Origin of the sequence: Prevotella sp. P5-108 (genome assembly GCF_002251385.1) — a bacterium.
Lineage (GTDB): Bacteria > Bacteroidota > Bacteroidia > Bacteroidales > Bacteroidaceae > Prevotella.
On the sequence record NZ_NPJJ01000018.1, the window covers coordinates 57,672 to 173,014 of the forward strand.

The 115,343-nt window shown below is 55.8% G+C and carries 101 protein-coding genes, 3 tRNA genes and 3 pseudogenes (2 of these 107 cut by a window edge); 60 read left to right on the plus strand and 47 right to left on the minus strand.

Annotated features, from left to right (window positions below; genetic code table 11):
- Positions 1 to 966 carry the 3' portion of a lysophospholipid acyltransferase family protein gene (locus tag CIK95_RS02440; protein ID WP_371591356.1) on the plus strand. The gene continues 24 nt to the left of window position 1, outside the view, so only the last 966 of its 990 coding nucleotides appear in the window; the start codon falls outside the window, past its left edge; it ends in the stop codon at positions 964 to 966.
- A 252-nt stretch (positions 967 to 1,218) separates the two neighbouring features.
- Here the strand turns inward: CIK95_RS02440 and CIK95_RS02445 are convergent, their stop codons facing one another.
- The 4 genes from CIK95_RS02445 to CIK95_RS02460 all read right to left on the minus strand — a co-directional run bounded on the left by CIK95_RS02445 (position 1,219) and on the right by CIK95_RS02460 (position 9,707).
- Positions 1,219 to 2,055, minus strand: a complete 837-nt coding sequence (locus CIK95_RS02445) for a Bro-N domain-containing protein (RefSeq protein ID WP_094386769.1) — start codon at positions 2,053 to 2,055, stop codon at positions 1,219 to 1,221.
- A 119-nt stretch (positions 2,056 to 2,174) separates the two neighbouring features.
- Entirely contained in the window at positions 2,175 to 4,874 is a 2,700-nt protein-coding gene (locus CIK95_RS02450) for an alpha-L-rhamnosidase (RefSeq protein WP_094466165.1), read from the minus strand.
- Positions 4,871 to 7,378 (minus strand): glutaminase domain-containing protein, encoded by a 2,508-nt coding sequence (locus CIK95_RS02455; protein WP_094466166.1) that lies wholly within the window; start codon positions 7,376 to 7,378, stop codon positions 4,871 to 4,873. The genes CIK95_RS02450 and CIK95_RS02455 overlap by 4 nt, the downstream gene beginning before the upstream one ends.
- Before the next feature lie 94 nt (positions 7,379 to 7,472).
- Positions 7,473 to 9,707, minus strand: a complete 2,235-nt coding sequence (locus CIK95_RS02460) for a GH92 family glycosyl hydrolase (RefSeq protein ID WP_254046407.1) — start codon at positions 9,705 to 9,707, stop codon at positions 7,473 to 7,475.
- Positions 9,708 to 9,957: 250 nt separating this feature from the next.
- On the opposite strand from CIK95_RS02460, the gene CIK95_RS02465 reads away from it, so the two are divergent.
- The 22 genes from CIK95_RS02465 to CIK95_RS02570 all read left to right on the plus strand — a co-directional run bounded on the left by CIK95_RS02465 (position 9,958) and on the right by CIK95_RS02570 (position 31,686).
- Positions 9,958 to 10,605 carry a hypothetical protein gene (locus CIK95_RS02465; RefSeq protein WP_094386773.1) on the plus strand — a complete coding sequence of 216 codons (648 nt, stop codon included), beginning with the start codon at positions 9,958 to 9,960 and terminating at the stop codon, positions 10,603 to 10,605.
- A 15-nt stretch (positions 10,606 to 10,620) separates the two neighbouring features.
- Entirely contained in the window at positions 10,621 to 12,120 is a 1,500-nt protein-coding gene (gene rpoN / locus CIK95_RS02470) for an RNA polymerase factor sigma-54 (protein WP_094466168.1), read from the plus strand.
- The gene (locus CIK95_RS02475) at positions 12,117 to 12,728 is read left to right on the plus strand and encodes a phosphatase PAP2 family protein (RefSeq protein WP_022310468.1); all 612 of its coding nucleotides are present in this window, start codon (positions 12,117 to 12,119) and stop codon (positions 12,726 to 12,728) included. The genes rpoN and CIK95_RS02475 overlap by 4 nt, the downstream gene beginning before the upstream one ends.
- A gap of 25 nt (positions 12,729 to 12,753) precedes the next feature.
- Positions 12,754 to 13,263 (plus strand): 5-(carboxyamino)imidazole ribonucleotide mutase, encoded by a 510-nt coding sequence (gene purE, locus CIK95_RS02480; RefSeq protein WP_094386775.1) that lies wholly within the window; start codon positions 12,754 to 12,756, stop codon positions 13,261 to 13,263.
- Positions 13,244 to 15,115, plus strand: a complete 1,872-nt coding sequence (locus CIK95_RS02485) for a 4-hydroxy-3-methylbut-2-en-1-yl diphosphate synthase (protein WP_094466169.1) — start codon at positions 13,244 to 13,246, stop codon at positions 15,113 to 15,115. The genes purE and CIK95_RS02485 overlap by 20 nt, the downstream gene beginning before the upstream one ends.
- 1 nt (position 15,116) lies before the next feature.
- Positions 15,117 to 15,926: a DUF4886 domain-containing protein gene (locus tag CIK95_RS02490; RefSeq protein WP_094466170.1), complete on the plus strand. Its 810-nt coding sequence runs from the start codon at positions 15,117 to 15,119 to the stop codon at positions 15,924 to 15,926.
- Between the two features lie 200 nt (positions 15,927 to 16,126).
- Positions 16,127 to 17,416, plus strand: a complete 1,290-nt coding sequence (locus CIK95_RS02495) for a phosphatase PAP2 family protein (RefSeq protein WP_254046397.1) — start codon at positions 16,127 to 16,129, stop codon at positions 17,414 to 17,416.
- 286 nt (positions 17,417 to 17,702) lie between these two features.
- Positions 17,703 to 18,059, plus strand: a complete 357-nt coding sequence (locus CIK95_RS02500) for a DUF1893 domain-containing protein (RefSeq protein WP_094466171.1) — start codon at positions 17,703 to 17,705, stop codon at positions 18,057 to 18,059.
- A gap of 488 nt (positions 18,060 to 18,547) precedes the next feature.
- A tRNA-Gln gene (locus tag CIK95_RS02505) sits at positions 18,548 to 18,618 on the plus strand.
- A 170-nt stretch (positions 18,619 to 18,788) separates the two neighbouring features.
- Complete coding sequence (locus CIK95_RS02510) at positions 18,789 to 20,549, plus strand: 1-deoxy-D-xylulose-5-phosphate synthase (RefSeq protein ID WP_094389004.1); 1,761 nt, start codon at positions 18,789 to 18,791, stop codon at positions 20,547 to 20,549.
- Positions 20,549 to 21,439: an AraC family transcriptional regulator gene (locus CIK95_RS02515; protein WP_094389003.1), complete on the plus strand. Its 891-nt coding sequence runs from the start codon at positions 20,549 to 20,551 to the stop codon at positions 21,437 to 21,439. Before CIK95_RS02510 ends, CIK95_RS02515 begins: the two co-directional genes overlap by 1 nt.
- Before the next feature lie 194 nt (positions 21,440 to 21,633).
- Positions 21,634 to 22,008, plus strand: coding sequence for a cupin domain-containing protein (locus CIK95_RS02520; RefSeq protein WP_094466172.1), 375 nt, complete (start codon positions 21,634 to 21,636; stop codon positions 22,006 to 22,008).
- A 4-nt stretch (positions 22,009 to 22,012) separates the two neighbouring features.
- Positions 22,013 to 22,414, plus strand: coding sequence for a helix-turn-helix domain-containing protein (locus tag CIK95_RS02525; protein ID WP_094466173.1), 402 nt, complete (start codon positions 22,013 to 22,015; stop codon positions 22,412 to 22,414).
- 148 nt (positions 22,415 to 22,562) lie between these two features.
- Positions 22,563 to 23,186, plus strand: coding sequence for a flavodoxin family protein (locus CIK95_RS02530; protein WP_094466174.1), 624 nt, complete (start codon positions 22,563 to 22,565; stop codon positions 23,184 to 23,186).
- A 61-nt stretch (positions 23,187 to 23,247) separates the two neighbouring features.
- On the plus strand, positions 23,248 to 24,579 hold the full coding sequence (locus tag CIK95_RS02535; protein ID WP_254046398.1) for a serine hydrolase: 1,332 nt from the start codon (positions 23,248 to 23,250) through the stop codon (positions 24,577 to 24,579).
- Positions 24,580 to 24,666: 87 nt separating this feature from the next.
- Complete coding sequence (locus tag CIK95_RS02540; RefSeq protein ID WP_094466175.1) at positions 24,667 to 25,635, plus strand: stage II sporulation protein M; 969 nt, start codon at positions 24,667 to 24,669, stop codon at positions 25,633 to 25,635.
- Positions 25,632 to 26,657 carry a hypothetical protein gene (locus tag CIK95_RS02545; RefSeq protein WP_094389000.1) on the plus strand — a complete coding sequence of 342 codons (1,026 nt, stop codon included), beginning with the start codon at positions 25,632 to 25,634 and terminating at the stop codon, positions 26,655 to 26,657. The genes CIK95_RS02540 and CIK95_RS02545 overlap by 4 nt, the downstream gene beginning before the upstream one ends.
- A gap of 25 nt (positions 26,658 to 26,682) precedes the next feature.
- A complete protein-coding gene (locus tag CIK95_RS02550; protein ID WP_094388999.1) occupies positions 26,683 to 27,315 on the plus strand; it encodes a DUF4129 domain-containing protein in 633 nt (210 codons plus the stop codon).
- The gene (locus CIK95_RS02555) at positions 27,312 to 28,640 is read left to right on the plus strand and encodes a DUF4350 domain-containing protein (protein ID WP_094388998.1); all 1,329 of its coding nucleotides are present in this window, start codon (positions 27,312 to 27,314) and stop codon (positions 28,638 to 28,640) included. The genes CIK95_RS02550 and CIK95_RS02555 overlap by 4 nt, the downstream gene beginning before the upstream one ends.
- Positions 28,641 to 28,653: 13 nt before the next feature.
- The gene (locus CIK95_RS02560; protein ID WP_094466176.1) at positions 28,654 to 29,619 is read left to right on the plus strand and encodes a MoxR family ATPase; all 966 of its coding nucleotides are present in this window, start codon (positions 28,654 to 28,656) and stop codon (positions 29,617 to 29,619) included.
- An 11-nt stretch (positions 29,620 to 29,630) separates the two neighbouring features.
- Positions 29,631 to 30,938 carry a DUF58 domain-containing protein gene (locus CIK95_RS02565; protein WP_094388996.1) on the plus strand — a complete coding sequence of 436 codons (1,308 nt, stop codon included), beginning with the start codon at positions 29,631 to 29,633 and terminating at the stop codon, positions 30,936 to 30,938.
- Between the two features lies 1 nt (position 30,939).
- Entirely contained in the window at positions 30,940 to 31,686 is a 747-nt protein-coding gene (locus CIK95_RS02570) for an RDD family protein (protein WP_158215064.1), read from the plus strand.
- A gap of 162 nt (positions 31,687 to 31,848) precedes the next feature.
- On the opposite strand, the gene CIK95_RS02575 is transcribed toward CIK95_RS02570, so the two are convergent.
- From CIK95_RS02575 to CIK95_RS02590, 4 genes are read right to left on the minus strand one after another with little or no spacing between them, the layout of a single operon-like run.
- Entirely contained in the window at positions 31,849 to 32,538 is a 690-nt protein-coding gene (locus tag CIK95_RS02575) for an NAD-dependent deacylase (RefSeq protein WP_094386790.1), read from the minus strand.
- Positions 32,539 to 32,575: 37 nt separating this feature from the next.
- Positions 32,576 to 33,493, minus strand: a complete 918-nt coding sequence (locus tag CIK95_RS02580) for an FKBP-type peptidyl-prolyl cis-trans isomerase (RefSeq protein WP_094466177.1) — start codon at positions 33,491 to 33,493, stop codon at positions 32,576 to 32,578.
- Positions 33,494 to 33,504: 11 nt separating this feature from the next.
- Complete coding sequence (locus CIK95_RS02585; protein ID WP_022310489.1) at positions 33,505 to 34,377, minus strand: FKBP-type peptidyl-prolyl cis-trans isomerase; 873 nt, start codon at positions 34,375 to 34,377, stop codon at positions 33,505 to 33,507.
- A gap of 37 nt (positions 34,378 to 34,414) precedes the next feature.
- Entirely contained in the window at positions 34,415 to 35,020 is a 606-nt protein-coding gene (locus tag CIK95_RS02590) for an FKBP-type peptidyl-prolyl cis-trans isomerase (RefSeq protein ID WP_022310490.1), read from the minus strand.
- A gap of 405 nt (positions 35,021 to 35,425) precedes the next feature.
- On the opposite strand from CIK95_RS02590, the gene CIK95_RS02595 reads away from it, so the two are divergent.
- Positions 35,426 to 36,400 (plus strand): alpha/beta hydrolase, encoded by a 975-nt coding sequence (locus tag CIK95_RS02595; RefSeq protein WP_173849858.1) that lies wholly within the window; start codon positions 35,426 to 35,428, stop codon positions 36,398 to 36,400.
- Between the two features lie 142 nt (positions 36,401 to 36,542).
- Here the strand turns inward: CIK95_RS02595 and CIK95_RS02600 are convergent, their stop codons facing one another.
- From CIK95_RS02600 to CIK95_RS02630, 7 genes are all read right to left on the minus strand, one after another.
- Positions 36,543 to 37,847 (minus strand): sialidase family protein, encoded by a 1,305-nt coding sequence (locus CIK95_RS02600; protein WP_094466178.1) that lies wholly within the window; start codon positions 37,845 to 37,847, stop codon positions 36,543 to 36,545.
- Positions 37,848 to 37,928: 81 nt separating this feature from the next.
- A complete protein-coding gene (locus CIK95_RS02605; protein WP_094421813.1) occupies positions 37,929 to 39,212 on the minus strand; it encodes a serine dehydratase subunit alpha family protein in 1,284 nt (427 codons plus the stop codon).
- Between the two features lie 30 nt (positions 39,213 to 39,242).
- Positions 39,243 to 41,810 carry a transglutaminase family protein gene (locus CIK95_RS02610; RefSeq protein WP_094466179.1) on the minus strand — a complete coding sequence of 856 codons (2,568 nt, stop codon included), beginning with the start codon at positions 41,808 to 41,810 and terminating at the stop codon, positions 39,243 to 39,245.
- A gap of 10 nt (positions 41,811 to 41,820) precedes the next feature.
- Positions 41,821 to 42,573, minus strand: a complete 753-nt coding sequence (locus CIK95_RS02615) for a copper homeostasis protein CutC (RefSeq protein WP_094466180.1) — start codon at positions 42,571 to 42,573, stop codon at positions 41,821 to 41,823.
- A 145-nt stretch (positions 42,574 to 42,718) separates the two neighbouring features.
- Positions 42,719 to 44,077: an MATE family efflux transporter gene (locus CIK95_RS02620; protein WP_094421807.1), complete on the minus strand. Its 1,359-nt coding sequence runs from the start codon at positions 44,075 to 44,077 to the stop codon at positions 42,719 to 42,721.
- 7 nt (positions 44,078 to 44,084) lie between these two features.
- On the minus strand, positions 44,085 to 44,486 hold the full coding sequence (locus CIK95_RS02625) for a hypothetical protein (RefSeq protein ID WP_094386797.1): 402 nt from the start codon (positions 44,484 to 44,486) through the stop codon (positions 44,085 to 44,087).
- Positions 44,483 to 46,408 (minus strand): AAA domain-containing protein, encoded by a 1,926-nt coding sequence (locus tag CIK95_RS02630; RefSeq protein WP_094386798.1) that lies wholly within the window; start codon positions 46,406 to 46,408, stop codon positions 44,483 to 44,485. The genes CIK95_RS02625 and CIK95_RS02630 overlap by 4 nt, the downstream gene beginning before the upstream one ends.
- Positions 46,409 to 46,632: 224 nt before the next feature.
- On the opposite strand from CIK95_RS02630, the gene CIK95_RS02635 reads away from it, so the two are divergent.
- From CIK95_RS02635 to CIK95_RS13545, 5 genes are all read left to right on the plus strand, one after another.
- A complete protein-coding gene (locus CIK95_RS02635; protein WP_158214777.1) occupies positions 46,633 to 47,670 on the plus strand; it encodes an AraC family transcriptional regulator in 1,038 nt (345 codons plus the stop codon).
- 191 nt (positions 47,671 to 47,861) lie between these two features.
- A complete protein-coding gene (locus CIK95_RS02640) occupies positions 47,862 to 48,500 on the plus strand; it encodes a hypothetical protein (protein WP_022310501.1) in 639 nt (212 codons plus the stop codon).
- 67 nt (positions 48,501 to 48,567) lie between these two features.
- The gene (locus CIK95_RS02645) at positions 48,568 to 48,987 is read left to right on the plus strand and encodes a hypothetical protein (protein WP_094386800.1); all 420 of its coding nucleotides are present in this window, start codon (positions 48,568 to 48,570) and stop codon (positions 48,985 to 48,987) included.
- 9 nt (positions 48,988 to 48,996) lie between these two features.
- A complete protein-coding gene (locus CIK95_RS02650; RefSeq protein WP_094388993.1) occupies positions 48,997 to 49,602 on the plus strand; it encodes a YiiX/YebB-like N1pC/P60 family cysteine hydrolase in 606 nt (201 codons plus the stop codon).
- A 970-nt stretch (positions 49,603 to 50,572) separates the two neighbouring features.
- Positions 50,573 to 50,695 (plus strand): hypothetical protein, encoded by a 123-nt coding sequence (locus CIK95_RS13545; RefSeq protein ID WP_256387367.1) that lies wholly within the window; start codon positions 50,573 to 50,575, stop codon positions 50,693 to 50,695.
- Positions 50,696 to 50,737: 42 nt separating this feature from the next.
- Here CIK95_RS13545 and CIK95_RS02660 read toward each other — a convergent pair whose 3' ends face one another.
- The 7 genes from CIK95_RS02660 to CIK95_RS02690 form a co-directional block, all read right to left on the minus strand.
- A complete protein-coding gene (locus tag CIK95_RS02660) occupies positions 50,738 to 51,277 on the minus strand; it encodes an RNA methyltransferase (RefSeq protein ID WP_094388991.1) in 540 nt (179 codons plus the stop codon).
- 10 nt (positions 51,278 to 51,287) lie between these two features.
- The gene (locus tag CIK95_RS02665; RefSeq protein WP_094388990.1) at positions 51,288 to 52,580 is read right to left on the minus strand and encodes a retropepsin-like aspartic protease; all 1,293 of its coding nucleotides are present in this window, start codon (positions 52,578 to 52,580) and stop codon (positions 51,288 to 51,290) included.
- Complete coding sequence (locus CIK95_RS02670) at positions 52,577 to 52,999, minus strand: SufE family protein (RefSeq protein WP_022309881.1); 423 nt, start codon at positions 52,997 to 52,999, stop codon at positions 52,577 to 52,579. Before CIK95_RS02670 ends, CIK95_RS02665 begins: the two co-directional genes overlap by 4 nt.
- Positions 53,000 to 53,002: 3 nt before the next feature.
- Complete coding sequence (locus CIK95_RS02675) at positions 53,003 to 54,268, minus strand: peptidase U32 family protein (RefSeq protein WP_094386804.1); 1,266 nt, start codon at positions 54,266 to 54,268, stop codon at positions 53,003 to 53,005.
- A gap of 181 nt (positions 54,269 to 54,449) precedes the next feature.
- Positions 54,450 to 55,496: a carbohydrate porin gene (locus CIK95_RS02680; protein ID WP_254046399.1), complete on the minus strand. Its 1,047-nt coding sequence runs from the start codon at positions 55,494 to 55,496 to the stop codon at positions 54,450 to 54,452.
- Between the two features lie 138 nt (positions 55,497 to 55,634).
- Positions 55,635 to 56,081 (minus strand): GNAT family N-acetyltransferase, encoded by a 447-nt coding sequence (locus tag CIK95_RS02685; protein WP_094386805.1) that lies wholly within the window; start codon positions 56,079 to 56,081, stop codon positions 55,635 to 55,637.
- Entirely contained in the window at positions 56,068 to 56,763 is a 696-nt protein-coding gene (locus tag CIK95_RS02690; RefSeq protein WP_094388988.1) for a DNA alkylation repair protein, read from the minus strand. The genes CIK95_RS02685 and CIK95_RS02690 overlap by 14 nt, the downstream gene beginning before the upstream one ends.
- A gap of 583 nt (positions 56,764 to 57,346) precedes the next feature.
- Here CIK95_RS02690 and argS point away from each other — a divergent pair.
- The 16 genes and pseudogenes from argS to CIK95_RS02780 form a co-directional block, all read left to right on the plus strand.
- On the plus strand, positions 57,347 to 59,164 hold the full coding sequence (argS, locus tag CIK95_RS02705; protein ID WP_094466184.1) for an arginine--tRNA ligase: 1,818 nt from the start codon (positions 57,347 to 57,349) through the stop codon (positions 59,162 to 59,164).
- A gap of 19 nt (positions 59,165 to 59,183) precedes the next feature.
- Positions 59,184 to 59,651: an RNase H family protein gene (locus CIK95_RS02710; RefSeq protein ID WP_094466185.1), complete on the plus strand. Its 468-nt coding sequence runs from the start codon at positions 59,184 to 59,186 to the stop codon at positions 59,649 to 59,651.
- Positions 59,652 to 59,679: 28 nt separating this feature from the next.
- Positions 59,680 to 60,312: an orotate phosphoribosyltransferase gene (gene pyrE, locus CIK95_RS02715; protein ID WP_094466186.1), complete on the plus strand. Its 633-nt coding sequence runs from the start codon at positions 59,680 to 59,682 to the stop codon at positions 60,310 to 60,312.
- A 24-nt stretch (positions 60,313 to 60,336) separates the two neighbouring features.
- Positions 60,337 to 60,753 (plus strand): SRPBCC family protein, encoded by a 417-nt coding sequence (locus CIK95_RS02720; protein ID WP_094386810.1) that lies wholly within the window; start codon positions 60,337 to 60,339, stop codon positions 60,751 to 60,753.
- 9 nt (positions 60,754 to 60,762) lie between these two features.
- A complete protein-coding gene (argH, locus tag CIK95_RS02725) occupies positions 60,763 to 62,100 on the plus strand; it encodes an argininosuccinate lyase (RefSeq protein ID WP_094466187.1) in 1,338 nt (445 codons plus the stop codon).
- The gene (locus CIK95_RS02730) at positions 62,097 to 62,672 is read left to right on the plus strand and encodes a hypothetical protein (RefSeq protein ID WP_094466188.1); all 576 of its coding nucleotides are present in this window, start codon (positions 62,097 to 62,099) and stop codon (positions 62,670 to 62,672) included. The genes argH and CIK95_RS02730 overlap by 4 nt, the downstream gene beginning before the upstream one ends.
- A gap of 115 nt (positions 62,673 to 62,787) precedes the next feature.
- On the plus strand, positions 62,788 to 64,296 hold the full coding sequence (locus CIK95_RS02735; RefSeq protein ID WP_094466273.1) for an acetyl-CoA hydrolase/transferase C-terminal domain-containing protein: 1,509 nt from the start codon (positions 62,788 to 62,790) through the stop codon (positions 64,294 to 64,296).
- 6 nt (positions 64,297 to 64,302) lie between these two features.
- Entirely contained in the window at positions 64,303 to 64,593 is a 291-nt protein-coding gene (locus CIK95_RS02740; RefSeq protein ID WP_094421771.1) for a nitrous oxide-stimulated promoter family protein, read from the plus strand.
- A 479-nt stretch (positions 64,594 to 65,072) separates the two neighbouring features.
- Positions 65,073 to 65,145: transfer RNA gene (locus CIK95_RS02745), tRNA-Gly, on the plus strand.
- A gap of 20 nt (positions 65,146 to 65,165) precedes the next feature.
- A tRNA-Leu gene (locus CIK95_RS02750) sits at positions 65,166 to 65,251 on the plus strand.
- Between the two features lie 29 nt (positions 65,252 to 65,280).
- Complete coding sequence (locus CIK95_RS02755; protein WP_094466189.1) at positions 65,281 to 66,954, plus strand: lipopolysaccharide assembly protein LapB; 1,674 nt, start codon at positions 65,281 to 65,283, stop codon at positions 66,952 to 66,954.
- Positions 66,951 to 67,949, plus strand: a complete 999-nt coding sequence (locus tag CIK95_RS02760; protein ID WP_254046400.1) for a DUF4369 domain-containing protein — start codon at positions 66,951 to 66,953, stop codon at positions 67,947 to 67,949. Before CIK95_RS02755 ends, CIK95_RS02760 begins: the two co-directional genes overlap by 4 nt.
- A 59-nt stretch (positions 67,950 to 68,008) precedes the next feature.
- Positions 68,009 to 69,556 (plus strand): YifB family Mg chelatase-like AAA ATPase, encoded by a 1,548-nt coding sequence (locus CIK95_RS02765; protein ID WP_094466190.1) that lies wholly within the window; start codon positions 68,009 to 68,011, stop codon positions 69,554 to 69,556.
- A gap of 124 nt (positions 69,557 to 69,680) precedes the next feature.
- Positions 69,681 to 70,733, plus strand: coding sequence for a hypothetical protein (locus CIK95_RS02770; protein ID WP_094466274.1), 1,053 nt, complete (start codon positions 69,681 to 69,683; stop codon positions 70,731 to 70,733).
- A gap of 144 nt (positions 70,734 to 70,877) precedes the next feature.
- Positions 70,878 to 71,435: a hypothetical protein gene (locus tag CIK95_RS02775; RefSeq protein WP_144007696.1), complete on the plus strand. Its 558-nt coding sequence runs from the start codon at positions 70,878 to 70,880 to the stop codon at positions 71,433 to 71,435.
- Positions 71,436 to 71,460: 25 nt separating this feature from the next.
- Positions 71,461 to 71,856, plus strand: a pseudogene (locus CIK95_RS02780) (magnesium chelatase); the annotation flags it as partial.
- 231 nt (positions 71,857 to 72,087) lie between these two features.
- On the opposite strand, the gene CIK95_RS02785 reads toward CIK95_RS02780, so the two are convergent.
- Together CIK95_RS02785 and CIK95_RS13415 are read right to left on the minus strand one after the other, a co-directional pair.
- Positions 72,088 to 73,776: a transposase gene (locus tag CIK95_RS02785; RefSeq protein ID WP_094389330.1), complete on the minus strand. Its 1,689-nt coding sequence runs from the start codon at positions 73,774 to 73,776 to the stop codon at positions 72,088 to 72,090.
- A gap of 523 nt (positions 73,777 to 74,299) precedes the next feature.
- A pseudogene (locus CIK95_RS13415) lies at positions 74,300 to 74,458 on the minus strand (transposase); the annotation flags it as partial.
- 75 nt (positions 74,459 to 74,533) lie between these two features.
- On the opposite strand from CIK95_RS13415, the gene CIK95_RS13420 reads away from it, so the two are divergent.
- Complete coding sequence (locus tag CIK95_RS13420) at positions 74,534 to 74,797, plus strand: tyrosine-type recombinase/integrase (RefSeq protein ID WP_256387340.1); 264 nt, start codon at positions 74,534 to 74,536, stop codon at positions 74,795 to 74,797.
- Positions 74,798 to 74,882: 85 nt separating this feature from the next.
- On the opposite strand, the gene CIK95_RS02800 is transcribed toward CIK95_RS13420, so the two are convergent.
- Entirely contained in the window at positions 74,883 to 75,449 is a 567-nt protein-coding gene (locus CIK95_RS02800) for a 6-carboxytetrahydropterin synthase (RefSeq protein WP_094387528.1), read from the minus strand.
- A gap of 5 nt (positions 75,450 to 75,454) precedes the next feature.
- Complete coding sequence (locus CIK95_RS02805; protein ID WP_094389333.1) at positions 75,455 to 75,871, minus strand: Fur family transcriptional regulator; 417 nt, start codon at positions 75,869 to 75,871, stop codon at positions 75,455 to 75,457.
- 182 nt (positions 75,872 to 76,053) lie between these two features.
- On the opposite strand from CIK95_RS02805, the gene CIK95_RS02810 reads away from it, so the two are divergent.
- The 9 genes and pseudogenes from CIK95_RS02810 (at position 76,054) to CIK95_RS12710 (ending at position 87,171) form a co-directional block, all read left to right on the plus strand.
- The gene (locus tag CIK95_RS02810) at positions 76,054 to 76,374 is read left to right on the plus strand and encodes a hypothetical protein (RefSeq protein ID WP_094387529.1); all 321 of its coding nucleotides are present in this window, start codon (positions 76,054 to 76,056) and stop codon (positions 76,372 to 76,374) included.
- A 19-nt stretch (positions 76,375 to 76,393) separates the two neighbouring features.
- Positions 76,394 to 76,620: pseudogene (locus tag CIK95_RS13270) on the plus strand (hypothetical protein); the annotation flags it as partial.
- A gap of 433 nt (positions 76,621 to 77,053) precedes the next feature.
- Positions 77,054 to 79,057, plus strand: coding sequence for a hypothetical protein (locus CIK95_RS02825; RefSeq protein ID WP_094466192.1), 2,004 nt, complete (start codon positions 77,054 to 77,056; stop codon positions 79,055 to 79,057).
- Positions 79,058 to 79,655: 598 nt separating this feature from the next.
- Positions 79,656 to 81,656 carry a histidine kinase gene (locus CIK95_RS02835; RefSeq protein WP_158215065.1) on the plus strand — a complete coding sequence of 667 codons (2,001 nt, stop codon included), beginning with the start codon at positions 79,656 to 79,658 and terminating at the stop codon, positions 81,654 to 81,656.
- 12 nt (positions 81,657 to 81,668) lie between these two features.
- Entirely contained in the window at positions 81,669 to 82,430 is a 762-nt protein-coding gene (locus tag CIK95_RS02840; protein WP_022309537.1) for a LytTR family DNA-binding domain-containing protein, read from the plus strand.
- Between the two features lie 214 nt (positions 82,431 to 82,644).
- Positions 82,645 to 83,805: a BamA/TamA family outer membrane protein gene (locus CIK95_RS02845; protein WP_022310908.1), complete on the plus strand. Its 1,161-nt coding sequence runs from the start codon at positions 82,645 to 82,647 to the stop codon at positions 83,803 to 83,805.
- Positions 83,806 to 83,851: 46 nt separating this feature from the next.
- Positions 83,852 to 85,498, plus strand: coding sequence for a phosphoethanolamine transferase (locus CIK95_RS02850; RefSeq protein WP_158215066.1), 1,647 nt, complete (start codon positions 83,852 to 83,854; stop codon positions 85,496 to 85,498).
- Positions 85,499 to 85,561: 63 nt separating this feature from the next.
- On the plus strand, positions 85,562 to 86,575 hold the full coding sequence (locus tag CIK95_RS02855; RefSeq protein WP_254046227.1) for a PCMD domain-containing protein: 1,014 nt from the start codon (positions 85,562 to 85,564) through the stop codon (positions 86,573 to 86,575).
- A 332-nt stretch (positions 86,576 to 86,907) separates the two neighbouring features.
- The gene (locus CIK95_RS12710) at positions 86,908 to 87,171 is read left to right on the plus strand and encodes a hypothetical protein (RefSeq protein WP_144007697.1); all 264 of its coding nucleotides are present in this window, start codon (positions 86,908 to 86,910) and stop codon (positions 87,169 to 87,171) included.
- A gap of 127 nt (positions 87,172 to 87,298) precedes the next feature.
- Here CIK95_RS12710 and CIK95_RS02860 read toward each other — a convergent pair whose 3' ends face one another.
- The 7 genes from CIK95_RS02860 to aroQ all read right to left on the minus strand — a co-directional run bounded on the left by CIK95_RS02860 (position 87,299) and on the right by aroQ (position 93,349).
- The gene (locus tag CIK95_RS02860; RefSeq protein WP_144007698.1) at positions 87,299 to 87,664 is read right to left on the minus strand and encodes a metallophosphoesterase family protein; all 366 of its coding nucleotides are present in this window, start codon (positions 87,662 to 87,664) and stop codon (positions 87,299 to 87,301) included.
- A 370-nt stretch (positions 87,665 to 88,034) separates the two neighbouring features.
- Positions 88,035 to 88,874, minus strand: coding sequence for an ORF6N domain-containing protein (locus tag CIK95_RS02865; protein WP_254046401.1), 840 nt, complete (start codon positions 88,872 to 88,874; stop codon positions 88,035 to 88,037).
- A gap of 110 nt (positions 88,875 to 88,984) precedes the next feature.
- A complete protein-coding gene (locus tag CIK95_RS02870; RefSeq protein ID WP_022310913.1) occupies positions 88,985 to 89,626 on the minus strand; it encodes a YwqG family protein in 642 nt (213 codons plus the stop codon).
- A 32-nt stretch (positions 89,627 to 89,658) separates the two neighbouring features.
- Positions 89,659 to 91,389: an MAG1210 family protein gene (locus CIK95_RS02875; protein ID WP_094466196.1), complete on the minus strand. Its 1,731-nt coding sequence runs from the start codon at positions 91,387 to 91,389 to the stop codon at positions 89,659 to 89,661.
- Positions 91,390 to 91,399: 10 nt separating this feature from the next.
- On the minus strand, positions 91,400 to 92,149 hold the full coding sequence (locus tag CIK95_RS02880; protein ID WP_022310915.1) for a LemA family protein: 750 nt from the start codon (positions 92,147 to 92,149) through the stop codon (positions 91,400 to 91,402).
- Positions 92,150 to 92,306: 157 nt separating this feature from the next.
- Entirely contained in the window at positions 92,307 to 92,933 is a 627-nt protein-coding gene (locus CIK95_RS02885; RefSeq protein WP_094466197.1) for an O-methyltransferase, read from the minus strand.
- Positions 92,930 to 93,349 (minus strand): type II 3-dehydroquinate dehydratase, encoded by a 420-nt coding sequence (gene aroQ, locus CIK95_RS02890; RefSeq protein WP_022310917.1) that lies wholly within the window; start codon positions 93,347 to 93,349, stop codon positions 92,930 to 92,932. The genes CIK95_RS02885 and aroQ overlap by 4 nt, the downstream gene beginning before the upstream one ends.
- A gap of 214 nt (positions 93,350 to 93,563) precedes the next feature.
- On the opposite strand from aroQ, the gene CIK95_RS02895 reads away from it, so the two are divergent.
- The 3 genes from CIK95_RS02895 (at position 93,564) to CIK95_RS02905 (ending at position 96,189) form a co-directional block, all read left to right on the plus strand.
- On the plus strand, positions 93,564 to 94,475 hold the full coding sequence (locus tag CIK95_RS02895; RefSeq protein ID WP_094466275.1) for a site-specific tyrosine recombinase: 912 nt from the start codon (positions 93,564 to 93,566) through the stop codon (positions 94,473 to 94,475).
- On the plus strand, positions 94,476 to 95,381 hold the full coding sequence (locus CIK95_RS02900; protein WP_094466198.1) for a YafY family protein: 906 nt from the start codon (positions 94,476 to 94,478) through the stop codon (positions 95,379 to 95,381).
- A gap of 157 nt (positions 95,382 to 95,538) precedes the next feature.
- The gene (locus CIK95_RS02905) at positions 95,539 to 96,189 is read left to right on the plus strand and encodes a PrsW family intramembrane metalloprotease (RefSeq protein ID WP_158215067.1); all 651 of its coding nucleotides are present in this window, start codon (positions 95,539 to 95,541) and stop codon (positions 96,187 to 96,189) included.
- Positions 96,190 to 96,247: 58 nt separating this feature from the next.
- On the opposite strand, the gene CIK95_RS02910 is transcribed toward CIK95_RS02905, so the two are convergent.
- Entirely contained in the window at positions 96,248 to 96,565 is a 318-nt protein-coding gene (locus CIK95_RS02910) for a hypothetical protein (protein ID WP_022310921.1), read from the minus strand.
- Between the two features lie 624 nt (positions 96,566 to 97,189).
- Here CIK95_RS02910 and nadA point away from each other — a divergent pair.
- Complete coding sequence (gene nadA / locus CIK95_RS02915) at positions 97,190 to 98,176, plus strand: quinolinate synthase NadA (protein WP_094420919.1); 987 nt, start codon at positions 97,190 to 97,192, stop codon at positions 98,174 to 98,176.
- A gap of 119 nt (positions 98,177 to 98,295) precedes the next feature.
- Here nadA and CIK95_RS02920 read toward each other — a convergent pair whose 3' ends face one another.
- The 7 genes from CIK95_RS02920 to CIK95_RS02955 form a co-directional block, all read right to left on the minus strand.
- A complete protein-coding gene (locus CIK95_RS02920; RefSeq protein WP_094466200.1) occupies positions 98,296 to 99,303 on the minus strand; it encodes an acyltransferase in 1,008 nt (335 codons plus the stop codon).
- A gap of 7 nt (positions 99,304 to 99,310) precedes the next feature.
- Positions 99,311 to 101,302 (minus strand): two-component regulator propeller domain-containing protein, encoded by a 1,992-nt coding sequence (locus CIK95_RS02925; protein WP_094466201.1) that lies wholly within the window; start codon positions 101,300 to 101,302, stop codon positions 99,311 to 99,313.
- Between the two features lie 22 nt (positions 101,303 to 101,324).
- On the minus strand, positions 101,325 to 101,963 hold the full coding sequence (locus CIK95_RS02930) for a non-canonical purine NTP diphosphatase (protein WP_254046408.1): 639 nt from the start codon (positions 101,961 to 101,963) through the stop codon (positions 101,325 to 101,327).
- 1 nt (position 101,964) lies between these two features.
- Entirely contained in the window at positions 101,965 to 102,933 is a 969-nt protein-coding gene (locus tag CIK95_RS02935; RefSeq protein WP_022310926.1) for a YitT family protein, read from the minus strand.
- 135 nt (positions 102,934 to 103,068) lie between these two features.
- Complete coding sequence (leuS, locus tag CIK95_RS02940; protein ID WP_094466203.1) at positions 103,069 to 105,918, minus strand: leucine--tRNA ligase; 2,850 nt, start codon at positions 105,916 to 105,918, stop codon at positions 103,069 to 103,071.
- 18 nt (positions 105,919 to 105,936) lie between these two features.
- Positions 105,937 to 107,427 carry a cysteine--tRNA ligase gene (gene cysS / locus CIK95_RS02945; protein ID WP_094466204.1) on the minus strand — a complete coding sequence of 497 codons (1,491 nt, stop codon included), beginning with the start codon at positions 107,425 to 107,427 and terminating at the stop codon, positions 105,937 to 105,939.
- A 738-nt stretch (positions 107,428 to 108,165) separates the two neighbouring features.
- Entirely contained in the window at positions 108,166 to 109,599 is a 1,434-nt protein-coding gene (locus CIK95_RS02955; RefSeq protein WP_094466206.1) for an ATP-binding protein, read from the minus strand.
- Positions 109,600 to 110,262: 663 nt separating this feature from the next.
- Between CIK95_RS02955 and CIK95_RS02965 the strand changes: the two genes are divergently transcribed.
- On the plus strand, positions 110,263 to 111,165 hold the full coding sequence (locus CIK95_RS02965; protein ID WP_094389282.1) for an Abi family protein: 903 nt from the start codon (positions 110,263 to 110,265) through the stop codon (positions 111,163 to 111,165).
- A gap of 139 nt (positions 111,166 to 111,304) precedes the next feature.
- Here CIK95_RS02965 and tyrS read toward each other — a convergent pair whose 3' ends face one another.
- The 6 genes in view from tyrS to metK are tightly spaced (at most 38 nt apart) and all read right to left on the minus strand, a layout consistent with a single transcriptional unit that may run on beyond the window.
- Complete coding sequence (gene tyrS, locus CIK95_RS02970) at positions 111,305 to 112,603, minus strand: tyrosine--tRNA ligase (protein ID WP_094466207.1); 1,299 nt, start codon at positions 112,601 to 112,603, stop codon at positions 111,305 to 111,307.
- Between the two features lie 38 nt (positions 112,604 to 112,641).
- Positions 112,642 to 112,893 carry a membrane protein insertion efficiency factor YidD gene (yidD, locus tag CIK95_RS02975; RefSeq protein WP_022310932.1) on the minus strand — a complete coding sequence of 84 codons (252 nt, stop codon included), beginning with the start codon at positions 112,891 to 112,893 and terminating at the stop codon, positions 112,642 to 112,644.
- Positions 112,890 to 113,285 (minus strand): ribonuclease P protein component, encoded by a 396-nt coding sequence (locus CIK95_RS02980; protein ID WP_094466208.1) that lies wholly within the window; start codon positions 113,283 to 113,285, stop codon positions 112,890 to 112,892. The genes yidD and CIK95_RS02980 overlap by 4 nt, the downstream gene beginning before the upstream one ends.
- A gap of 14 nt (positions 113,286 to 113,299) precedes the next feature.
- Positions 113,300 to 114,046, minus strand: coding sequence for a uroporphyrinogen-III synthase (locus CIK95_RS02985; RefSeq protein ID WP_094387551.1), 747 nt, complete (start codon positions 114,044 to 114,046; stop codon positions 113,300 to 113,302).
- A 6-nt stretch (positions 114,047 to 114,052) separates the two neighbouring features.
- Complete coding sequence (locus tag CIK95_RS02990) at positions 114,053 to 115,072, minus strand: DUF4271 domain-containing protein (RefSeq protein WP_254046402.1); 1,020 nt, start codon at positions 115,070 to 115,072, stop codon at positions 114,053 to 114,055.
- On the minus strand, positions 115,069 to 115,343 hold the end of the coding sequence (metK, locus tag CIK95_RS02995) for a methionine adenosyltransferase (protein WP_094466209.1). 988 nt of this gene lie beyond the right edge of the window; only the last 275 of its 1,263 coding nucleotides appear in the window; the start codon falls outside the window, past its right edge; the stop codon is at positions 115,069 to 115,071. The genes CIK95_RS02990 and metK overlap by 4 nt, the downstream gene beginning before the upstream one ends.

Here is a 115,343-nt window from a genome sequence, read left to right on the forward strand (position 1 = left end):
ATCTTCGGACTGCTCTACCTGCTCTCGCTGCTCCCGCTACGGGTACTCTACATCGTGTCAGATTTCTTCTATCTGCTCGTCTACCACGTTGTGGGCTACCGCAAGCGACTCGTGCGCAGGCATCTGGCAGAGTCGTTCCCCGAGAAGTCCGAGACACAGCGCCGCGCCATAGAACGGGGCTTCTACTCATGGTTCTGCGACTATCTGGTCGAGACCATCAAGCTCCTCTCCATCAACCGCCGATGGATGATGCGCCACATGCGCTTCACCGGAACAGACAAGGTCAACGAGGCCATCGAGCGCGGACAGTCCGTGGGCATCTATCTCGGACATTTCTGCAACTGGGAGTGGATTACCTCACTACCCTTGTGGGTGACACAGGCAGCACAGTGCACACAGATATACCATGTACTGGAGAATAAGGAGTTCGACCGCCTCTTCCTGCATCTGCGCTCGCGCTTCGGGTCTGAGAGCATACCTATGGCAGAGACTCTGAGACGCATCGCGCGCTACCGTGCCGAGCACCAGCCTATCATCATGGGATATATATCCGACCAGATACCCTTCTGGAACAACATCCACCACTGGCTCGACTTCCTCCACCACGATACGCCTGTGCTCACGGGCACCGAGAAGATAATGCGAGGCACCCGGCAGGCAGTCTTCTACATCGACGTGCGCCGCATACGACGCGGATACTACGAGGCTCACTTCGTGCCTATCACCGACCATCCCGAGCAGACCACCGAGTGGCAGCTCACCGACCGCTACTTCCAGCTGCTTGAGGCGTCGATACGCCGGCAGCCCGAGTGCTATCTCTGGACCCACAACCGCTGGAAGCGCAGCCACGAGGAATACAATCTGAGGCTCGACCCCACCACAGGCATCGTCAACCTTACCGACTCGGTCGAAGAGCTGAGACGCAAGCGCAACGCTGCAGCAGCGCAAGACAACAACCCACTATAAACCCAAACATATATAAAACCCCTTTTACACCAGTAGGATAAAAATATACTATTTATAGAGGAAATCGGTCATTAGAGGTTGATTATTTGTGGTCATAACCTAACGCTTTTTACACTCAATCAATAACATTCTCCAAGTTTTGATTAGAGTGGGGCTTACTTTTTGAAGAAACAAGCCCGAAATCCCATTTTCAGAGGACTCCGGGCGAGGTATTTGTGCTCTTTAGAGTTTTAGCGGACAGCAAAAATATTCTTATTCATCGTTATCTTCTATATTTGGCAGATAATCACTGGCTTTAGCCTGTGTTATCACTCCGTGTCCCAGCTTTGACTCCAACTGCGTGCGTGCCGCTTTCGCCACGCTGCCACCATCCTTAGCAACTTGCTTCTGCTGATGGAATCCATTAGGGTTGCGCTGTTTGGACAACTCCGTGGCAGATGCCTCGGCAAGCATATTGAGAGCTATCTCCATGTTGGTCATATTGTCGCGCAGGCTTTCCTTCTTCAAGCCTTTGAAACTCTTGTACTGTTTGGTCGTCATTCCGCTCCACTCTTGGGTAATGATGTCGGTAAGAGAAGCATATTGCAGGCCTTGCTGTACACCAGTGCGTGCCCATTCATCGGTGAGTTCTTTTCTGATTTCTATAGACTTAATACGCTGGTTTATCCAAGCATCGGAATATCCCAAACGTTTGTAGTCAACAATGGCTTGGTCTATGCTCTTTTCAGGATCCTGCATCTGTTCCAAACGAGTGCTTGCCACCTGTGCCATCCATACCTTGAAAGGCTCTGCCTTCGGTGAAGGAATCGACTGGATAATGCGGAAGAGTTGCTCAGTGTCGGCAACGTCAGTCATGCGCAATTTGCCGTCTGAGGCACGAAGTTTTAACCCGTGACAATTTGTCACGGTTTCATTACCTTCTTTTTTGAGCCTCTGCTTCAGCTTTCTCCAATAAGCATTGGCATCTTTGCTGTCAGTCAGCACACCGCATACATCCACAATGGAGAAATACCATTTTTCCTCCTTATCGTCCCATACAGTGCGCACCTTCTTTTCTTCAAATAGTTGAAGAGATTCCTTCTTCGTCATATTATTCTATTTCATTATCATATTGTCAATCAATGTTATCTTCTCTAAGCAAGCCCTAATGACCGATTTTGGGGTAATTGTGGTTATTGAGCTTGTGCCCCCTTTGACGGTCTATCGCCCTACCTGATGGCGGTGCTTACCTCATAGGTGCCCGAACCATAGTGGCGCGTGTCGTAGGTGCCTCCACGCTGGGGGATGCACACTTCGGCAGTAGTATTGGCAGGGATGGTAAACTGCCAGTGCAGCATATTGCCGTCTCTACGCCAGCGGCTCTCTATGAGACCATAGGGCGAGCGGTGGGTGGCATTGACATGAGTGAGACCCTCTGGGATGCGGGGCTGCAGGCGTATGTGACTGTAGCCGCGGCTGTCGCTGGTCTGACCGATGCCCGCCAGATACTGGTAGTACCAGATGACGAGGTCGCCCAGGAGCATGATATGGTTGCCGGAGTTCATGCGTGGGTTGGCGGTGTCGCCGTTCCACAGTTCCCAGATGGTGGTGGCGCCGTGGTCGGTCATGAATCCCCAACTGGGATAGGTGCGGTTGGTGGCGAGGGTATAGGCTATGTCGCCACGCCCATAGTCGGTGAGTCCGCGCATGATCTCCTGCGTGCCCAGCACACCGGTAGAGATATGGGGAGTGCCGGCGGCGGTCATCTTGGCTACCACCTGGCCAAACACTCTATCGGCCTCGCCCTCGGGCACCAGCCCCCAGCGCAGCGCCAGGATGTTGGCGGTCACCGTGTTGTTGTCATACCAGCCCTTGTCGGCATGGTAGAAGCGGCGGTTGAACGCCTCGCGCGTCTCCCTGCCCATCTCCTGCCACAGCGCCACATCGGCGGTCTTGCCCGCTATCCCGGCAAAGCGCTCCATGAGCCGGCACAGCCGGTAGTAGGCTGCCGTGGCGAGCACGGGACCACGCGTGATGCGTGTAGAGTCCTTGGAGTGTATGAGTTCGGGGCTTTCGGGCGGCAGACACCAGTCTCCGTAGACATCGCGGGTGATGATGCCGTGGTCATCGTAGCGGTTTTTGAGATGCAGCATGAACATCTTCATCGGCTCATAGGCCTCGCGGATGGGCTGCGAGTCACCATACTGCTCGTCGAGCATCGCTGCCACGGTGTACCACGCCATGGGCCAGGTCACATTGTCACTGTATACGCTCCAGTAGCGCGGTGCGATGTCGCTCACCACACTGTCGGCACGCTGCGTAAGCGTGATGTCGCGCACCCATTTGGCGTAGAGCTGGTGGGCGTCGTAGATATAACTGGCGCCATAAGACCCTGTGGCGTGGTCGCCGAGCCATCCCAGCCGCTCGTCGCGCTGCGGACAATCGGTGGGTATGCCACGGTAGTTGCCGCGAATGCCCCAGACGGCGCAGTGGTAGACGGCGTTGATGGTGGGGTCAGAGGTGTCGAAGGTGCCGGTGGTGGCCATGCGGTCGTAGACCACCCGCCCCTGGATGTCGGCAAGCGATGGCTGGCGCTTGAAGCCGCTCAGCTCGACAAACCTGAAGCCGTGGAGGGTAAACCTCGGCTCCCAGGTAGCAGCCTTGTGGGCGCTCACGTAGGTGTCGGTGACGAGCGCCGTGCGCAGATTGAGCATGAAGAGCGAGTCGCGGTCCTTCATGCGCTCGGCAAAGCGCAGCCGCAGCGTGTCGCCCTCGTCGCCGCGCAGTCTGATGCGCAGCCTTCCCACCATGTTCTGCCCCATATCCATGATATAGCGGCCGTCGGCAGTACGGTAGATGGAGCGTGGCGCCACGCTGTCCATCACCTCGATGTTGGGGTTGATCTGTGCGCGCACCACGGGCGCCGGAGTCTTGACGCGCTCGGCTTGCCGCCAGCGGCTGTCGTCATATCCGGCGAGGCTCCAGCCCGGCATCTCGCGGGTGGCGTCGTAACGCTCGCCGTCAAACTCGTTGTTGGTCTGTATGGGGCCGTCGGCCATCATGCGCCACGAGGTGTCGGTGGCGATCACCGTCTGGCGGCCGTCGGTGGTGGTCACCACGAGCTGGGCCAGGAGCCGTGGCAGCCCGAAGCCGCGCATGCCGGGGTTGCGCATGGCCATGAAGCGGCCGTTGCCCAGCACCACGCCTATGGCGTTGGCTCCGCGCCTGACCTCGCGGGTCACATCAAAGGTATTGTACATCACCTCGCGGTCGTAGTTGGTGGGTCCGGGGGCAAGCACCTGCGTGCCTATGCGGTGTCCGTTGATGTAGGCTTCGTAGAGTCCCAGTCCGCTGATGTAGAGCACGGCGCTCCTTACGCGCCCCGCGATGCTGAAGTCGCGGCGCAGATAGCGGGCGTTGATGCGGGTGCGTCGGTCCTTGGGCGCCTCGACATCAGAGTCGAAGCTGCCACCTATCCACAGGGCACGCCACTCGGTGCGGTCCATCAGGCCAGTGAGCCAGTTGCCCACGCGGCTCACGGCGCTGCCGGCTGTGGTCTGGCTCTCTATCTGGTAGTAGTAGCGGGTGCCGCTGGCGAGCGGCTGTCCTGCATAGTCGATGTAGAGCTGGCGGTCAGAGTTCTGGCATCCGGAGTCCCAGATGTCGGCTTTGCCCTTGCGCAGCAGCTGTGGCGACGATGCCACGCGTATGCGGTAAGCCGTCTGCTTGACGTTGGGCACAGAGGCATCAAGCTGCCAGCTGAAGCGTGGTCGGGGGCAGTCTATGCCCTCGGCGTGGTCGAGCCCCTCGACGCGGGTGGCTGTCACCGCCACAGCGGGCTTGCCCTTGGCGGGGGCAGCAACGGCATTGGTGGCTCCGGCCATCGCCGAAACCACCAATAGGGTCAATGATAGGAATGTGTATTTCATTTCTTCTTGTTTTTGTCCATCAACACTTTCATCCAGTAGCCACCGATAACCGAGCGGGCCTTAAATCCCTGCTGGCGGCCGGTCTTGGTGTTGTGCCAGTCACTGATGGGCACGCGTGTGGGCGTCTCGTTGACATAGGTGTAGACAGGCTCCATGAGCGCCTCGAAGGTCTTGGCGTTGGGGGCCATACCCGCGAGCCACATGATCCAGTCGCTCTTGGTGTAGTCCTTACGACAGTCGAGCGGCAAGCCATACTTGTTCTGCTTGGTGAGATAATACTTGAACTCGCGGTCCATCACCTTGTCCGAGAAGATATGGGTGCCCCACATCTTGTCCCACACGATGTTGTACTTCTGGCTCCAGGTGCCTTCGCGGTCGTAGGCGAGCCGGTAGTGGTCGCCCTCGCGCGCCATCTGCTCCCACTGCTTGCCCATCTCGCGGGCCTTGTCCATGTAGCGCTTGGCCACGTCGGCATTGCCGCGTATCTCTGCCATCTTAGCATAACCAGCCACACCCATGATGGCCTTGAGCGCCAGATTGGCGTTGTGTGCCCAGTGTCCGGCGAAGTCGTCGGTGCAGAGCTGGTTGGCGGGGTCGAGTCCGTGTTCTACCAGATAGTCGGCCCAGGTGGTGATGATGTCCCAGTAGCGGTCGGCGTAGGCTGTGTTGCCCTCGATGCGCGAGATTTCGGCGGCGAGGGTGAGCATATTGCCAGCCTCCTCGAGCGGCATGTCGGCTCCGTATACCTGGCCGTTGGCTATGGGATAGGTGCCCAGGTCGTGGGCGGCAAAGGGCTTGTCCCACCGGCCGCTGCGGCTATACTCGAAGATGCTGGTCATCATGGCCTTTACCAGTTCGGGATTGTATATCAGGAAGAGGGGGGCTGAGGGATAGGTGAGGTCGACGGTGTTGACACAGCCGTTGGACGCGTTCTCCTTGGAGAAGAAGAGCAGGTTGCCGTCGTTGTCTTCAAAGAGCTTGTGGGCTGCCATGACATGGCGGTAGGAGGCAGAGAGCAGCTCGGCGTAGTGCACGTTGCCTGCGGCGAGGGCGTCGTCGTAGATGCGCTTGTCGAGCAGGCGGCTGCGCTCCATGATATTCTGATAGTCTCTATGATAACGGTCGAAGGCGTCAAAGATAGTGGTGCGGCCGTCACGTGCCCAGTAGCCTTTGTAGCGGTGGAACATATACTCGATGTCGAAAATCTCGTCGTAGCCTATCATCATATAGCTCTCGGCAGTAGAGACCTGACCCAGGTTGCGCATATAGGCGAGGGTGGGCACATCGTAGCTCTTGCGGCTTATCATCTCGGTCTGGGTCGCGAGCAGGGCACCTTTGCGTATGAAGGCGGTCATCATGGCGGTGCTCTCGCCCAGGCTCACGGTACCATTGACGGCGGGCATGTAGAAGTAGCCCCAGTCGATGCACACTCCGTCGCCCTTGGTGGCAAGGATGGCTTGGTTTATGGTGCCTGTCTTGACATAGTTCACGCCATTGTGGGTCTCAAAGGTAGACCGCGTGGGCTGGGGCTTCTTGAACTTGGCCACCATGGGGTCGGCGCCCATGAAGAACTGCACATCGTGGGTCTTGCCGTCGGTGGCTGCCACGCGGTAGGAGATGTATCCCACTGGGGTGGAAAGCAGCTCGAGGTCGTCGTAGAGCATGGGCGAGGTGAAGACCACGTCGAGTTTGACGGGGCCGCACTCGAAGGTGTAGTAGGTGCTGGTGGCGAGCACGCTGACAGAGGTCTGGCGCGCCTGGCGTATCTCCTTGAGCACGGGGGCAGCGTCGCAGTAGAGGCCGAAGTCGGCCAGTGCGCCCTTGGTGCCATTGTGTCCGTGCATGGCAATGAGGTTTTCGCCCTCATGCAGCAGCCGCTTCATGTCGGCAGTGAGCGCGATGCGGGCGCCGTCTCTATAGCCCTTCTCGCTGCGCACCTGGGTGCCGTTGATGAAGAGGGCGCCATCGTCGTCGTGCGACCAGATGACATAGAGGTCGCGGGCGAGCTGGTCGGCAGTGAGCGTGACGGTGCGGCGTATGTAGATATTGCTGCCGTCGCCGGTCCAGAGCGTGCGCATGGTGAGGTTTTCCTTGGTGCCAAAGGCGGCCTTGCCCTGCTTCCATGCGGTGTCGTCGAAGCCGGGCTTCTGCCATCCGTCGGCAGGAGTGTCGGTGGTGTAGCGGCCCTCCCATTCGGCGTCTTCGGCATTGGGCGCCACCACGTCGAGCAGTTTCTTGGCGGGGGTTCCCATGAAGCGGTATACCTGTCCGTCTACGCGCAACAGACCCTCGAGGGGCTTCTGTCGGGGCGACCAGTGGGTGATGTTACCGTCGTTGAGGTGGTCGTAGGGCGACCAGAGGGTGAAGTAAGGGTCATTGGTGATGAGCGGAACGGCAGGCAGGCGCAGCGCTGTCTGGCGATAGGGCTCATAGAAGTTGTCGGCCTTGGCGTAAACCAAGAATGTGGCGAGAAGCGCCACCAATAGCATTGATTTCTGTTTCATGATAATGGTATAGAGATAACGTGTAATAATGATAAAGTCTGTAGAAATCGCCCTGATGCAGGTGCTGGTTTCTACAAACTTCGTGATAAGTTTCTTATTTGAGGTTGAAGACCAGGTGGCGGCCACGGGTCAGCTCGTCGTGAGAGATGCGGTAGCGGCTGAGCTTCTTGCCACCGAGCGACATGCTGCTGATAAATTTCTGGCCGTCAAGGTCGCGGTTGGCTTCGATAACTATGTCGCCCTGGGGATAGTAACGCTTGTCGAGATGCAGCGTCACGCGGTCGAAAACGGGAGAAGTGAGGGTATAGTAGGGCTGGCCGGGGCAGTCGGGGTAGAGACCCATCATCGAGAAGATGGCCCACGACGACATGGTGCCGCAGTCTTCGTTGCCGGGAATACCGTCGGGCGTGGCCTTGTAATACTTGTCGAGCAGGCGTGCCACCTCTTTCTGCGTGCGCCACTCTTGGCCTTTGAAGTAGCTGAACAGGTAGGGATAGGCGATATCGGGCTCGTTGGCAGGGTCATAGAGATTCTCGTCAAACACCCGCTGCAGTTTGTTGACAAAAGCCTTCTCGCCACCCATGAGGCGTGCCAGTCCCTTCACATCGTGGGGCACGTAGAAGGTGTAGTTCCAGGCCGAGCCCTCGTGGAATCCGGGAGCGTTGGAGAAGTCGGCGCCGTCCTTGGGGTCAAACGGGGTGAGCCAGGAGCCGTCGGCATGGCGTGGGCGCAGGGTTCCAAACTTCTTGTCGTAATAGTGCTTATAGCCGAGTGAACGCTTGTAGAACAGGGCGGCATCGTCCTTCTTGCCCAAGGCTGTCGCCAGATTGCTCAAGGCATAGTCGGCGATATAGTATTCGAGGGCGTGCGACACCGAGTTGTCTCCCGAGTTGTCCTGGGCAAAGGCGCCGAGAGGCACGTAGCCCTTGGCGATATAGTCGTCGATGTCGGGACGCATGCGGTTGTCCTTGCCGGGCAGCGTGGCACTGGCGCGGAACGCCTTGTAGGCTGTCTCGATGTCGAAGTCGCGCAAACCTTTGAGCCAGGTATCGGTAATGACAGGTATCGACGGGTCGCCTTCCATGGTCCATGTCTCCCGTCCGAACAGCTCCCACTTCGGCATCCATCCCCACTCCTTATACATGTCTATCATCGAGCGCACCATGTCGGTCTGTCGCTCGGGATAGAGCAGAGTCTCCAGCTGGTGCAGGTTGCGATACGTATCCCAGAGCGAGAAGACCGTGTAGCGGGTGCGGTCGGTACGTCCTATACGTCCGTTCTCCATCTCGGGGTATTCGCCATTGACGTCCTGGAGGATATTGGGATGTATCTGGGTGTGGTAGAGAGCGGTATAGAACACGCGGCGCTGTGCCTCGGTTCCGCCCTCAACGGTAATGGTGTTGAGGGTTTCGGCCCAACGCTTGCGTGCTTCTGCGCGAACCTTGTCAAACTGGAAACCTTGCTGCTCGTGGTCCAGATTTTCGCGGGCGTTGGCAATAGACACGAAGCTGACGCCTATCTGAACCTCAACCTGCTCGCCCTCTTCGGCGTCGTAGCTGAAATAGTAGCCCACCTCATTGCCGGCGAGCTCACGCTTATAGTTACGGTATATCTTGTACTTTCCGTTGTCTGGGTCCCACTGTGCCTCGACGCCGGTCATAGGCGGCTGCTTCTTCCAGAAGCCTGCCTCGCGCGGCGCCTTGTTCACGCGCATCACGAAGTACATGGGGAACACGGCTTGAGGGTTGTAGCAGAATGTTCCCAACAGTCGCATGCCTTCTATCTCGGTATCCGAAACCCGGCGGATGCTTCCTCCCACCTCGTTGGTGAGTCCGTCGCCGACGTTCATGAGCAGATGGGCCTCGCCCTTCTTGAAGGTAAAGCGCTCAATGGAAGAGCGGTCGGTAGCGGTGACCTCGCACTTGATGCCATACTTGGTGAGCTCGTTGGAGTAGTAGCCCGGCGTAGCCTGTTCGTTGCGGTACTCGGAGCCATAGTGGCGGTAGTCTACATCCAGCTTGCCCTGCGTGGGCATCAGCAGCAGAGAGCCCATCTCGGGGCAGCCCACACCGCTCAGGGTGACATGGGCAAAACCGGTGAAGTACTTGTTCTCATGCACATAGGGCGTAGACCACCAGCGGGCGTCCTTGTCGTAGACATTGAGGTCGGACCCCATCACATTGAACGGAACCACAGACATCAAGCCGTGAGGCCGGATGGCGCCAGGGTTACACACACTGAAATTGGTCGTTCCGATAAACGGATCGACATAATCTACCGGTTGCTTCTGTGCCTGTGTCGAGATCACCGACATGGCAAGCAGCGCCATAGCTAATATCGTCTTCTTATACATATTATATATCTTTGCTACAAAGGTAATGCAAACCGCAGAGAATACAAAACAATCTGCTCCATTTTTTCCCCCACGGGCCGTTTCTTTCTCGATTTCACACCTGGGGGCAATCTCCATCGCGCCAACCATCATGACGACGACAGCGCAACAAGAGAGAAAATAAACGGGTTTTATTTTGTATTTCTCTGCGGTTTACACTAACTTTGCACTTATAATCATAAGGTATATGGCAAAGAATGTATCTTGGTCGGACGACTACTGGTTGCTGCTGATGCAGCTCTACCTGCGCAAACCCGTAGGTGTAAAGGCGCTATATTCACGTGGATTGGTGCAGTTGGCCCTCGAGCTGCATATCGAGCCACGCGTGCTGCGCGCCCAGATGTTCCGCCTGCGTCAGATTGACGCCCCGGTCATCCAGCAGCTTTGGGACAAGTACGCAACCCACCCCGCTCGGTTGCGCAAGGAGGTCAACCTGCTGCGGCGCATGAATGGATTCGGGCTTGCCAGCGAGTTCTATCAGGGCGTCGAGGTGAGCGGCATGTCGTGGGAGAACGACTTCAAGCCCATCGACGGCACTACCCTTATTCCCCTCGCGCTGGTGCTGGTGCTCGACCTCTACTTCAGGCTGGTGCCCATCACCATGGTGCCCGAGACGCCCGAGATCGTCGAGCTGGCACAGCTCATCGGCATCACCCCCGCCGAGGTATGCCAGGTGATGGATATATTCCAGGGATTTGACCCCTACCTTAATAGAACTACCGATACCGAAGGCGCGCTCTACGAGGCGTGCAAGGCGATATGGAACCGCTTCGGCAACGACGACCCCAACCCTCTTGCGTCCTTTGCCGCACAGGTGAAGGACTATTTCAAGTAAGTCAGACTTCAGGTTATGAACGAGCAACGTTTAATACAGGAACAGCAGCAGCGCCTCATCCAGCAGCAGCGTCTCACCCAGCAGCAGATGATGCTGGTCAAGATGCTTGAGATGCCCGCTGCCGAAATGGCAGAGCACGTCAACACCGAGCTCAACGACAACCCCGCCCTCGAGCGTGTCGACGACGCCGACGACCTGACCCATAGCGACAACCAGCTCGACAACGACGACACCGCAGAGACCTTTGACGAGCAGAACGAGCGTCAGGAGCGCAAAGACGCCCTCGACAGCGCCCTCGAGCAGTTGGGCGACAACGACGACGAGGTCTCGCCCGCCGACGGATACCACCAGGGCACAGCCTCTGCCGAACCTGCACAGTACGAAGCCGACATCCCCTCGTTCTACGACCAACTCAAGGAGCAGATGATGGAGCTACAGCTCACCGATACCGAGCGCGCCATACTCGAATACCTCATCGGCTCGCTCGAGTCCGACGGACTGCTCCACAAGGATATCAGCACCATCTGCGACGAGCTCGCCATCTACAACAATATCGACGTTGCCGAGAGCGAGATTGAACGTATGCTCGCCATTCTGCAGACTTTCGACCCTGCTGGCGTAGGCGCACGCTCGCTGCAGGAGTGTCTGCTCATCCAGATCAACCGCCGCGAAGAGTCGCAGACCAAGCAGCTCATGCGGCGCGTCATCACACAGTACTACAGAGCCTTCACCCACAACCAGTGGGACAAGATACAGCAGAGTCTGCAACTCAGCGACGTCCAGGCCGAAGCCCTACGCGCCCAGTTGTCCAAGCTCAACCCCAAGCCCGGCGTGGCCTACGACGGCACTGCCAACGGCAAGTGGCAGCAGATAACCCCCGACATCATCGTCGAAACCTCTGACGACGGGCACATCAGCTTCACCTTTAACGACGGCGACATCCCGCAGCTCTGCGTGAGCCAGGAGTTTCTCGACATGGTCGATACCTACAAGCGCAACAAGGACGGACTCAACCGCAACGCCAAAGAGGCCATTCTCTTTGCCAAAGAGAAGATAGACAAGGCACGCGGATTTATCCGCGCAGTAGAGCAGCGGCGCCAGACGCTCACTCTGGTGACCCAAGCCATCATCGACTGGCAGCGACAGTATTTCCTCGACGGCGACGAGAGCGACCTGCGACCCATGATACTCAAGGATATCGCCACCGTCACCGGTCTCGATATCTCTACCGTCTCCCGCGTGGCCAACGCCAAGTACATGCAGACCCAGTGGGGCATCCACCCGCTCAAGTTCTTCTTCTCCGACGGCTATGTGGGCAGCAATGGCAAGAAGACATCCACCCGCCGGCTGCTCGTGGCGCTGCAGGAGCTCATCGACAAGGAAGACAAGCGCGCCCCGTTGAGCGACGACACACTGGCAGAGAAGATGAAGGAACTGGGATTTCCCGTGGCGCGGCGCACCATAGCCAAATACAGAGACCGACTGGGCATTCCCGTAGCACGACTTAGACGATGAACACGAAAAAGATAATCATTGCGGCGCGCGTGATGAGCGCCATCTTCACTCCTTTCTACCTTCCCATCGTGGGACTGGTAGCCCTGTTTGTTTTCAGTTATCTCGGGCTACTCCCCTGGGCATACAAACTGCTGGTACTGGGCATGGTCTATCTGTTTACCATTCTCGTGCCCACGCTGCTCATCCACCTCTACCACCGTTATCAGGGCTGGACGCCGCTGCAGATAGGCGTCAAGGAGCGCCGCATGGTGCCCTACGCCGTTTCCATCTTCTGCTACTTCGCCTGCTATTACCTCATGACGCGGCTGCGCATCCCCAGCTTTATGGCGCGCATCCTCATGGCGGCACTGCTCATCCAGATAGTGTGCGCCATCGTCAACGTGTGGTGGAAGATTTCCACCCATACCGCCGCCATCGGTGGCGTCACGGGAGCGCTCATGGCGTTCTCGATGCTCTTTGCCTTCAACCCCGTGTGGTGGCTCTGCTTCACCCTGCTCGTCTCGGGCATGGTGGGCTCCAGCCGCATCATCCTCCACCAGCACACCCTCGGACAGGTGCTTGCCGGCTATGGCATCGGACTGTTAATCGGCTTTATTGTTATCATCTGAACTGCATATCATAAACATACATATTATGAAACCAATCATTAGCATTATCATGGGCAGCACCAGCGACCTGCCCGTAATGGAGAAAGCCTGCAAGTGGCTCAACGACCATGAGATTCCCTTTGAGGTCAACGCGCTCTCGGCACATCGCACCCCCGACGCCGTAGAGGCATTCGCACGCGGAGCCAAGGAGCGGGGCATACGCGTCATCATCGCTGCAGCAGGCATGGCGGCAGCCCTGCCCGGAGTGATTGCCGCCTCGACCACTCTGCCCGTCATCGGAGTGCCCATCAAGGGCATGCTCGACGGACTCGATGCCATGCTGAGCATTATCCAGATGCCCCCAGGCATACCCGTGGCCACAGTAGGAGTCAATGCCGCACAGAACGCTGCCATACTTGCCGCCGAGATGATTGCTCTCAGCGACGAGCGCGTGGCACAGGTCGTGGCCGACTGGAAAGCCGGACTCGGCGCCAAGATAGAGAAGGCCAATAAGGAACTGGCAGAAATCAAGGACTATGAGTACAAGTGCAACTGATTTGTTCAACTACCGCCGACGCCAGTCGTCAGTGGTACACATAGGTTCCATCGACATGGGAGGCGACAACCCTATCCGCATCCAGTCGATGACCACCACCAACACCAATGACACCGCTTCCAGCGTAGCTCAGGCCGAGCGCATCATCGAGGCAGGCGGAGAGCTGGTGCGTCTTACCACACAAGGCTCGCGCGAAGCCGAGAACCTCAAGAACATCAATGCCGGCATACGCGCCGACGGCTACAAGACGCCGCTCGTGGCCGACATCCACTTCAACCCGCATGTAGCCGACGTCGCCGCGCTCTATGCCGAGAAGGTGCGCATCAACCCCGGCAACTACGTCGACCCGGCCCGCAAGTTTGTGCATCAGGAGTACACCGACGAGGAGTACGCCCAGGAGCTGCAGAAGATAGAAGACCGCTTCGTGCCCTTCCTCAACATCTGCCGGGAGCACCACACAGCCATACGCATCGGCGTCAACCACGGTTCGTTGAGCGACCGCATACGCAACCGCTACGGCGACACGCCCGAGGGTATCGTCGAGAGTTGTATGGAGTTCTTGCGCATCTGCAAGAGGGAGCACTTCGACGACGTGGTCATCTCCATCAAGGCGTCCAACACCGTGGTGATGGTCCAGTCTGTGCGACTGCTCGTGGCACAGCTCGACCGCGAAGACATGCACTACCCTCTCCACCTCGGAGTGACCGAGGCGGGTGAGGGCGAGGACGGCCGCATCAAGAGTGCCGTGGGCATCGGAGCCCTCCTTGCCGACGGCATCGGCGACACCATCCGCGTGTCGCTCTCCGAGGAGCCCGAGGCTGAGATACCCGTGGCCCGAGAGCTGGTCGACCACTTCACCGCCCGCGCCGGCCACCGCCTCATCCCCGCTGCCGAGGCTCCTGGCTTCGACTGGCTCCACCCGTCGCGCCGCACCACCGTGGCTGCTGCCAATGTCGGCGCCGCCCATGTGCCCGTGGTCATCACCAGCGTGGTGCCCCAGTCTGCCGACGCCGACCAGCGCCCCGACTACATCTACATCGGCAGCACCATGCCCGGGCAGGTAGACCCCGAGCAGATGTACATCGCCGACTTCAACGCCCTGCCCGCCCTGCGCGAGGCAGGTCTGGAGCGCGTCTGCCCCATATACCCCACCCAGGCCATGCCCTTCATCGGCATGGACACGAGCCGGGTCAAGTTTCTCGTGCTCCAGTATGGCACCCCCGCCGACGAGTATATCGCCTGCCTCAAGGCCCATCCCGAGGTGGTCGTCGTGGCTATGACCCACCATGCCAACCCCACCGGCGACCAGCGTGCGCTGGTGCATGAGATGATGGCCGCCGGAGTCACCAATCCTGTAGTCTTCGCCCAGATGTACCACACCGACGACAAGGCTGCCTTCCAGCTCGCCGCCGCTGCCGACATGGGCGCGCTCATGATTGACGGACTCACCGACGGACTCTGGCTCATGAACGAGGGCTCCATCGCCGCCGACGACATTGCCGCCACCGCCTTTGCCATACTCCAGGCTGCGCGTCTGCGCGTCAGCAAGACCGAGTATATCTCCTGCCCGGGCTGCGGGCGCACCCTCTACGACCTGCGCGCCACCATAGCCCGCATCAAGGAGGCCACCCGCGACATGAAGGGGCTCAAGATTGGCATCATGGGCTGCATCGTCAACGGACCCGGAGAGATGGCCGATGCCGACTACGGATATGTAGGAGCCGGCGTCAACCGCGTGTCGCTCTACCGACGCCAGGAGTGTGTCGAGAAAAACATACCCGAGGAGCAGGCTGTCGACCATCTGCTCGCTCTCATTCGCAAAGACCAACTTAACAACCAAAATCAAGAATAGCATGAAACGTCTGATCTGGGCCATCCTTCTGTTGATGGCCGTAGTCTCTGCCGACGCAGCCCGAGTGATCAAGGTGCTCGCCATCGGCAACAGCTTCTCCGAGGACGCCATTGAGCAGTACCTCTACGAGTTGGCTGCCGCCCAAGGCGACAGTCTGGTCATCGGCAACGCCTATATCGGCGGCTGCTCGATAGACCGCCACTGGAGCAACGCACAGACCGGAAAGCCCGAGTATCGTTACCGCAAGATTGTCGGAGGCAAGACCGTGACACGCCACCACGTGGCGCTCGACGACATCATCGCCGACGAACAGTGGGACATCATCTCGCTCCAGCAGGCCAGCCACTTCTCGGGGCTGCCCTACACCTACGCCAATCTGCAGCGGCTCAAGGACCACGTGCTCGCCATCTGCCCCAACAAGCAGGTCGAGATAGTATGGCACATGACCTGGGCCTACGCCAAAGACAGCCACCACCACGCATTCCGGTTCTACCGCAACGACCAGCAGTTGATGTACAACAACATCTGCCTTACCATGGCCGACCAGCTGCCTCGCGTGGGCATAAGCCGCATCATCCCTGTGGGCATGTCGGTGCAGAAGGCGCGCGGCAAGATGGGCGATGTGCTCTGCCGCGACGGCTTCCACCTCAACAAGGCTTATGGACGCTACACCGCAGCCTGCACCTGGTGCGAATTTCTTACCGGCCGCAAGGTGGTAGGCAACTCTTATCATCCTGAGAGCGTCGATGCCCAGACGGCTCTGCTCTGCCAGAAGATGGCTCATCAGGCTATGCGCGACATCAAGCGCTGATACCGACCATTTTACCTTTGGTTCCATAGGTGGAGACAGTGTCCCTGACAGCAGGGCCTGTTTCCACCGCTTTTTTATCCGCCACAGCCACCGCCGCGCCTGCCTTCCCTACCGCTGCAGAAAGAAACCCACACCTTATTATAATATATAGCCTCATCCGGCGTTATTATAGAAAGACAACATTTAGGATCATAACCCGTATGATGCAGCATCGCTCTCTGGTCCTCCGTCTGAGGACTCTTGTTGTACTCGTGGCACTCATGGCAGCCGCCCAAGCCTCTGCCCAGACCGTCCCCGACACCCTCGCCGCCACCCCGGCTCTTACCCTCACTGCCCCCGACTCCACCGCGCAGCCCATGCCACGCATAGACCGCCTCACCTCGACCCGACTCTACCAGATGACCTACATCGGAGTGCCCCTCGTGGCAGCCGGACTGCTGGTCAAGGGCCAGGATGCCCACTTCCGCGGACTGCGCCATGACTATCTGCCCGAGTATCGCAACCATGTAGACGACGGCATGCAGTTTCTGCCGGGTCTGGTGATGATAGGCCTCAAGACCGCCGGCGTAGAGAGCCGCAGTTCGTGGGGCCGCATGATAGCGTCGGGCGCACTCTCGGCGGTCATCATGGGCAGCGTGGTCGAGAGCATCAAACTCACGTCCAAGGTAGAGCGCCCCGACGGCAGCGACAACCACTCCTTCCCCTCGGGCCACACCGCCACAGCCTTCATGACCGCAACCATGCTCAGCAAGGAGTACGGCCATCTGAGCCCGTGGGTGGGCATCGGAGCCTACTCGGTGGCTACCACCACCGGACTCATGCGCGTGGTCAACAACAAGCACTGGCTGAGCGACGTCCTCACTGGCGCAGGCATCGGCATCATCTCTACCGAACTGGGCTACTGGGTGGCCGACCGCCTCTTCCGCGACCACGGCATCACCCACCACTCCACAGCCTATACCCTCGACATGATGCGACGCCCATCGTTCCTCGGCATCTACGTGGGCATGAACATACCGCTGAGCAAGTACGACATCGACGAGCAGCACGAGTTCCGCACCTCGGCAGGCTCGACCGCAGGCGTCGAGGGTGCCTACTTCTTCACACCCTATGTGGGCGTGGGCGGACGCGTCACCGTGACCAACACCCAGATTATCACCGACGGCAACGTGGCAGAAGACCACACCTTCGATGCCGTCTCGGGCTATGCCGGAGCCTACTTCTCGCTGCCCCTCACCCCGCGCTGGCAGATAGGCACCAAGGCGCTGGCGGGCTATGTACACTACCCGCGGCTCAGACTCAAGAGCATGAACATAGGCACCCGCGACAGCGCCACCTTCGGAACCGGCGTCTCAGCCACCTACCGCGCCACCGACCATTACAACGCCCGTTTCTTCGTCGACTACAACCTGCTGCCCTCCCACAGCCGCGGTTCGCGCGAGTGGATGAGCACCCTGGCAGCCGGACTGTCGTTTGCCGTAGCGCTCTGACCACCGTCACCACAGCCACAACGCCCTGTGCGACAACCCACGCGCCCTGCACGACAGCCCCAACGCCCTGCGCGACAGCCCCGGTACCCGTCGCCACAGCCCCAACGCCCGTCGCGACGCCACCAGCCCCATCCCCTGCACCGGCAACCGATGGGGCAAAAATTATTCGCAACTTTTTGCCCAAAGACGAGGGCAGTATCGTTTTTTCTTCTTATTTTTGCAAAAGAAGCCGATATGTTTTGTCTGCTCGGCACTATTAACCCTAAAGAAGAAAGGAAACTGCCCTATGATGAACCAACTTATAGACAGACTGCATGCCGACCACCTGTCGCTTGTCATCCTTCATGAGGGTCGCGTGGCGACCTATGAGGGTCACGGCGTGCGCACACTGTATCACATCCTTGACAATGAGCCCGAGCTGCTGCTCGACGCCAAAGTGGCAGTAGCCGCTGCCGGACACACCGCCGCCCAAGCCATGAAGGAGGGCGGAGTGGTAGAGGTCTATGCCGACTACATCAGCGAGCAGGCTTACGACACGCTCCACGCCGCCGGCATCAAGGTCACGGCGGTACACAAGGTGAGCCACCACGACTTTCTCAAGATATGGGAGCGTATGGGCGAGACGCTCGACGACAATCGCTGACCCGCCGCCACCACCCCCGCGCAGCCCGCAGCCACCCCCGCAAGTCTGCTGACCATCTCTGCAAGTCTGCTGACCACCTCTGCAAGTCTGCTGACCACCTCTGGCGAGCTGCTGATGACCCCTGTAAAGCTGCTGATGACCCCTGTAAAGCTGCTGATGACCTCTGCCGGTTCGTATCATAAGTCACGAGCCTACGTACCTTACGGCACGAGCCCGCGTATCATAAGTCACGAGCCCACGTATCTTCCGTTACGAGCCAGCCAAGTGACCCAGCGCGACCGCCAAGGGGGTCTCCAACCGGCTGCGGTTCATCGCCTTGGACAGGCGAGTGGTCACCCTGCCCGCCGCTGCCCATTCGGCGTCTCCCGGCCTCACCGTTGCAAGCAGCGGAGACACTGCCCACGGTGGGCAAAATGTAAGGAAAAATTAAAAAAACAGCCTCAAAATTTGGCTATTGCCAATTAATTTGGTAATTTTGCATCCCAGATTGTTCTATGGTGTAATGGTAGCACAACAGGTTTTGGTTCTGTTTGTGGTGGTTCGAATCCGCCTAGAACAACTTGCATGAAGCGTCGGATATCGTGAGATTCCGACGCTTCTGCCATTATAGACAGCGACGCCGCGCTACAAAGCGGAATTATGGTAATTTTCTCTGATTTCAGGGTATGACCTTCTGTGCCTATAGTGCGTAACTTTGCACCGTAGACCATCAACACGTTTTTTACAATTATGTACATAGAGAAGATAAAGTCGCCAGCCGACTTGAAACAGCTGGACCTGGAGGCCCTCAAGACCGTAGCCTCGGAAACCCGCGAAGCAGTATTGAACCGTGTGAGCAAGCACGGCGGACACATAGGCCCCAACCTCGGATTTGTCGAGGCCACCGTGGCGCTGCACTACGTGTTTGACGCACCCGCAGACAAGTTTGTCTTCGACGTGAGCCACCAGTGCTATCCCCACAAGGTGCTCACGGGCCGTGCCGCCGGATTCCTGGGCGACCTCGACGACATGAACGCCATCAGCGGCTACTCCTCGCCCACCGAGTGCCCCGAGTACGACAACTTCGAGGTGGGCCACACCTCTACATCCATCAGTCTGGCCACCGGACTGCAGAAGGCGCGCGACATACGTGGCTCCCACGAAAACATCATAGCCATCATCGGCGACGGGTCGCTCTCGGGCGGCGAAGCCTTTGAAGGCCTCGACGAAGCCTCCGAACTCGGCACCGGCATCATCATCGTGGTCAACGACAACGAGATGTCGATAGCCGAAAACCATGGTGGTATCTACAAGAACCTGCGTGCCCTGCGCGAGAGCCACGGCGAGTGCCAGCACAACTGGTTCAAGGCATGGGGCTTCGACTATCACTATCTGGAGGAAGGCAATGACGTGGAGCAGCTCATCAAGGTCTTTACCAGCGTCAAGGACACCGACCGCCCCACCGTGGTACACATACACACCGAGAAGGGTCACGGCTTCGCCCCCGCCGTCGAGAACAAGGAGGCATGGCACTGGGGCGCTCCCTTCAACCGTGAAGACGGAAGCCGGCCGGCTGCTCCCGCCGTGGAAACCTATGAAGCGCTCTTCAGCGACTGGATGCTGCGCGAGATGAAACGCGACAGCACGCTCATCGCCGTGACTGCGGGCACCCCGGCAGCAGGAGGCTTCACGCCCGAGAAGCGCCGCGAGGCCGGCAAGCAGCACATAGACATGGGCATAGCCGAAGAACAGGCTGCAGCGATGATTTCGGGCATGGCTAAGGGCGGTCTGCATCCCGTGTGGACGGTCTACAGCACCTTTATCCAGCGTACCTACGACCAGATAGCCCAAGACCTCTGCATCAACGCCAACCCCGCCGTCATCAATGTGATGGGCGGCGGCATAAGGTCGATGAACGACATCACCCACATCTGCCTCTTCGACATCCCGATGCTCTGCAGCATACCGGGGCTCATCTATCTCGCTCCCACCACCTGCGAGGAATACTTTGCCATGCTCGCCTGGGCCATCCGTCAGGACCGCAAGCCCATCGCCCTGCGTGTGCCCACAGGTGGAGTGGTGCATAGCGACGCTCCGGTCGATGAAGACTATGGCTACAGGGCATCGTACCGCGTGGCACATCGCGGCTCGACGGTGGCCATCATAGCCGCGGGCTCGTTCTACCAGAAGGGCGAGGCGGTGAGAGCGCTGCTGGCAGAGCAGGGCATCGACGCCACACTCGTCAACCCGCGCTACCTGAACGAGGTAGACGCCGAGACGCTCGACAGCCTGAAACCCGACCACCGGTTGGTGGTCACCCTCGAAGACGGATGCCGTGACGGCGGTTTCGGAGAGCGCATCGCCGCATACTACGGCACCTCAGACATGAAGGTGATGGTGGGCGGTGTAAAGAAAGGGCTCTACGACCGCTACGATGCGCAACAGCTCATGGCCGACAACCGTCTGCTCGACACGCAGATAGTGGAAGACATCGTCAGAGTGATAGGATAATGGAAGAGATAAGGTTCAGTACGGTTCAGGAGTTCAACGACCACTACGGCGTGCCGACTCTGCATCCGCTGGTGACGGTGGTGAGATTTAACCGCGAGGCGAAACTCGAAGAGCACATGTGTCACTACGGTCTCTACGCGCTCTTCCTGAAGGAGAACAAGGGCTGCCGGCTGTCCTACGGCCGTACGGAGTACGACTTCGACGAAATGACGGTGACCAGTTTTGCCCCCGGCCAGTCTATCCATGTGGAGCCCAACCCCGAGGTGCCCGTGCCCAAGTGGACAGCGTTGCTCTTCCACCCCGACCTGCTCAACCGCACTCAGCTCGGCAAGAATATCGGGCGCTACGAGTTCTTCGACTACACCAGCAACGAAGCCCTGCATCTCTCGTGTGGTGAAATAGAAATCTACAGGGGTGTCCTCGCGATGATACAGCACGAACTGGAGCGTGGCATCGACAAGCACTCGCGCGAACTGATAGTGAGCAATATCGAACTGCTGCTCAACTACTGTCTGCGCTTCTACGACCGCCAGTTTATCACCCGCGAGGAAATCAACCATACCGTGGTGAAGAAGTTCACCGACCTGCTGGACCGCTATATAGCCGACAAGGCACGACGGGAGGGGCTGCCCTCTGTGGCATACTTCGCCGACAAGTGCTGCTACTCGACCAAATACTTCGGCGAACTGGTCAAGACCGAGACCGGACGCACTGCCCGCGACTTCATCAACGACCGGCTGCTGCGTGCCGCCAAACAACTGCTCGCCGACGAGGAACTCAGCATCAGCCAGGTGAGCCAGGAACTGGGCTTTGAGTACCCCCAGCACTTCGTGAGGTTCTTCAAGTCGCAGACGGGCAAGACTCCGTCGGAATACCGACGGTCGGCATAAGCGCAGAGGACAACAGCCGGGCGACGGGTTAAACTATGTTAACGCCATCGACGTAACCGGCTCATACAGCCATTGGTAACCTTGGCGTAACCAGCCCACCTGGAGGTGCCTACTTGCATGACAACGAGACTGTTAGTAACTTTGCAGCATCAAAGATACAATAACAGTAATCATTCATCAAAACAAGTAGAATTATGGCAAATTACGCAATCAAGAACCTCAATGGTTGGAACAATGTAGAAGGCAAGATATTCCTGGGCGACGAACTCGGGCTGACCGGAGCCCAGTGCTCACTGCAGCGACTGGCTGCCGGAGAGGATGCACCCTTCTTCCATTCACACAAGACCCACGAAGAGCTCTATTTCATCATCTCGGGCGAAGGCGAATACGAGGTCGACGGCGAGAAGAACCATGTGGGCGAAGGCAGCATCATCCGCGTGTCGCCCGCAGGTGTAAGAGCCTTGCGCAACAACAGTGACAAAGACATGGTCATGATGTGCATCCAGTATGAAGCCAAGCCTATCACCAGCTTCATGGACGATGCCAACATCATCGATACGAAACAATAATATAATGGCAAACGAACAGGAAATCTTACAAGACACAAGAGACGCCCTATTCCCCGACTGCCCCATCCGCAACGTACTCGCGCGTGTGGGCGACAAGTGGTCACTCCTTGTGCTGTATACTCTACAGCACAAGGGGTCGTTGCGTTTTAAGCAACTACAGCGTCTGCTGCCCGACATCTCACAGAAATCGCTCACCCAGACGCTTCGCATACTCGAAGAAGACGGCTTCGTAAGCCGTAAAGTCTATGCCGAAGTGCCGCCGAGGGTAGAATACAGTCTCACGGAGCGCAGCATGTCGTTTCTGCCCGTGGTCAACAGCCTCATCGACTGGGCCAAGGAGAATATGGCTGACATCATCAGCGACCGGACTCGCCACAGAGAGGGCAAGGAGACAGCCATGGCATAATTTGAGAAAAATCTGGGCGTGCCGTTGACGATTGCGTATTTTTTTGCGTAATTTTGTAGCACATTACTTATAAACATAACCTGGTGGAAGGGCCGGGCGGCAAGGGCTGTGTCCATGCCTGCCACGGCAGCCATAAAGGAAGACAACGATGAAGGTATTACTAATCAACGGAAGCCCCCGCCGGGAGGGCAATACATACACCGCGCTGTGCGAGGTGGCCCGGCAACTGAAAGTGCAAGGCATCGAGAGCGAAATCGTATGGGTGGGCACACGCCCCGTACGCGGCTGCATAGCCTGTGGCAAGTGCAAGCAGCAGGGCGACAACCGTTGCATCTTCGACGACGATGTGACCAACGAGGTCATCGGCAAGATGGAGCAGTGTGACGCCATCATCGTGGGTTCGCCCGTGTATTGGGGCCAGCCCTCGGGCCAACTGCTGTGTCTGCAGCAGCGCATGCTCTATGCCGGAGGCGCCATGTTCAAGGACAAGCCTGCCGCCGCTGTGGTCTGCTGCCGTCGCGGCGGAGCCACCGCAGCCTACCAGACCATGCTAATGCCCTTCCAGATGTGCAACATGCTCATCGTGACATCGCAGTACTGGAATATCGCCTACGGACGCGATGCCGGCGAGTCGCAGATGGACATCGAGGGTATGCAGACCATGCGTACGCTGGCCAACAACATGGCTTGGCTGCTGAAGAAAATCAACGGCACCGACACCACCCTGCGCCCCGAACGCGAGGACTGGGAGCCGATGAGTTTTATCAGATAACCCACCAGACCTCACGCCATCCCCACGACTCTGCGAGGGGATGAAAGCGCCGTCATCACACATGAAGAAATACAGGATAAGGAAAGAATACCGCACACGGGTAAGGCTTACCTGTGGCGGATGCCTCACCATCACCATAGTCATCATCGCCGCCATCTGCCGATGCTCGTGCTCGTGCAGCAGCCACCATAAGGACGCCGACACGCTGGTAGACCGCAGATACAGGCTCAACGAGCATCTCACCAACGAGAATGCCGGCGGTGTCGAATTTGAAGAGATGGACTCGGTCATAGCCCGCTATCTGCGCCGATGGGAAATCAACGGTGCCCAGCTCGCCATCTCGCGCAACGACTCGCTCGTCTACGCCCGCGGGTTTGGCAAGGCCGACGAGGGAGTGGCCATGCAGCCCAGCCACATCATGCGCATGGCGTCGGTGTCGAAACTCGTCACCGCCGTGGGCATAATGAAACTGCGCGACATGGGCCGACTGCGCCTCAGCGACCACGTGTTCGGTCCCAAAGGCATACTCTCCGACACCGCCTATACCAACGTCATCCGCGACAAGCGCCACTTTGACATTACCGTCGAAGACCTGCTGCGCCACAAGGGCGGCTTCACCAACTACGCCGGTGACCCGATGTTCTCGACACGTTATATCATGATGCAGAACCGTCTGGCCACGCCTCCCGACCATCGCACGCTGCTCCGCATCGTGCTGCGCCGGCGTCTGGGCTTCACCCCCGGCACTGCCCGTCATTACAGCAATCTGGGCTATATGCTGCTCTCCGAGATTATAGCCCGCCGCTCGGGCATGAGTTATGAGCAGTTTATGCAGCGCCATGTGCTGGAGCCTGCGGGGTGTTATGACTTCCACATCGCGGGCAACTACTACAAGGACCGCCGTCCCAACGAGTGCCGATACTATATGCACCTGACCTGCGAGCCCACCTATGAATTCAACAACAGCGGGCGGCTGGTCGAGAAGTGCTACGGCGAGAACGACATCCCCCGCCTGGCGGGTGCGGGTGCCTGGTGCGGGTCGGCAGCCGAACTCTGCCGCCTTGTGGCAGCGATAGACGGCTGCAAGGTATTGCCCGACGTCATCAGCAGCAAGTCGGTGGCCGACATGACGCGCGAGATGCCCGACAACGACTACTCGCTGGGCTGGAACCGCACCCCGCGCAATCGTCCCTGGGTGCGCACGGGGTCGCTCGTGGGCACCAGTGCGCTTGTGCTGCGCTATCCCGACGGCGAATGTTGGGTCTTCATCACCAACACCAGTACCTGGAAGGGCCACGCCTTCTCCCACGACACCATGGCGCTCTTTGAGCGGCTGCGACAGAAGTACGGCCCCACCTTCCCGCGTCGCAATCTGTTTGAACCAAGAAAATAATATGAGAAAGAGAACCGCAAATATTGTGTGGTTCTCTTTTTTTTATTACATTTGCCACCATATATATAATATATAAGGTAAACACGGATGAAGGAGATACTCTTTATACGCCAGAACATCAAAGAATGGCAGCAGATAGAGGCTATGCTGGACCGGCTGACCATCGAGACGCCCGACGACATATCGGCGGCGTACATCCGCGTGACCTCAGACCTGGCATTTGCCCAGACCCACTACCCCACATCGCGTATTACCGGGTATCTCAACAATCTGGCGGTGGTGCTCCACAATGCTATCTACCGCAACAAGCGTGAGAAGCGCAAGCGAATCATCACATTCTGGACGCAGGAGGTGCCTCTGGTGATGTATGATGCACGCCGGCTGCTGGCATTGTCGGCTATAATATTCATCGTGAGCACAGCCATAGGCGTGGTGTCGCAGATGGCGGTGCCAGAGTTCTGCCGCTACATCCTGGGCGACAGCTATATGGACATGACGATAGCGAACATCAAGCGGGGAGAGCCCTTTGCCATCTACGCCTCTGGTTCCGAAAGTTCCATGTTTAGTACGATTACCGCCAACAATATCTATGTGGCGTTTGTCATCTATCTCGAAGGTATCTTTACCAGCTTTTTCACCGCCTTCCACTTGTTCAACAACGGCGTAATGTTTGGCTGCTTCGAGGCGTTCTTCGCCCAGAACGGGCTGTTGTGGAAGTCCATACTCACCGTGATGCTCCACGGCACGCTCGAGCTGTCTGCCATCATCGTGGCGGGCTCTGCCGGAATAGCCATGGGCAACGGCTGGCTCTTCCCCGGCACCTACAGCCGGATAGAGTCGTTTCGCCGGGGCGTCAAGCGAGGCTTGAAGATAGTGGTGGGCACGGTGCCCATCTTTGTGATAGCCGGATTTGTGGAGAGTTATATCACCCGCCACACACATATACCCGACGCGATAAGGCTGATGGTCATCCTGCTATCGGCGGCGTTTGTCGTCTTCTATTACATCATTTACCCACGCACATTGTTTAACAAATCAACAAATAAAGACTTATGAAACAATTCCAACGCCCACGTGTAGACCTCTATGCACGCCGTACATTCTCAGAGAACCTGTCTGCCACGTTCGACTTCGTGAGCGAGAACTTCCGCACCCTGTTCCGCTTCCTCACCGCGTTCATCCTGCCACTCTGCGCAGTGGGTGCATTGTGCTACATGTCTACCTTAGGACAAGTCATGAAGATGGAGGCGATGGGCGAAAGTGAATTGGGCATGCTCAGCAGCCTCGGTACCAATTATATGCTTACCATCCTCGTGTCGTTTCTGGCATCAGTAGTGCTCGCAGGTGTGGTCTACACGCTCATGCAGCAATACTGGGCTCGCCCCGACAGGCTCAAAGGGATCACCTATGCCGACATCAAGCCTACGGTGTGGCAGAACATCCGCAAGATGGTGAACCTCTATTTCCTGATAGCCGCCTTCTTCGTTTTATTGATAGTAGTTTTCGCTATAGTGGTGGGACTGGCGTCGACAGTCAGCACTCCCTGGATAGGCGTAGCCCTCGTGCTGGTTATAGCGATGGCAGTGGCGGTTGTACCTCTCTTCCTGTCTGGTCCAGCCTACATCCTGGGCGGTCAGACCGTAACGGGCGCCTTCAAGCAGGCCATGCGCTACGGTTACCGCGTACTGTTAGGACTGATAGGGCTCGTCATAATACTCTACCTCATCTGCTCGCTGGTAAGTACAGCCCTGAGTATGCCGTTCTACATACTCGCCATCATCCAGGCGATAGCGGGAGTAGACCAAGGGACCTCTTCCCTGCAGTTTACCTCGTCCTTCTGGTTTACCCTCATCAACTACCTCTCAGCCATCCTCGCCCTCTATGGCATGTTTGTGGGCTATGCGCTGCTCCATGTGGGTCTGGCGTTCTACTACGGTCATGCCGCCGAGAAGGTAGACGGCGTGTCGATGACCAAGACTGTCGACGAGTTTGAGAACCTCGGTGGCGAGGCTTCCACAAACCCATCGGCTGAGGACAAAGACACCGACGACGAGAGCGACAAGACAGATATCATCTGACGCATAACCCTCCATAATTCTACTGATGGCAACCCTTCCCATAGACACACTCGTAACCGACACGGCTATCATGGCGCGCTGGCGAGAAGACGGCAGCTACAACTATGGCAGCGAACTGCTGCAGAGCGATATATCGTTCTGGGAATGGCTGGGGAAGCAGTTGCAGGAGTATCTTTCACGATTTTTCTCGTGGGTGACACTCGCTGACAGCAACCAGGGGCTCTGGATTGTCATCGCCATAGTCATCGCGGTGGCCATCGCACTCTTCATCGTCATCAGACATCCCTCGCTCTTTGCCCGCAGCAACAAGGGCAGTGCCATAGACTACGAGGTGACCGAGGACAATATCTACGGCATCGACTTCGATGCCCTCATCCGCCGTGCCTTGGACCGCAACGACCATCGGGCTGCCGTCAGACTCGTCTATCTGCAGACTCTGCGGTGGCTGAATGACGCCCAACGCATAAAATGGCGCAAGTCCAAGGCGCCAATGCAGTATGCCCGCGAGGTGGGAACGGCCGATATGCGTCGTCTGGTCACGCTCTTTCTCAGGGTGCGTTATGGCGGCTACGACTGTGGTCGTGAGCAGGTAGACGAAGCCATGCGCTATCAGCGCGCCATCTGTCCCGCCGACTGCGAGGAAGGAGGTGAGGCATGAAAATCACCACGCGCTACATCGTGGGGATAGTCATCCTGGTCGTGGGTCTCTTCGCCATACTGCTCATCAGACCCTCGCGCTTCGTGTGGACACCCACCTTTGCCCACGAAGACAAGAACCCGTTAGGCTGCTTCGTCTTCGACAGCGTGATGGTGCAGACTATGCCTCGGGGGTATAAGGCTACGGGAGCCACGCTGCGCGAAACCGTAGCCGACAGCGGCAGTAACAATGTGCTGATAGTGGCCCGCGACGGCAAGCTCACCGATGCCAACATCACCGATATCAAGCGGCTGCTCAAGAGAGGCTCTACCGTAATGCTGGTGGGCGTAGACATCTACGAAGACAGCAACGCCGACAAGGCTTTTGGTCTCCAGTGCATTACCTACGCCAACTTCTTTTACAATGAAATAAAAAACAAGCTCGCCCATAACAGCGACGACCTCTATGACACCCTCCACTATCGGGCGGTCTACAAGGACGCCCATGGCACCAAACGCCACCGCCTTCCTCGTTGCATCGACTATCCCGATGCCGACTACCGCATATACAAAACGCTCCTCGCCGGTGTGGTCAATATCGATTCTGCAGCTGCAGTCCATCGCCGCTATTACATCCTGAGCCATTGCGTCAGCCCCTACTATGACGACGAGTACAAACCTGACAACGACTACAAGGCAGTTATGGTAGAGTATGGCAGAGGCCGTCTCGTCGTGGTGACAACGCCATTGCTGTTTACCAATTTCGGCATCATCTCTCCTTCCACCCAGCCCTATGTGATGCGCCTGATGAACACCCTCGCCGACAAGCCCGTGGTAAGACTCGACGCCTCGATGAAAGGCGGTGCAGTGATAGGCGCCGACGCCGACAAGCACAACGCCTCGCCGCTGTCCTACATCCTCTCGCAGCCACCGTTGCGCTGGGCTTATTACACGATAATCGCGGGCGCGCTGGTCTTTATCATCTTCACCGCCCGACGCCGTCAGCGCGTCATCCCCATCATCCCCGAAAAGAAGAACCATGACATGGAGTTTGTCAGACTTATCGGCAAACTCTACTATGAGCATCACGACAACTCCGACCTGGTACTCAAGAAGTTTGGCATGCTCGCCGACCAGGTCCGCAATCCCCTCGACATTGACCTCAATGACCGCCATAATCGGCAAGACCATGTGCGCGCTCTCAGCGATGCCTCCCACGTGTCTATCTATGACCTCGGCGCGCTCCTGGATGAACTCCACGCCATCCGCGATGACCAGCTCGCCATCCGCGATGACGATATGGTGCGTCTCATTGGTCAGATGAACCGTATCATCAAGAACCTATAACACAGAGATAAATATGGAAGAACTATCAACCATCCCCACACCCTGCACCACCAAGATACAGGCGCTGCGAGACAGCATTGCGCAAATCATAGTGGGCCAGACACAAGCCACCGACCTCTTGCTGACCAGCGTGATAGCCCGCGGACACGTGCTGATTGAGGGCGTGCCCGGCGTGGCCAAGACCCTGCTGGCCCGAGTCATGGCCCAGCTCATCGACGCCCGCTTCTCGCGCGTGCAGTTTACCCCCGACCTCATGCCGAGCGACGTGCTGGGTACCACGGTCTACAACATGAAGACCGGAGACTTCGACTTCCACCCCGGACCTGTCTTCGCCGACGTGGTGCTGGCCGACGAGATTAACCGAGCTCCCGCCAAGACCCAGGCAGCCCTCTTCGAGGTGATGGAGGAGCGGCAGGTGACCGTCGACGGTACGCCCCGCGCGATGAGCGATGTCTTTACCATCATCGCGACGCAGAACCCGGTGGAACAAGAGGGCACCTACAAGTTGCCGGAAGCCCAGTTGGACCGCTTTCTGATGAAGATAACGATGGACTATCCCACCACAGACGAAGAGGTGGAAATCCTGTTGCGCCACCAGGCGTCGGCAGCCTTCACGAGGGTAGACCGGCTCGAGCCGCTGCTCACCCCCGCCGACCTCGCCACGCTGCGCGACGCCGCCCAGCAGGTGCGCGTCGAAGCCTCGCTGCTGCGCTACATCGCCGAGATTGTGGACACACCCCGCCACAGCAAAGCCGTCTATCTGGGAGCCTCGCCGCGTGCAGCCGTGGCTATCCTGTCGTCGGCCAAAGCCTACGCCCTCTTGCAGGAGCGCGACTTTGTCACCCCCGACGATATCAAGACCGTGGCGCCCTTTGTGATGCACCACCGCCTGTTGCTCACCGCCGAAGCCGAGATGCAGGGCTACACTCCCCTTCAGGTCGCCCAGCGATTGATAGACAAGGTCGAAGTACCGCAATAACCATCGACAGCATGTTTCTTACCTCCCGCTTTTACCTGATGCTTGGCGTGGTGGTCATGGTGACCGCCATGGGCTACGTGTGGCTGCCCCTCTACAGTCTGGGGCGGCTGCTCACACTGGCACTGGTGCTGGCGGTACTGGCCGAGACTGCGGCTCTGTGGCTCTGGAGGGCCATCAGCGCCGAGCGAACCTGCGCCGAGCGCTTCTCCAACGGCGACGACAACGAGGTAGACATCCACATCGCCAGCCGTTATCCCTTCGGCGTGGCGCTGACGGTGACCGACGAGATACCCTTTGTCTTCCAGCGTCGCGACGTGGCGTTTGCCCTCAAGGTGGCAGCCCATGGCGGAGCCACCGTCACCTACAGACTGCGGCCCGTGGAGCGTGGCGTCTACGGGTTTGGCCTTATCCGCGTCTTTGCCACCACGATGCTCGGGCTGGTGCAGCGCCGCTACAGTTGTGGCAACCCCACCGACGTCAAGGTCTACCCCTCCTACCTGCAGTTGCGCCAGTACGAACTGCTTGCCATCAGCAACCGGCTGCGCGATATGGGCATCAAGCGCATACGCCGTGCGGGCAACAATACAGAGTTTGAGCAGATTAAGGACTATGTCGCCGGCGACGAGTTCCGTACCATCAACTGGAAGGCATCGGCCCGCCGCCATCAGCTCATGGTCAATGTCTATCAGGCCGAGCGCTCCCAGCAGGTGATGAGCCTCATCGACAAGGGCAGAGTGATGCAGCTCTCCTTCCGGGGCATGACCCTGCTCGACTATGCCATCAATGCATCGCTGGTGCTGTCCTATGTGGCAATACACCGTGAAGACCGCGCCGGACTCATCGCCTTCAACGAGCGTATGGACACCCTTCTGCCGCCCTCCAACCGCCTCTCGCAGATGGAGCGCATCCAGGAGAGCCTCTATGCCGTACATACCGACTTCGGAGAGACCGACTACTCTGCCCTGGTCGAGGGCGTCGAGAAGCACCTTACCAAGCGCTCGCTGCTCATCCTCTATACCAACTTCAGCAACGCCCAGAGCCTCGACCGCCAGCTGCCCTACCTCTGCCAGTTGGCACGTCGGCACCGACTGCTGGTGGTCTACTTCGAGAACAACGAGCTCCACGAATACCTCGCCACCACACCCCGGAGCGTGGAAGACCACTATACCCATGTCGTGGCCGAACAGATGGAGCGCGAGCAGCTGGTCATCATGACCCGACTCAACCGCCACGGCATACTCGGTCTGCGCACCACCCCCGAGCGGCTCTCGGTCGATGTTATCAATAAGTATCTGGAAATCAAACACAACAACTGGTGACATGAAGACCTCGGATATCATTACCTCTCAGTTCGTGAGCCTCACGCAGACTCCCGCCGGTGTCGCCGAAAGGCTGGTGGCGCGCATCATAGACTACATCGTCATCGGCGTGTATTTCTTTGCGCTCTGGACCGCCTTCGACAAGTACAATTGGTTGCTTGACCCGCTTGGCCTCGGCGACTCTCTGTTCAGAGTGTTATACATCCTGCTGCTCCTATCGCCCATCCTCTTCTATTCGGTCATCTGCGAGTTCTTTCTGGACGGCCGCACCTTAGGCAAGATGATCATGAAGACGCGGGTGGTGATGGTCGACGGCTCGGCGCCCACCTTGGGAGCCATCCTGCTGCGCTGGCTGTTTCTGCTCATAGACGTCTACCTCATGAACATAGGCATCATCGCCATCATCTGCACCCGCCGCAACCAGCGGTTTGGCGACCTGGCGGCGGGAACCATGGTGATACGCACCCCGCGTACCGACCAGATGCACTTCACGCTCTCCGAGTTCTCCTATGCCCGCTCCGACTACAAGCCCCTTTACCCCGAGGTGCAGCAGTTGTCCTTGGGACAGATAGACGTGGTCAACCACATACTCAACGACCAGGTGGTCTACAGCGACGAGCAGGTAGAGCAGCTCGCAACCAAGATAGAGCGCATGCTCGACATCAAGCGCGAGCCCGGGATGGACGCCACCGACCTGCTGCGCACCGTCGCCCACGACTATCAGCACTTCGCCCTCCAGGTGATTTAGGCTGGCGCGGCAGAGGGCGTCATGCCCCTATATATATATAATAAGGTGTAGCCCCGCGCCACCGTCATGGCCCTCGGGGCATCTATAGAAAACGAGAGTATCCATATCCGCTCGAGTGCAGCAGATATGGATACTCTCGTTATCGTTTATGGCAGACGGTGCCTACAGCAGTTCCTTGAGCCGACGCATGCCCTCAGACGCCCCGTAGGGCAGATGGGTCACGCGGCTCATGTCTGTGTTCACCCCGTTGGGGTCTATCAGATAGATAGGAGCATGGGCAGGCGCATAGTAGAGCAGTCCGGCGGCAGGATAGACATTGAGCGAGGTGCCGATGACCACCACAATGTCTGCCTGACTCATCGCCTCGGCAGCCGGCTCAATCATAGGCACGCTCTCACCGAAGAACACGATGAAGGGACGCAGCAGACTGCCGTCGCCGGCGAGTGTGCCGGGCTTCACCACAGCATGGTCGGCATCGAGGGTCTCTATGTAAGCCTCGTTGTAAGGGTCGCGGCTCGAGCATACCTTAGCCAGTTCGCCGTGGAGATGGATGACATGGCTCGAGCCCGCACGCTCGTGCAGGTCGTCGACGTTCTGGGTAACCACCGTGACGTCGTAATCGTGCTCCAGACTGCTGATGATGCGGTGGCCCTCATTGGGCTGCGCCGAATAGAGTTTCTGTCTGAGCATATTATAGAAATTGGTGACGAGCGTAGGGTCGGCTTCCCATCCTTCGTGCGACGCCACCTGCTCTACGGGGTAATTCTCCCAGAGACCATCGTTGCCGCGAAAGGTCTTGAAACCGCTCTCCACCGACATGCCGGCACCGGTAAGAAACACTATCTTCTTCATTGCTCTATAGGTCTGCGTCACGGCAGAGCGCCGCGACTTATTTGTTGTCTTTATCCTTGGCCTTGTCCTTGATACCCACCAGCTGGAGGCTGAATATCAGGGTCGAGTTGCCCTTGATGGGGCCGTTGGCATGGGCACCGTAAGCCAGTCCGGCGGGGATGTAGAGTTCCCACTCGCTGCCTACAGGCATCATGCACAGCGCCTCGGTCCATCCCTTGATGACCTGGTTCACACCCAGTTCGACGGTCGACGGATTGCGCTTGTAGCTGCTGTCAAAGACGGTGCCGTCGATGAGCTTGCCTTCATACTTCACCTCTACCTTGTCGTCCTTGGTGGGAATGGCACCTGTGCCCTGCTTCACGACCTTGTACTGCAGACCCGAGGCGGTGGTCTTCACGCCTTCGCGGGTCTTGTTGTCGGCGAGCCACTTCTCGTTGGCAGTCTTGTACTGCGCCTCGGCAGCCTCGCGGTCGGCGCGCACGCGCGCTTCAAAGTAGTTGAAGGCGGCATGACCAGCCATCAGCGTGGTGTCGCCGGCGAGGGCGTCGCGGAAACCGGCTGCGAGCAGGTCGAGGTTGATGCTGTCCTTAGAGGCGGCAAACTCGTCCTGCAGGGTGGGCACGATGCGGGCAAAGAGCATACGCGCCAGCTGGCAGCCGGCGTTGTAGGCACGATACTGCGGGTCGCTCTGTCGCGAGGCGGCATAGTCGAAACCTGTGAGCACGTCGTGCATATAGGCGGTGTCTACCTGATACTCCTGCTGCAGATATCTCTCCAGCCCCTGGGTCACATAGCGTCCGGCGGCATAACTCAGCGAGTCGGCGGCGGTGTTTAGGGTACGCACTACAGCCACGGCGGCGGGCTTGGCCTCCTTCTTTTTCTTCTTGTCGGCCAGGGCTAAATTAAAAGTAGCACCCGCCATGACGACGAGTGCTAACAATATAAGTCTTTTCATGAGTGTCGTGATTACTTCTCAATGCTCAGCAACTCAATCTTGAAAATCAGGGCAGAGAAGGGCTTGATGGGGCCAGACTCCTGGTCGGCGTAAGCCAGGTTCTGGGGAATGTAAACCTCCCATACCGAACCTACAGGCATGTGGGTGAGAGCCTCGGTCCAACCCTTGATAACCTGGTTGGCACGGAACTTGGCAGGCTGCTTGCGCTGATAAGAAGAGTCGAATACCTTGCCGTCGATGGTCTTGCCCTCATACTGCACGTTGACCATGCTGGTGTCCTTGGGCAGAGGACCGTTACCTTCCTTGATGACCTTGTACTGTACACCTGAAGGCAGACATACCACGCCAGCCTTCTTCTTGTTCTCAGCCATAAACTTTTCGCCAGCCTCCTTGTTGGGAGCATACTCCTTCATCAGGCGCTTGCTGCGAACGATGGGCATCAGGGTCTGAACCTTTACCTGAGCCTCCATGTCGGTGAAGAGGGTCTTCTGACCGGCGGTAGAAGCGATGAAACCGGCGAGGAAGTTCTTCAGAGAGATGCTCTTGGTAGAGTCTTCGCCATACACTTCGTGGTTGATGCCCTTAATCATGTTGTTGGCAACCTGCTGACCGATTTGGATACCGGCATAGTAGGCAGCCTTGGCCTTGTCGTCGCCAGCGTTGGCACCGTCGTTAAGACCACGGAAGAACTCGTCCATATAGGTTGTGTCCATACCCATACGGCCTACGAGATAGTCCTTCAGACCCTGAGACTGGAGCATACCCATGGCATAGGTCAGGGTGTCCACATCGTTCTTCAGGTTTGCTTTTGGAGCAGAGTTGCCGCAACCGGTAAAGGCAACGGCCATGATAGCCAGAACGGCTACAATTGAAAACTTTTTCATTCTTATAAGAGATTTGATTTTGATTGTTCTTTTGAGATTAGAGCACGTCAATGAGCTCTACATCGAAGACGAGTGCCGAGAAGGGAGGGATGGACTGGCCGGCACCGCGCTCGCCATAACCCAGATTGTAGGGGATGAAGAAGCGATACTTGGCGCCTTCCTTCATGAGCTGCACACCCTCGGTCCAGCCTGCGATAACCTGGTTGAGACCGAATACGGCAGGCTCGCCGCGCTGTACAGAACTGTCGAACATGGTACCGTCGATGAGCATACCCTCATAGTGGCAGCGCACCTGGTCGGTAGCCTTGGGCTGACGGCCGTTACCCTCTTTGAGCACCTGGTACTGCAGACCCGAAGGCAGAGTGACCACACCCTCCTTGGCAGCATTGGCCTTGAGATAGGCTTCACCCTTGGTCTTGTTCTCCTTGAAGCGCTCGGCGGCAGCGGCACGCTGCTTCTTCTCCTGCTCGTCAAAGAAATTGCGCACGATGGTCTGCGCCTCCGCGTCAGAGAGTTTCACCTCACCACCTGCAAGCACGTCCTTGATGGCCTGTGCAAAATCATCGATATTCAGGTCTTTGGCTCCCATGTCGGTGAGCTGGCGGCCTATGCCGAGACCTAAAGCATAACTTACTTTATCCATTTATTGTATAGTCTTTAGTATAATCTCGTGCAAAGTTAACAAAAAAATGTTTAGTGTCAGCCGAATTGTCGTTATTTTTTGTTTACAATACCTTATTATATATAAGGCCCCACGGCGCGACCACCGTGGGCGGTGGCGCTGTGGGGTCGAAAATGATGCCATCCGGCAGGGCCATCGCCACGCATAGAGCCGTGGCGATGGCGTGGGCGGGCTCGTAACATACGATACGTGGACACGTGACTTATGATACGAGGGCTCGTGCCTTCCGATACGTGGGCTCGTGACTTATGTTACGAGCCGCCAATGGTGGTCACGACGGTGGCATCGGCAAACTTTTTGGGCGGCAGATGCGGTCATTGTGAGGATGTTTTCGTAAATTTGCAGTCGTATATATACTTGTATTCTATGGACAACCTACTTGCACGGCGTCTGCGCCGATGGGGATGGGGCACAGGCATAGCCACCGTAGTCATCGTGGTGGTGCTGGCACTTGCCGGCGCCTATATGCTCGACTACTCGCTCTTCCCCAAGATGCGCCACGGTCACAATCTGCCCTGGCGACTGGACAATATCATCAGCGAGAGTCCGCAGTTGCGGCCCTGGGCTGACAGTCTGAAACACAGTCATGCGCTGCACGACACCGTGGTACTGATGCCCACGGGCGAGCGCCACCATGCCACCTACATCAACGCCAGCGAGCCCAGCCGCAGGGTGGCGGTGCTCGTTCACGGCTATCGCGACAACGGCATGGGCATGATGCACGTGGCGTCGATATACCACCACATGGGCTACAACATACTGCTGCCCGACCTCCATGCCCACGGCAAGAGCGAGGGCGAAGGCGTGCAGATGGGATGGAAAGACCGGCTCGACGTGATGCGCTGGATGGCGGTGGCCGACAGCCTCTGGGGCGGCACCGAGGGCACGGCGATGGTGCTCCACGGCATCTCGATGGGCGCCGCCACGGTGATGTGTGTCTCTGGCGAGCGTCTGCCCGACTATGTCAAGTGCTTCGTCGAAGACTGTGGCTATACCAGCGTGTGGGACGAGTTCGAGCACGAGCTCGCCAGCCAGTTCCACCTGCCTGCCTTCCCGCTGCTCTATACCACCAGTCTGCAGTGCAAGCTGCGCTACGGCTGGTCGTTTGGCGAGGCATCTCCGCTGCGCCAGGTGGCGCGCTGCCACAAGCCCATGCTCTTCATCCACGGCGACCGCGACACCTATGTGCCCTTTGCCATGATGCAGCGGCTCTACGACGCCAAGCCCGAACCCAAGCAGATGTGGATAGCGCGGGGCTCTATACACGCCATGAGTTTCCGCGACCATCCTCAGGAGTATGCCAGGAGGGTAAGACTCTTCGTAGACCAGTACATACGCTGACCGGCGGCGCCACGGCCCGACGGCAGATACAGCCCCGAATGGGGCAGATACAGAAACAGGAACTCGTTGCACATCCTCCAGAGGACATGCAACGAGTTCCTGTTTCTGCGTATGGGGCTGCCGGGCTACGCCCGACGATGGGTTATCTCACGCGGTACTTCCCGGCGGTGATGGTCTCGAGCGCGAGCGACTTGTAGACATTCTCGCAGCCGTCGTAGTTGTGCTCGCCCTCACCCTTGGGAAAACTGGTGCTGACGGGATTGGGCTTGGAGCCCCACCGCGTGAGTGTCTCTTCGTAGAAGAAGGCTATGCGGTGGTCGGCCTGGAGGTCCATGCTGCTGTACATCGACACAGTGGGGCTGACCTGATAATAGCCGTCCCAGCCCTCGGCCAGTGCGCGCACGTCGCGCATATCCGAGGCATCGGCAAGTTCCTTGTAGAATATGCTCACGTTGTTGCGGTCCGTGCCCGTGGGCACCGACTGGAGCATCACGTGCACGGGCTTGCCGTCGCTGGTGCGCACTGCCGGCACGATGAGCATCTCGCCATTGGTGGGGTTGGTGCTGGGCGTGAGCGCCATGCCGCTCATCGTGGCCTTGGTCTGCTCGTCCCATCTGCCGCTGCCTGTCTTGACATCGTCGTAGGTGAAAAGGTTGAACCACCGGCCTCCTGCCGTGCGGCTGGTGATGACGACGCGCCCGTCGGGCAGTTCCTCACACTTGGCCTCGTCGCCGTCGGGCACGGGCAGCGCCGAGGGTCCGCCGAGGGCAGCCCATGTGCGTCCGAAGTCATCAGAGTAGATGACGCGGTTGCCCTTGGGGCGGGCGGTGAGGGCTGCGTAGATGCGGTAGTAGCGACCCACCTTGACCACCCGGCTCTGGAATATCTTGCCTCCACCCACGAAGGCTGCATCTATGGGGTGGGTCTGGTCAAACAGGCCATAGATCGCCTCGGTCTGCTCTATCGGCTGCTGCCAGGTCAGGCCTCCATCCATGCTGCGTATGGCTGCAATGAGGTTGGGGTTATGACGGTTGGTGCTGGCGTAGCCATAGACGGTGCAGCCCGCCACAGCCATCATGAGCACCTCGTGGCTCTCGCGGTCCATCACGATGGCAGGGTCGCCATAGGCAGCCCCCATGGGCGTCTTGACATTGTTGATGAGCGAGGCGTCGCCCACCGCCGCTTCTATCTCACGCTCGCTCCATGTGGTGCCATTGTCGGTGCTTATCTTGACCACACAGTCTACGCGTCCGAAGCCTGGGTCGGTGCCGCAGACCAGACGGCCCACGCTCGCAATGAGGCGTCCGCCATAGCCACAGGTAATGCCCGGGATGCGGTAAGGCGCAACATCGATGCCGCCCTGGGCAGTACTGAACAGTATGGTGCCGTCGGCATAGGCAGAGAGTGCCAGTAGCAGCATGGCGAGGGCAGAGAGTATCTTCTTCATAAAGGGTTTGGATTAGAGATTAGCAATAATAGATGTTCGGATATCGGGGGCGGCTGCGGTGCCGCCCCCGAGGGGGAGAGACTACTTGCCGGTCATGATGCGGAGCACCATGTCGTCGGTGGCACACATCGCCTCCTTGCCTATGCTGGTAAGGTTGCGTATGGAGCGGTCTACGTCGGAGTCGATGATGCCCTCGGCGCTGGTCACAAACTTGCCCTCGCGCGCCAGCAGGGCTGAGAGCAGGGCTGTCGATACGCCCGAACATATCTTGAGTGAGCAACTGGGCTTGGCGCCGTCGCATATCATGCCCGTAAGGTTGGCTATCATGTTCTTGACGGCATGGCAGAGGTCGTCGTAGCTACCTCCCATGAGGTAGGTGATGCCACAGCTGGAGCCGATGCTCGCCACCACGCATCCGCAGAGGGCGCTGAGTCTGCCCAGGCTCTGCTTGATGTAGATAGCCGTGAGGTGGCTGAGCGTGAGGGCACGGATAAGCTCTTCCTCGGTATTCTCGTTTTCCTGGGCAAAGACTACCACGGGGTTGGTGGCACAGATGCCCTGGTTGCCCGAACCGCTGTTGCTCATCACGGGTATCATGGCGCCTCCCATACGTGCATCGCACGCCAGCGCAGTCTTGGATATGATGTGCGAGAACATGGTGTTGCCAAAGATACCATGGCTCAGAGGACGGTCCATGGTCTTGCCCAGACAGTGGCCGTAGTTGCCCTTGATGGACTCTTCGGCTGCACGCATGTTGAGGTCGCGGGTCTTGAGGATAAACTGCAACTCGTCGATGGGGGCGGTAAGGGCAAACTCGTAGACGAGCTTCATATTGAGCTTGACAGCCTCGTCTTCGGCCTCGTCGCCACGCCTGGTGCGGCGGTCGGTGATGACCTCGCCGTTGCGCTCCTCGAAGACGATGGCGGTATGGCCTCCCTCGATGATGGCTGTGGCGTGGTTGCCCGTCGTCTCGCAGATGGATTCGATATAGAGCTTGTCGCACTCGCCCTGCTTGAGCTGTATGTTGATGTGGTCGCCGGCGAGATACTGCTTGCCCCGCTCCAGGGTGGCGGGGGTGAGGTCCTTGAGCACCTCGAGCTGATACTCAGACTTGCCGATAAGGGCACCCAGCGCCACGGCTATGGGCAGACCTATCATGCCCGTTCCGGGAATACCTACGCCCATGGCGTTTTTCAGGATGTTGGCACTCAGAAAGAGCGTGATGCGCTCGGGTTCGCGGCCCAGTATCTCTGTGGCACGAGCCACACACAGGGCTACTGCCATGGGCTCGGTGCAGCCCACTGCCGGCACCACTTCGCGCGCCATGAGTGCCAGTATCTTCTCTCTTACACTATTGTCTATCATAATGTTTGTATTTGTTGTCGTATAGTTGGATTACAGTCCGCGGATGGTCTTGAGCAGCTGGTCGCCCATGCCGATGGTGTAGCCATGGCTCTCGAAGACCACGCGGTTGAAGGTGTCGCCGATGACAAAGAGGGGCAGCGGCGCTGTGTCGGCAAGCCGCATGCGCTGGCGCAGGTCGGCGGCTATCTGGCCGTCGGTGTCTACGCCCATGACCACCGTCGAGGGCAGTCCGGGGATGGGCGACTTGAGGTACTTCTGGTACTCGGCATCGCTGGCGAAGAGCAGCACGATGGTGCGGCCCCATGCCTCGAACTCGCTATGTCGCTGGGCGATGTCGCGGAGGGCGTGATTGGTGGGCTCCTGACCCACTCCGAGCACGCCCACTACAAAGTAGCCGCGTCCGGCGGTAAGGAGTATGCTCGTCTCGGCACCAGTGGCAGCCAGGCGGAAGCGTCCCTCGGAGTTGGCCGAACCGATGACGCTCACCTCGTTGGTGGCCTCTCTCACGGTGAGAGCCTGGCTCACGGGCTTGTGGGCTACGGGGAAGAAGTCGATATGGGCCTTGACGCTGCCGTTGGCAAGTCGGGTACCCGTGGTGAGCAGATAGTAGCCTGGCTCGACCTGGCAGCCCTGGGCAAAGAGCTTGGACCAGCGCGCACCTTCATCATAGTTGAGCAGACCGAAGGTGCCGTCGCTCTGGTAACGGCTCAGCGTGAAATGGGTATAGTATTCGGGGTCGTCGAGATGACGCTGTGGAGTAAAGGAGAGGGTAAGGGGCGTGGTGGCGGTGACGGCGGGGGCAGCAGAGTCGAAGTTGACCGACATCGTGGCATCGCCCCGACGGTAGTAGACATTGCCGGTGACGCCGTCGACCCAAGCCTCGATGCCCTGGGTACGGCAGAGGGCGGTGAAGAAGACCTTGAGCGAGCGCAGGTCGGCAAGACGCGAGCGCAGCACACCGACGGGGGTGGTGAAGGTACCCGAGGTGGCGAGGGTGTCGCATCGGGTGATGCTGTCGCGGCAGAAGGCGATCGTGGCGTCGACATCGCCCCAGCGCGAGCCCAAGACGGGGCGCAGGGCACAGGCAAGCACGCTGCGGTAGGGGGTGAGCCACTCTTGCGACACGCGCGGCGCCAGCACATGGGCTACCGAGGCGTCGGCAGGAGTAAGGGAGAGCGCGTCGGTGAGCACCTCGGGGCTGACATCGCGCAAGTCCTTGTCGGTGAGGGTAGAGAGCAGGTCGAGGGCACGCGCCATCTGGCCGCTCTCGTCGGCTGCAACAAGGAAGGAGTGGATGGTGCGCCAGTTGCCTTCGGCCTTGACCATGAAGGAGCGGGCCCGGTCGCCCCAGCGGGTGGCTTGGTCGCCCACACCCTGCATGAAGGTGGCGCGGTAGGCGGCGCGGATGGAGTCTTCGATGGCAAAGCGGCGGTCGTTGTCGGCTCGCTGGGCTGGGGTGACGGTGGGTATCTGCGCATTCTCCTTGGGGGGAGTGATGTCGATATCAGCGCTGTGGCGCTCGCCAATCTTATGGTTGAGGGCAACGGTGACCATCGGCTCGCGGCCAAAGCTCACGCGGCTGTAGCCATAGGCCGAGCCGTGGGTGGCTATGACGAGCATATCGCCGTAGCCTGCCGAGAGCGACACCTGACCCTTGGCGTCGGTGGTCTGGATGGAGACGGGGAAGAACTCACCATAATTATATATGCGGTATTCCACGCGCGCGCCCTGGACAATGCGGCCCTTGGCGTCGGTGACCCTGACGGTGAGCGGGGCGGCTGGGGCGTAGTTGCTTATCACGTTGATTTCGGTGTAGTTGGCTGTGCGGCGCATCACCTCCTCTGGCCCGTTGTAGCGGCCAAACACCTTGGTGTGCATCAGCATGCCGCGGCTGGCTGGGGCATTGAACCAGCCCAGGTTGAGTACCGGTTCGGGCTCGCAGGCACCAAGGAAATACCAGCGACCGTCGACCCAGGCTTCGACCCAGGCATGATTGTCGTCGGTATGTGCCCATCGCGGAGTATAGACCTGGCGCGCGGGGATGCCCACCGAGCGCAGGGCTGCCACCAGGAGCGTGGACTCTTCGCCGCAACGGCCCCAGGCGGTGCGCACCGTGGCAAGCGGCGACGACGTACGTGCATCGGACGGCTGATAGTTGGCCTTCTCATGGCACCAGTGGTTGACTTCGAGCACGGCGTCGTAGAGCCGGCGGCCTCGAACGCGTGGAAGAAGTTCGCGCTGGAAGACCAGGCGTGCGGTATCGAGGTTCTCGTTGTTGACACGGATAGGCAGAACGAAGTGGCGGAAGACCTCGTCGGGCACCTGCCAGCCCACTTGGGCGCGCACATTGAGCGTGGCGCGCACCTGGTTGAGGAAGAAGTCGCCGTCGTAGTCGGCTATGTCGTTGACGGGCATGTAGGCGTAGAGGAAATGCATGGCGTCGCGCTCACCGTCGGTCATAGGCCGATGGAAGATGTCGAAAAGATGTCCATGGGTAAGCACCGCCTTGCGGGCATTGAAGTCGGCGAGAGTCTGGGAGGTCTGCGCCTTGGCTCCCATCGTGCAGAGCAGGAGCAGGGTAATGAGTAATCTTGTCATAGTCACTGTCTTATTGGCCACAGAGGGCTGAGATGGTGTCGGCCACGCGTCGCGAGGTGGTAACCATCCTTGTATATTCGTCTATATCATCGCTGCCCATCTTGACCTCGCTGTTGCGGGTGCGCATGGCACTCTTGACGGCTTCGCGGGCAGAGAAATGGAACTCCCGGGCACCCGTGAGCTGGGCTATGCGGGCAATATTGGTCTCGCAGACGCCGCAGCCGGGCATGATGATGATGCGTCCGGCAGCCTGGTCTACCAGCTGTCGCAGCAGGGTGGCTCCCTCGAGCGCCGTGGGCTGCTGGCCCGACGTGAGCACGCGCTTCACGCCCAGGGAGATGAGCTGCTCGAGCGCTTCCTGCGGTCTCCGGCATCGGTCAAAGGCACGATGGAAGGTGACAGGGATGCCCTGGGCTGCATCCATGACCGCCTCCATCAGCCGCAGGTCGATATCGCCGTCGGCGGTGAGGGCTCCCGTCACGATGCCGTCGACCTGGAGCGGTCGCAGGGTATCGATGTCGGCAAGGAGCGTGGCTGCCTCAATCGGCGAATACAGGAAATCGCCGCCACGGGGACGCACGATGACATTGAGCTTGATATCCAGATTGTGGCGGGCGTACGCAATCGCTCCGAAAGAGGGAGTAGTGCCTCCCTCGGGTATGGCGGCGCAGAGTTCTACACGGTCGGCGCCTCCACGTTGGGCTGCGAGACAACTCTCGACTGAGTTGGCACACACTTCAAAGGTATAATCTTTTCGTAACATAGACTGTTTAAGTTTTCGAGGTTGTAAAGATAGTAATAATGGTGATTATGACCAAACTTATCACCAAAAAAGTAAGTACGGCGGGCTGAATATCCGTCTCATGGACCCGCTGCAGAGTCGCCAGTGCACTCCCCCGCCCCATGGGCTACATGGCGACGGGGCGCGGAGTGGTGCGGCTGAGTCGGCGGTAGACCCACAGGTAGGCGGGGATAAGGAAGAGCACGGCAGCGAGCCATGCGGTGGGGTCGCCGAAGCACACTCCGGTGAAGTGGAAGACTGGCACAAGCCACAGGCTCACTCCGCTGCGCGCAATCATCTCCATCACGCCGCTCAGCATGCTCAGATTGCTGAAGCCCATGCCCTGGATGGAGTAGCGGAAGATGCAGAGCAGTCCGACGATGACGAAGAAGTAGTTGTTGATACGCATAAACTGGGCAGCCAGAGCCACTATCTCGCTCTGCCCACTGTCTACGAAGAGCATCATAAGCTGGTCGGCAAAGGGGTAGATGACCGCCAGGGTGAAGACGGTATAGACCGCCATGATGGCCATGGCAGAGCGCACGCCGCGGGCTATGCGCCCTATCTGTCGGGCTCCCACATTCTGGCCGCAATAGGTAGCCATAGCCACGCCGATGTTCTCGTAGACACAGGTGAAGAGATACTTGATGCGCATAGACGCGGTGAAGGCTGCCACATAGGTGGTGCCCAGGGCGTTGTTGGCGCTCTGGAGCATGATGATGCCTATGCCGGTGATGGAGAACTGCAGTCCCATGGGGATACCGCTGTTGAGCAGATGTCCGGTCATGCTGTCGTGATAGGTCCACTCGTCGCCGTGGGGGATAAGCATCTTCAGCGTGCGGTGGATGTAAACCCAGCAGAGCACGGCAGCCAGCGCCTGGGAGAGCATCGTAGCGATGCCGGCGCCCTCGACGCCCATGCCCATACCGAGGATAAGTATCACATCGAGCACGATATTGACCATCGACGAGACGATGAGGAAGTAGAAGGGCTGACGGGAGTTGCCCAAGGCACGGATAAATCCCGAGAGGAGATTGTAGGCTATGGTGAAGGGAATGGTGAGAAACGTGAGCAGCAGGAAGATGTAGGCATCATGGAAGATGTCGTCGGGGGTGTTGACCACCCGCAGGATGCGGGCGCAGAATACCGCGGTGAGCATGGTGAGTATCACGCCGATGACGGCTCCTATGCGCAGCGAGTGGGCCACATAGGCGCGCATCTTGGAGTAGTCGTGCGCACCGAAGGTCTGCGCCACGGGGATGGCAAATCCCGCGCACGAGCCGTTGCAGAAGCCCATGATAAGAAAGGTGATGGACGAGCTGGCGCCAATGGCGGCAAGCGCTTCCACGCCGACCCACCGCCCCACGATGGCAGCGTCGATTACGAGATACATCTGCTGGAGTATGTATCCCAGAATAAGTGGTAACGCAAAGCGGAGTATGCCTTGCGTAGGAGACCCTACGGTCATGTCGGTGGTATTACCCATATTGTTGTTATCCTTTGTCCTTTAAGATACGGCGAATGGCCTCCATCTTGTTATGGCGGTCTATCGAGTAGGTATCGCCATGAGTCTCTACATAGTCATAGAGCCGGTAGGCCTTGTCGTAGAGCAGCGTACTGATCGGGACAGCACAGTAGGTGGCCTCGGCATAAAGCAGCTCGGCAAGCATGCCAAGTCTGCCGATACGCTCGTCATCAGCCCACTGGTCGTGGGCATAGACCATAGTCTCCTCGAGCGAGAGGTTGCGCACCAGGGTGTAGTCGCCCACATACTGACGGTAGAGGTCGGCCATCTCACGGTCGCGGCGCGCAGCGTCATGACGCCGCTCCATGAAGTTGGCCAACGCGCGGCCAAATTCTTCTATCATTCGCAGATAATAGTCCTTTTGTATCATGATTGGTTGTCGTGGTTGATGGTCTGTATATAGTCCCAGAGCTGACGGTAGAAGGGGTGGCGGGTCATGGTGTCGGCGTTGCCCAGGATGATGAGCTTCATACGGGCACGGGTGATGGCGACATTCATGCGGCGCAGGTCGCGCAGAAAGCCGATTTGACCGCTGTCGTTGGAGCGTACGAGCGAGATGAGGATGATGTCGCGTTCCTGACCCTGGAAGCCATCGACTGTGTTGACACTGATGAGGTGGCGGAAGGGTCTGAACGACTCGCGACGACGGATGAGCTGGCGCAGATACTGGACTTGGGCGCGGTAGGGCGAGATGATGCCTACGTCGATGCGCTCGTCGAGCACACGCTGGCGCCCTATCTTGTCAAAGTAGGCCTGGAGCGTGTCGAGAGTATAGCGTGCCTCGCCCTTGTTGATGCGACCGAAGTTGTCACCCACAAACTGCTCGCGGAAGGCAGTGTCGGCATCTTCGCCGTCGATGGCGGTGTCGGGCACAATCCACTCGATGGGGTTGTCGTAGTCGAGGATGCCTCGGAAGCGCACATCGGGCGCCGACTCCACGCGGCCCTTATAGAACCAGTCGCTGGAGAAGCGCATAATCTGCTCGTTCATGCGATACTGGGTCTGCAGCAGGGTGACAGCCTCGGGATGATTGCCCACGATGCGCTCCATGAGCGTCACACCGAGTCCGCCTTGCATGGCAGCCAGACTCTTCACCGTGGGAGGCAGCTGGCAGTGGTCGCCGGCAAAGACGATGCGCTGCACACGGCGGGCGGGTATCCAGCAGGCGGCTTCGAGGGCTTGGGCAGCCTCGTCGATGAACAGGGTGCCAAACTTCTGACCCTCCAGGATGCGGTTGGCAGCACCGGTGAGGGTAGAGGCTATCACGCGGGCTTCGCCGAAGAGCTGCCCGTTGATGCGCATCTCTATCTCGACGGCACGCTCACGCAGCCGGTCCATCTTCTGATGGAAGCTCTCGGTGTGGCGGCGCTGCCGGCGCAGTTCGCGGATGGCCTTGCGTATAGCCCAGAGCTGCGGATAGTCGGGGTGCGACTCGAAGCGGCGCTCATAGGTGAAGGCGAGCATCTTGTCGTTGACGCGGGTGGGATTGCCTATGCGCAGCACGTTGACGCCACGGTCCACGAGCTTCTCGGAAATCCAGTCGACAGCCATATTGCTCTGCGCACACACCAGCACCTGACTCTCGCGGCGCAGCACTTCATAGATGGCCTCAACCAGGGTGGTGGTCTTGCCCGTACCGGGAGGGCCGTGCACCACCATCACGTCCTTGGCCCTGAGCACCTCGTTGACGGCGTGCTGCTGGGTGGCGTTGAGCCAGGGCAGCTTGATGTCGTCGAAGGTGAAGCGCGCCGGAGCGGCATGGCTGTAGAAGAGGTCGCGCAGATAGGCCAGACGGTTGCCGCGGGCATGGACGACGCGGTCCAGGGCATCGGCCATAAGCCGGTAGCTGGTCTCGTCGAAGTAGAGCTGCACACCCACCTTGTCGCTGCAAGCCGACAGGGCGCCCACCCGTCCGTTGTCGGGCAGGGTGACGACCATGCGGTCGCCGTCGACATAGCTCACCACGCCGGTGAAGTCAAAGTAATGCAGACGGTGCTCACGGGGATGATGCTCGTCGGGCACCATGCGGAAGAAGGTGACGGGGCGGCCATACTCAAAGTTGTGCTCGATATCCTGGTTGTCGGTGCGGAAGACCTCGACAGCCAGTTGGTTGAGGGAATTGTAAAAGGTGTTGCCGACGCGCAGCGGCAGCCACACGTCGCCACGCTTCACCAGTCGCGCCACACCGCGTTCCTCGGTCTGCTGGCGAAATTCCTCTTTCTCCGTTTCATATTCCAGCCTGAGCAGCACGCGTTGCTGCTCCAGAGCCTGTATGGATGATATCTGCGTCATATACGCTGCAAAATTACAAATAATTGCTTATACAGAGTAACAAACGAATGAAAAAGTAACCACCCGCCCCGTCGCGGCGGAAGAGGAAAATGCACCGCCGCCGACAAATAATCGGACAAAAGGAATGGACGGCTCGATTTTTATTTGTATTTTTGCGGTCAGCGCCCATAGACTTGCCCCGGTCCGAGGCGCAGAGAGATTATCACCTACTAATTATAGACCTAATGCTGTACGCCATATATTTCATCTACGGCCTCTGCGTCATGTTCTACTTCATGATGGCGTGGCTCTTCTACCGCAAGGACAAGGAGTTGTTGTCAAGACTGGTCACCGTCTTGATGCTGGTCATCGGCATGCAGTGCCTCAAGGACCTCCTCTTCATCAAGCCCATAGCCGAGCTCGACGAGACCGACTGGATGATTATCACCTCGTCTGATGTGATAGCCATCCCGCTCTATGCCTTCACCCTCATCGAGCTGTGCAGCCCCGCCAGCCTCACCCGGCGCACCATCATCATCCACGAGCTGCTGTTCATCGTGCCTTTTGTCCTGTTCTTCATCACCCGCGACATCATCTACTACTATGCCGAGATACTCGAGGCCCTTGTCTATGGTCTCTGCTATACCATCTGGGCTGCTTTCGCCATCCCCAGATACCATAGAGAGCTGAAGCGACGCTTCTCCTACACCGAGAACATCAACCTCAACTGGCTGCGCGCCATCTTCCTCTCCTTTGTGCTCATGCTGGCGCTCTGGATAGCCGACAGTCTGCATGCGGGCTATTCGTTTGAGATACTCTATATGAGCTCTTCGCTGGTGCTATGGATGTTTATAGCTTATAATATGTATAAGCACGAGTCGGTGCTCGACGAGCTCTACGACGGTATGGACACCGACCCCACGCCCGCCGCCGACGCCACCGAGACCGAGATGTCCGAGATAGGCAGGCGCATCAGCCTGCTCTTCGACAAGGACCAGATTTTCCTCAACCCCAATCTCAAGGTGTCAGACATAGCCACCGCCATAGGCACCAACCGCACCTATGTCAGCGAGTTCTTCAACAAGGAAGAAGAGTGCAGCTTCTATGACTATGTCAACCGCGCCCGCATCGAGTACGCGTGTACCCTGCTCGACGGCTCCGATGCCAACATCATGAAGATAGCCGAGCTCTCGGGCTTCAACAGCTCACAATCGTTTATCCGAGTTTTCTCCAAGCTCAAAGGCATTTCACCCACCCGATATCGCAAGGACGGATGCAACTGAGCATCAGCCCTTTGTGAAATTGTTAATTATTTTTTTACGCATTGTTACCTCAGTTTATCCTTTGTGAACGATAAATTGAGAGATTGTTAACTGTCTTTGCTCCGCCATAGCTTATCTTTGCAACCGTAGAGACTACGCCGCTTACGACAACCATTACACATCACATAAATAACTAAACAGACTCAACACCTATGAAGAAACTTAAAACTATGGCTCTCATCGCCATGTGCATGCCCTTCCTGTCTGCATGTTCGGGAAGCGGCTCAGAAGACAACAGCCTGTATGGTGAGCTCCCCGACAGGTACGAACAGTTTGTAAAGGAGAAGGAGCAACTGAGGGAACAAGCCAAAGACATCAAGACCGAAGCCGAGAAGAAAGCCCTCATCGAGAAGTCTGAGAAGATGACGGAGACCTGGAAGGTCAAGATAGAGGAAAGCGCAAAGGCGCTCAACGGCAAGCCCATCAAGCTGGACGAATGTGGGTTCGACGTGACCACCCCGCTGTCGCTCGAGTTTACCGACTTCTTCAGCAAGTCAGACCTCGAGCCGTCGTTCCAGGTCAACGGCGAAGCCGTGGCTGCCTCTGACATCAAGACCGACCTCAAGTACGTCCTCGGCAACGAGCAGGTATATCTCGTAGGCTACGACGCCGAAGGGAAGCAGGTCTACAAGGTCTCTGTGGGCAGCATCGAGGTCGAGAAGGCCGACGGATGCTCGCTCGTCAAGGCAGGCACACCTGTCAAGTTCAGCAAAATCCACTTCGGTAGTGCCGCCATCAAGAAAGGATGCCGCGATGCCAAGACCTTCAAGCTCGAGGTGATGCGCCAATAAAGAGTTGTCAACGGCGGGCATAGGCCCACCCCTCCCGCCACAGTGTTACACATTAATAATATATATTATGGACAATCTGGTCAAATTCACCAAGCAATACAAGGCATCCCTCATCATCGCCATCGCCATCATCATGTTCATCCTCTTCGGCTTCTGCTCGGCAGTAGATGTGGCGGGCAAAACCAAGGTATGCGGACTGAAGATACTCTTCGAGGGCGACGGACTGGGATTCTCCCGCTTCCTCTCCGCCCTCATCCTCCTGGCGCCCATGCTGGTGGTCCTCGACGAGTCGACCAACCTGAAGCTCACGGCGAAGATGAGCCGCATACCCGCATCCTTCTTCTTCGGCATATCCATCGTCCTCTGCCTCTTCTTTGCCCACGTGCTGCCCTCGGGGTTTAAGCTCGCCTGGGCCAGCTGGCTCTACATGCTCGCAGGAGTCATCGGCATAGCCGTATGCAATATCGAGAAATTGACAAACAACTAACCTTGCGGAATGATACTATCAGACAGGCGCTTCCTCGGTCTCATGGGATGGGGATGCGCCTTGTTTTTACTACTCGTCGCAGGCTGGGTTGGCGTGTGTCTGGTCAACCGCCCGCCATACCTGATGCCCGATACGACCTCATTTGATACGGGCGACATCTTTTTCAGTGTGGGCGACTCGTGGGAATCGGTAGCCGTACGCGCGCTCTCGGGCACTTCGTCGTGGGAGGTTACCGACTCCACTCCCTCACATTGCGGGATAGTCGTCAGAGATGCCCGTGGCGTAAGGCTCGCCCATGCCTCGACGGCAGCGGGGAAGATAGTGGTCGAGACGCCCGAGGAGTATCTGCGCAACAATGGTTCCTACTGCATCTACGCCGTCAAGCCCCCATGCCCCATGAGTGCAGAGGGCATCAGGCAGACGGTAGACTCGCTCGTGGCACGCGGCGTGAAGTTCGATTTCGACTTCGACCACACCACCCCCGACGCCCTCTACTGCACAGAGATGGTCGTAACGGTCTTCGAAGCCAACTCCTGCCCCGTCTTCTCAAGCCTCCGCCAGCAGAGCTACATCTATCCCAACGACCTGCTGCTGCGGATAGGGAATTCGAGATAGGGCCCATTTGAGAGGACATCAGCAGCAGCAACTCTGAAGGAGTTGCGTTTCCTCAGCCCAGGGTTGAGGGGCGAAGCACCTCTACCCTGGGTTAGGACATAAAAAGAGATAGCAATGCTGTAAGTATTGCGATTAGCCGAAGGCGTTACCCCAACGCAAACCCATCACCACCTATATGTAGGGGAATTATCCAACTGAGTATAACGCCTACGGCTAAGCGCAACTCTTACAGAGTAGCAATATTAGTGGGGGCATTACCCAGGGTAGCGGGCCATGCCCGCAACCCTGGGCTATGTAATCGCAACTCTGTCAGAGTTGCCTGGGGTGCGTACCAGCCAACTGGAGCCCCATCCCACGCCTTCCCCAAGGGGAAGGAGCGCCACTCAAACGCCCTCAAACACAGCAAGTAGGGACTCCCGCCCCTTGGGGAGGGCTGGGGAGGGGCTTCGGGTTGCTGGGGAGGGGCCTCCCGCAACAACTCTTTTTGTTCCGGCGAACAGCCGGTTTTTTTTACCGCCAACGGCGGCTTTTTGATTTTGCTCCTTTTCAGCCTGCCAATGGGCAGGCGCGGCGGTGGGTGTTGGCAGATATCCGAGAGCGGGCTCTCGGGAATATCTGCCAACACACGCAGACGCATAGGGCGAAGCCCTGAAAAGGAGCAAAACTTTTTGTATTATTCTCGCGTCCTGCCATGATACCCTGGAAACTCCAATGCGCCTCTCCTCGCACCTCTTAATGAATGACAAGATTTTCACCGTTTACATGAGTTCCCGCCCCTTGGCTAATACTGCCTCGGGGCTTACATTGGCGGGCGCGGGGATGGCATTGGCGGGCTCGTATCATTTGATACGTGAGCTCGTGGCGGAAGTCACGTGGGCACGTTTCGTACGATACGTGGCCACGTGACTTCCGTCACGAGCCGCCATCTGTGGCTGCGGGGCGGCTGCCATGGGCTGCACAGACAAACGGAGTGACCATACCGCCCCTCTCTCTCACCACCATACCCGCCAATGTCACTACACGGAGTGAGGACAGCACCACCCTCGCCACCGCCCACCCCTGCACCGTCGCCGACAGCAGGGAAAGGGGCTGAAAAAAGCTCGCCGGACTTTGTGGGAAGTCCGGCGAGCTTTGCTCAATCCAAGATTAGCTGGCGAGCGAACTCCCACACCACTATGCCGGCGGTGACGCTCACGTTGAGCGAGTGCTTGGTGCCCAGCTGGGGTATCTCCAGACAGCCGTCGCTCATGTCTACTATCTGCTGCTGCACTCCCTTCACCTCGTTGCCGAAGACTACGGCGTAGCCGGGATGGCTGTGGGCGGCGAGGTCCAGCCGTTGGAGCTTGGTGGAGTGCTCTACCTGCTCTATACTATATATATAATATCCGCGCGCATGAAGGTCTGCCACGGCGTCTTCGGTACGGCTGAAGTAGCGCCAGTCTACACTCTCCTCGCCACCCAGTGCGGTCTTGTGTATCTCGTTGTTGGGCGGACAGGCGGTGATGCCGCAGAGGTAGACAGCCTCAACACGGAAGGCATCGCAACTGCGGAAGACGGAACCCACATTGTAAAGAGAGCGGACATTGTCGAGGACCACCACAACGGGCAGTTTGTCGGCCTGTTTGAACTCCTGGACCGTGAGGCGGTCCATCTCTATGGTGCGTAGTTTTCTCATTGTCTTGCTGTTAGTGCTGTAAATGGATGGTCATGTTGACATTGTCGATGGTCACGCTGCTCCACTGGCGCATGAAGTCGATGCCCAGACGGCCGTAGCCCTGGGTAAGACGGTTGTGGGGCGAGAGCGCCGTCACCGCCACACGGTGAAGGGTGAAGGGGGTGTCGCCGATGCTGAGGGCGACGGCTGGCATGCGGAAGACGCTGTTGTAGCTGATGCCCCCGACGCCCATGGTCGCCGCCAGCTCCCACTTGCCCTCGCGCGCCACGTCGGCGGCGAACGCCTTGTAGTAGGCGTTGTCGAGCGAACTGGTCGCGGCGCCGGTGTCTAAAGCCATAGCCATGCGCAGGCTGTCGCGGGTGACGGCGACATAAGGCACCTTGTTGAAGAAGAGGTTGGGGGCTGCGCCAGAGCGATGGCTCTGATGCGTGAGGTGTATCTGCTGTGAGGCAAAGTCTATGGTGTAGCTGCCAAAGAGTTGCAGCAGCGGCTGACCTATGATGAGCGAAATCTGCTGTGCGGTACGGCGGGCGCGCTCGTTGCCGGCAGTCATGTCGAGCACGGCAAAGACCACATTGCGCACGGTGAGCGAGCCGATGGTGAGCACGTCGGCCACAGCCATCTTGCCGCCCATGAGTCGCGTGCCGCTCACCTGGATGTCAGCGTCGATGATGCGCAGCCGATAGCGGCGCGCCAGCTCGGGGGTGATGACATTGTAGGCTGCGCCGGTATCGAATATCAGCCCCGCCTTGCGCCCGTTGACGCTGCCGCCGACCACCATGAGCTGCTGGGCGGTGTCGCCGAGCTCGGTATAGGTGAAGGGCAACGTGTGGCTGGCGGTGTCGGTCTCGTTGACACGCAGTGCAGAGAGCGCAGAGTAGAGCCGCTCCTTGCCGCGCATCTGGGCTACGGTGGCGCTGTCTGCCTTGCCTTCCATCTGGTCTGCCAGACTCCTGACGGTGGCTGCTGCACGTGCATTGTCGCCCATGCGGCTGTAGTTGTCGGCGAGCAAGAGCAGCATCGAACAGGCGTTGGTGCCACCCATCTGCTGCTGATAGCCGCGCACCAGGGTGAGGATGTCGTCGCAGGCCTGCTGCGGACGGTTGAACATCTGGTTGACCATGGTGCGGGCAAACTGGCGGATGAAAGGCGACATCTGCGCGCTGTCGGCGGCATAGACATCATGCAGGTCGAACCACCGGCTCTCGCCTATACAGGCTGCGGCACGCTCGTCGGCGCTCTGCGCCCAAGCCGAGAGGCTGCACACGATGCCGACGACGATGGCTGTCAGTCGGTGTGTCATCCTTCCTTGGTCTTGTAGGCCAGTGCGTAAGCCTTAATCTGCTTGACCATAGCCAGCAGACCATTGCTGCGCGTGGGCGACAGGTGTTCGCGCAGACCGATGCGGTCTATAAAGTAGAGGTCGGTATCAAGAATTTCCTGAGGGGTATGGCCGCTGAGCACCTGCACCAGAAGAGCGATGATACCCTTGACGATAAGGGCGTCGCTATCGGCAGAGAGATAGAGGCGGCCATCGCGGTAGTCGCACTGCACCCATACACGGCTCTGGCATCCGTCTATCAGGTTCTGGGGGGTCTTATACTGTTCGTCGAGCGCATCCAGTTCGTTGCCCATATCGATGAGCAGCTGGTAGCGGTCCATCCAGTCGTCCATATCGACAAACTCGTCGATGATGGCATCTTGTTGTTGGTTGATGGTCATGTCTTATTTTATTTCCTTGATTTCGTTTACGGTGACGAGCTTGAACAGCTTGTCGTTGGGGCGCACCTTGCCGCTCACGGGGATAGACACGCGCCATCCCTGCTGGGCAGTATCTACCGGGTGGAGGTCGTAGCGTATCTCTGTAGCGTCGAGATACATCACACCAGTGGTGGGACCGGTGATGAGCAGACGGTCGCCACGGTCGAAGGTGGTCGCCTCGACAGCCACTTCGGCCACGCTGAGCTTGGAGAAATACTTCATCACCTTGCCCACGAGCACCTTCTTCTCGGTAGCAGCCGAACCGTAGTGCTTATTCCACTCTCCCAGAGTCTGTCCCTGGTAGTATCCGTCCCAGAAGCCACGGTTGAAGACGGTGGCGAGACGCTCGTCCCAGCCATCCTTGCGCTCCTCGGTGAAGGTGCCGTCTATCACGCTGCCGATGGCCTCGCGGTAGCAGCTCACCACGGTGTAGACATACTCTGGGCCACGGGCTCGGCCCTCAATCTTGAACACTCTCACTCCGCTCTCCATCATGCGGTCGATGAAGCGTATGGTCTTGAGGTCCTTGGGGCTCATGATGTACTTGTTGTCTATCTCGAGCTGGTTGCCGGTCTCGTTGTCGGTGACTGTATACGAACGGCGGCATATCTGTACACACTCGCCACGGTTGGCAGAGCGGTTGGCGTTGTGCAGACTCATGTAGCACTTGCCGCTGACAGCCATGCAGAGGGCGCCGTGGCAGAACATCTCGATGCGTATGAGCTCGCCCTTGGGTCCGCAGATGTGCTGCTCTTCTATCTGGCGATAGATGGCTACCACCTGGTCCATATTGAGTTCGCGGGCAAGCACCACGACATCGGCAAACTGGGCATAGAAACGCAGCGCCTCGATGTTGGAGATATTGAGCTGGGTGGAGAGATGCACCTCTACGCCGATGCGGTTGCAATAGGTCATCACCGCCACATCTGAGGCTATCACCGCCGAGATGTGGGCTTCCTTGGCGGCGTCGACTATCTCGTGCATCGTGTCTATATCGCCGTCGTAGATGATGGTATTGACGGTAAGATAGGTCTTGATGCCATGGCTGTTGCACGTAGATGCGATGTCGCGCAGGTCATCTATGGTGAAATGATTGGCAGAGTGGGACCGCATGTTCAACTGTCCTATGCCGAAATACACCGAGTTGGCTCCGGCTTGTATGGCTGCGACCAAACTTTCACGCGAGCCGACAGGTGCCATAATCTCAAAATCAGATAATTTTGCATTCATGGTTGCAAAGTTACTGAAAGTCGAGGGCAGAACAAAATAAGTTCACTTATTTTTTATGCAGAGACACTCCGTTACTTGACAAAAACTGCTGAAAGTCGTGGAGTTGGCTCTTTTTGGCCTCCGAGACGATGATATAACCGCCAAAGTGGCTGGTAAACATCCGGGGGGCGCTCCCACCGCATCAGAACCTGATGTAGAGGCGGGCGGAGAGCACCAGGTGGTCGCCCTCATCATTGGTGATATACTGCAGGGCGGGCTGCACATCGATGTGATGGTCAATGTGTCGGCGCCAAGTGGCCTCGACCGAATACTCGCGGCCCTGATGGAATCGGGCATACTGCGCAGAAAGTCCGCAGGCGCTGCTGCTGTCGGTGTAGACACATCCCACCTCGCCGTAACGGTAGCAACCGCTGGACTTACAGGTGTTGGCAGAGAGCTGGACCATGCAGGAGACATCGCCACCACCCTCACGCCACAGCGACTGTTCGCCATAAGCCCACCAGGCACAGCTCACCCCGCTGCGCGAACCGTCGGCATCGGCCATAGTGCCCTCGTCGTCGACGGGAAAGCGGCGGGTGTGGACGGCAGCACCCACATAATAGCGGCCGCCGCGCCAGGCATACTCCAGTTGGGAAATATTGAAGACGCCATCGTGGGCAGGACTGAGGCGGAAAGGGTTGTCGTGACGGTTCCAGCCATTGTGGCCCACGCCATTGTACACGCTGTTGCGAAACAACCACCCCGCTCTGCCCACATCCATATACAGCGTGAGGCCAGAGAAGGGATAGTTGGCTATAGGATAGCTCGCCGCGATGGTGGGGAAGAGGCCGCACGAGCTGTTGGTGAAGAGCGATGTAAGGGGAGAGGTGAAGAAGTCTTCGTTGACATTGCGCACGCCGACGAAGAGGCTCGCATTGCGCCACGCGTGCCTGTAGCCCAGCACGGCGATGGCTGCGGCGAGATTGGAGGTCTCGATATTGGAGAAGGTCTGCCAGTCGCCGACGATGGGGTCATGGGTCTTGAACGCATGGATGGTGGCAGCCTCGATCGAACCGGCTCCGTGGGCCAGCGGCATGCTGAAATCGAGTCTGAGGAGGTTGACCCAGTTGGCAGAGCCCCTCACGGCGTACTGCCCCTCGGTGGTAAAACAGCCGCCAAAGCTCTGGGGCTGCACGCCGACGCAGTATGCGACGGCAAGGATAAGGGTCATGATAGTCTTGTTCATCATTGTCATGTCTTAGGTTGTGGCGACGCCCGGCAGAGACTCTCTGCGACCGTCATCGCCGTGGCGGCGGTGCATGATGCGGCACCCTCGGCCCACTTTTCTGCTCCCGCCGTGCTGCTGTTGTGGCTCTCTGGCCACAGCCTACACCTCTATCTTATACACATTGGTCTCCTTGCTGCCGAAGCCCATGTGGCGGTAGAGCCTGTTGGCAGCCACGCGCGAGGGGCGCGAGGTGAGCATCACCGTGCAGGGCGACACCCTCCGCGCCTGGTCTATGGCACTCTCCACCAGGCGTGTGGCTATGCCGCGGCCACGCCATCGGGCATCGACTACCACATCCTCTATCCAGGCACGGCGGCCCGTGGGGATGGTGTAGATACACACCGACGCCATACCCACGATGCGCTCTCCGGCGCGAGCCACCAGCAGATGGCAGTGGGGCAAGGCAAGCATCTCGGAGATACGGGCAGAGTCGGCCGAAGCCTCATCGGTGAGTTGGGCCAGAAGCCGCGAGATGTCGGCTTCGGCATCGGGAGTAAGCTCGACGAGCCTACCCACCACGGGGGATATGTCGCTACTTGTGGTCATTGGCTTTGATTTTCATTGTTCTGAGCACAGCCTTCTGCCCGGCAGTGATACGGTAGCTCTCACAGGCTTTCTGGATGGTCTTGTTGTGTACCCAGACGCCGAGCCTGCGCTGCTGCAGATAGGGGATGGCGGCATCCCACTGCTTGGCAAGCGCCGTGGCAAAAAACCATGCCTCCATCATCCTCACGTAATACTCGTCACTCTCCACGGCGGCGGCGGTGTCGAGCACCGATGGGCTGAAACGGCTGTCGAGGAAGTGGGTCATCAGCATCGCCAGCCCGAAGCGGCAGGTGTAGACATGTGGTGAGCGGCTCCACTCCACGGCCTTGTCCATCAGCCTCGCGGGATGACGGCCGAAGACCTTGGGCGACATGATGTCGCACACCGCCCAGTTGTCTACATAGGGCAGAAACTCTTCGACCCTCGCCACACACTCGTCCATGTCCTTCAACTGCGACAGAAGCAGCGCATGCAGCATGTTCTCGTCATAATAGCGATGGGGCAGCAGGCTGAGGAAGCGGCTGCAGTCGGCCTCGCGGGCAAAGTCCTTGGCAAAGGCGCGCAGCAAGGGCACCCGTATGCCGATGATGCTGTCGGGAGCAACACCGGGCACCAGCCGCGCCTGAAACTCGGCATACTGCCGGTCGCGCAGGGCAAGGAGGCGGGGATATAATGGCGTCATAATCACTGTTTGGTGTACAAATGTACAACAAAAAATCAATTCTGATAGAATGGTGACCCGAAAAACGCACACCGCCACCACATTTTTTGTGCCGGCACGTACAGACGGGCTGGCGGAGGGTAGGTTGGCGGAGAGGGCGACTATGGCTATGGGCAGCGTATCCGGCACCAAATGCAGAGAGACGACCATGGCAGTCATTGCGTGGTGGGAAATAGTGGATGCGTGGCTGGATAGCATGATTTCAGAGCCCGATTTTTACATTTCACAGTTTGCAACCAGTCTATAGGTGATGACTGACAGGATATCGGCAGCAGAGGACAGGATGGGAGGCAACCGCCTGGAAACGAGGATGACGGCCACGGGCGCCGGCGGCGGCGGGCGGGGCTCTGAAGGGGGCTCGGTGGCGGCGGCTGGTGCCTTCAGCCGTAGCCGATGCAAGGTCGGGGTGGGCGCAACGGACGCTCCCGCCGCCTCGGAAAGCCAAAAATATGTGTGATTTATAGACTCTTATGCGCCAAGTGTCGATATTTATTTGTACTTTTGCACCATTATTAATAATGTAATTACTATATTTATCCACATCATGAAGATAGAGAACCGCATAAACGAGTCGGTAAAGGCTGCCATCAATGCCCTTTACGGACAGGACGTACACGAGACGATGATACAGTTGCAGAAAACCAAGGCCAACTTTGAGGGGCACCTCACACTGGTGGTCTTTCCCTTTCTGAAGCTGTCGAAGAAGAAGCCCGAAGACACTGCGCAGGAGATAGGCGAATATCTGGTTGCCCACTGTGACGACGTGGCGCGTTTCAACGTGGTAAAGGGTTTCCTCAACCTGGTGGTAGCCCCCAAGGCTTGGGTGGCTCTGCTCAATGATATCAATGGCGACGAGCGCTTCGGCGAAAAGCCCGTGACCGAGAAGTCGCCTCTGGTGATGATAGAGTACTCTTCGCCCAATACCAACAAGCCTCTCCACCTGGGCCATGTGCGCAATAACCTGCTGGGATGGTCACTGGCACAGATTATGGAAGCCAACGGCAACCGCGTGGTGAAGACCAATATCGTAAACGACCGCGGTATACACATCTGCAAGAGCATGCTGGCATGGCTCAAGTGGGGCAACGGCGAGACTCCGGAGACCAGCGGCAAGAAGGGCGACCATCTGATAGGCGACTACTACGTGGCCTTCGACAAGCACTACCGCGAGGAGGTGGCCCAACTCAAGGCACAGTATCTGGCAGAGGGCATGGACGACGAGGCAGCCACCGAGAAGGCCAAGGCCGAAGCTCCCCTCATCAAGGAAGCCCACGAGATGCTCGTGAAGTGGGAACAGGGCGACGCCGAGGTGCGCAGCCTGTGGAAGAAGATGAACGACTGGGTCTATGCCGGTTTCGACGAGACCTACAAGGCACTGGGCGTGGGCTTCGACAAGATATACTACGAGTCCAACACTTATCTCGTGGGCAAGAAGAAGGTGGAGGAAGGTCTGGCCAAGGGCCTCTTCTTCCGCAAGGACGACGGCAGCGTGTGGGCCGACCTCACCCAGGACGGCCTGGACCAGAAGCTGCTGCTCCGCTCCGACGGCACCAGCGTCTACATGACCCAGGACATCGGTACAGCCGAAATGCGCTTCAATGACTTCCCCATCGACAAGATGATCTACGTGGTGGGCAACGAGCAGAACTATCACTTCCAGGTGCTCTCGCTGCTGCTCGACCGCCTGGGCTTCAAGTGGGGCAAGGACCTCGTACACTTCTCTTACGGCATGGTAGAGCTGCCCAACGGCAAGATGAAGAGCCGCGAGGGAACGGTGGTCGACGCCGACGACCTGGTGGCCGAGATGATTAAGGACGCACGCCAGACCAGCGACGAGCTGGGCAAGTTTAAGGACATGACCGAAGAGGAGCGCCAGGAGATAGCCCGCATCGTGGGCATGGGCGCGCTCAAGTACTTCATCCTCAAAGTCGACGCCCGCAAGAACATGCTCTTCAACCCAGAAGAGAGTATTGACTTCAACGGCAATACCGGCCCCTTCATCCAGTACACCTATGCCCGTATACGCAGCATCATGCGCCGCGCCCAGGCCGAGGGCATCGCGCTGCCCGCAGCCCTCGACGCCGACACTGAGCTCAACGCCAAGGAGATAGAGCTGGTGCAGAAGATGAACGACTTCGGTGTGGCTGTCGCCGACGCCGGCAACAACTACAACCCCGCAGGTATAGCCAACTACTGTTATGAGCTGACCAAGGAGTTCAACCAGTTCTACCACGACTACAGCATCCTCAATGCCGATACCGCCGAGCAGAAGAGCGCCCGTCTGGTGCTCGCTGCCAACGTGGCCAAGATACTCAAGAACGGTATGGCGCTGCTGGGCATCGAGGTGCCCGAGCGCATGTAAACAGATATCACCGCCAGCTATGACCGCAGTAACCAACCCACCCGACTGGCGCCACGACACGGTGCTGCCACTTCCTGCCGAAGTGGTGGCCAACGCGTGGGCGGTAGACGCCGCCTGCTCGGGCAACCCCGGACCCATGGAGTACCAGGCCATCGACCTCGCCACAGGCGCCCAGGTGTTCCACTTCGGCCCCATGCACGGCACCAACAACATCGGAGAGTTTCTCGCCATCGTACACGCCCTGGCGCTGATGGAGCAGCGGGGCATCCGCGACAGGGTAATCTACAGCGACTCCTACAACGCCATACTCTGGGTGCGCAAGAAGCAGTGCAAGACCAAGCTCGAGCGCAACGCGCAGACCGAGGGGCTCTACCGCATCATCCAGCGTGCCGAGAACTGGCTCCGCACCCACGCCGTAAGCGTGCCCATCATGCAGTGGGAGACCCGCAAGTGGGGCGACATTCCTGCCGATTTCGGCCGTAAGTAATACAATAACATCAATCACATACACAATCATGGACACTATAAAGAAAGACTTCGCTTCCAAACTCTTGGAGATTAAAGCCATCAAGTTGCAGCCACAGAACCCGTTCACATGGGCATCGGGATGGAAATCACCCTTCTACTGTGACAACCGCAAGACACTGTCGTTTACCGACGTGCGCAGCTATGTAAAACTCGAGCTGGCCCACGCCATCCTCGCCCATTTCCCCCAGGCCACAGCCGTGGCTGGCGTGGCCACAGGAGCCATCGCCCAGGGCGCCATGGTAGCCGACGAGCTCAATATGCCTTTCTGCTACGTGCGCTCCAAGGCCAAGGACCACGGCATGGGCAACCTCATTGAGGGCGAACTGCCCGTAGGTGCCAAGGTGGTGGTCGTAGAAGACCTCATCTCTACCGGAGGCAGCTCGCTCAAGGCAGTAGAAGTACTGCGACAGGCTGGATTTGAGGTAGTAGGCATGGTAGCCTCATACACCTATGGCTTCGCCGTAGCCGAGGAAGCCTTCGCCCAGGCTGGTGTCAAGCTCATCACCCTCACCGACTACGAGCACGTGGTGGAGCGTGCCCTCGAGACAGGATACATCCAGGACAGCGACGTAGAGCTGCTGCACCGCTGGCGCAAAGACCCCGCCCACTATCAGGTATAGCCGCCCATAATCACATCAAGACCTATGAGCAGCAAATTTGAAAGCAGCATACGCGAGATACCTTATGCCCAGCAGAAGGTATACGACGCCCTGAGCGACCTGTCCAACCTCGAGCGCATACGCGACCGCATCCCCCAAGACAAGCTCGAAGACTTCTCCTTCGACGCCGACCACATAGCCGTCAAGGCGCCTATGGTGGGCGAGATAAGACTGCACATCATCGAGCGCGAAGAGCCCAAGACCATCAAGTTTGAGACCGAGCAGAGCCCTGTGCCCTTCACCTTCTGGATACAGCTGCTGCCCGTGACAGACACCACGTGCAAGATGAAGCTCACCATCAAGGCCGAGCTCAACCCCTTTATCAAGGGAATGGTACAGAAGCCGCTGCAGGAAGGCATCGAGAAGATAGCCGACGCGCTGCAGGCAATCAGATATGAATAAGTGACCGCAATGAACAAACTCTGGGAAAAGGATTTTGAAGTAAACAAGGAGATAGAGCGCTTCACCGTGGGCCGCGACCGCGAGCTCGACCTCTATCTCGCCAAGTACGACGTGCTGGGCTCGATGGCCCACATCGCCATGTTGGAGTCGATAGGTCTGCTCGCCCACGACGAGCTCGTGGCGCTTACCGCCGAACTCAAGCACATCTACCACGTGGCCGACAAGGGCCGGTTTGTCATCGAAGACGGCGTCGAGGACGTACACTCGCAGGTGGAGCTGATGCTCACCCGCAAGCTCGGCGACATGGGCAAGAAGATACACTCGGGCCGCTCGCGCAACGACCAGGTGCTGGTAGACCTCAAGCTCTTCACCCGCCACCAGCTGATGGACGTGGTGGAGCTTACCCACAGCCTCTTCGACGAGCTGATACAGAAGAGCAACCAGTATCGCCACGTGCTGATGCCGGGCTATACCCATCTGCAGATAGCCATGCCGTCGAGCTTCGGTCTGTGGTTTGGAGCCTACGCCGAGTCGCTGGCCGACGACATGCTGTATCTGCAAGCCGCCTATCGCATGACTAACCGCAACCCATTGGGTTCGGCAGCGGGCTATGGCTCTTCATTCCCCCTGGACCGCTCGATGACCACGCGGCTGCTGGGTTTTGACTCGATGGACTACAACGTGGTCTATGCCCAGATGGGCCGAGGCAAGATGGAGCGCAACGTGGCCTTCGCCCTCGCCACAGTGGCGGGCACGGTGGCCAAGATGGCGTTCGACGCATGTATGTTCAACTGCCAGAACTTCAACTTCGTGAAACTCCCCAAGGAGTGTACCACAGGCTCGAGCATCATGCCGCACAAGAAGAATCCGGATGTGTTTGAGCTAATCCGTGCCAAGTGCAACAAGCTGCAGAGCCTGCCGCAGCAGATCATGATGATTATGAACAATCTGCCTGTGGGCTACTTCCGCGACCTGCAGATTATCAAGGAGGTGTTTATCCCCGCGTTCGACGAACTCAAAGACTGTCTGCAGATGGCCGCCTATATCATCAACCGCATGGAGGTCAACGAGCATATACTCGACAACGCCATGTACGACCCCATGTTCTCGGTCGAGGAGGTCAACCGGCTGGCAGCCCAAGGCATGCCCTTCCGCGACGCCTACAAGAAGGTGGGACTGGAGATCGAGGCGGGCACTTTCAGCGCCGACCGCAACATACACCACACCCACGAGGGCTCGATGGGCAATCTCTGCAACGACCGGATAACCCAACTCATGGAAGATACGCTCAGCGGCTTCCACTTCGAGCGTGTCGCCGAAGCCGAACGATTACTCCTGGAAGGATGAAGCATATACATTATTATATAATAGCAATCGTGATGACGGTTGTCCTTGTGGCCTGTGGCGACGAGGGCAACCGTTTTAGCAGCTACCACTGCAATCTGACCATCGACAACAGCAAGCACCTCAACGCCGTGCTCGCCTCGGCGATGGACGCCAACAACGCCGGCACGTTCTGCATCATCGGCTTCACCCTCAAGGGCGGCGCCAAGCACTACACGTTCAAGAACAGCCAGGGTCTCACCAGTACCAGCATCTTCAACGCCATCGACGACAGGATGAAGATGCAGGAGCACATAGGCATGAACGGCCGCCTCATCGTGGGATACAGCAATATGGAATACCCACCCGTCTTCTACGCCTACGACGGTGAGTGCCCCAACTGCTTTGACCTCAACGCGCTGCCCATGCGTTCCTACCCGCTCAGCATAGACAGCAAGGGCACAGCCACCTGCGCCCACTGCCACCGCCAGTACCGCCTCAACCAGGGAGGCTTTGTGGCCAACAACACCGGCAACCACCTCACCGAATACCGCGCCGACCCTCCCCAGCCCCACGGCGTGCTCCGCGTCTACTGACGGCACCTCTGGGCGAAAGCCATCTATTTTGCCCAAAGTGTCAAAGAAAGTGGGAGAAATGTTTGATTATCCACCCACAAAAGCGTACCTTTGCGAAGTTAATGCACTTATTATGATGACACTTTCTCACATAACTGCTGCCGAAGCGGCGGCGATGATTAAGGACGGCGACAATCTCGCCCTGTCCGGATTTACCCCCAATGGCAACCCCAAGGCCATCTTCCGCGAACTGTCGCAGCGCGCCATCCGTGAGCACGAGGCCGGCAACCCCTTTGCCATAGGCATCTTCACCGGAGCCTCGTCGTGCCAGAGCGTGGAGGGCGACATGGCCAACGCCCATGCCATCAAGTTCAGGGCACCCTTCTCTACCAATGCCGACTTCCGCAACCACGTCAACCTCGAGGAGATTGACTACGAAGACATGCACCTGGGCCACATGGCAGAGCGCATGCGCCACGGCTTCTACGGCGGGATGGACTGGGCAGTCATCGAAGTGTCTCACTATGAAATCGTGGGCAACACCTGCCGCGCCTACCTCACCTCGGCAGGCGGCATCGTGACCACCGCCGCGAGATTAGCCAAGCGCGTGATACTCGAGCACAACACCTTCCACAACCCCAACTCACGTTTCCTCCACGACACCTACGAGCCAGCCGACTGCGGATTCGGGCGGAAGCCCATCCCCGTGCTCGCGCCTTACGACCGCGTGGGCCACGACTATGTGGCCATCGACGTCGACAAGATAGTGGGTGTCATAGACAGCTGTATACCCGAAGAGGCACGCGCCTTCAAGGACGTCGACGAGTTTACCTCAAAGATGGGTCACTATGTGGCCGAATTTCTGGTCGACGACATGAAGCACGGCCGCATACCGCCACAGTTCCTGCCCATACAGAGCGGCGTGGGAGCCACCGGCAACGCCGTGCTGGCAGCCCTCGGTGCCAACGAGCACATACCACGCTTCAATGTCTACTCCGAAGTGGTACAGGACGCCGCCATCAAGTGGATGCTCGAAGGCAAAATCATCGACGCCTCGGCCACAGCCATGACCGTCACCAACGAGTGTCTGCACACGGTCTACGACAATATGGACTACTTCTCCAAGCACCTCACCATACGCCAGAGCGAGGTGGCCAACAGCCCCGAAGTCATCAGGCGACTGGGCGTGATAGCCCTCAACACCGCCATCGAGTGCGACCTCTACGGCAACGAGAACTCCAGCCACATCTGCGGTTCCAAACTCATGAACGGCATAGGCGGAAGCTGCGACTACGAGCGCAACGGATACATAAGCGTATTCACCACACCATCGATAGCCAAGGGAGGCAGGATAAGTGCCATCGTGCCGATGTGCACCCACGTAGACTCGACCGAACACGACGTAGACGTCATCGTGACCGAACAGGGCGTGGCCGACCTGCGCGGCAAGGGACCCCGCCGCCGCGCCGAGGAAATCATCAACCACTGCGCCCACCCCGACTACCGCCCGCTGCTGCGCGAGTATCTGCGCATAGCCGACAAGGGCCACGAGCCACAGTCGATGACCGCCGCCTTCGCCATGCACGACACGCTGAGGAAGAAGGGCGACATGAGACTTACCGACTTCAGCGAATATCTCAAGTAGACTCCATTGGACAAGATAACCCAAGAGAAACAGACAGTAGAGCTCATGGTAAGGCTCTACTGTCTGCATTATGAAGGCCACGAGCAGCTCTGCCCCCGCTGCCGTGCGCTGATAGACTATGCCCACCAGCGCCTCGACCATTGTCCGTCTGGCAATGGCAAAGGCTCGTGCCGCCGCTGCCCCATCCACTGCTACCGCCCCGATATGCGTAGCCTCATGCGACAAGTGATGCGCTATTCGGGCCCGCGCATGCTGCTGCGCCACCCCTGGGCCACGCTGCGCCACTGGCTGTCGTGACTTCCGCCTCGGGCACCACTCTTCCCGCTGTCAGCACCACTCTTCCCGCCTCGGGCATCATTCTACCCACCGCCAGCACCACTCTTCCCGCTACTGGGGCAAGCCCATAGCGCTTCGCCGCCACCACAGTCGCTGCGCTGCCCACGGCCTTGGCCGACTCGTATCATAAGTCACGAGCCCGCGTATCTTATGTCACGTGCCCACGTATCGTATGGCACGAGGACTCGTATCTTCCGTCACGAGCCGACGGCGATGCTCAGCGCCCCCCCCCCCGCCATTGCCGCTGCCGTCGCGACGCCCTTTCTGCCAAGCCTCGATGCTCAGCGCAGCTGGCTTCCTACCCCCGCCCGCCACAGCGCCACACAGGAGCTCCACATATATTATAAATAAACCTTAATATATACCTGTCTCTTTTAAACAACTCCCCGCCCCCTTTGCATATATCAATTATTTGGCTTATCTTTGCACCGTTTCTAAATGCGGCAATAGCTCAGTTGGTAGAGCACGACCTTGCCAAGGTCGGGGTCGCGAGTTCGAGTCTCGTTTGCCGCTCTTTTACGGATATACATGTAGCCGCAATGGTGGAATTGGTAGACACGAGGGACTTAAAATCCCTTGGCCAGTAATGGCTGTGCGGGTTCGAGTCCCGCTCGCGGCACCTCTATAATTATTTATTTCTAAAACATTATGCGTAAAACTCTTTTATTTTCGTTAACCGCAGGCTCATTCCTCATGATGACATCTTGCTCTAAGATGGGACCCCTGTCTGCAGACAATTTCACAGTTACTCCCAAACCTCTCGAGACTCAGGCCGGCGTGGTATCAGCCACTGTCAACGGCGCATTCCCCGAGAAGTATATGAAGAAGAAGGCCGTGGTAACAGTCACCCCCGAGCTGCGCTTTGGCGACGGCAAGGTGGTCAAGGGCGAAGCCGCCACATTCCAGGGCGAAAAGGTAATGGGCAACGACCAGGTTATCTCTTACCGCATGGGTGGTCACTACACCATGAAGACTGCTTTTGCATACAACCCAGAGATGCAGAAGAGCGATATGTATCTGACATTCGACGCCCGTCGTGGCAAGAAGGTATACAATGTTCCCGCCGTTAAGGTCAACTATGGCATCATCGCCACTTCAGAGCTCTATCGTCAGGCCCTCACCAATGGCGGTGGCTGTCTGGCTCTCGACTCTTTCCAGCGCGTTAAAGCCAAGAAGCAGGAAGCCAACATCAAGTTCCTCATCAACCAGGCCAATCTGCGCAAGAGCGAGCTCAAGAACAACTCTGTAGGCGAGTTTGTCAAGCTGCTCAAGGAAATCAACAAGGACCGTGAAGGCCTGAACCTCCAGAACGTGGAAATCCAGGCTTACGCTTCTCCCGAGGGTGGTTTCAAGTTCAACGACAAGCTGGCCAACAAGCGCCAGAACGTATCAGAGAAGTACGTACGCAAGGAGATGAAGTCTGCCGGTGTTGAGGGCAACCTCGACGCTCACTACACAGCCCAGGACTGGGAAGGCTTCCAGCAGCTGGTACAGGCCAGCAACATCCAGGACAAGGATGTTATCCTGCGCGTGCTGTCTATGTATAAGGACCCCCAGGAGCGCGAGCAGCAGATTCGCAACATGAGCGAGGGCTTCCGCGAGCTGGCTGACGCCATCCTGCCCGAGCTGCGTCGTTCACGCCTCATCATCCACTACGAGACCATCGGCCGCAACGACGAGCAGATTAAGGCTCAGTACAACGAGGACGCTGCCAAGCTGTCTGCCGACGAGCTGCTCTACTACGCTACTCTCGAGGAAGATGCTGCCAAGAAGGAAGAAATCTATGCCAAGACTGCTCAGCTCTACACCAACGACTATCGTCCGCTGAACAACCAGGCTGTCATGGCATTCAACAGAGGCGACGAGGCCAAGGCCAAGGAACTGCTGGCACAGGCTATCACCAAGAGCAACAACGCTGCCGAGGCTAACGCCACACTGGGTCTGATTGCCCTCAAGAACGGCAACGTGGCAGAGGCTGAGAACCTCATCGCCAAGGCTGCCGACGCCAACGCTCTCAACGAGGCTCTGGGCAATCTGAGCATCGCCAAGGGCAACTACGCTCAGGCTGAGGAGTACTTCAAGGACTCTTACAACAACAGCGCCGCTCTGGCTCAGCTGCTCAACAAGAACTATGCTGCTGCCAAGGCTACTCTGAACAATATCAAGAACCCCAACGGTCTTACCTCTTATCTGCACGCCATCGTCAGCGCTCGTCAGGGCAACAAGTATGCTGCCAACTCCTACCTGAAGGAGGCTCTGCAGAAGGACCCAAGTCTGAAGGCTTATGCCGAGAATGACCTGGAGTTTACCAATATGAAATGATAAACAGAACAACACTCTTTATACTGCTCACCTTAGTCCTTGCAGGGTGTGGCTCGGCTGGAGACCGATTCAAAATCGAAGGCCGACTACTCAACATGGACCAAGGTGAGTTTTACGTTTATAGCCCCGAGGGCGGCATCAACGGCATCGACACCATCCGTCTGCAAGGCGGACGCATGAGCTACGAAGTGATGTGCACTGCTCCCACCACGCTGGTAATGGTTTTCCCCAACTTCTCCGAACAGCCCATCTTTGCCGAGCCCGGCAAGAGCGTCAAGATAGAAGGCGACGCCTCGCATCTGAAAGAGATGAAGGTCAAAGGCACCAAGACCAACGAGCTGATGAACGACTTCAGAGAGCAGATAGCCACCGCCAACCCGCCACAGGTGTTGGAACGCGCTGAGCAGTTCATAGGCGACCACCCCGAATCGGTGGTAAGCAACTATCTGCTGCGCCGCTACTTCATCTCCGGCGCCACGCCCGACTATGCCAAGGCGCTGCAGCTGTGTCGCACCATGCGCAAGGCTCAGCCCAAGAACGCGCTGCTGGCACACTATGAGCAGCAGCTCAAGCAGCTGTCGCGCGTGACGGTGGGCAAACGCCTGCCACGCTTCTCTACAGTCGATGTCGACAACAAGAAGATAGACAACGCTACCCTCGGCAAGGGGCTGGCCGTAATCATGGCCTATGCCACCTGGAGCTACGATGCCCAACGCATGCTGCAAGACATGCGCACGCTCGCCAAGAGCAGCAAGGGCAAACTGAAGATTATAGGATTCTGCGTCGACCCCAACCGCAACCAATGCAGGGCCATCGCCAAGCGCGACTCGATACCCTGGCCCGTGATATGCGACGGCAAGATGCTCGAAAGCCCTACTCTACACTCGCTCTCTCTCTTTGATATCCCCGACAACATACTGGTCAACAATGGCGTGGTGATAGCAAAGGGACTGACCAACGACGAACTCAAACAGCGCATCGAGCGAATGCTCTGATGCGCCGTTTTTTTATAACATCCACACTGTCATCTACCGCTTAAATCAATAACACTATTATGCTGGTCAAAACCTATTGTGCTGCCGTCAACGGCATGGAAGTCACCACTATCACCGTAGAAGTCAACGTAACGCGAGGTGTGATGTATCATCTCACCGGACTGGGCGACTCGGCGGTGAAGGAGGGCAAAGACCGTATCGCCGCCGCACTGCAGAACAACGGCTACAAGTTTCCGATAGCCGACCTCACCATCAACCTCGCTCCCGCCGACCTGCGCAAGGAGGGCAGCAGTTTCGACCTGCCTCTGGCTATCGGCATACTGGCTGCCAGCGGAGGCATAGAGAGCCACTGCCTGGACCAGTATATGATGGTAGGCGAGCTGAGTCTCGACGGCCATCTGCAGCCCATCAAGGGCGCCCTGCCCATAGCCATCCGCGCCCGTGCCGAGAAGTTCAAAGGCCTCATCGTGCCACGGCAGAACGTGATGGAGGCAGCCGTGGTCAACAACCTCGAGGTCTATGGTATGGACACCATCATGGACGTCATCCAGCTCGTCACCGGGCTGAAGGACTTTGACCCCACCGTCATCGACACACGCAAGAAATTCTATGAAAGCCAGTACCAGTTTGACATCGACTTTGCCGATGTGCGCGGACAGGAGAACGTGAAGCGCGCTCTCGAAGTGGCAGCGGCAGGCTCTCACAACGTGATACTCATCGGGCCTCCCGGCTCGGGCAAGTCTATGATGGCCAAGCGTTTCCCTACCATCATGCCGCCACTCACGCTGGCAGAGAGTCTGGAGACCACGCAGATACACTCCATCGCCGGCAAGCTGGGCGGCAACACGTCGCTCATCACCCAGCGCCCCTTCCGCAGTCCGCACCACACCATCTCCGAGGTGGCACTCGTGGGCGGCGGCTCCAACCCCATGCCCGGCGAGATAAGCCTGGCCCACAATGGTGTGCTCTTTGCCGACGAGTTGCCCGAGTTCAACAAGCACACCCTCGAGGTGCTGCGCCAGCCGCTCGAGGACAACCGCATCACCATCAGCCGTGCCAAATACAGCATCGAATATCCCTGCAATTTCCAGTTTATCGCCTCGATGAACCCCTGTCCCTGCGGATATTACGGCGACCCCACTCACCACTGTGTCTGCAGCCCAGGGCAGATAACCAAGTATCTCGGCCGCATCAGCGGTCCGCTGCTCGACCGCATCGACATCCAGTGCGAGATTACGCCCGTACCCTTCAAGGACATCTCCAAGGTGGAGCCGGGCGAACCCAGCGCCGTCATCCGCGAACGCGTCATCAAGGCCCGCGACATCCAGACCGCTCGCTACAAGGACTTCAAGGGCATCCACTGCAATGCCCAAATGACCGAGCGCATGATACACCAGTTTGCCGAGCCCGATGAAGCCTCCATCGCACTCCTGCGCACCGCCATGGAGCGTCTCTCCCTCTCCGCCCGCGCCTACAACCGCATCCTCAAAGTAGCCCGCACCATCGCCGACCTCGATGGCTCCGAACGTGTAGAGGTACAGCACATCAGCGAAGCCATCGGATACCGCAACCTGGACCGTGGCGATTGGGCTGAGAGAGGACTGTAAACTGACAATAACAAGTTTGAGAGTCCACTATAAGAAAAGAACTAATTGAGAAATATCACCATTCAATGACAACAGTTTCAGAATTGTTGTATCGTGAAATTGATAACACCTAATAATGTATAAGATGGAAAAAAAACTTATCTTCTCATGGGCAGAAAATGCAGATGGAAAAATTGTGCATGTTGACGAGGTGCCAAGAGGCCTCCAGTGTGGTTGCAGTTGTCCTCATTGTCATGAAAGGCTAATGGCTCGGCATGGTGATGTTAGAGAACATGGATTCGCTCATCATAGTGATAACCGTGGAGCAAACCTTGAGATTTGTTACATGGTCACCTTGTATAAATTAGCAGAGCAGATTGTTCAAACAAAGAAGAGAATTTATGCTCCTTCTTATTATGATATCTTCCATCCCAAACATATAGAATTTGTTAGTGTCAAGATTGATAGTAGTTACGAAAGGGAGGATAAACAACCTGATGTAATAGCAACGACATCGGAAGGTAAGCAATTCATGATAGAGTTTACATTTAAAGATAAAGTTAAGCACAAACAAGTTATTGATTATAATAATCTTACATGTCTCGAAATTAATTTGTCTAACCAAACCCTTGAGTCTTTAGAAGATTTTCTTCTTACAACAGAAGACGATAGAAAATGGATAAATAATGAGACTTACTTTAACAGTATTGAAGAGAGATATGCCAAGGCAAACAAGAAAGTTAGAGTAGTTGAAGTATCAGAATGTGATATTTGCCCAATAAGTAATAACTGCTGTGGCGTTAGGAAGAAAGATGCTTCGTCTCCACTTACTCTAAAGAACAATGATAGACAATATCGAATTTGCAAACCTGATGAGAAAGAACTGCGAATAAAAAATGAAGAGGAAGATGAAAGGCAAGCTACATTAATACGTAGGCGCAAAGAAGAACAAAAACAAAAAGAATACTTGAGAAGACAGCAAACCAAATGTGAACAACGGCAACATATATTAGACGAACAAGAAAGTTCACAAGATTCTTCTGAAAGGAGTTGTTTCGATTGTACCACTAATCTCTCATGGCTTAATAGAAATGATGGAATTGCTCATTGTGGAGCCTTTAAGAGTATGGGAGTTCCTCAAAACACCCCACCATCATACGCACAAACATGCAAGAATTTCAAAAGAAAAGCAAAGTAATTATTATGATTTAATCGAATTATATAAATTAGTGGGCGAGGCTATTTGTTACCGTAGTCTTGACCGTGGCGACGGGGCAGAGAATAAAAATAGTATTGTCTCTATGATATTCTCTACAAAACATAAAAGGATTTCATGACCACAATGAGAACGATAAAAATATTGTTGCTGCTTGTACTGACAACCTCACAATCAGCATTGGCATATAACCTGAAGATAGATACAGTGGTAGTAACTAACGACAGCTGCAGAACGCTTCAATTGATAGCTACAATTGATAACACTGACAATGAGGTTTTGTGGATATGGCTTGACAACAATGACTATGGGCGTGACCATAGAAAGGCCATTAGACGATATTTGATGAAGCGCAGAGGAGACTTCTCTATTTTTGACATCGGTGCCGACCCCAATATGATAGGGGATTGGTGGCATCCTTCTGCGCCGAAATACTGCTTTGTCAAATACTTGGAACCTGGCAAAACCTTCACAATTATTTTCTATAATGAGAAGACATTGATGCCTGAACGCTGGAATAGCAAAAACATCATCAATGACATTAAGATTTTCAGTAATCGGCAAATCAACGAATACTGCCCAGGATTAGAGCAGCCATATAGTATTAAACGTATTTCATATCCACATAATGCTATTGCATTTCCAATAAATGCTGATAAATTATCCGATACAATATCAAAGTAGCATAAAATATGCGGTCTGCATTTTCTTAGACCGCATAGACATACAGTGCGAGATAAGCCCCGTGCCGTTCAAAGACATATCAAAGGCGGCGCCAGGCGAGGCGAGTGCCACCATACGCCAGCGCGTCATCAAGGCACGCGACATACAGGCGGAGCGATATCGCACACACAAAGGCATACACTGCAACGCGCAGATGACGGAGCGCATGATTCACCAATACGCCGAACCCGACAACACCGGGATGGACCTCCTACGCATGGCGATGGAGCGCTTCTCACTGTCTGCACGCGCCTACAGTCGCATACTGAAGGTGGCGCGCACCATCGCCGACCTTGACGCCAGCGACAGCGTGCAGCAACACCACCTCGCCGAGGCTATAGGCTACCGCAACCTCGACCGTGGCGATTGGGCGGAGAGGTAGTCAGCTGAACCTTAAGGACCTCACGAACGTGCGTCCCCCCAGTCCGTCCGAAAACATTAGTTTGGGGAATATCACAGAGGGCAGAGTCGCTATCGCAACTTCACCTAAACCCATCTAAGGGCATACAAGTTTTCATATTAAAATTTCAGTTTATGTTAAACAAATTGTCATAAGGGCCAAGAAAAGCCGATATGAGTAATAATTATGCGTGTTTTTCGATGGTAATAGTCTTTATATAAGAGATGCTATAAGTGCTGGCACCCCTTTGAGGGATATGGCACGACGAAGGTTGTAAGATAGGCAGAATAGACCCATCTCAGCCATTACTTTCAGTTTGCCTTTCAGTAAAAAATAGTATTGTCCAAGTGCCCGCTTCATGGTTCCAAAAGGATGTTCGGAGAGACACTTACGATTATCCATCTTGTTCTGATCGAGATGCAAAATGTAACAAACAACTTTCTTTATAACCTTCGTTCTTGGAGGTTTCGGTTTGTCATCGTTCTCATCTTTAAGTTGCTTACGCTTTGCTTTGGTTGTTCTAATCAAGGTATCCTTACCAAAGTCAGCCTCCTTGAATTTCTGTACGGTACACTTACACTTGCATTTCTTGCAAGCGAGCTTGTTGCAGTATCGTATCATGCCGTTTCTCTTGGTTGACTTCTGTCTCAGTATTTCCCCTTGAGGACAATAGGCAAGGTTACGTTCGGCATCCCTTACAAAGTATCCCTCAAGAGCCTTAGCACGCATTTGTTCTGGTGTCATCTGAAGTACTGCAGAATCAGCCACATCAGATGAGTATTCCTTGATTTCTGCGATATGGACATCGGTTAGGATATCCTTGTATGTATCTGGGATAACACCTGCTTCAAGGCAAGCCTTCATATCTTCGGGCTTTGTGCTTGCCTTCTGTGCGTCAGTTATAGTCGCCTCATTGTAGTTAAACTGAACTTGCTCTGTGCATCCGCCATCACGCTGTATAACATTTGGTATAATACCATTAGCCAATGCATCAGCATGATCCTCAGGACATTCATATCCCTTATCTGCTGTAGTTTCAAGAACCTCTACGCCATAATCGGCTTTCACCTCTGATGCAACGCTTGTAATTAGACCATAGTCGGTAGGACTGTCTGTTACTTGAAAGCCGGCTATCATGTGGCTTCCTGCATCAACGGCGGTCTGCACATTATAGCCGACACAAAAGCCTTCGTTAGCTTTCATTAGTCGGGAGCCTGGGTCGGTTAGGGAAATCTGACTTTCGCCACTCTTTTCAAGAGTATCACAATAGCCCTCATAACGTTCCTTGCGCTCCTTACAAACATCGAGTTTACGTTGCAACTCGTCTTTTGAGAGCTTGCGCCCTTCTTCATGGTCGTATGCATCAAGCTCTTCCATGTAGATTGAAATATGCTCATCAAGACGCTTGATTCGATCATCGAGTTTGTTAAGAGTTAGGTTGTTGTCCTTGGCATTTACAGCCTTGAACTTGTTTCCGTCAATGGAGATATATGACTTGGAGAAGAGCTTCAGTCCCATGTAGAACTTGTTGAACTCCTTATATACTTTAGTTATAGCCTTTTTGTTATCCTTGCGGAAATCAGAGATTGTACGAAAGTCGGGAGTCAGCTTGTTAAGCAGCCACATAACCTCTACGTTACACTTGCATTCACGGGCTAGTTTACGAGAGGAACGTACCTGATAGAAGTAATCATAAATATAGAGTTTGAGCAGATCGCGAGGATCATATCCAGGAGTGCCAGTCTCAGCCGGAGTACTGCGAATAAATTCAAGTTCATCCATTTTGAGGCTGTCAACGAAAGCATCAAACAAGCGAACCGGGGCGTCTGACTCTACATACTCGTCAATGCAATCTGGGAAAAGAACCCTCTGACGTCTATCTTGACCTTTTTTATATGCCATATTTTAGTGAATTATATACTATAAATATAAGCAAAATGATTGATTTTCAAGAATATACAAAGTTAAAACAAATATAACAAGCATAATGAATAGTAACCATTATCAGCTGTTCACTATCCTAATAGGTTTTCGGACAGCCTCCCCCCAAAAAAACTTTGTGATGCCACGATGCTTCCCTTAGCAAGGATAAAGAATAATCACTATAAAACAGTAAAATTTACAAATTAAACGAGAATGATAGCCTCTCTATAATTAGTCGAGCCTTAAAAACTTCGCACATGCGCGCATGTGAATGCATTATATGTGATAACCGACCATTGTCCCTCTGTCATGAGCCTCCTAATGACCCATTTGAAAAGGCACAAAAGAGCCTCATGGCTCTTTTGAGGTTATATGCGGCAGCAGCGAGCATGACATTTATAGAGTCTCCGAAAAGACCCTTGTAGAAGTTCCGTCCCAGACGATGGTCGCTCTTGCGTCCATGACCGTCCTTTCCCTTATTCCTGTCATCCTCCTCCTTCTTCTTGTCCTCCATGGCAAGATTGATGTGGATGCTTTCCTTGAGGATAAGCTCCACGCCCTCCTCTCCGATACGGTGACGGAAATGTACAAGCTCGGATGAGGCGCAAGGTGCAGATATACTGAAAGCCTCAAGACCGCAAAAGTACTGATAGTAGGCAGACAGGTAATAATCCCTCTAAACCCATCGGCTTTGCATTGGTTACCTGAGCGAAACGGATGCAAGCCGAGCCAAAAGGTGTTTGAACTGACTATATTGGGAGTATGTAACAGGTATCTTAAAAAAATGACTGCGGATGCAGAGATTACGAAAAATGTCAGTTTCCATACGAGCCGTCACACATTTGCCGTGCTGACACTGGCTGCCGGAAGTGACTTGTACACAGTAGGCAAGTTGCTCGGACATACGAGCATAAATTCAACACAGGTGTATGCCGATGTGGTTATGGAAACAAAGGTTGAAGCCATTAGCCGAATTTCAAATTATTTTTCTAACTTGTAAAATACGAGGCTGCGCCGTAAACCTTAATTACAACACAGCCCCATATTTTCATCATTACTTTATTTTATATGCAGCTTTACGTGGATTATTTTTTCCGATAACCACATTTTGGGCATACTCCATCCGCATTGAGGGCGACACCGCAAAGAGGACAGCGGTCGATGTTATTCTTTGTGGTAAACTCGGCAGACCCGGCATTCACACCGCTTGTGAAAGTGATTTTAACGATGTTCAGTTTGTCTTTCAACAAGTCATATACAATCTTAATCATACCTTCCACTGTCATGGTTTCTTTGGTAACAACCAGACGGGCATCGGGGTAAGCCGTTGCCAATTCGGTCTTGAAGGCCTCTCCTTTCATTTTGTTTTGCGGATGGCCGTTTTTGATGCCTTGCTTTTCATACACATCAAGAATGGCAGGAAGCAAAGGGTCATCTTCGCGGAGCACCAAGGCATGGTCAAAATTCTTCAACAGGCTCCATGCCACCTTTTGGATTTCATTACAAGGGTACACCATGTTTACACCTTCTTCAACCGTATCTTCCACCTCAATGGTCAGTGTGCCAGTGTGACCGTGAAGATACTGGGCTTCGCCTTGGAAGCCATAGAACCGATGTGCATACTGCAAATCGAAAGTCGTGATACTTCTCATACTTTTTACTTTTTAGAGTTTAACTTTGGGTTATTTATCGTTATCTGCACCTGTATTCGGCTAATGTCAACCGATGCAAAATTCTTTTCTTTCAAATACTGTCGTATCAATTCCGTAAGCCCTTCATCCATATAATCCAAGATGCTCTCTCCCTCGAATATGTGGTGATGCTCTGTCACGGTAATGTCATAATAGCTTTTCCCCACTTCGGGATGGAACACAAGTGATAACAGATTAGCCTTGCAAAACGAATCAAGAATGCGATAGATGGTTGAGATGGTTATCTCATTATCTTTGGATTGCACACACTTGATTATTTCATCAATGGCAGCATGACGCAATTCCATCATAACCTCATAAACCACTTTACGTTGCGGAGTGATTTTTAGGCCTGCGTTCTTTATAATCTCCGTACTTTCCATTCTTCTCGTATTTTGATGCAACAAAGTTAATGATAATATTTCGCATTTGCAATTTTTTTATCAACAAAATTGCTGCTTTTTGAAGAATAAAACCGCATCACCTATTTATCTGTTCGAAGATAGTGGCATACTGGTGGGGGTTCACATATAATGATGTGGTTCCCGAGTGTTATATTATCACTATGGATGGTCTTGAATCGGAACCTTTCGCCGACGTTGCGCCCTACATTTTTGAGGATCTGGGACGCGCCTATGCTGTCGTAAAGAAGCAATACCGCAATACAGACCTCAAAAAACATGTTATCGGACTCAACCTCGTCGAAATACATTCCTTAGATTCTGTCTATCAGAAATTCACCTGGCCCATGTGGGAATGTATAGAGTCTATGCACAATGGAGCAATTCTAATCAAAAAGGCTCGACTAATTAAACAAAAAGTGTTATCTTTACATCGTGAACATAAACAATGGCCATTCACCTATGTCCTTGATAAATCATCGTAGGCGTAGTGCTAGATGGCATGGAGCGAGCCAAAAAGTGGGACAATCAGCGGCCCCTCTTTTCTTAGACCGAATAGACATCCAATGCAAGATTACGCCCGTACCCTTCAAGGACATCTCCAAGGTGGAGCCGGGCGAGCCCATCGCCCCGACCTCGATGGCTCAGAACGTGTAGAGGTGCAGCACATCAGCGAAGCCATCGGATACCGCAACCTCGATAGAGGCGATTGGGCTGAGAGAGGACTGTAAGGCAATGGATGGGCTAACACACAACAGAGACTAAATGAGCAATTCTATAGAAATATACCGTTCGGAAGACGGAAGTGTGCAGCTGAATGTAAAGCTGGAAAATGAGACCGTATGGCTGACACAAAACCAGATGGCTGAGTTGTTTAATCGCGATAGAACTAAGAGGGAATAACCATTTTTACCATCAAATGCCAACCAAGACTACACATTATCTGAAATTTATCCAAATAAGTTTTCCTCTCTGAACAATTAGCAGTATCTTTGTGACAGCGATTATCTTACATAAACATAGGGAACCTATGACCGGTCTTCATCCAGAGGGGCATGCGGCAACCGACGACGCTCCCCGCTCCAGCCGTAGATGAAGAACAGCGCATGGAGTCTCTACATATAATAACTACTGCAAACCACATTACTACAGATGTCACGCCTATTGAAACACGGAAGAGTATGGCTCGCCACAGCCCTGTGTCTGCTTGCCACCCTACACATATCTGCCCAGTCGCGCCAGCCCTGGGAGGAATATCTGATGCAGTCGGGGCTGATAGAAGACATCGAGAACGAGGATATCAGCGAGCGCTACGACGAGCTGTGCGAACTCGCTGCCAACCCCATCAACCTCAATCACTCTACTCCCGAGCAACTCAGACAGTTGCCCTTTATCACACCCGAAGAGTATCTGCGACTGGTGGAATATATAGATAAGGTGGGCGAGGTGCATACATGGGCCGAGCTGCTGGTGGCCGACATCACCGACAAACGGCGGATGCGGCTCCTGCAATACTTTGCCTATCTCGGTGAACCGGCGAGCAGCAAGAAGGCGTTCTCGCTCAACAATATCCTGAAATACGGCAAGCACGAGGCTATGGGCTACTTCAAACTGCCCTGCTATGACCGTCGCGGTGACGACCATGGCTATCTGGGTTATCCCTACCGCCACTGGGTGAGATATACCTTCAACTACGGACAGGATGTCAAGGTGGGACTTGTGGGCGCGCAGGACGCGGGCGAACCCTTCTTCAGTCAGCCCAACTCTATGGGATACGACTATTACAGTTTCTACATCCAACTGCAGAACCGGGGATGGCTGCGCTCACTGGTGGTGGGACGCTACCGGCTGCGGATAGGGTCGGGACTGGTGATGAACACCAATTACAGCTTCGGCAAACTGTCGGCACTCAACGGCCTGGGGCGCCAGAGTACCGTGATAAGCGGACACTCGTCGCGCTCGGAAGCCAACTATCTGCAGGGAGCCGCTGCCACGATAGACATGAGCAGTCGCATCGAAGCCACCCTCTTTGCCTCTCACCGCCTCGTCGATGCTACGCTCAACTCTGACTCGCTCACCGTGGCCACCCTGCTCAAGAGCGGCTACCACCGCACCCAGAGCGAGATAGACCGACGCCACAACACCGCCCAGACGCTATGGGGAGCCAATGTGGCTTATCACCACGGCGGACTGCGACTGGGGCTGACGGGAGTCTACAACAGCTACAACCGACTGCTGCGCCCCGACACCACTGCCCTCTACCGCCGATATGCTCCCACGGGCGACAGGTTCTGGAATATCGGCGCCGAGTACAGCTGGCTGTCACCCCAGTGGGCTTTCTCCGGAGAGACAGCCACGGGCGACGGCGGCGGCATAGCCACCATCAACCGCCTCAGCTTCTCCCCCACCCAGTCGCTGTCGCTCATAGCCATCCAGCGCTTCTACAGCTACCGCTACCATGCCCTCATGGGCCGCTCGTTTGCCGAAGGCACCCAGGTGAGCAATGAGAACGGACTCTACCTCTCTGCCATCTGGCACCTGGCGCGCCACTGGAACCTGCTCGCCTATACCGACTATGCCTACTTCACCTGGCCCCGCTACGGCGTGTCCTTCGCCTCCCACGCATCTGACAATCTCCTGCAGATAGAGTATCGCCGTCGACTGCTCACATGGCAGACGCGCTACCGCATCAAGCTGCGGCAGAAGGACAATGCCACCCATACGGCTCTCGACGACTATGCCACCCACCGCGCACAGACTACGCTCAGCATACAGAGCGGACGATGGACCTCGAAGACACAGATGGGCATGGCCTACAGCACCAAGGGCGAGAGCAGCATGGGATGGAGCGCCGCCGAGCAGATACGCTACGCCGGCAGTTGGCTGCAGCTCTCCGCTGCACTCTCCTACTTTGACACCGACGACTACGAAAGCCGCCTCTATGGCTACGAGTACGGACTGCTCTACTCGTTTGCCAATCCTGCATTCTACGGCCACGGCATACGCTACGCACTCACAGCCCGCGCCACACTGTCGCGCAGGGTGATGATAGCGCTCAAGGCAGCCACCACCGACTACTTCGATCGCGACCACATATCATCGGGCCTGCAGCAGATAGACGCCAGCTCGCAGACCGATATAGAAATGCAGTTGAGAATAAGGTTGTGACAAACAATAAGGAGTGCAATGATGTGGGGAGAAATGTGTGGTCGTGTTGGAGATTCGTACAAAATAAGCCTGTGGCTGTCTCAGCCATATATGGGTCAACAACACTGTGGAGAGATTTAATATAGGATTATCGTGGAGAGTATTTTCTTACGTCATCGTTTCCACATATTGCACTCCTTATGTATTCGTTTTCTTTAAGAGCAAGGCCCACTATTCAGCATAGTGTCCTTGCGTGTTTGTAACTCAGATAAAATATATTCCGATTAGTTAGCGTTTGCATAGGATAACATCATACATCTTTTGTAATTAACTCTTGTGACTGCAAATATACGAAAAACCGCAACACCTACCAACCCCCCTTTTCCGGCATTATGCCCTGAAAGGGTGAAAAGCCCGACAAGAGGCCGAAAACGGGGATAAAAGGGAAAAAATAACCGTGCAGGTCAAAAAAATCGTGGATAAAAGGTTTACTATTGTGATAAATGACTAACTTTGTATGGTTAAGACAGCCGCCGCACCGTCGCTTAGAGCCATCGGGAGCCATCGCCAAGTCGCTGTCTTGTAGCATCTTACTCTCAACCTGCCGAATATGAACCACGTGAAAAGACATATACACCTATTATCACTCATCGCTGCCTCTCTCCTCTTGGCAGCCTGCAACTGCAGACATACCGACGACACGTTTCAGCAGCAGCGCCACGCGATAGAAGACTCCATCGCCGCCGGCAACGACGACTATGCCATGAAGGCCATCGCCCGGAAGATGGCCGAAGCCGACGACAGCACCACCTACTATCTCTGGCTGTCCACCCTCAACAAGGCTTATTACACCGACATGAAGATAGACTCGATGACCGCCACCCTCGACCGCATAGGAGCCTATCTCGACCGCCATGCCGACCATCACGACCAGGCCACCGACCAGCTGCGCGCCGAGTGGTATCTGGGCAAGGGCGTCTACAACAGCGTGATACTGGGCCGCCCCGACTCGGCACAGGTCTACAACGGCCATGCCATCACCCTGCTGCGACAGACCGACAAGGAGCGCGAACAGATACTCACCGCACTGACCAACCAGGCCGACTATTACCGCCAGATGGGAAGGCTCGACCTCAGCGCCGACTCGTATCTGCAGGCACTCGCGCTCGCCGACTCGATGCAGACCAATCCCAACGCACGCATCGTGGTGATGCTCGGCATCAGCACCGCCTATACCTTCATGGCCGACTACACCAACAGCGACTTGTGGTGGAAGCGCACAGCCAGACTGCTGCCCCACATGCAGCAGGGCGACCGCTTCATCTACTACAACAACCGGGGCAATGACTATTATCTGCAGGACAACTACCGACGGGCTCTGCCCTACTTCCTCAAGGCTGCCCAGCTGGTCAAGGACGACCCCAAGCGAGAGTGGGACTACTACACCGTGCAGGCCAACCTGGGCGAGACCTATGCCTGTCTGGGCAAGGCAGCGCCCGCCAAAGCCGCCATACACCAGGCCGACAGCTTCTTCCGCAAGGTGGGCTTTGACATCGGCCTCTACTACACCCACACCTCGCAGATGAACATCGCCATGCTCGAAGGCCATCACGCCCTGGCGCTGGGCATAGCCCGCGAGAGCGACACGCCACAATACATGATACCCGCCGCCATCGTGCAGAGGCTCAAGGCCAAGGAGAATGTGTTCCAGCAGATGGGCAGATACGACGAAGCCTACACCGCCCACCGACAGATGCACACCATCAACGACTCTCTGCAGACCGCCAACATCCAGATGCGTATGAATGCCAATATGCTCAGATACCGCCACGACAAGCAGATAGCCGAGCAACAGCACATCATAGACCACCAGCGCTATCTCGGCGCACTGGCATGGGGACTCTTCCTCTTCGCCGTAGTGGTCATCCTCGCCATGTGCTTCGCCATCGTGCTGCTGCGCCGACGCCGACAGATGCGCGAGATGAAGGCACGCCAGGAGATGCTGAAGCTGCGCATGAAGAACACCCGCAACCGCATATCGCCCCACTTCATCTACAACGCGCTCAACCACGAGATGCTCGCCCAGATGAACGGACACGAGGTCAACCTCAACACCCTCACCCAGCTGCTGCGCCGAGGCGTGGAGCGTGCCGACGCACTCATGAGCACCCTCAACGAGGAGATGGAGTTTGTGGGCTACTACGTCAACATCGAAGCCAAGCAGATGGGCGACAACTTCAGCTACACCACCCACGTGGCACCCGATGTGGATGCCGACCGCGTGCGGCTGCCAGCCATGGTGATACAGATATTCGCCGAAAACGCCATCAAGCACGGACTGCGCCCGCTCAAGGCCGACTCTCCCCGACTGCTCGACATCAGCGTGACACGCGAGCAGACCATGACCCGCATCGAGGTCAAGGACAACGGAGTGGGACTCACCGCCGGCAGCGTGGGCGAGCATACCGGCATGAAGGTGGTGCGCCAGACCATACAGATACTCAACGACCACAACCGCGAGAAGATTACCTTCGGCGTGACCAATTATAAGGACGACAACGGCATGTCGGGCTGCCGCTCATGGATAATGGTGCCCGACGAGTACAACTATAACTTATAACAGCCATACACTATGTTCGGACGCAAACAGCTCACCTCCGTATACATCGTCGACGACAACAGCGACGCCATCGAAGTGCTGCGCCGCATGCTGGAAAGCCAGTATTCGGTCAAGGTGATAGGCACCAGCACCGATGCCGACACAGCCATAGAAGAAATCATACAGCTGGCTCCCGACCTCATCTTCACCGATGTCGAGATGCCCACCATGACGGGCATACAGCTCTGCCAGCTGCTCCACCAGGAGGTAGACCCCAACACCAAGGTGGTATTCTACACCGGCCACGACAAGTATATGATAGACGCCATACGCCAGAAGGCGTTCGACTATCTGCTCAAGCCGCCATCGCCCCAGGACCTGGCCCAGACCATGACCCGCTTCTATGAAGACAAGCTCGCCAGTCTGCCCCAGGCGGCAGGCCCCGCAGAGCAGCGCCAGCCACGCATACTCGTGGTCAACGCCATGAACGAGCACATAGCCCTGCGCGACGCCGATGTGGCTTTCTTCCGCTTCGACGCCGACGGCAAGCACTGGGAAGCGGTATGCACCAACGGCAGCACCTACATCCTGCGCAGCCGCACCAACAGCGACTTCATCCTGCGTTATTCGCCGTCGTTTGTGCAAATCCACAAGCGATATATCGTCAACGTGAGCCACATCATGATGATACAAGACAACACCTGCATACTGGGCTATCCTTACGAAGACAACCGCGAGCTCAAGGTGAGCAAGAACTACCGCCGCGACCTCATGGATGCCTTCTATACCTTATAATATATAGTATATCCGCAATCCTACTTACGATTATGGGCAGCCATGGACTTGGCTGCTCATAATCGTAAGTAGGGCCGACATGTTTTTCCACGAATCAAAGGGCATTACCGGGGATAAACGACATAATTCATACTTCTTTGTTCGATTTTTGGGATAATACAAGTGTATAACGAAAAAAAATATTATCTTTGCAAAAGTTTTCTATGGCAATAGTATGAAGGCTTTGATTATCATAGGAATGTTACTGGCCGTCCACACCCCGATTTGGGCGCAGGATAGCATTGCAGCCCCACTCGACACATTGGCCATACAGCCCAAACGCAGTCTGGTAGCCCGACTATTGCAGTATTTTTCCGAGTCCGACAAGCCAAAGCCCGATAAGAAGATAGACTTTGGCATCATTGGCGGTCCGCACTACGCCTCTGACACAGGACTGGGCGTGGGCCTGGTGGCATCGGCACTTTATTCCACCAACCGCTCCGACAGCACCCTCAAACTCTCCAACGCCTCTCTCTATAGCGACGTTTCCACCAAGGGATTTCTGATGATAGGCCTACGAGGCAACACCTTCCTGCCCCACAGACACTATCGGATCGACTACCGACTCTATGTCTACACCTTCCCTTCCTACCTATGGGGCTTTAACTTTCCGCAGAGCGACAACAACGACAACAAGAGCAAGTACAACCGGACCAAGTTTGAGGTGATGGCACGTTTTCTTGTGCCGCTCAACCGTTACACCTATCTCGGTCCCATTGTGCGTTACCAATACGTACACGCCTACAAGCTCAAGAACCGCGCTCCTCAACTGCTGGCCGGACAACCGCTCACGGTGAGCGACGTGTCGGTGGGATTGAGCTATACGTTTGACTCGCGCGACTTCATGCTCAACGCTTCTCGAGGCTGGTTTGTCCAGGCCGACCTCACAGCCAACCCTACATTCCTGGGCAACAACGACACCTACTGGTCGGGCGAGTTGCAAGTGTCGACCTATCGCCGTGCCTGGAGAGGTGCCGTCATTGCGGGCGAATTTCACACACGACAATCGGCAGGCCACGTGCCCTGGCCCATGCTCTCTGATGTGGGGTCGAGCAATCGTATGCGCGGCTACTACGAGGGGCGCTATCGCGACAAGAATATCATCGACGCCCAAGTGGAGCTACGCCAGCATATCTGGCATCGCAATGGCATGGTGGTATGGTTGGGCGCCGCCGAAGTGTTTCCCGACTATAGTAGCCTGCGATTCCGACAGATTCTGCCCAACGCTGGCATCGGTTACCGCTGGCAGTTCAAAAAAGGTGTCAACGTGCGACTCGACTATGGGTTCAGCCGCAGAGGCACAGGTTTTATATTCAATATCAATGAGGCATTCTAAGGGTAGCGCAGGATGCCCGGCTTGAGGCTCAATAAAACCAATGTTTATGAAAAAAACATTCTTTCTCATATTTCTTGGGGTACTCATCCTTCCCAACCTGATATTGGCCGTTACCGAGTCGCTCTCATGGAGCGGACGCCTGCTGAATGTGGTGACGCCTCTGGCTGCCTACTGGTTGGTGCTGACTCTCTCGCGCAAGGTGGGGCGCACCATCATCCTGCTCTTTCCTCTGCTATTCTTAGGCGCCTTTCAGATGGTACTCACCTATCTCTATGGGCGCGGACCTATCGCCGTCGACATGTGGCTCAACCTCGTCACCACAAACCCGGGCGAGGTGGGCGAACTGCTCTCACAACTGATGCCTGCCATCGTATGGGTGGTAATCATCTATATCCCCACGCTCACGCTGGCAGCCATACTGTGGCGGCGACACCTATATCTGGACAAGACACTCCTGCGCCGACAGCGCCGACCAGCACTCATAGCCACCGCAAGCACAGCAGTGATCACCACAGTACTCGCGGGAGTCACCCCTTATGCGCCCACGACCGACCTGTTCCCTCTCAATGCCGTATACAACTTTGGCATCGCGCTCACCCGGCAGAAAGCCACCACCGACTATCCCTCGGCATCGGCATCCTTCAGCTACCACGCCCATTACACCTTCACCGACTCCGTGCCTGAGACGCTGGTGCTGGTCATCGGCGAGACCAGCCGTGCCGACAACTGGCAACTGTATGGCTACCACCGACCTACCAACCCACTACTGTCCAAAGCACACGGACTGACAGTCTTCACCGACTACATGAGCCAAAGCAATACCACACACAAGAGCGTACCCATCCTGTTGTCGATGGCCGATGCCGACAACTACGACATACTCTACCACACCAAGGGCATCATGCAGGCATTCAGAGAGGCGGGTTATCACACCGTATTTCTGAGCAACCAACAGCGCAACCACTCCTTGATCGACTACCTCGGCGAGCAGGCCGACTACTGTCTGTTCCTGCGCGACCGTCATCCCGAGACTACCGACGACACCTATCTGCTGACACCACTGCAGCAACAACTGACAGCACATCGAGGCCAACGCCTGTTTGTGGTACTCCATACCTATGGCTCTCATTTCAACTACGCAGACCGCTACCCCAAGGCCGCACGCATCTTTACCCCCGACCATTATGACGGCGCCAAACGGTCATACCGACAGCAGCTCATCAACGCCTACGACAACACCATTCGCCATACCGACCTGCTGCTCAGCCAGGTGATGACGGCGCTCGAAGGTACAGGCGGCTGTGCGGCGATGATGTATACGTCAGACCATGGCGAAGACATCTTCGACGACCATCGCAATCTCTTCCTCCACGCCTCACCGTTCCCATCCTACTGGCAGCTCCATGTGCCTCTCGTGGTGTGGACCTCACCCGTCTACCAGCAGCACCATGCCGACATCGTGACACACCTTGCCGCCAACAGGCATCGCCCTGCCGAGAGCAACAGCGTGTTTCATACTCTGCTATCTATGGGCGGTGTAGCCACACGCTACCGCAACGACTCACTGTCGTTGGCCAGCCAGTCATATACAGACCATCCCCGCCTCTTCATCGACGATCACAACCAGCCACGCACCTACGATGCGTGTATGCAACCCATCGACATGGAGCAGATGAAGAAGAGGATGAAATAACAAGCACCCGTCGCCATGAGCGAGCCAACCATAGACAACTCTAAAATGAAAGGAAAACAGAGTATGAAGAAAATAATTCTTGGAGTCACCCTCATCATGGGAATGGCCGTTGTGGTAAAGGCCGACTATAGAAGTGAACAAGACACGCTACAGACAGACTACGATAGCGCTCTGTACTCCAAAACCGTACTCATCAAGTACGGCGATATGAACCAATGGGTCACACGCCAAGTGAAAGAGAGCGCCATCATCGGCGGACAACTGAAGACACTCTATGAGATTGCACCCGCAAAGGCATGGAAGCGAAATACACCTTATGTCAACTGGGCTGGTTCGCCATGGGGCACATCCAATGTCATGGCCAAGGTGTCGGGCATCATCAAGACCAATCAGTCAGTTTACCGCGACACCCACCCTGGACATGGCTATTGCGCCAAGCTCGTCACCCATATCGAGACGTGCAAGGTGCTGGGTATCGTCAATATCAAGGTGTTGGCTGCCGGAAGCATCTACCTCGGACAGATGCTCGAACCCATCACCTCTACCTCCAACCCCATGGCCAAACTCGATGCGGGCATGCGCTTCACGGCAAGACCCAAGGCGCTGATGTTTGATTATAAGGTGAAGCTCGCAGGCCAGCCCAACCGCATCAAGGAGACAGGTTTCTCTAAGGTGAAGACCGTGCCAGGCATAGACATGTGCGACTGCATCTGCCTGCTGCAGAAACGATGGGAAGACGCCAAGGGCAACCTCTACGCCAAGCGCGTGGGCACCATGGTGGTGCGCTTTGACAACAACACCAACGGATGGGTAGAAGACGCCTCCTTCCCCATCCACTATGGCGACATCACCCACCAGCCGTTCTACAAACCTTACATGGGGCTGATTACTGGCGATGACACCAAGTGGGCCAAGAACTCCAAGGGCAAGATGGTGCCTGTCAAAGAAATAGGATGGGCACACGCCGACGACATCCCTACCCACCTTATTCTGCAGTTTGACTCCAGTCACGGCGGAGCCTACATAGGCTCCATCGGCAACACGCTATGGGTAGACAATGTCAGAATGGCTTATTAACCCAAATAGGTCATAACATAACACCTCAAACGGCCTAATGACTGTTTTGGGGCTTAATATAGCTGGCAATAGTCACCATTCAATTCCTTTATAGAGTGCCATTTTTGTGGTATTATGGTAGATGGGCTTGACAATTATACTGATATTTACAAGAATTGAACGTTAAAGTATACAATTTGCACTGAAAACAATTATGATTTTAGTATCTTTACACTCAAATTATAATGGGCTACCCCTCCCATAGTTAAGCAAGAACATTAAAACAGTATATAGCAAAGAAAGTAAATCAAAAAACCGAAGTAGTTCGAGAAGAAATGCTTGATTTTCAGACTATGACAGATACCTATAATAATCAAGAGAAACAATTGGTAGAAGAACAAGCCCCTATTAATAAGTGGGACAAATCTGTACCAGTAGAAGAAAACCCTTATTATTGGAAAGGTAATCCTATTCGCGGCTTTCTATCTCATAATAGCAGTCATTTGCCTTGTTCCAATGCGGGCTGCCACATCCATAGTCAATATCATGGCCTTGCACATAAACAGGGATGTGCATGGAAAGCACCACAGGAAGTCCCCTTTCCACCTGCTTCTTGAAGAACTTCAGTTGCTCTTCTGTGATTTCAAAGAGAGAATTGTCAATCGTGACAAAATTGATTCCGTTAATGACCTGAGCAGAATAGAGAGGATTCTGGCCTTGGTAGAGAGGCTTCAGGTTGGCCTGCTACCATTTCTCCCTTTGGGCAAAGGACGTTCCTGGTTCGCCCTCATAATGCCAATCATGATTGCCTGCCGTATAAGTCCAATTCAGCCCCGAAGCATCCAGCATGGCTTTGAGATGCTCTACAGAAGCCAGCGCGGGGAAGTTGACAATGTCGCCTCCCAATATGACCAGCGCAGCCTGTTCCTTTTTTGCTTTATCCAACGAACGCAAAAGAGCCCGTTCCCGCCCATTGCTTTTGCCATAATTCTGAGGTTGAACAGCAGCTCCACCCATCCGTCGGGTGTTATCATAGAACTCACGTCCCCGTTCATCCTCAATAGTAAAATGCGTGTCAGCCAAGAACATTACCGTAAAAGTCTTCTCCATGCCTCTCAGATAATAATACACATAGCCGTCCTGAACCGTAATGCTCTCCAACTTCGAACTACGCACTTTACCTTGAGCGCCTGTCAAAAGGCAAGCCACAAGAGAGAGAATACACACCAATGCTCTTTTTATAATTTTCTGTTTTACGTTTGACTTTCGTATATCAAAGATTTCTATCTGCTGTTTCCGTTCTGTTGTAAAGTCGAATTCTGCCTACCTTAACAATGACATTATCGTGTCGGGCTTCATCTCCAGCCTTGTTATGGCACAAAGGCTTGTGCCCATGTCCTTTATGCTGGCACCCATGAGATACACATCATCATCTATAATAAGGAAACGGTCGTGGGATTTGTGAGGCGTCTGCACAAACTCAATCGGCTCGTATTGCCCGTTGTGCTTCTCCAGATCCAACAGGAATTGCTGTGTGTAGCGAGAAGTGGATGGTTGCCGAAACCCCTTCAGCCCTCTTGGTCAACAGCAGGAGCACTCTTTCGTCCACAAAGTTATCAATAAGGATGATGCGTTGCTTGGCACTACGAACCAGCTGGGACACATAGCTCCAAGCGTCCCACACGCAACCTGTGGCGAAGACTTGTTCAGGAGTGATGGCAGGAGCAAGCTCGTCCATACGCTTCAGCACCTGTTCCATCTTCTGGTCAGTCAGCATCTGATGATGTTCCAGCCTCTCTATACGCTGAAACATACCGGCATTGGCCGAGAGGAAGCGACGCATGGCTACGAAAGCACGCATGATGCGGATATTCACCTCTATAGCATATTCACTCCTCAAGATACCCGACAACTGGGAGACTCCCTGCTCAGTAAAGACAAAAGGAAGATACTTTGAATGCTGCCCCCTACCGCTCTCTATGGTGCCATTTTGGCACCTTAAAGATTCATACTCTTCTGATGTCAGTTCAAACATGAAGTCGTCGGGGAAACGTTCTATATTACGCTTCACCTGACGTTTCAACTGTTTGGTTTCCACACCATACATGGCTGCAAGGTCAGCATCGACCATTACATTTACCCCTCGTATAGTATAAATATGAGAACGCACATAGTCCATGCTGAGCCGGTCACCGCATGTCATCACCTTCACCACCTCTGCCTGTCCATCCACAGGAGCACTATTTGTGGCCTTGCATTCTGTATCGCAGACATCACCATTAGCGACCTCCGCATGAGATGTTATATCTTTCTTTGCCATTATTTCCCAACTTTATTGCAAAGATAACACTTTTAATCCACACCTGTCAGCGGACGGGGAGGAAAAAATGGTTCACTATATAACACCCTCTTGTCTTATGTCTGCGTATCTCAGGTAGACAGCACTATGGCGCGCACGCGGTCGAAGCGGCGGGCGGCGAGGTCGGCAGGGTCTATCAGGAAGTCGAGCACGCCGCAGTCCATGAAGTTGAGCGCAAAGTCACTGCCCTCACACGAGTCTATCTGCAGGAGTATCTGCCAGTCCTCGTAGGGATGGTCCCAGGTCTCCCACTCACGGTAGGTAGGCTCGGCCATCACAAAGTGGTCTTCCATACTCTCCTCCATCGTACACTCAATCTTCATCTCATGAAACGCCATGGGGATATCATCGTCGTCGATGAGCACCACCTGCTCCATGTCGCGGGTATCTTCAAAGTAGAAGACCCTCACATCGTCGGTATCGCTGATGGCGCTGCCTATGCTGTCGGTGTCAAAGTAGTTGCCCGTGTAGTGGTCTATCTTGGCAAAAAACGACAGCAGTCCCTTGTGGGGCAGCACCCCTTCGGCGTCCATCTGGGCCAGCTCGCTCAGGTCCAGCTGGCACACAAACACATAGGGCACGTCGTCGCCCTCAAAGTCCTTGTACATGGGATAGTCAAATCCGCGTGGAAGGTCGGGGTTGCCCCAGAAGCGCGATGCGCCGGTGGGCAAGGCTTGGTCAACGGTAGATAATTTGAGTCTTACAGGTTTCATTGCGCGTATAATATAATAAGGTGAAACTTGGGTTATATCTTCGAGGCGATGTGCCGACGGTAGACAGACATGCCGGCACGGTCGAGCACCTGGGCTATGTGGTCCAAACGCTGGCGCTGGGTGGTGGCAGGGTCTTCGCGGCTGTTGTCTTCCTGCATGTGCATACTGCCCTGACCCGTCACGGGCAGATACTCGTCCCAGTAGACAGGCACCTGATGGGTGCGACCGTCGCCGCCCCACTTGCTCACATAGGTCACGCGCTTCTCTACGCGGTAGCCATGGGCAAAGACGGTGACGCGGGTATTGCCGTCGGCTTCGCTCTTGGACTGGGTCTTCAGGATGCAGTCGGTCACACAGCGAGGATGCTTGAAGCGGTCCTGACCCCAGAAGTTGGCCAGCGCCTCGTGCTCCCAGAAGGCGCTGCGGCGCTGCATATCGCGGCCATAGATGTCTTGCTGCGAGCGTATCTGCTGATACATAGGCACACAGAGCAGCGGAGCCAGACAGAAATAGATAGCACGGAAGTAGCCGGCATTGAGGGTGTAGAAGTCGCGCTCGGCCTGGTCGTAGTTGTAGTTGTGATACCTGCGGGGGTCCATGTCGAGATCCATGCTCTGGATATGGTCAGAGATGATGGTATTGATCATGCAGTTTTTGCCGAAATCGAAATCATCACCATATCCCACCTCCTGGTCTCTGAGCAGCTTGAGCATGCTGGACTGGGCGAGAGGCGTGAAAAGCATCGCATATTGCTGGTTGTTGTTGCGGTTGCTGGTGTCAAAGGCCACCTCAAACTCCTCATTGGTGAGCATGGCAAAGTCGCTGTTGTCCAGGTCGCGTGCCTTGTTTCTCAGTTTGCGCCGCTTCCACTTGTAGGAGAGCGAGCCCTCGCGGTTGGCCATACCGCTCTGCTGGCGGTAGAACTTCAGGTCGGGGGCAGCTGTGTTGCCATAGATGAGACGGGTCTTCTCGTAGTATTCGGGATAGGGCGCGGTGACGGTGGCTATGAGAGTCTGAGAGTGGTGCACGGTTTGCATCTTGCCGTCCGACCCTCGCTCACGGGTGGTCCAGTGTATGGTCTTCGAGCCCTGATAGGTCTTGCTGCCCATCTCCATCTTGCGCGTACGGCAGAGCACAAAGGGGTTGCCGTTGATGAGTCCGGAGTGGGAGTAGATGACCGAGCGCTCCTTGTTGAACGAGCCGTCCCAGCCATATATCTCCTGCAGGTCGGCGAGCCGCTGGGTGGTGAAGTAAGGGTCAAACTCCAGTCTGGGCACCGTCTGGGTCATCATGCGCATCAGCACATCCCAGTCGTAGAGCCGGTTGAGGGGCTCCATCTGGCGCCACGCCTCAGCCTTGTACTGCTCAGCCTTGTCCTGCAGATTGTCGCGCTCGTCCTTCAGCTGCGACAGTCGGGGATGCACCTTGGCCAGCAGCAGTATCAATGCCACCACCATGGCCAGACCTATGCCCACCACATACCACGAGTCTATCACCTGCCACTGGGAGTAGAGCACCCATCCGCCTACGGCCAGTCCGCACCAGAGGACGACGCATAAGAAGGTGGTCCAGTTGATGCTCGACTTCACCGAACCCAGTTCGTCCTCGGTCATATCCAGCAGACGACAGGTCTCACGGTTGGCAGCCACGTTCACATTGGCCTCGCGGGCGAGCTGGGCAAAGGTCTCCTTGGCTACCTGCTCAAAGCGCGGACGGAACTTGCCTGCATACTCGTCCAGGGGGTCATAGATATCCTCTGTCATAGCCCCCGGCTTAGAAGAACTTGCTGCGGGCCATCTCGCGGGTCTCTGCCGACGCGGTGAAAGGTATACGTGTGGTATATCCCTGTCGTGCAGCCACTATCATCTTGGTAGGCCAGGAGAAGAGGTCGGTGTTCCACTGGGTCACACGGCTGTTGTAGACCGTGCGGGCAGCCGTAATCTCACGCTGCAGATAGTTGTTCTGCTGCATGGCGTCGGCTATGGCCTGGTGGGCCTTCAGGTCGGGATAAGCCTCAACCTGGGGGAAGAGACGGCCACAAGCCATATTGAGCTGGCTGTTGACGTCGCTGCGGTTGGCCTCGTTAACCTTGCCGCCACGCAGGGCAGCAACGGCCTTCATCACGTCCTTGTCCAGGTCTATGGCGCGGTTTACCAGTCCCACCACGTTCTGCAGTATCTGCACGCGCTGCTCCAGATAGTTGTCTATATTGGATGCCTCGGCCTGGATGCGCTGCTCGAGCTTGAGAAAATAGTTGCGCGCCGAAATCTTCATGAAGATGAATACCACTCCTGGCAGCACGCCTGCCACGCAGCCGCCGATGGCCACGGTGGTGGGGTCGGCCAGCTGGTCGCCCATAGCCAGCACGTAGATGAGGGTGAGCAGCGGGAGGGTCACCCACAAGGCTATCTCGAAGAGGGTGGAACGGAAAGTGATGGTCACTGGGAGCTGACGGTCTATCACATGTACATCACGGCCATTGTCGTTGACCGGACCTTGGGTCTCGTCTAATAAGTTTGCCATAATCGTTGAAGGTTATTTAATGATTTTAATTTACGGTTTCTATACCTTATATAATATATTCACTCCTTGATTTCGGTAGATAACAGTTGCAAATATAGCTCTAATCGCCCATAATACAAAACAAATCGGTCGATTTCGTTCCGGCGGCGCCGTTTTTCTACTTCTTGCGGATGATGGTGAGTCCGTCGCGTATGGGCAGAATGACCTTTTCCACACGGGTGTCGCGGGCTATATAGTCGTTGAAGGTGTCTATGCCGTGGGTCTGGCTGTCGTTGGCGTAGGCGGGGTCTACCACATGTCCGTCCCACAGGGTGTTGTCGGCGATGATGTAGCCGCCCTGCCTGATGATGGGCAGCAGCGTGTCGAAGGTATCGCGGTAGGTGCGCTTGTCGCCGTCGACAAAGGCCATGTCGAACATGATGCCCAGTCGGGGTGCCTCGACATTGGCGTCGCCTATGCGGAAGTCTATGTGGTCGGCCACGGGCGACCCTTCTATCCACTGTCGGGTGAAGTCTTCCATCTCGTCGTTGATTTCAAAGGTATATACCTTGCCGCCCTCACCCAGTCCCTCTGCCATGCAGATGGCGCTGTAGCCGCTGAATGTGCCCACCTCAAGTATGCGCTGCGGGCGTATCATCTCTACGAGCATCTTGAGCAGACGGCCCTGGAGATGGCCCGAGGCCATGCGGCCGTGCACGGTATGGATGTTGGTGGCACGCCAGAGGCGGTAGAGATAGTCTCCCTCGGGGTCTATATGCTGTCGGATATACTGGTCTATGGTCATTTGGCTTTCAAGGCTTCGATGGCGAGACGATAGGAGTCGAGTCCGAACCCTGCTATCACTCCCCGGCAGGCTGAGGATATCATGGAGTGGTGGCGGAACTCTTCGCGCTGGTGTACATTGCTGATATGCACCTCGACGACGGGTGCCTGGATGGAGCGGATGCAGTCGTGCAGAGCCACACTGGTGTGGGTATAGGCGCCGGCATTGAGCACGATGCCGTCACAGTCGAAGCCCACTTCCTGCATACGGTCTATGAGATAGCCCTCGACATTGCTCTGATAGTAGTCTATCTCTATCTCGGGATAGAGGGTACGCAGATGGGCAAGATAGTCGTCAAAGGAGTCGTGGCCGTAGATGCCTGGCTCTCTGATACCGAGCAGATTGAGGTTGGGGCCATTGATAATTTGTATTTTCATCGTCGTAGCGTATTGGGGGATGATGTTTTTTTTAGAAAAAACCGTTTGATTTGTTTTGACACCATCCCAATTCGTATTAACTTTGTAAACGGCATAGCCGCAAGGCTGTATGCTTGTTGCAAAATTAGCTTAAATCGGGCTAAGTACAAAATAAATCATCCCCTTTTTTCATGTACCACGCCCCATATTGATGCCCATACCTATGACAGAAGACATGCACAGCGCCACTCCAGCTTCGGGCTCACTGACAAGGGCCTATGCCAGGTATCTCAAACTGGAGAAGAACTACTCGCCCAACACCGTGGCTGCCTATCTCACCGATATCGGCCATCTGGTCACCTTCAGCCATGAGCGGGGGGTGAGCATCGACCGCATCGAGCTCTCCGACCTGCAGCAGTTTGTCTGCACGCTGAGAGACATGGGCATCGGGCCGGCGTCGCAGGCAAGGATGATTAGCGGGCTGCGCTCGTTCTACAGGTTCATGCTCGTCGACGGACGCATGGACAACGACCCCACCGAGCTGCTCGAGTCGCCACAGACGGGAGAGCGGCTGCCCGAGGTGCTCACGCCCGAAGAGGTAGACAGGATGAAGGCAAGCATAGACATGAGCACCGCCGAGGGACAGCGCAACAGGGCCATCATCGAGGTGCTCTTCTCCTGCGGACTGCGTGTGAGCGAACTGGTCAACATGAAGCTATCGGCGATATATACCGAGGAGCGGTTTGTGCGCATCATGGGCAAGGGCAGCAAGGAGCGGCTGGTGCCCATCTCCGACACGGCGCTCCACGAGCTCGGGCTGTGGTATGCCGACCGCTGCCATCTACGCATCAAGCCCGGCGAAGAAGACTATGTGTTTCTCTCGCGGCGCGGCAGCCACCTTACCCGCATCATGGTGTTCTACATCATACGCCAGGCGGCACTCGCGGCAGGCATCCACAAGCCCATTTCGCCCCACACGCTGCGCCACAGTTTTGCCACAGCGCTGCTCAAGGGAGGGGCCGACCTGAGAGCCATCCAGGCCATGCTGGGGCATGAGAATATAGCCACCACCGAAATCTATACGCACATCGACACCACCACCCTGCGCGAACAGATACTCAACCATCACCCCCGAAACATCAAGTAAATGAGACACGACAAACTGCAGCGCGAGCTCGACCTGCTGCTACTGATGACCGAGAACAAGAACTACACCGCCGCACAGCTCTGCGACCGTGTAGGCATCTCGCTGCGCAATCTGTATTACTACTTCGACTTCTTCCGCGATGCCGGTTTCAGACTCGTCAAGTCGGGCACCTACTACAGGCTCGACCGCCACTCGCCCTTCTTCCGCAAACTCCACGAGAGCATAGACTTCACCGAGCAGGAGGCTGTGCTGCTGAGACGGCTCATCAGCGGCACCGACGACAACAATGCCCTCGCCGAGAGCATACGCCACAAGCTCGACAAGTTCTACGACCTGCGCATACTCACCGACATCACCGCCAACCAGCAGCTCTCCCACAATATAGACAGGCTCTACGAAGCCATCAAGTTCAAGCAGATGGTCAAGATATGCAACTACTCGTCGCCCCACAGCCAGACTGTGACCGACCGCATAGTAGAACCCTTCGCCTTCATGAACGACAATATGGACGTGCGCTGCTACGAGCCCAGCACCGGCCTCAATAAGACCTTCAAGATAGCCCGCATGGGCGACGTGGAAATCATAGACATGTTGTGGAGCTACGAAGACCGCCACCGGCAGATGTTTACCGACGCATTCATGTTCTGTGCCGAAGAGCGCCACCCGGTCAGCATGATACTGGGGCAGCTCTCTGCCAATCTGCTGCGCGAAGAGGTGCCCCGCGCCGCAGACTGTATGACACCTCATGATGAGCGACACTTCAGGCTCGACCTCGACGTATGCAGCTACATTGGTATAGGCCGCTTTGTGTTAGGTCTCTACGACGACATCGAGGTGCTGGGCAACGACGAGTTCAAGGAATATCTGCGCCAGCACATAGAGCGCATGTACAGCAAGAGCCACTGACGACCGGGAGGCAATCCCCACTCTCTCTGCCATACTACGCAGAGATATCCTGACAACCGATAAAGAGTCAACCTATCCATAAACCGTTAATACATCAATCTGTTTATTTATGCTCAATGTCTTAGTAATATTAGCTGCCATCGCGCCAGTAGCAGTTGTGATTTGGTACATCTACCGTAAGGACCGCAAGCAACCCGAACCGACGAAGTTGCTCATAAAGGCATTCATCTATGGCATACTCTCGGCACTGCTTACTCTGTTGATAGTCATACCATTTGAAGCAATTGCCGAATTTGACAATGACGAGGTTTCAACCATAGGCAGCGCCATATCCAATGCCTTTTTTATGGCTGCGATACCAGAAGAGGTGGCAAAGTTGGTGATGCTGTGGCTGCTGTTGAGAAACAACCCATACTTCGACGAGCACTTCGACGGCATCGTGTATGCCGTATGTATAGGTATGGGATTTGCCGCTATCGAGAATGTTCTCTACCTTTTCGACAACTACGAGTCATGGATAAGCGTCGGCATAGCAAGAGCCTTGTTTGCCGTTCCAGGTCATTTCCTCGATGCTGTCATCATGGGATTCTATTACTCGCTATGGCATTTCCGAATCGTGCGCAACTGGCAGACATGCGCATTGATACTCGTCGGTCCTATTTTGGCCCACGGCATATACGACAGCATAGTATTCTCCATGAATATAAACGACTCATTAAGCGGCATTCTCCTCCTGCTGTTCCTCCTGTTCCTCAACAAACTCAAGAATATATGCAAAAAGCACATCGCTGATTTGGTAAACCACTAAGGTAACAATGACTATAACAATATGAACACACATTACAATCTCGAGCGTTTCTCCTAAATCACAATTCAGCATCTGCGTCCTTGTGTAAGATGCTATGACAGTTGGAGAAAGGAGTCACCCGGATATCGCCTATACTGATGCTTTCGGCGATGACATCCGACGGCGTATGCTTCCAGACCCTCATCCTGTCGACCAACCTGCATTTGCGCTCGGCCTCTTCGCGATGGCGCAAAGCATCGCTGCGCTCTTGCGGGTCACATTCCCGTGCAAGGAGTTCATGGGCTTTAAGGTCTGCAGCCTGACGGATGACATCATAATAGATGAAGGTATCTGCAAATATACTGGCAATTATCTGGATTTCAACATTCTTACCCAAGTTTTTTTATAGGATGGCAAACACAGTGACCATAGATAGCCATCCCGAGACCACCTTTGGCGATGAGTATCGGACGGCGCGGATGCTCGTATCGGATGAAACGCGGATACGTATCGGAAGATACGGAAGCCCGTACCTTCCGATACGAGCCGACAAACATCATCCCGGCGTCGGCCGATGTCGTTATGCGATGACCGGTGGTGTCTTCACTATATATTTTATATATAGTTATATGCACCGACAGCGCTGTGGATAACCATGTGGAAAACCTATGTATAACCGCGTGCATAACCTATGCAGATATCCACACTATAGGGGTGCGCGGAGTTCAGGGTGGGATATCCACAGAGAAATTAGACAGTTTTCAGCAAGTTTTCCATACTTTTATATGGTCAAAAGATATAAACTTATTAACTTTGCAAGATATACGCAGATGGTGTATAACTACATTTACTGTTGTCATTCAGCCGATTAATATTAGACACAGGTGTGTATAAGTGACTACCAAATGTGTATAATGCAAATCTGCAAACAATAAGGCTATAAGTTATCCACTTTTCCACAGTGTATTTAGTTATAGTTTAAGAATAAGGAAATAAGATATAAATAAAAAATATAATAATGATGGTGAACAAAGAGTGGATTGACAAGGGTTGTATAGACGAACCTGTCGAGCAAGGTCTGAATCTCAAACAGGAGATACGCCGCATGTGTAAGGAGAAGGATGCCATCATCCTGGCACATTATTATACAGTAGGCGAGATACAGGAGATAGCCGACTTTGTGGGCGACTCGTTGGCTCTGGCGCGCAAGGCGGCAGAGACCGATGCCAAGGTGATGGTGATGTGTGGCGTACACTTTATGGCAGAGACTTGTAAACTGCTCTCGCCCGAAAAGACAGTGATATGCCCCGACCTCACGGCTGGCTGCTCGCTCGCCGACAGCTGCAAGGCAGAAGACCTGAAGAAGTTCAAGGACGAGCATCCGGGCTATAAAGTGGTGTCGTATGTCAACACCACGGCTGCCGTCAAAGCGCTCACCGACTGTGTGGTGACCAGCGGCAATGCCAAGAAGGTGATAGACGCCTTCCCCAAGGACGAGAAGATTATCTTCGGCCCCGACTACAATCTGGGCAACTATATCAACAGCGTCACCGGTCGCCAGATGCTGCTCTGGAACGGCGGCTGCCACGTGCATGAGAAATTCTCTGTCGACGCCATCGTACGCCTCAAGGCCGAGCACCCCGACGCCGTGGTTATGGCCCACCTCGAGTGCAAGGCTCCAGTGCTGGCTGTAGCCGATGTCAAGGGCAGCACAGCCACCATGCTCACCTACGCCCAGCAGAGCGACAAGCAGGAGTTTATCGTGGCCACCGAGGCTGGCATTCTGCACGAGCTGGAGCGTACCTGTCCCGACAAGCGCTTCTACCCCGTTCCGCCCGAGATGAGCGAGGGTGTGGGCTGCAGCTGCAACGAGTGCGAATACATGAAGAAGAATACGCTGCTCAAAATCTATAACTCTCTGCGCTACGGATGGCCTACTGTAGAGATAGACCCAGCCATCGCGCGCGACGCCGTCAAGCCCATCGAGAAGATGCTCTCGCTGAGCTGATGCAGCAAGTCACGCTGGGAGACAAAAGATGCGCCAGAATAGCTCGTAAGGGCTGTTCTGGCGCATTTCCATTATATAGGTGGTAGGCGGAACTGTACAGGTGGTAGACCGAATGCCACTCACGCCTTGATGCCCAAGCACAGGCGCACGAGGCGGTAAGGCTGTCGCTGTGCCAACCGCGCCACGAGGGTGGGCAGATAGATGCCTGCAAGGATATTGAGGGCATAGAAGACCAGGAAAAGGCGCTCGTCGTAGAAGAGACGCTTCCACAGCACCAGCTCGACAAATGCCTGGAAAAACATCGACATGAGATAAATCTGGTAGATATAGTCGCGGAAACTGCCGAAGAGGCCCGGCTGACGGCGCGCCACGCTCTGCCCCACAGCCACGCACATCACGATGCCTGCAATGGATGTGGCGAGTCCGCCCACGACGCAGTAGGACGCGGCATAGACTGCCACGGCCGCCACGGCGACCAGTGGACTGTCGGTGAAACGGTAGAGACGGTATCTGAAGAAGAAGATGCCGAAGTAGAAATAGACCAGATAGCGGTGCAAGTGATTGATGTAGAACACGTCGGGCAGCACGTTCTCCAAGTCGGCATGATAGATGCCCACGCTGAAGAGCAGCATCGCCACCGAGGCGGTATGGTTGCGGCATACCGCTACAAAGAGGGGATAGAGCGCCATGAGCATGAGCAGCGTGGCGAGAAACCACAGATGGGCAGAGGGATGCCCTGTAAACCGGTAGAAGCACTCGGCATAGTAGGAGAGCGACAGGGGCACGGGAGTCTTGGCCCAGGCGCCAGCGAGGAGCTTGAACAGATAGTAGAAGGTGACGAAGAAGACAAAGGGGATGGCTATGCGCCGCAGCTTGTCGGCATAGAGTGCCCGGGTGGTCCACTCGCGGCGTATGCGGCTCAGGTAGAGCAGCCCGCCCGAGGTGAAGATGAAGAAGGGCATGCGTATGGGAGTGAAAATGGTGGGCAGGGTGGTGCAGAGGCTATGGTTCTCGCCGGTGGCCATATCGACCAGCTGCACATGAAACATCACCACCAGCACGATGCTCAGCCCGCGCATCAGGCTCAGCCACTCCAGTCGTTCAGAAGGATGGTTGCTCGGCGGCATAGACACCTCAGTTTACGATGGCTATCTTGCACACGGTGCCCTTGCTGCCGTCGGCAGTGGCAGTCTGCACCATATACACTCCGCTCGCCACGCGGCGACCCTTGAGGTCGCATCCGTTCCACTCGAAGGTACCGCCATTGCTGCGGCCCTGGGCTACGAGCGTGCCCGAGGCGGTGACTATCTTGACATCGGCATTGTAGCTCAGCCCCACGATGGTGATAGGGCCGGTATAGTCTGGGTTCACGGGGTTGGGATAGGCATAGGTGTTGTCCTTGTTCATCTCGTCCACGGGCTCGGTGGCTCCGCTGCTGTAGGAGCAGAGTCCCTTGTCGGTGCCGATAAACACCTCGCCGGTGGCGGGATTGATGGCCATCGCCTGGATATTGTCAGAGAGCAGCTTGCTGTTGGTCTCGGTGAAGTGGGCTATCTGGGTCATGCAGTCGGCACTGATGAGATAGATGCCGTTGCCGTAGGTGCCCATCCACTTGCGTCCGCCGCCGTCGATGACGATGCACGAGATGTTGACGCCATCGAGCAGATAGTCGGCATAGTTGGTGCCATCGTTGCGGGGCACCTTGACCTGCTCGAATACGGGCGACTGCGAGGTTATCTCGCTGGGCGAGAGTCGCAGAGGGCCCACATTGGTGCCTATCCACATCTGATGGTCCTTGTCTTCGGCCACGCAGTGTACGTATTCCACGTTGACCGTGGTGCCGTCTTGGTTGACGAAGGAGGTATAGCTGTTGATGGCATCGCTCGAGGGCTGGTAGCAGAAGAGGCCGGTCTTCTTCCAGCTGTCGTTGACAAACCACATGAGGCTGCGGCTATCAAAGGTGATATCGCGCAGGTTGGTCAGCGACTTCAGAGGTTCCTTGTAGAGTGATGTCCACTGTCCGTCGGTGCCCAGACGTATGATGTTCTTCTCCTTGTTGATGCTGTTGAGCGCCCAGAGATTACCCTCGGTGTCGAACTTGACATCATGCACCACTACATACATCTTGTCGTCGGGATAGGTGGGCGAGAGGGCGCTGTTGTCATAACTGTAGTGACGCACAAACCGCCGGTCGCTGAACTCGTAGATACCCGTACGGCCCGAGACAAACACGTGGTTGGCATCGCGTGGGTCTACATCGATGGCATTGATGTCTTCAAAGTAGCCGTCGCCCAGTTGGCTGTTGATATCGTCCTGATAGACCTCCCAGTTGCTACCGTCGTAGACCTGGATGCCACCAGGCAGATGCAGGTCTTGGCTCACGGTGTAGCCTCCGCCCACGGTGTAGAGACGGCCGTCATAGAAGCGCAGACAGCCGAAGTTGTTGTACTTGAGTCCGCCACGGTTTAGGTCTTTCACCATGTCGAGCAGCTTGCTGTCGGGCGTCTCCCAGATATCGCTGTAAGCCCGGGCGTAGGTCCAGTTGGCTGGGTCCATCATGTTAGTGCCGAGTGCGGCGCGGTAGATGCCCTTACCGCGCTGGGCAGCATAGAGATAGCCGCCTTCTACATAACTGTATGCCACGGGGGTATGCAGATTGTAGGTCTCGCTGACCTCGGCGTTCTTCACATTGACCTTGACGATGCCGAAACCGGTGGAGAGATAGGCGTAGACGCCGTCGATACATACGTGGTTGATGGTCTTGTCCTCGGTCATGGCCTTGCGGTAGTAGTCGGGCAGATTGGTGATGTCGTCGTTGTTGCGCCCGCTCATCAGGTCGATGTTCTGGTTGCTGTAGACGATGACCAGCCTTGCTGCCTGCTGGCACCAGGCGATATGGCTGATGGCGCAGTCGCTCAGTCCGTTGCACTTGTCAAAGGTGCGCACCTCGCCGTCGGCGGTATTGTAGGTGAAGAGATTGCCCGAGGCAAGCACATAGAGTCTCTTGCCGCCCTGCTCTATCCGGGTGATGTCGTGATAGGCCATATATGCCTTCCACAGACTGTTGTCGGCATGGGCGAAGACTGCCGCGATGGCAAGGAGCATGGTGAGGATATAGCGTTTCATAACCGAGAGTGTCGAGGGTGAGTTACTGTTTGAGATAATCGGCGAGTTTGGCCACGGCTCTGGCGCGGTGTGATATGCGGTTCTTGACCTCGTCGCCCAGGGCGGCAAAGCTCTCGTCGTAGCCTTCGGGGACGAAGATGGGGTCGTAGCCGAAACCGCTGCTGCCCTGCTTCTCCTTGGCGATGGTGCCGCGCACGATGCCTTCGAAGAGGGTGTAGTCGGCTATGTCGCTCTTGCGGGCCAGACAGATGACGGTGCGGAACTGCGCCCTGCGGTCGTCTTTGTCCTTGAGTCGGGCGAGCAGCTTCTGCATGTTGGCCTCTGAGTCGTGGTCGGTGCCGTCGGCATAGCGCGCCGAGTGTACGCCGGGTTCGCCGCCGAGGGCAGTGACCTCCAGACCGGTATCGTCGGCAAAGCAGTCGTAGCCGTAGTGCTCGGCTATGTAGCGTGCCTTCTGGATGGCGTTGCCCTCCAGGGTATTGGCGGTCTCGGGTATGTCTACGTGGCAGTCGATGTCCCGGAGCGACAGTACCTTGAACCTGTCGCCGAGGATGGCACGTATCTCGTCGAGCTTGTGTGAGTTGTTGGTGGCAAAGACTATCGCCCTACCCTGCTGCTCCACCTCGGCAGCGCTGTGGGCGGTGTGTGATGATGGGTTCATATCATTCATTTTCTTGTTGCTGCTGTTGCAGTTCTTGCTCGTGTTCCTTATTCTTCTTGATCTTGACCTTGATGGGGTCAAAGCCCTCGCCATAGACACCGATGACGCTGCTCTGGCTGACGAAGGCGCGTGGGTCTATCATCTTGATGAGTCGGAAGATGAGCACACTCTCGCGCTTCTTGGCCAGGAGACAGATGACCTTCATCTCCTTGCCCGTATACCATCCGTGACCGTCGAGGATGGTCAGCGTGTGGTCGGTCTTGCGCGTGATGGCTTCGGCTATCTTCTTGTAGTCCTTGGAGAAAATCATAAACTGTACCGACTGGCGCTGTACGTTCATCACGTAGTCTATCATAGTACACTCGATGACCATCGTGCATAGACCGAAGACCACCATCTGGCATCGCTGTGGAAACTCACCAAAGGTATCGATGGCAAGACAGCTGCTGATGATGACGAGGTCGACCATGATGAGTCCCTTGCCGAGCGAGACATTGAAGTGCTTGTTGACTACAGCGGCAATGATGTCGGTGCCGCCGGTGCTGCCGTTGTTCAGGAAGACTATGGCAAGTGCCGTACCGGTGAGCATACAGCCGATGATGAGCGACATGAAATCGTTGCCTTCGCCCATGAGCTTGTAGAACGTGCCGTCGGGCTGTTCCACTACCTTCTGAGCCAGGTCGAGCATCACGGTTATCACCACCGTGGCATAGATGGTCTTGGTGAGAAACTTGATACCCAGCTCCTTCAGTGCCGCCACGATGAGCAGGGCGTTGATGATGAAGAATGTCCACTGCACTGGGAACTTGGTGGCATAGAAGATGATGGCTCCGATACCCGCGATGCCTCCGGTCACGATTTGATAGGGAAGCAGGAATACGGTGAAACCGAAGGTGTAGAGCATGAGTCCGAGGGTGATGTTGAAGTAGTCCTTCGTCTCCTGCCAGATCATATTACGGTCGATTGTCATAGGAGTTATAGTTGCATTGTTGTTTACTGTTTGTCTCTAAGCAAAAGAAGTCGTCGTCTTGCACACGCCGGGTTGTGGTGTGTGCAAGCGGCAACTTCCTCTGATGTAGTATTCTTGGTGTGCGTTGCCGCCCGATTACTTCACGACGACATTCACAATCTTCTTGGGCACTACGATTACCTTCACCACCTGCTTGCCGTCGATATACTTCTGGCTCAGCTCGTCGGCGAGCACTGCCTGCTGTATGGCGTCGTTGGTGGCATCGGCGGCAAACTTCTTCTGGAAGCGGGCCTTGCCGTTGAAGGAGATGGTGAGCTGCACCTCGCTCTCTACCAGGTATTGCTCGTTGCATACGGGCCACTGGGCGTCGCATACGCTGCCCTTCATGTTGAGCCGGCTCCACAGTTCTTCGGCGATATGGGGCGCGAAGGGAGCGATGAGCACGGTCAGGATGGTGAGCAGCTCGCGGTTGTAGCACTTCTGCTGTCCCAGCTCGTTGACGCAAATCATAAAGGCAGAGATGGCAGTGTTGTATGAGAAGTTTTCGATGTCGGCGGTCACCTTCTTGATGAGCTTGTGCACACTTTTAAGGCTCTCTTTCGAGGGCTCGTCGTCGTTGACGCGGAACTCGTCGGTGTGGGGGTCGAAGTAGAGGTTCCACAGCTTCTTGAGGAAGCGGTGGCAGCCGTCGATACCATTGGTATCCCAGGGCTTGCTCTGCTCTACAGGACCGAGGAACATCTCGTAGAGACGCAGCGTGTCGGCGCCGTACTGCTCGACGATCATGTCGGGGTTGACCACATTGAACATGGACTTCGACATCTTCTCTATGGCCCATCCGCAGACGTACTTGCCGTCTTCGAGCACAAACTCGGCGTTGGCAAACTCGGGGCGCCATGCCTTGAAGGCTTCGGTGTCGAGCACGTCGCCATGCACGATGTTGACATCGACGTGGATAGGTGTGACGTCATACTGGTCCTTCAGGCCGAGCGACACAAAGCGCGGAGCGGCACTGTGGTCGTCGCTGTTGATGCGGTATACGAAGTTGGAGCGACCCTGTATCATACCCTGGTTGATGAGTTTCTGATAGGGCTCTTCCTTGCAGGTCACATTGTAGTCGTGCAGGAACTTGTTCCAGAAGCGCGAGTAGATGAGGTGGCCTGTGGCGTGCTCGGTACCACCCACATAGAGGTCCACATTCTGCCAGTAGTCGTTGGCTTCACGGCTTACCAGCTCGTGGTCGTTGTGGGGGTCCATGTAGCGCAGATAGTAGGCGCTCGAACCGGCAAATCCGGGCATGGTGTAGAGCTCGATGGGGAATACGGTCTTGCCGTCGATGAGCTCCTTGTCGACCACCTGGTTGTTCTGGGTGTCCCAAGCCCATTTTCTGGCGCGGCCCAATGGAGGCTCGCCGCTCTCGGTGGGCTCGTACTTGTCTATCTCGGGCAGCTCGATGGGCAGATACTGCTCGGGTATCATGTAGGGAATGTCGTCCTTATAGTACACGGGGAAGGGTTCGCCCCAGTAGCGCTGGCGAGAGAAGATGGCATCGCGCAGACGGTAGTTGACCTTGACGCGGCCCAGACCCTTTTCGGTCACATAGCGCTTGGTGGCGGCGATGGCCTCCTTGACGGTGAGTCCGTTGAGCGAGAACTCGGTCTGCTTGCCCTCTACGGGCGAGTTGCACACGATGCCCTCCTTGGCGTCGTAGCTCTGCTCGCTCACGTCGGCACCCTCTATCAGTGGGATGATGGGCAGCGAGAAGTGCTTGGCAAAGGCGTAGTCGCGAGAGTCGTGGGCGGGAACTGCCATGATGGCGCCGGTGCCATAGCCCGCCAGCACATACTCCGAAACCCAGATGGGCAGAGCGTCGCCTGTCAATGGGTTGATGGCATACGAACCGGTAAACACGCCAGTGACCTTGCGGTCTGACATACGCTCCAGTTCGGTGCGCTTCTTCACATAGGCGAGATACTCCTCGACCTCGGCCTGCTGCTCGGGGGTGGTCACCTGGGCCACATATTCGCTCTCGGGAGCAAGCACCATAAAGGTGACGCCAAACATGGTGTCGGCACGGGTGGTGAAGATGGTGAAGCGTACATTGCTGTCCTTGACGCTGAACTGGACTTCGGTTCCTTCCGAACGGCCTATCCAGTTGCGCTGCGTTTCCTTCATCGAGTCGGTCCAGTCTACAGTCTCCAGACCGTCGAGCAGACGCTGGGCGTAGGCCGACACGCGCAGACACCACTGGCGCATCTTCTTCTGCACCACGGGATAGCCGCCGCGCACGCTCACACCCTCTACCACCTCGTCGTTGGCCAGCACGGTGCCCAGTCCGGCACACCAGTTGACCATAGTCTCGCCCAGGTAGGCTATGCGGTAGTTCATGAGCGTCTTCTGCTGCTCGTGCTCGTTCATGCTCTTCCAGTCGCGGGCAGAGAAGACAAGCTCTTCAGAGCAGGCCACATCCATGCCCAGTGTGCCGTTGTCCTCGAAGTGCTCGATGAGCTTGCTGATGGGCTGGGCCTTCTGCAGGGTGTTGGAGTAGTAAGAGTTGAACATCTTCTCAAAGGCCCACTGGGTCCAGTGGTAATATCCGGGGTCGCAGGTGCGCACCTCGCGGTCCCAGTCGAAGCAGAAACCTATCTTGTCGAGCTGCTGGCGGTAGCGGGCAATATTGTTGACGGTTGTGATGGCAGGATGCTGACCCGTCTGGATGGCATACTGCTCGGCGGGCAGACCGTAGGCGTCGTAGCCCATAGGGTTGAGCACGTTGAAGCCCTGCAGACGCTTGTAGCGGGCAAAGATGTCGGAGGCTATATAGCCCAAGGGATGGCCCACGTGGAGTCCGGCGCCCGAGGGATAGGGGAACATGTTGAGCACATAGAACTTCTTGCGGTTCTCGTCCTCAGTTACCTTGTAGGTGTTCATCTCCACCCAGTTTTTCTGCCACTTCTGCTCTATTTCTCTGAAGTTATATTCCATGTCGTTATCCAGTTTGTGTTACTTGTTCAGTTTCCAGGTCACACCGTCTTTGGTGTCTTTGATTTCAAAACCGTCGGCGGCAAGCTCGTCGCGTATCTTGTCGCTCGTGGCCCAGTCCTTATCGGCCTTGGCCTTGGCGCGCAGCTCGAGCACCATGTCGACCACCTTGCCATAGGCTTCCTCGCGGGCATCGTTGTTCATGCCCTTCTCGCTCTTCAGACCCAGCAGGTCGAAGGCGAAGAGCCGCATCGTAGACGAGAGCTCGGCGAGGTCGTCTGCAGAGATGGCAGCCTTGTGGTCGATGAGGGTATTGATGACGTGGCAAGCCTCGAAGAGATAGCTTATCACGAGGGGAGTCATGAAGTCGTCGTTCATGGCGTCGTAGCACTTCTGCCGCAGCGCAGCCACAAACTTGTGGGTCTCGGCGTCGCTCTCCTTGCCAGCCTGGATGCGCTCCATGTCGGTAATACCGTTGATGAGTCGCTCCAGACCCTTCTCCGAAGCCTTCAGAGCCTCGTTGGAGAAGTCTACAGTGCCACGATAGTGGGCAGAGAGGATAAAGAAGCGGATGGTCATCGGCGAGTAGGCCTGGTCGAGCGAAGCGTGGTCGCCGGTGAAGAACTGCTCGAGGGTGATGAAGTTGCCCAGCGACTTGCCCATCTTCTGGCCGTTGATGGTAATCATGTTGTTGTGCATCCAGTAGTGCACCATCTGGTCGCCCTGACTGGCCACAGCCTGGGCTATCTCACACTCGTGGTGGGGGAAGATGAGGTCCATGCCGCCACCGTGGATGTCGAAGTGGTCGCCCAGATACTTGCGGCCCATGGCGGTACACTCGCAGTGCCAGCCGGGGAATCCGTCGCTCCAGGGACTGGGCCAGCGCATGATGTGCTCGGGCTGGGCCTTCTTCCACAGGGCAAAGTCCACCTGGTTGTGCTTCTCGTCGGTGCCGGCGAGGTCGCGCGAGTGGTTGATGACATCCTCCAGATTGCGGCCCGAGAGGATGCCGTATTTATGGTCTTTGTTGTATTTTTCTACATCGAAGTATACAGAGCCGTTGCTCACGTAGGCATAGCCGTTGTCAAGAATCTGCTGCACCAGCTGCTCCTGCTCGATGATATGGCCCGTGGCGTGGGGTTCGATCGAGGGAGGAAGCACGTTGAGCATATCCATAGCCTGGTGGTAGCGGTTGGTATAGTGCTGGGCTATCTCCATAGGCTCGAGCTGCTCCAGTCGGGCCTTCTTCTCTATCTTGTCGTCGCCCTCATCGGCGTCGTGCTCCAGATGGCCCACGTCGGTGATGTTGCGCACATAGCGCACCTTGTAGCCCAGATGCTTCAGATATCTGAAGAGGATATCAAACGTGATGGCGGGGCGGGCGTGGCCCAGATGGGGGTCGCCATATACGGTGGGGCCGCACACATACATGCCCACGTTGGGGGCATGCAGAGGCTTGAAGGCCTCCTTCTTGCGCGTCAGCGTGTTATAAATCAATAATGTTTGTTCCATTTTAGCTAAAATATTGTTGACTGCAAAGTTACTGATAAATGCCGATAAATACGAATAAACTCCCCTTTAATTTAATAAGGTGTACCGCATAAGCGCAATTCCCCTACCCCACAGCCGCCCTCAAAGCCATCCCGCTGCGCACATCATCCCTCACGCCTGCCGTACCCACCACTCCGCTGCGCACCACATATCTCTCGCTGCGCATCCACATATCTCTCGTTGCTTACCGCCATCGTGCCCTCTGCCGTGCCCATCCGCTCTGCTTGCCATACTCTTCATTCAACTTACTGTGCCAATCATCCAGCTGCGCGCACCGACCCTGCCACTATCCATTCCATTCCCTCCACTATGCGCACTGACCGTACCTCCATCCATCCCATCCGTACCGCTGCTCGCACCGACCCTGTCTGTCGTTATGATATCAGTACCACTGCACATACCAACCATCCCCGTAGGTGTGCCCACCACTCCGCAGCGCACCCCATCCCTCACGCCTGCAGTGCCCACCACCCCGCTGCGCACCTCTTTAATCTTGTTTCCGCGCTTTATTTTCACTAATTCAGGGCATGATAATATCATAGCGAACACAGATATCCATATTTCGCGCCCCCATTTCCCCACCAAGCTGCTCTCCACCTCTCCCGAAACAAGGGAAAAAACGAAAAAAGTGGCGATAACGTGCGAAAAGGGTACTTTTTTGATGCCTTTTCGCACACTATCGCCACTTTTTAGACCATTTCAGTCGTTGTCAAACATATCGTTCATATCCAGTTTCACCGTCATTTGGTCGCTGTAAGCTCCTTGCGTCATGCCAAACGTGGTTATCATAGTGGGTATAATCGACTTGTGGGTTTCGGTCTCTGCACGGAAAGCGTCGCGGCGGTGCATGATTCGCAGATATTCGTCCTTGTCCAGGGTGTATAGTGCCTCACTGTATTTGACTTCACACAGATTAATCATGCTGTCGGCCCTGTCGATGATGATATCTATCTGTGCCGCATCTTTATTCTTCCTGCTGCGCCATGAGTAGTATTCGGTGGCAACGCTCGCGATGCCCAGTGCCCTCTTTATCTGTGGTATATGGGCTTTGCATATACGCTCATAGGCGAGCCCGTACCATGTATTCACTTCGGGCGTGCCCACATGCTGGCTCCAGTAGTGCTGGTTGGTGTGGCCTTTAGTCACAAAAGTATTGTAGAAGATGGTGTAGAAGTCTGTGAGCTGATAGAGGGCCGAGTTGGTGTTGACCTTCTTCTCTCTGACATTGTTTTTGGAAATGAAGTCACAGTACACCAGGTCGTTGAGCATATCCCCTAACCTTCCGTTGTTGCTTTGCTTCAGTTCTTTGGCCATCTGAGCGCGCGTCATGCCCTGCGGATGCTTGGCGAGGATATTGATGATTTCCACATAGGGTGTGCTGTTGCGAAACAACGAGGCAAAGAGGCGTCTGAATTCTTTGGCCAGTTCTGCATTCTCACCGAAGAAGAGTCTGTCGATGCCTATTGCCGGACTCTCGTTCTTCTCAAAGAGGCTCATATAGTAAGGTACACCGCCCACAGCCATGTAAGCCTGCAGGATACTTAGTCGCTGCCATGGGAATCCATTGGTATGGAAGTATTCTTCGGTTTCGGCGAGGGTAAAGGGATGCAAGGGCATTTCATGGGTAATCCGGTCGTGCAGGCCGCCATGATTGTCTATCACATTGCGCACCATCCACGACGTGGCGCTGCCACATATAATCAGCATAATCTCTGATTGCCAGTTGGCCCAACTGTTCCAGAAATGCCCGAGGGCATTTACAAAACCGGCTTTGGGCGTGTCGAGACACGGGAGTTCGTCGATAAATATCAGGCAGCGCCTTCCGGGCGTTATCTTCTCGGCAAGCAGCTGGCGCAGAGCCACAAAGGCATCCATCCAGTTGGTGTTCTTCCTTCCTTTATATCCATTCAACTTCATTGCAGCATGAAAAGCGGTCATCTGTTCGGCCTTGCTGCCTTCCAGCACGCCCGTCATGTCAAAGTCAAACTGTCCATTGAAGCGCTGACGGATAAGAAAAGTCTTTCCCACACGTCTTCTGCCATAGAGAGCCACAAACTCGGCTTTGCCCGAATGGTAGTATCTATCCAGCAGGTCAAGTTCCTTCTTTCTACCGATGATATTGACTGTTGCCATATTGCTCGTTTTAGGTTAAAACTATGTTTCTGACGGTGCTAAGTTACGTAAAAAAAACGGAAAAAGTGGCGATAGTGTGCGAAAATGGTACTTTTCAGCTGCCTTTTCGCACACTATCGCCACTTTTTTGCCATTTCCATCCTATTTTGGGCATATTCCCCACCCCCCTCCTTTAGCTTTGCGTTGAGCCGGGAAGCAGAGGGCTTGCGCCAGAGAAAGGTCGGGATAATTCGGGCTGACCATATCAACTCCGGGGGTGACAAAAGAGAAGAGGTGTATCTGCCTGATAGTTGCAGATACACCTCCAATATCGATGAGAGATGGCTCTTACTTCACAGTGACAAGATAGTAATTCTTCTTGCCGCGCTGTACGAGGAGGTACTTGCCGTCAATGACCTAATGAGGGAAAATCAATAATATTCAGCATCAAATCATAGCTGTCTCTCATACCATGATAATTAATGTAATTGCCACATATTTCTCCTAAAAAAGCCTCCAAAAATGTTATGTTTCTATCTAAAAGACAAGAAATCGTTGTTGGAAAGTTTTTTTCTCGACTTAATGCTTGCACAATTCATATTATCTTTCTATATTTGCAGTGCTAGAACCCGCCAAGCCTCTCAACGATGCTCAAATGTGCGGGTCGTTTTTTTTATTAACCATATGTCAAATACTATACCGTTCACCAAGGGCTATTCATCGCCACATGACCTCGTCTCGTTGCTGCAATCAAGAGGTCTTTCCATTTCCGACACATCGAAGGCGGAACATTACTTGGAGCATATCGGCTATTACCGTCTCTCTGCTTATATGTATCCATTGCTCAAGATGCCGAAAGAGCGTCATATATATAAACCCGATGCGACATTCAGCAAGGTAATGATGTTGTATCGATTTGATAAAAAGCTGCGTCTATTATTGTTTAATGATCTTGAGAAGATTGAAATTGCTGTGCGTAGTGCGATAGTCAACATCGGTAGTTCAATGACAGGTGCCCCCTTCTGGATAACAGATTCCGCTAACTTTGTCAGCTCCACAAAGTTTCAAAAGACAATAGATTTGATAGACCATGAGCTTCGCAAATCAAAAGAGGAATTCATTATCCATTTCAAGGAGACATATTCTGACCCATATCCACCAGCATGGATTGTTTCAGAAATACTTCCTTTCGGTATCATCACAAACATATACAGCAACATCAAGGATAAGAAGATAAAGAAAAGAATCTCTCAATCATTTGGGCTGCAAATAGCGCCATTTGAATCTTGGCTGACTATTGTGACACTGACAAGGAATGCATGTTGCCATCACTCGAGAGTTTGGAACAAGCACAATACTATCCGTCCAATGGTACCTAATAGGATGGTCTATCCTTGGATTACGCTTCAGACGGATTCGCTTCGCATCTACTATAATATATGTATCATTAAGTATTTCTTGGATGTCATATCTCCAAACAATGATATGCTTCAGAAGATGAAGACGTTATTTGCAGATTATCCAGAGGTAGATTTGAATGCACTTGGTTTCCCTCAAGGATGGGAAAATGAGCCACTCTGGAGATAACAATATTAGGATAAAGCCTGCTGTCTGTGATGTCTTCACCGTCAGTAGGCTTTACTTTTCATAGATTCGGCATTTACTCATCAAAAAAGCGTGGCTCGGAGACTCCGGACCACGCTTTGGGCTATCTATATTTATGTTCTTACTTCACAGTGACAAGATAGTAGTTTTTCTTGCCGCGCTGTACGAGGAGGTACTTGCCGTCGATGAGGTCGTCGGCGGTGATGACCTGGTCAAAGGCTGCGAGCTTCTCCTTGTTGAGCGATACGCCGCCGCCCTGTACGAGCTTGCGCATCTCGCCCTTGCTGGCGAAAATCTTGACATCGTCGCGGGTGAAGAGCTCTACGGCGGGCTGACCCAGCTGGTCCTTGGCGAGGGTGAAGTGGGGCACTCCGGCGAAGACATCGAGCAGTGTGGCCTCGTCGAGCTTCTGCAGGTTCTCCTTGGTGGCTTTGCCGAAGAGGATGTTGCTGGCCTCGATAGCCATCTGCAGGTCTTCCTCTGAGTGTACCATTACGGTAACCTCTTCTGCCAGACGACGCTGCAGCACGCGGCGGCCTGGGTCCTGACGGTGCTCGTCGATGAGCGCCTCGATGGTATCGCGCTCGAGCGAGGTGAATATCTTGATGTACTTCTCGGCTTCTTCGTCGCCCACGTTGAGCCAGAACTGGTAGAAGGCGTAAGGCGTGGTGCGGTTGCGGTCGAGCCAGATGTTGCCGCTCTCGGTCTTGCCAAACTTCTTGCCGTCGGCCTTGGTGATGAGCGGGCAGGTGAGGCAGTAGGCTTCGGCCTCTGAGCCGAGGGTGCGACGTATGAGCTCGGTGCCTGTGGTCATGTTGCCCCACTGGTCGTTACCGCCGAGCTGGAGCTGCACTCCGTGTCTCTGGTAGAGGTAGAGGAAGTCGTAGCCTTGGAGCAGCTGGTAGGTGAACTCGGTGAATGAGAGTCCGTCGCGAGCCTCTCCGTTGAGTCGCTTCTGCACGCTGTCCTTGGCCATCATATAGTTGACGGTGATGTGCTTGCCCACCTCGCGAGCGAAGTCGAGGAAGGTGAAGTCCTTCATCCAGTCGTAGTTGTTGACCATCTCTGCCTTGTTGGGCTCGTTGCCGTCGAAGTCGAGGAACTTGGATACCTGGTTCTTGATGGCTTCCTGGTTGTGGTAGAGGGTGTCGGCGTCGAGCAGATTGCGCTCCTGGCTCTTGCCCGATGGGTCTCCAATCATACCCGTGGCACCTCCCACGAGCAGGTAGGGCTTGTGGCCGCAGCGCTGCAGGTGTCGCAGCATCATGATGCCACAGAGGTGGCCTATATGGAGTGAGTCGGCGGTGGGGTCGGTGCCCAGGTATGCCGATACCATCTGCTTCTGCAGAAACTCTTCGGTACCTGGCATTATCTGCGCCAGCATACCGCGCCATTTCAGTTCTTCTACAAAGTTTTTCATTCTGTTTATGTTTTTGTTCGTTGTTTCTGTCTTGGTCTCTAAGGCACGGGGTCGTAGCCCGAACCGCCCCAGGGATGGCATCTCAGTATGCGACGCACGGCGAGCCAGAGTCCGCGTATGGGCCCGTGCTTGACGATGGCTTGTCGCGCATATTCAGAGCATGTGGGGGTAAATCGGCATGATGCCGGAGTGAATGGGGTGATACATTTCTGGTAGAAAAGTATGGGTAAAAGCAGGAGCCATGTCAGCACCTTTACCATCCAGCGGCCTATAGACTTGAGGGCGTTCATAGACATTCGCTGATACGGGTCAGGAGTCTGACCATACGGTTTTCTACCTCAGAGGAAGGAAATTTCTCGTCGGTGAGCCACACGAAGGCCATGGCTACGGCTTCGTGGTCGTCGGTGAGGTTCTGGGTAATCATCGACTTGTTGCGTCGGAAAGCCTCGCGCACCTGTCTCTTCACCCTGTTGCGGTCTACGGCATGCTTGAAGTAGCGCTTGGGAACGCTCACGAGCATCGCGGCACGGGGCTGGTCGTCGACGATGGTGCGCTTCATAAACACAACTCTCAGCGGAAACGCCGTCATCGAACGTCCGTTTCCTGTAAAGAGCTCGTTTATCAGCTTCTTGCTGCATATACGCTCTTCCTTGGATAGCGTGAATCTTTCAGCAGCCGACATGGGTGTGGTTGTGCTTATTTGCTGTTGCTGAGATATGCCTTGAGGGCGCTGGTCATTGACGGATGTTCCTTGCTGGGGGCTGCCAGATCGAGGCGCAGACCCTCATCGGTGATGGTCTTGGCGGTGGCAGGACCGAAGGCGGCTATCTTGATGTCGCCCTGCTCGAAGTCGGGGAAATTGCTCTTGAGCGCCTTGACGCCGGTAGGACTGAAGAACACCAGCATGTCAAAGTCAAACTTCTTCTTCTCCTCCTCGCTGAAGTCGTTGCTCACGGTGCGATACATCACACACTCCTGGTGGTGCAGCTTCTTCTCGTTGAGCATCTTCTCGACGTCGTCGTTGTGTACGTCGCTCATCGGCACGAGATACTTTTCGGTCTTGTGCTTTACCATGAGAGGGATGAGGTCCTTGATTTTACCAGTATTGGTGAAGAATACCTTGCGCTTGCGATACTGCACATATTTCTGTATGTACAGGGCTATAGTCTCGAGCACGCAGAAGTACTTCATGTCCTCGGGGATGGTGATGCGCATCTCCTTGGCCAGCTTGAAATAGTTGTCTATGGCATGGCGCGAGGTGAAGACCACAGCTGTATAATCGAGGAGGTTTATTTTCTGCTGACGAAACTCTTTTGCGGTTAATCCCTCAACCTTGAAGAATGGGCGAAAGACACACTCTACTCCATAGTCTTTCTCTATGTCGTAATAAGGGGATTTTTCACTGGATGGTTTTGGCTGTGAGATTAAAATTTTCTTCATTATTTTGTCCTAAAAATTTATTTTCAAATACCCGTTGATTATCGTCAGTCCTCCCCAAAGCATCAGTAGAGGTACTATTTCAAGGGCACAAAAGTACAAAATTATTTGGAAACTAAGGGAATTCTTACTGAAAAAAATGATAAACTGCTTGCAAAGAGTCAGTATTTTGGCAGATGCGATGGTCAAGCCTACATAAAAGAGCGTGAAATAGACGGGCATTTCAAAGAAAGTCTGCAGCATGACTACAGGGAATAACACCACGCCTTCGGTGGCTGCCACGAAGAGGTTGGACTTCTGAATCTGTAAATTTTCTTTACTGCCGAAGAACGTCCAGTTGACCACCCACGACAGGGCGGTTTTGACCAGAAAATAGGCCATGATTACTGCCACATAAATGGCTATCACCTGATAGGTTTCTATCATGAATGTTTCGCCTATTCGGGTGCGGGTGTAGAAGAAGAAGCTCAGTGCCAGCATCAGGCAGGTCTGTATCATCAGCGCCACCTGGAATCTTATCTCGCTGGAGGTCTCGGGGATGACGGTGGTGTTGTCGCTGTGATTGGTGTAGAAGAATTTCTTTACCTGGCGCATAAAGAAACCCTTGCTCTGGGTGAAGGCTACCATGATGAGTACGAACCCACCCAGGAGGATGCTCACGAAGAAGTCGTCGTTGGCGATGGTGTAGGGCACAGGCGTGCCTGCCACTCCCAGTCGGCCTCCCCGCAGCTCGGGATGAAAAAGGGAATCCTTCGCGAAGAAGGATTCCTTATAATATTGTGGCAGACTGAACTTCTTGTAGCTCTTCCCCGCAGGCCAGCCAGGCAGATGGAGCGTATCGGGACACTGGCTCCATGTGATTTTGCATGGCTTGATGTTGGCCCTGATGGCAGAATCCATCTGGGCGGGCGTAGCCGTGCGCGGCAGCCAGCTCAGCACCTCGGCGGGGGTGAGCTCGTGATGGGCCGCGGGCTGCTGTGTGGCAGCCGCGTCCATCGTGTGGGTCAGCGTGTCAGTCTGCTGTTGCATCATTTCAGGTCGAACGCTTTACGGATGTTGTCCACGCTGTCGAGCTTTTCCCATGTGAAGAGCTCCACATCGATGGTACGTGTCTCGTGATAGTGGCTGGTGAAGGTCTTGGTCACCACCTCGTTCTTGCGACCCATGTGTCCGTAGGCTGCAGTCTCCAGATACATGGGCTGGCGCAGCTTTAACTTGCGCTCGATGGCCTTGGGGCGCAGGTCAAACATCTCCTTGATTTTGGCGGCTATCTCTCCGTCGCTCATAGCCACGTGGCTGCGTC

What these genes read in the sequence shown, in the direction of transcription:
- CIK95_RS02445 (WP_094386769.1), bottom strand. Translation starts at nt 2,055, where the DNA reads ATGACGAAGAAGGAATCTCTTCAACTATTTGAAGAAAAGAAGGTGCGC.
- CIK95_RS02450 (WP_094466165.1), bottom strand. Translation starts at nt 4,874, where the DNA reads ATGAAATACACATTCCTATCATTGACCCTATTGGTGGTTTCGGCGATG.
- CIK95_RS02455 (WP_094466166.1), bottom strand. Translation starts at nt 7,378, where the DNA reads ATGAAACAGAAATCAATGCTATTGGTGGCGCTTCTCGCCACATTCTTG.
- CIK95_RS02460 (WP_254046407.1), bottom strand. Translation starts at nt 9,707, where the DNA reads ATGGCGCTGCTTGCCATGTCGGTGATCTCGACACAGGCACAGAAGCAA.
- CIK95_RS02465 (WP_094386773.1), top strand. Translation starts at nt 9,958, where the DNA reads ATGGCAAAGAATGTATCTTGGTCGGACGACTACTGGTTGCTGCTGATG.
- rpoN (WP_094466168.1), top strand. Translation starts at nt 10,621, where the DNA reads ATGAACGAGCAACGTTTAATACAGGAACAGCAGCAGCGCCTCATCCAG.
- CIK95_RS02475 (WP_022310468.1), top strand. Translation starts at nt 12,117, where the DNA reads ATGAACACGAAAAAGATAATCATTGCGGCGCGCGTGATGAGCGCCATC.
- purE (WP_094386775.1), top strand. Translation starts at nt 12,754, where the DNA reads ATGAAACCAATCATTAGCATTATCATGGGCAGCACCAGCGACCTGCCC.
- CIK95_RS02485 (WP_094466169.1), top strand. Translation starts at nt 13,244, where the DNA reads ATGAGTACAAGTGCAACTGATTTGTTCAACTACCGCCGACGCCAGTCG.
- CIK95_RS02490 (WP_094466170.1), top strand. Translation starts at nt 15,117, where the DNA reads ATGAAACGTCTGATCTGGGCCATCCTTCTGTTGATGGCCGTAGTCTCT.
- CIK95_RS02495 (WP_254046397.1), top strand. Translation starts at nt 16,127, where the DNA reads ATGATGCAGCATCGCTCTCTGGTCCTCCGTCTGAGGACTCTTGTTGTA.
- CIK95_RS02500 (WP_094466171.1), top strand. Translation starts at nt 17,703, where the DNA reads ATGATGAACCAACTTATAGACAGACTGCATGCCGACCACCTGTCGCTT.
- CIK95_RS02510 (WP_094389004.1), top strand. Translation starts at nt 18,789, where the DNA reads ATGTACATAGAGAAGATAAAGTCGCCAGCCGACTTGAAACAGCTGGAC.
- CIK95_RS02515 (WP_094389003.1), top strand. Translation starts at nt 20,549, where the DNA reads ATGGAAGAGATAAGGTTCAGTACGGTTCAGGAGTTCAACGACCACTAC.
- CIK95_RS02520 (WP_094466172.1), top strand. Translation starts at nt 21,634, where the DNA reads ATGGCAAATTACGCAATCAAGAACCTCAATGGTTGGAACAATGTAGAA.
- CIK95_RS02525 (WP_094466173.1), top strand. Translation starts at nt 22,013, where the DNA reads ATGGCAAACGAACAGGAAATCTTACAAGACACAAGAGACGCCCTATTC.
- CIK95_RS02530 (WP_094466174.1), top strand. Translation starts at nt 22,563, where the DNA reads ATGAAGGTATTACTAATCAACGGAAGCCCCCGCCGGGAGGGCAATACA.
- CIK95_RS02535 (WP_254046398.1), top strand. Translation starts at nt 23,248, where the DNA reads ATGAAGAAATACAGGATAAGGAAAGAATACCGCACACGGGTAAGGCTT.
- CIK95_RS02540 (WP_094466175.1), top strand. Translation starts at nt 24,667, where the DNA reads ATGAAGGAGATACTCTTTATACGCCAGAACATCAAAGAATGGCAGCAG.
- CIK95_RS02545 (WP_094389000.1), top strand. Translation starts at nt 25,632, where the DNA reads ATGAAACAATTCCAACGCCCACGTGTAGACCTCTATGCACGCCGTACA.
- CIK95_RS02550 (WP_094388999.1), top strand. Translation starts at nt 26,683, where the DNA reads ATGGCAACCCTTCCCATAGACACACTCGTAACCGACACGGCTATCATG.
- CIK95_RS02555 (WP_094388998.1), top strand. Translation starts at nt 27,312, where the DNA reads ATGAAAATCACCACGCGCTACATCGTGGGGATAGTCATCCTGGTCGTG.
- CIK95_RS02560 (WP_094466176.1), top strand. Translation starts at nt 28,654, where the DNA reads ATGGAAGAACTATCAACCATCCCCACACCCTGCACCACCAAGATACAG.
- CIK95_RS02565 (WP_094388996.1), top strand. Translation starts at nt 29,631, where the DNA reads ATGTTTCTTACCTCCCGCTTTTACCTGATGCTTGGCGTGGTGGTCATG.
- CIK95_RS02570 (WP_158215064.1), top strand. Translation starts at nt 30,940, where the DNA reads ATGAAGACCTCGGATATCATTACCTCTCAGTTCGTGAGCCTCACGCAG.
- CIK95_RS02575 (WP_094386790.1), bottom strand. Translation starts at nt 32,538, where the DNA reads ATGAAGAAGATAGTGTTTCTTACCGGTGCCGGCATGTCGGTGGAGAGC.
- CIK95_RS02580 (WP_094466177.1), bottom strand. Translation starts at nt 33,493, where the DNA reads ATGAAAAGACTTATATTGTTAGCACTCGTCGTCATGGCGGGTGCTACT.
- CIK95_RS02585 (WP_022310489.1), bottom strand. Translation starts at nt 34,377, where the DNA reads ATGAAAAAGTTTTCAATTGTAGCCGTTCTGGCTATCATGGCCGTTGCC.
- CIK95_RS02590 (WP_022310490.1), bottom strand. Translation starts at nt 35,020, where the DNA reads ATGGATAAAGTAAGTTATGCTTTAGGTCTCGGCATAGGCCGCCAGCTC.
- CIK95_RS02595 (WP_173849858.1), top strand. Translation starts at nt 35,426, where the DNA reads ATGGACAACCTACTTGCACGGCGTCTGCGCCGATGGGGATGGGGCACA.
- CIK95_RS02600 (WP_094466178.1), bottom strand. Translation starts at nt 37,847, where the DNA reads ATGAAGAAGATACTCTCTGCCCTCGCCATGCTGCTACTGGCACTCTCT.
- CIK95_RS02605 (WP_094421813.1), bottom strand. Translation starts at nt 39,212, where the DNA reads ATGATAGACAATAGTGTAAGAGAGAAGATACTGGCACTCATGGCGCGC.
- CIK95_RS02610 (WP_094466179.1), bottom strand. Translation starts at nt 41,810, where the DNA reads ATGACAAGATTACTCATTACCCTGCTCCTGCTCTGCACGATGGGAGCC.
- CIK95_RS02615 (WP_094466180.1), bottom strand. Translation starts at nt 42,573, where the DNA reads ATGTTACGAAAAGATTATACCTTTGAAGTGTGTGCCAACTCAGTCGAG.
- CIK95_RS02620 (WP_094421807.1), bottom strand. Translation starts at nt 44,077, where the DNA reads ATGGGTAATACCACCGACATGACCGTAGGGTCTCCTACGCAAGGCATA.
- CIK95_RS02625 (WP_094386797.1), bottom strand. Translation starts at nt 44,486, where the DNA reads ATGATACAAAAGGACTATTATCTGCGAATGATAGAAGAATTTGGCCGC.
- CIK95_RS02630 (WP_094386798.1), bottom strand. Translation starts at nt 46,408, where the DNA reads ATGACGCAGATATCATCCATACAGGCTCTGGAGCAGCAACGCGTGCTG.
- CIK95_RS02635 (WP_158214777.1), top strand. Translation starts at nt 46,633, where the DNA reads ATGCTGTACGCCATATATTTCATCTACGGCCTCTGCGTCATGTTCTAC.
- CIK95_RS02640 (WP_022310501.1), top strand. Translation starts at nt 47,862, where the DNA reads ATGAAGAAACTTAAAACTATGGCTCTCATCGCCATGTGCATGCCCTTC.
- CIK95_RS02645 (WP_094386800.1), top strand. Translation starts at nt 48,568, where the DNA reads ATGGACAATCTGGTCAAATTCACCAAGCAATACAAGGCATCCCTCATC.
- CIK95_RS02650 (WP_094388993.1), top strand. Translation starts at nt 48,997, where the DNA reads ATGATACTATCAGACAGGCGCTTCCTCGGTCTCATGGGATGGGGATGC.
- CIK95_RS02660 (WP_094388991.1), bottom strand. Translation starts at nt 51,277, where the DNA reads ATGAGAAAACTACGCACCATAGAGATGGACCGCCTCACGGTCCAGGAG.
- CIK95_RS02665 (WP_094388990.1), bottom strand. Translation starts at nt 52,580, where the DNA reads ATGACACACCGACTGACAGCCATCGTCGTCGGCATCGTGTGCAGCCTC.
- CIK95_RS02670 (WP_022309881.1), bottom strand. Translation starts at nt 52,999, where the DNA reads ATGACCATCAACCAACAACAAGATGCCATCATCGACGAGTTTGTCGAT.
- CIK95_RS02675 (WP_094386804.1), bottom strand. Translation starts at nt 54,268, where the DNA reads ATGAATGCAAAATTATCTGATTTTGAGATTATGGCACCTGTCGGCTCG.
- CIK95_RS02680 (WP_254046399.1), bottom strand. Translation starts at nt 55,496, where the DNA reads ATGATGAACAAGACTATCATGACCCTTATCCTTGCCGTCGCATACTGC.
- CIK95_RS02685 (WP_094386805.1), bottom strand. Translation starts at nt 56,081, where the DNA reads ATGACCACAAGTAGCGACATATCCCCCGTGGTGGGTAGGCTCGTCGAG.
- CIK95_RS02690 (WP_094388988.1), bottom strand. Translation starts at nt 56,763, where the DNA reads ATGACGCCATTATATCCCCGCCTCCTTGCCCTGCGCGACCGGCAGTAT.
- argS (WP_094466184.1), top strand. Translation starts at nt 57,347, where the DNA reads ATGAAGATAGAGAACCGCATAAACGAGTCGGTAAAGGCTGCCATCAAT.
- CIK95_RS02710 (WP_094466185.1), top strand. Translation starts at nt 59,184, where the DNA reads ATGACCGCAGTAACCAACCCACCCGACTGGCGCCACGACACGGTGCTG.
- pyrE (WP_094466186.1), top strand. Translation starts at nt 59,680, where the DNA reads ATGGACACTATAAAGAAAGACTTCGCTTCCAAACTCTTGGAGATTAAA.
- CIK95_RS02720 (WP_094386810.1), top strand. Translation starts at nt 60,337, where the DNA reads ATGAGCAGCAAATTTGAAAGCAGCATACGCGAGATACCTTATGCCCAG.
- argH (WP_094466187.1), top strand. Translation starts at nt 60,763, where the DNA reads ATGAACAAACTCTGGGAAAAGGATTTTGAAGTAAACAAGGAGATAGAG.
- CIK95_RS02730 (WP_094466188.1), top strand. Translation starts at nt 62,097, where the DNA reads ATGAAGCATATACATTATTATATAATAGCAATCGTGATGACGGTTGTC.
- CIK95_RS02735 (WP_094466273.1), top strand. Translation starts at nt 62,788, where the DNA reads ATGACACTTTCTCACATAACTGCTGCCGAAGCGGCGGCGATGATTAAG.
- CIK95_RS02755 (WP_094466189.1), top strand. Translation starts at nt 65,281, where the DNA reads ATGCGTAAAACTCTTTTATTTTCGTTAACCGCAGGCTCATTCCTCATG.
- CIK95_RS02760 (WP_254046400.1), top strand. Translation starts at nt 66,951, where the DNA reads ATGATAAACAGAACAACACTCTTTATACTGCTCACCTTAGTCCTTGCA.
- CIK95_RS02765 (WP_094466190.1), top strand. Translation starts at nt 68,009, where the DNA reads ATGCTGGTCAAAACCTATTGTGCTGCCGTCAACGGCATGGAAGTCACC.
- CIK95_RS02770 (WP_094466274.1), top strand. Translation starts at nt 69,681, where the DNA reads ATGGAAAAAAAACTTATCTTCTCATGGGCAGAAAATGCAGATGGAAAA.
- CIK95_RS02775 (WP_144007696.1), top strand. Translation starts at nt 70,878, where the DNA reads ATGAGAACGATAAAAATATTGTTGCTGCTTGTACTGACAACCTCACAA.
- CIK95_RS02785 (WP_094389330.1), bottom strand. Translation starts at nt 73,776, where the DNA reads ATGGCATATAAAAAAGGTCAAGATAGACGTCAGAGGGTTCTTTTCCCA.
- CIK95_RS02800 (WP_094387528.1), bottom strand. Translation starts at nt 75,449, where the DNA reads ATGAGAAGTATCACGACTTTCGATTTGCAGTATGCACATCGGTTCTAT.
- CIK95_RS02805 (WP_094389333.1), bottom strand. Translation starts at nt 75,871, where the DNA reads ATGGAAAGTACGGAGATTATAAAGAACGCAGGCCTAAAAATCACTCCG.
- CIK95_RS02810 (WP_094387529.1), top strand. Translation starts at nt 76,054, where the DNA reads ATGGATGGTCTTGAATCGGAACCTTTCGCCGACGTTGCGCCCTACATT.
- CIK95_RS02840 (WP_022309537.1), top strand. Translation starts at nt 81,669, where the DNA reads ATGTTCGGACGCAAACAGCTCACCTCCGTATACATCGTCGACGACAAC.
- CIK95_RS02845 (WP_022310908.1), top strand. Translation starts at nt 82,645, where the DNA reads ATGAAGGCTTTGATTATCATAGGAATGTTACTGGCCGTCCACACCCCG.
- CIK95_RS02850 (WP_158215066.1), top strand. Translation starts at nt 83,852, where the DNA reads ATGAAAAAAACATTCTTTCTCATATTTCTTGGGGTACTCATCCTTCCC.
- CIK95_RS02855 (WP_254046227.1), top strand. Translation starts at nt 85,562, where the DNA reads ATGAAGAAAATAATTCTTGGAGTCACCCTCATCATGGGAATGGCCGTT.
- CIK95_RS12710 (WP_144007697.1), top strand. Translation starts at nt 86,908, where the DNA reads ATGACAGATACCTATAATAATCAAGAGAAACAATTGGTAGAAGAACAA.
- CIK95_RS02860 (WP_144007698.1), bottom strand. Translation starts at nt 87,664, where the DNA reads ATGGAGAAGACTTTTACGGTAATGTTCTTGGCTGACACGCATTTTACT.
- CIK95_RS02865 (WP_254046401.1), bottom strand. Translation starts at nt 88,874, where the DNA reads ATGGCAAAGAAAGATATAACATCTCATGCGGAGGTCGCTAATGGTGAT.
- CIK95_RS02870 (WP_022310913.1), bottom strand. Translation starts at nt 89,626, where the DNA reads ATGAAACCTGTAAGACTCAAATTATCTACCGTTGACCAAGCCTTGCCC.
- CIK95_RS02875 (WP_094466196.1), bottom strand. Translation starts at nt 91,389, where the DNA reads ATGACAGAGGATATCTATGACCCCCTGGACGAGTATGCAGGCAAGTTC.
- CIK95_RS02880 (WP_022310915.1), bottom strand. Translation starts at nt 92,149, where the DNA reads ATGGCAAACTTATTAGACGAGACCCAAGGTCCGGTCAACGACAATGGC.
- CIK95_RS02885 (WP_094466197.1), bottom strand. Translation starts at nt 92,933, where the DNA reads ATGACCATAGACCAGTATATCCGACAGCATATAGACCCCGAGGGAGAC.
- aroQ (WP_022310917.1), bottom strand. Translation starts at nt 93,349, where the DNA reads ATGAAAATACAAATTATCAATGGCCCCAACCTCAATCTGCTCGGTATC.
- CIK95_RS02895 (WP_094466275.1), top strand. Translation starts at nt 93,564, where the DNA reads ATGCACAGCGCCACTCCAGCTTCGGGCTCACTGACAAGGGCCTATGCC.
- CIK95_RS02900 (WP_094466198.1), top strand. Translation starts at nt 94,476, where the DNA reads ATGAGACACGACAAACTGCAGCGCGAGCTCGACCTGCTGCTACTGATG.
- nadA (WP_094420919.1), top strand. Translation starts at nt 97,190, where the DNA reads ATGGTGAACAAAGAGTGGATTGACAAGGGTTGTATAGACGAACCTGTC.
- CIK95_RS02920 (WP_094466200.1), bottom strand. Translation starts at nt 99,303, where the DNA reads ATGCCGCCGAGCAACCATCCTTCTGAACGACTGGAGTGGCTGAGCCTG.
- CIK95_RS02925 (WP_094466201.1), bottom strand. Translation starts at nt 101,302, where the DNA reads ATGAAACGCTATATCCTCACCATGCTCCTTGCCATCGCGGCAGTCTTC.
- CIK95_RS02930 (WP_254046408.1), bottom strand. Translation starts at nt 101,963, where the DNA reads ATGAACCCATCATCACACACCGCCCACAGCGCTGCCGAGGTGGAGCAG.
- CIK95_RS02935 (WP_022310926.1), bottom strand. Translation starts at nt 102,933, where the DNA reads ATGACAATCGACCGTAATATGATCTGGCAGGAGACGAAGGACTACTTC.
- leuS (WP_094466203.1), bottom strand. Translation starts at nt 105,918, where the DNA reads ATGGAATATAACTTCAGAGAAATAGAGCAGAAGTGGCAGAAAAACTGG.
- cysS (WP_094466204.1), bottom strand. Translation starts at nt 107,427, where the DNA reads ATGGAACAAACATTATTGATTTATAACACGCTGACGCGCAAGAAGGAG.
- CIK95_RS02955 (WP_094466206.1), bottom strand. Translation starts at nt 109,599, where the DNA reads ATGGCAACAGTCAATATCATCGGTAGAAAGAAGGAACTTGACCTGCTG.
- CIK95_RS02965 (WP_094389282.1), top strand. Translation starts at nt 110,263, where the DNA reads ATGTCAAATACTATACCGTTCACCAAGGGCTATTCATCGCCACATGAC.
- tyrS (WP_094466207.1), bottom strand. Translation starts at nt 112,603, where the DNA reads ATGAAAAACTTTGTAGAAGAACTGAAATGGCGCGGTATGCTGGCGCAG.
- yidD (WP_022310932.1), bottom strand. Translation starts at nt 112,893, where the DNA reads ATGAACGCCCTCAAGTCTATAGGCCGCTGGATGGTAAAGGTGCTGACA.
- CIK95_RS02980 (WP_094466208.1), bottom strand. Translation starts at nt 113,285, where the DNA reads ATGTCGGCTGCTGAAAGATTCACGCTATCCAAGGAAGAGCGTATATGC.
- CIK95_RS02990 (WP_254046402.1), bottom strand. Translation starts at nt 115,072, where the DNA reads ATGATGCAACAGCAGACTGACACGCTGACCCACACGATGGACGCGGCT.